Origin of the sequence: Arthrobacter sp. yr096, assembly GCF_900108925.1 — a bacterium.
Classification (GTDB): domain Bacteria; phylum Actinomycetota; class Actinomycetes; order Actinomycetales; family Micrococcaceae; genus Arthrobacter.
Genome location: NZ_FNYI01000004.1, coordinates 374,511 through 488,927 on the forward strand (window position 1 = coordinate 374,511; position 114,417 = coordinate 488,927).

Consider the following 114,417-nt stretch of genomic DNA (forward strand, 5'->3'; position numbering starts at 1 on the left):
ATCAGGGTGATGGTGTCGTCGTCGGTGAGGTGGCGGGTTTTGTCCAACGCGGCACTGATGATGGTCGCGGAGCGGGACGGGAGCAGGGCTGAGGAGTGGGCGTCGGCGAGGATCTCGCGGCGGGCGGGAATGTGCTGGCCGGTCATTCCTGTCTGGGGTAGGACGTCGTTGGCGAGGGCGAGCCGGCGGCGGGCTTCGCTGATGCTGATCCTTAGCCGGGCGCGCAGGAACTCGGCGGCGTTCCGGTACCCGTCGTCCAAGGGACTGGCCGGGCTCCCGGCCTTCGCGGCACCGGCACTACCCGCCACCCAGGCGGCTGCGCCCGGTGTGGCTGCGCTGTGTGTACCCGTGGCTGCGCCCGGTTGGGCTGCGCTGTATGTACCCGTGGCTGCGCCCGGCTGGGCTGCGCCCAACGCCACAGAGTCGACCGGGTTGTCCGCACCCACGGCCGGTTCAGCCCATCCAGTCCGCCACTCCGGCGCTGCAGATGACGACCCTCTCTGCGCGTTCTGCGCCTCGTTCCGGGTCCGTTCGACGGCTTGGGCCGCCACCACCTGCAAGTACTCCAGAACCCGGGCAAACTCCTCGACTTTGCCGGCAAAATCCGCAGCCTCTACGAAACCAAAGAGGGAAGCTTCGGCCGCAGCCACCAAACGCGCTGAGTCCAGAAGAGCCGCGCCGTCGTCAAGAAGCGCCGCCAAGTCACGTCCATCAGTCGTGACAAGCTCCGGACGCTTAGCGTCGAAACCTTGGGCTAGTTGAGCAGCCTCCAAGCATTGGTCGGTCTCATGCTCAGGCCACAGTTCCAGAATCGACCCGGAACTGTGGGCCAAAGTGACTGTCATCTCCGGGTCCGCTGACCGGGGGTCCGTGGACCTGGTGCCCGCTGACATGGGGTCCGTGGACCTGGCGCCCGTGGACTTGGTGTCCGCGGACTCTGCAGGCCGGTCGAACTTTACCGGGCCGTTGGGCAGCCCAACCCCGTGGAAGCGGCTGATGGCGGTGACGGGCGCAGCCGGATCCTTGAACGCAGCCGGATCCTTGTACCCAGTCTTAACCAGGTGCGGCGTACTCAATTTCTGACGTGATAGGACCGCAGCGAGGGCAACGACAGCGGCGGACGGTGCCGCCCATGATGCTCTCAACTGCCCCATATCTTCCATGAAGAAATCATTTCACCGGGCTCCGACATTATGAGCGGACAGTTGGAAGAGGGCTCAAAACTCCCGGGAATTCAGCATCAAGTTGAAGTCAGAGCCGTGAAGGCCATCTGTTCCAGGATGGGGCGGGCAGACTTTACGGCGATCTTCCGGCCGTGGTGGCGTACTGAGTGCGGGGTGGAGTTGATCAGGCCAAACGCCGCGTGTGCCCGGACGCGCAGGGCAGGAATGTCCGCGCCATGGTGGATCCGCGCAAGGACGTCCACCCAGGTTTCAACGTAGCTGCGTTGCAGGGACCTGACTTCGGCTTGGTCGGCGTCGCTGAGGCTTCCGAAATCCCTGTCCTGGACCCGGATCACGTCGGGATTGCTGAGGGCGAAGTCCACCTGGAACTGGATCAGCCCCTTCAGAGCGGACTGGGGATCATCCGATTCCGACACCACCCGTAGTCCGCCCTCCAGCAGATCCCTGCTGACGCTGAGGAGAAGTTCACCCAGGACCGCTTGCTTGCCGGGGAAGTGGCGGTACACGGCCGGCCCACTGACACCCGCGGCGGCGCCGAGGTCTTCGAGGGAAACCCGGCTGAACCCGTTTTCCGCGAAGAGTCCCGCTGCAGCGGTCAGCAATGCCAAACGGCGGAGCTCCTTGGCGTGGCTTCGTTGCGTGGTTCCAACACGGTCGGTTCCAACACGGTCGGTTCCAACGCGGCCGGTTCCAGTGTGGTCGGTTCCTGCGCGGTCGCTACCAACGTGCGCTGTACCAGCGCGGTCGCCGTCTGCGCTTGCTTCCGGGCCTACGGCCACGTTGTCCTCCCTGGTGTTCATACCGTCTCAGCCAGCCTGGCGGGCCTTGCTGTGCTGGACATCACAGTTAATAAAGACTAACCTAAATTTCAGTTACGTGGCACTAACCGAAATGGCCTAGGGCCGGGAATGGAACACGGTCAATGGAGACACTTGCCAGCCTGATGGGATCCAGCAGCGGCACCTTCGAAGCCAACCAGGGAGCACAACTTGCCTTGGTGGAGGAACTGAAAGAGCGTTTGGCGACGACGGCGCTTGGCGGCCCGGCCAAGTCCCGGGAGCGGCATATCGCCCGGGGCAAACTTCTGCCGCGCGAACGCATTGACTTCCTGCTGGATGATGGCAGCCCCTTCCTCGAGATTGCACCGCTGGCCGCCAACGGCATGTACAACGACGATTCCCCGGGTGCCGGGGTGATCGCAGGCATCGGCCTGGTCCACGGCCGCCACGTCCTGGTGATTTCCAATGACGCCACGGTCAAGGGTGGAACGTACTATCCCATGACGGTCAAGAAGCACCTCCGGGCGCAGGAAATCGCCTTGGAGAACAAACTTCCCTGCATCTACCTCGTCGATTCCGGCGGAGCGTTCCTCCCCAGGCAGGACGAGGTCTTCCCGGACAAGGAACATTTTGGTCGTATCTTCTACAACCAGGCCAGGATGTCCGCGGCAAAGATCCCGCAGATCGCTTCGGTGATGGGGTCCTGCACCGCAGGTGGTGCGTACGTGCCCGCGATGAGCGATGAGACAGTTATCGTCCGGAACCAGGGAACCATCTTCCTGGGCGGTCCGCCGCTGGTCAAAGCAGCCATTGGCGAGATCGTCACTGCCGAGGAGCTCGGTGGCGGCGATGTGCACTCGCGGATTTCCGGTGTCACGGACCATTTGGCGGAGAACGACCAGCACGCGTTGGAAATCGTCAGGGACATCGTGGCAACGTTGCCGAAGCCGGCACAGCCGGCGTGGGACGTGCTCGACGTCGTCCTGCCGCCCGTCGTCGACCCTTCAGAGATCTACGGCGTGGTTCCCACGGACGTCAACGCACAGTACGACGTCCGCGAAGTCATCGCCCGGCTCGTGGACGGTTCCGAATTCCATGAGTTCAAGAAAAACTATGGCACCACGCTGGTGACCGGGTTCGCGCACCTCCACGGGCATCCCGTGGGCATCGTGGCCAACAACGGCGTCCTTTTCAGCGAGTCGTCCCTGAAGGGCGCCCATTTCATTGAACTCTGCGACCAGCGCGGCATCCCCTTGATCTTTCTGCAGAATCTTTCCGGCTTCATGGTGGGCAAGGACTATGAGCAAGGCGGCATCGCCAAGAACGGCGCCAAGATGGTCACGGCGGTTGCCACAGCCCGGGTGCCCAAGCTGACCGTCGTCATCGGTGGTTCCTTCGGCGCGGGTAACTATTCCATGTGCGGCCGGGCTTACTCACCACGTTTCCTGTGGATGTGGCCCGCCGCCCGCATCTCCGTCATGGGCGGCAACCAGGCCTCCAGCGTCCTTGCCACGGTCAAGAGGGACCAGTACGAGGCCGCAGGCCAGGAATGGTCCGCGGAAGACGAGGAAGCCTTCAAAGCTCCCATTAAGCAGCAATACGAGGATCAGGGAAGTCCCTACTATTCCACTGCCCGGCTCTGGGACGACGGCATCATCGACCCCGCTGACACCCGGCGAGTCCTGGGAATGGCCCTGGACGTCGTTTCCCGACAACAACTGCCCGAGACCTCCTTCGGCCTCTTCAGGATGTGACCATGACCCTGCCAACACATACCCTGCCCGCCTCCGCGCCGCCGGCCTTCAACGCTGTCCTGGTGGCCAACCGGGGTGAGATTGCGTGCCGTGTCATCCAGACACTGAAGGAGATGGGCATCCGCTCTGTCGCCGTTTACTCAGACGCGGATAAGGATGCCAAACACGTTGCGCTCGCCGATACCGCCGTTGCCATCGGTGGCAGATCGCCCGCGGAGAGTTACCTGATGATCGACGCCATCATCGACGCGTGCCGTCGCAGCGGAGCAGATGCCGTGCACCCGGGATATGGCTTCCTGTCCGAGAATGTGGAGTTTGCCAAGGCGCTTGAGTCGGCTGGAATCACGTTCATCGGGCCAGGTATCGGAGCCATTGAGGTCATGGGAGACAAGATCCGCTCCAAGAACCATGTCATGGCCTACGACGTTCCGTGCGTCCCCGGCATCGCCAAGCCCGGACTCACCGACCAGGAACTGATCGCTGCGGCGCCGGGGGTGGGATTCCCCTTGCTGATCAAGCCGTCAGCCGGTGGTGGCGGCAAGGGCATGCACGTGGTGGAACGGGCCGAGGACATGGCCCCCACGCTGCTGGCAGCACGACGGGTGGCAGCATCTGCATTTGGGGATGACACCCTCTTCCTGGAGCGGCTCATTCGGGCTCCCCGGCATATTGAGGTGCAGGTCCTGGCTGACAACCATGGCAACGTTATCCACTTGGGCGAACGCGAGTGCTCGCTCCAGCGGCGGCACCAGAAGGTCATCGAGGAGGCCCCGTCCGCCCTGTTCGAATCGCTGGCGGACGGAGCCGCGCAGCGGATGAGGATGGGCGAGGCGGCCTGCAACGCAGCGCGCTCGGTCAACTACAGCGGCGCCGGTACCGTCGAGTTCCTGGTCTCCGACGAGCACCCGGACGAGTTCTTCTTCATGGAGATGAACACCCGCCTGCAGGTGGAACATCCTGTCACGGAGATGGTGACGGGCATCGACCTCGTGGAATGGCAGGTGCGGATCGCCGCCGGTGAGGTACTTGCCGTCCAGCAGTCCGACGTCGTGCTTAAGGGGCATGCGGTAGAAGCCCGGATCTACGCCGAGGTCCCCGAGAGAAACTTCATGCCGTCCATGGGGCGGATCGTGGCCGTGGCCGAACAGGGCGCGGCGGATCCTGCAGTCACAGGGCTGGAACCAACCCACGCCAACGTGCGGATCGACTCCGCTATGCGAAGTGGCCTGGACATTACGGGCGACTACGATCCCATGCTGGCTAAAGTCATCGCGTGGGGCGAAGACCGGGCGGCGGCCCTGGATACTCTCGACGCGGCGCTTGGACGTTACACCTTGCTGGGCGTGGACACGAACGTGGAGTACTTAAGGCTGCTCATCAATGATGCCGAAGTCCGGGCCGGGCACCTCGACACCGGCCTGATTGAGCGGAAACTCCCGTCCATGACGTTCAGGCACGCGGGTCATCCGGAACTCATCGCCGCTGCGCTCACGCTGTGGCTGGGGCGCAAGGGCTCGGTGCTCGCCGGCACTGCGTGGAAGACTCCCGACTCCTGGCGCGTTGGCGCCCCCGGAGCATGGACTGCCACTTTCGGTGTTCCGGGCGGCAAGATGGCGACCGTGTCGGTCGCCAACAATGCGTCCGTCACCCAAAATGACCCCTCTGTGACAGTCACGGTGGACGACGCCCCTCCTGTGAAGGTCAGGGTGCTGGAAAGCGGCGGTGACAGCATCGTCCTGGAGCTCGACGGCGGGATGGTCACCTATGCGGTGGCGGCCGGCGGCGCAGGGGAGATGTTCGTTGGCAACGACGGCTGGTCCGCTCGGCTTGAGGTCCTGAACCGGGCTGATCGCCTGAGGCGCGTGCTCGCCGGGATCCAGCGTGACGAGGGAGCCGCGGATCCTGAAGTGCGCTCGCCCATGCCCGGGACCGTGGTTTCGGTGTCCGTGGCCAACGGAGATTCGGTGGAGGAAGGCCAGGTCCTCCTGGCTGTGGAAGCCATGAAGATGGAGCACCAACTGGTGGCCTCGGTATCCGGAACTGTCCACCTCAGCAGCAAGCCCGGGGACCTGGTCAAGGCAGACCAGGTACTCGCCACCATTCACGTAGCCGTAGCCCCTGAAGACACGGCCGGCAAGAGCACAGACAAGGAAGTCCAGCCATGAGCACCTTTGAACTGAATGAGGAATACCAGGACCTCAGCGACTCCGTCCGCGAGTTCGCCGACGAAGTAGTTGCGCCCGTGTCCGCCAAGCACGACGAAGAGCACAGCTTCCCCTACGAAGTAGTCAAACAGATGGGGGAAATGGGTCTGTTCGGCCTGCCGTTCCCTGAGGAATTCGGCGGGATGGGCGGAGACTATTTCGCGCTGGCCCTGGCTCTGGAACAGTTGGGCCGCGTGGACCAGTCCGTGGCCATCACCTTGGAAGCCGGGGTATCGCTGGGTGCCATGCCCGTTCACCGTTTCGGCACCGAGGAGCAGAAGCAGGAGTGGCTGCCGCAACTGGCCTCTGGTCGGTCCTTGGCTGGTTTTGGGTTGACGGAGCGTGAGGCCGGATCTGATGCCGGCGGCACCAAGACCCACGCCCACCTGGAGGACGGCCAGTGGGTCATCAACGGCAACAAAGAGTTCATCACCAACTCCGGTACGGACATCACCACCCTGGTCACCGTCACTGCAGTCACGGGCCTGAAGGAGAACGCCGACGGCAGCACCAAGAAGGAAATCTCCACCATCCTGGTGCCTACGGACACGCCCGGCTTCACGGCAGAAAAGCCATACAACAAGGTGGGGTGGAATGCCTCCGACACCCACCCGCTCACCCTGGATAATGTCCGTGTTCCCGAAGCCAATCTCCTGGGGGAGCGTGGCCGTGGCTACGCTAACTTTCTTTCCATCCTGGACGAAGGACGCATCGCGATCGCTGCGCTGGCCACCGGCGCAGCCCAAGGGTGCGTGGACTTGTCCGTGAAATACGCGAAGGAACGCAGCGCCTTTGGGCAGAACATCGGCAAGTACCAGGCCATCCAGTTCAAGATCGCACGGATGCAAGCCAGGGCACACACGGCCCGCTTGGCGTACTACGACGCCGCCTCCAGGATGCTGGCCGGCAAGCCGTTCAAGACCGAAGCGGCCATCGCTAAGATGGTCGCAGGCGAGGCAGCCATGGACAACGCGCGGGACGCCACCCAAGTGTTCGGCGGCTATGGCTTCATCAACGAATTCACGGTGGCACGGCATTACCGCGACTCAAAGATCCTTGAAATCGGGGAAGGCACCACCGAAGTCCAGTTGATGCTCATCGCCCGCGAGCTGGGTCTGTAACCGTACGGGAAGGATCAAGGATGATTGACAAGGTTGTTGCCAGCGCCGCGGACGCGGTGAAGGACATCCCGGATGGGGCTTCGCTTGCCGTGGGGGGTTTCGGGTTATGCGGAATCCCGGTTTCCTTGATCGACGCCCTCCACAGCCAAGGCACCACGGACCTGGAAACCGTCAGCAACAACTGCGGAGTGGACGACTGGGGCTTGGGCATCCTCCTGAGGGACGGGCGCATCCGGCGAACCATCAGCTCGTATGTGGGCGAGAACAAGGAATTCGCACGCCAGTACCTGGCCGGGGAGCTGGAAGTGGTCCTCACCCCGCAGGGCACCTTGGCCGAGAAGCTCCGCGCCGGTGGCGCCGGCATCCCCGCTTTCTACACCAAGGCCGGTGTAGGAACCCAAGTGTCCGAAGGCGGCCTTCCGCAAAAGTACGACGCCGACGGGAACGTTGCGCTGGCCTCCTCACCCAAGGAGGTACGCACCTTCAACGACGCGGACTATGTGCTGGAAGAGTCCCTGACACCGGACTTCGGTTTGGTCCATGCCTGGAAGGGCGACCGGCACGGCAACCTCGTGTTCCACGCAACAGCGATGAACTTCAACCCGCTTTGTGCCATGGCTGCGAAGACCACCATCGCTGAAGTAGAGGAATTGGTGGAACCCGGGGAGCTGGACCCCGAACACATCCACACACCTGGCATCTTTGTGCAACGGGTAGTGGTGGCAACTTCAAATGAGAAGCGGATAGAAAAGCGAACGGTGGCATTGTCCTCCGCAACCCCGGAGCAGGCAGGAGCCTAGCCATGGAATCGAACAGCCTCCAAGACCTGCCGCCCCGCCCCGAAGCCGTGCGCCACGAGTACCGGCGTGCCGACGTCGAACATCACGAAGCCAAAGGCTGGACCCGCAATGAGCTGGCCGCCCGCGTGGCCAAGGAACTGACCAACGGGCAGTACGTGAACCTGGGCATTGGTATGCCGACACTGATCCCCAACTACATTCCTGACGGGGTGGAGGTCATCCTCCATTCCGAGAACGGCATCCTGGGAGTGGGGCCGTACCCGGCGGAGGACCAAGTGGATCCTGACCTCATCAACGCCGGCAAGGAAACGGTGACCACCAACGCGGGAGCTGCTTTCTTCGATTCGGCATCCTCCTTCGGCATGATCCGTGGCGGGCACGTCGATGTGGCGGTTCTGGGCGCGATGGAGGTGGCGGCCAACGGCGATCTGGCCAACTGGATGATTCCCGGCAAGATGGTCAAGGGCATGGGTGGTGCCATGGACCTGGTGTTCGGTGCCAAGAAGGTCATCGTGATGATGGAACATGTGGACCGCAACGGCCGGCCGAAAATCGTCCAGGACTGCACACTGCCGCTCACGGGGAAGGGTTGCGTGGACCGGATCATCACAGACCTTGCGGTGATTGACGTGGTCAAGGACGAAGGGGATCCGCGTCTGGTACTCCGCGAGCTTGCCCCCAACGTCACGCTGGACGACGTCCTGGCCGCTACAGGGGCCGAACTGTTCGAAGAAGACCAGGAGCTCACCGTATGACGCGTGTTGTGGAGCAGCGCGGGCTGTATTTTGATGAACTGGAAGAAGGAGTGATCTACGCGCACAAGCCCGGCCGTACGGTCACCGAGACGGACAACGTCCTGTTCACCACCATGACCATGAACACGCAGGCGCTGCATCTGGACGCGGCATGGAGTTCTTCACAGCCGTTCGGGCAGCGGCTGATGAATTCCATGTTCACGTTATCCACCATGGTGGGGCAGTCGGTGACCCAGCTGACGCAAGGGACCATCATCGCGCAGCTGGGGCTGACGGATGTCACCTTTCCGCACCCGCTGTATCACGGGGATACCCTGTACACGGAAACGGTGATCAGCCGGAAACGGTTGTCCTCATCCCGCCCCGGACAGGGCGTGGTGACCATGCAGCACACCGGTCGGAACCAGGACGGCGTTGTGGTGGCTTTGGCCACCCGAACCTGCCTCATGTGGACCGAGCAAGCGCACGCCGCGCAGCCTTAGTCGCCCTTCCCGCGTTCATGTCAGCACTTCTCCAGCAAGGAATCCGCATGCCTTCTCCCGTTCCGTCCTCCGCAAGTGCAGTTCAGCCGTTCACCATGGGTCCGGCGCTCCTGTTCTGCCCAGCCGACCGGCCGGAGCGTTTCGGAAAGGCAGCTGATCGATCCGACGCCGTCATCCTGGATCTCGAGGACGCAGTGGCTCCTGCGGACAAGCCGGGGGCCCGCGAAGCGATCCTCGCGCAGCTCGGCGCGGCAAAGCTGGATCCGGCCTCCACCATCGTCCGGGTCAATCCCGTGGGGACGCCGGAGTTTGAGCTTGATCTTCAGACGTTGGCGAAGACGCCATACCGCACCGTCATGCTGGCCAAGGCTGAGAGCGCGGAGCAGCCCAGGTCCTTGGAGGGCTACCAGGTCATTGCCCTGTGCGAAACGGCGGCAGGCATCGTCAACGCTGCCGCGATCGCCGCCGAACCGAACGTGGTGGGACTCATGTGGGGTGCAGAGGACCTCCTGGCTTCTCTGGGTGGACTCTCCAGCCGAAACGACGACGGCGGGTACCGGGCTGTCGCGCTCCACTCACGGTCTGCTGTACTGCTTGCCGCAAAGGCCGCGGGCAAAGAAGCCATCGACTCCGTGTATGTGAATATCCCGGACCTTGAGGGCCTGATGGCCGAGTCCGCAGACGCCGTGGCCAGCGGCTTCGGCGCGAAGGCCTGCATTCACCCCAACCAGGTCGCCGTGGTTCGGGAAGCCTACGCCCCGAGTCCCGAAGCCGTCGCCCAAGCCACCGAACTCCTCGAAGCAGCGGCTGCGGCCGGCACGGGGGTGTTCCAGTTCAAAGGCAGGATGATCGACGGTCCCATCCTCAAGCACGCCCAAGCGACCCTGCGTCGCGCAGGCCTCGCGCGGGATGCCAGCTAAAGCCAATGTTCCCCCCAAAACATCCGCGTTAGCCGGCATCCTGGCCGGTGGTCGCAGCGCTAGGCGCTTACCGTCGTCGCGAGTTCCTGCAGGTCCACGGCGGTGGGCCGGGCGGCCGTGCTCCTGATGGCCACCGCCTGACCGCTCCTGGCGGACTCCAAGACTGATTCCATGACATCCAGGGCATGGAATGCCAGTTGGCCGCCGGCGCGTGGTTCCTGTCGTTCCGGTGTTGCTGCGAGATCGGCGATGCCGAACCCACGGCCGGAATCCACGTAGCCGGCCGAGACAGGCAGCGTTTCCCAGTCTTCAGCGCCCAGTGCGAAGAGCTGCACGTCGCCGTCAAAGTAGTTGGGGTCCGGGACGATCAACGAGCCCGTCTGCCCGTGGATCTCAATATTGGGGCTCTTGGTCTTGACGGCGTCGAAGCTCATGAACAGCGTGGAAAGAGCGCCGGACTGGTGGACCAGGACACCCGTGACGTGGGAATCGATGTCCACCGGGACTTTCTGGCCTTCGCGCGGACCCGAGCCAATGGTGCGTTCGCTGCGGGTGTGGCTCGCCGCGCCCACCACGGACACCACAGGTCCCAGCAGCGTCACCAGCGCCGAGACGTAGTACGGTCCCATGTCGAGCAGCGGTCCGCCACCGGGCTGGTAGTAGAAGTCGGGATTGGGGTGCCAGCGTTCGTGGCCCGGCGTTGCCATGGTTGCTGTGGCCGATACCGGCGCGCCGATGAGTCCATCATCGATCGCTTTGCGGGCCGTTTGGATACCCGTGCCCAGCACGGTATCCGGTGCGCAGCCAACCACTACTCCGGCCGCTGCGGCCGCGTCGAGGACCTCCAGGGCCTCGGCGGTGGTGGCAGCGAGCGGCTTTTCACCGTAGACCGACTTGCCGGCGGCGATCGCCTTCAACGCAATATCGGCGTGCGCCGCGGGGATGGTCAGGTTCAGGACGAGCTCGACGTCGTCCGCGGCCAGGAGCTCGTCCACGGTCAATGCACGGACTCCGTCGTAGGAGTCGGCCACAGCCTGCGCCCGGGCCGGATCGAGGTCCGCTACGGCCACAAGATTGATCGATTCCAGCCTGCGGAAGTTGCTCAGGTACTGCGCGATGATGGCACCGCAGCCGATGATTCCGACGTTCAGCGGCTTGGCAGGGTTCAGCGGCTTGGCAGGGTTCAGCGGGATGCCCACAGCATTCCCCTTTCGATGATGGTGCGGACGTTGCTCTCCTGGAGGATTTCCACGCGGTGGCCAGGGGTGCAGACAAAGATCCTGCCCTTGCCCCACTGGCGGGTCCAGATGGCGGGGGAGGTCACTTCGCGGTTCCAAGGGTCCCATTCCCGCACCTTTAGGGTGGTGGTGGCCAGGACATCAATGTAGTCGTCGCTGAGGACCCAGTATTGCTCCGTGACGAGGTCGAAATCGCCGATTCCCTGTGTGATCGGGTGCTCGGCGGCCGCGGGGAGCATGTTCACGGTGTAGGGGACATAATTGTCCGATTGCTCGCCGATCCGCTCGCCAGGGTGCTTGCCCGGGTGGCAGGCAAACTGGCCACCGATCAGATGCAGATAGTCCGAGTTGTTGCGGTAGGAATCGGCGATGCCACCGTGCCAGCCCGCCAGGCCGGTGCCATTCCCGACGGCGGTGCGGAGTCCCTCGAACTCGTCCTGTTCGATGGTGGTCATCGTCATGCACTGCACGATGAGGTCTACTCCCGCCATGTAATCAGGATCGGCGTAGATTTTGGGGGACTCTTCCACCCTGACGTCATAACCGTTGTCCTTGAGGCAGGGGATGAACAGCTCTGTGGCTTCCACCGGTTGGTGTCCGTCCCAGCCGCCGCGAACCACCAGCGCTGTCTTGTTATTGCTTGTCATGGTTTCCTTCATTTCGGGGCGTAATCATTGGGGTCTGGATCTGTTGGGTCAGCGCGTTGCAAAGGCAGCATCGAACGCGGCGGCCGGGGGACGGATGGCTGCCAGTTTCCGGACCATGTCCAGCGCCTGGGGAGCGCCGAGCAGCCGGTCCATGCCGGCGTCCTCCCACTCGATGCTGGTGGGTCCTTCATAGCCGATGGCGTTCAGGGTCCGGAAGATGGGCTCCCAGTTCACATCGCCGTGGCCGGCGGTGACGAAGTCCCAACCGCGGCGGGGATCTGCCCACGGCAGGTGGGATCCAAGACGGCCGTTCCGCCCGTTGAGCTGCCGCACGGATTCCTTGACATGGACGTGGAAGATCTTGTCCGCAAAGTCCTGCAGGAACATCACCGGGTCAAGGTCCTGCCAGATGAAATGGGAGGGATCGAAGTTCAGGCCGAAGCCGTCCCGGTGGCCCATCGCGTCCAGCGTGCGTTGGGCAGTCCAATAGTCATAGGCAATTTCTGAGGGGTGGACTTCAAGGGCGAACCTGACCCCAACCTCGTCGAACACGTCAATGATGGGATTCCAGCGGTCGGCAAAGTCCTGGTACCCGCGCTCGATCATGGCGTCCGAGGCCGGTGGGAACATCGCCACGTATTTCCAGATGGAAGAGCCAGTGAACCCCGTGACAGTCTTGACTCCAAGCCTCGCTGCTGCCCGGGCTGTAGTCTTCATTGCTTCGGCGGCCCGCTGCCTCACGCCTTCCGGTTCTCCGTCGCCCCATACGGCCGGGGACAGGATGTCCCGGTGGCGCTCATCGATGGGATCATCGCAAACCGCCTGCCCGGTGAGATGGTTCGCAATCGCGTGGACGGTCAGATGGTGCCTTTCCAGGACGTCCAGCTTGGCCTGCAAGTAGGCATCGTCCTCCACAATGCGCTGCGGATCCAGGTGGTCGCCCCAACACGCGATCTCCAGTCCGTCGAAACCCCACTCTCCAGCCAGCCGTGCCACCTCCTCGAACGGCAGGTCTGCCCACTGGCCGGTGAAGAGGGTAATGGGCCGCGTCATGATGCTTCCTTGTGGACGTTCTGCCAGCGGCTTGCGTTATCCGCGCTCGCCTCGACAGCGGCCAGAACCTTCTGCACCTGCAAGGCGTCCGCGAACGACGGCGACGGCTGCTCGCCTGCGCCGATGGCATTCACGAGGTCTACTACCTGATGGGTGAATCCGTGTTCATAGCCCAGGCCGTGGCCGGTGGGCCACCAGTTGGCGGTGTACGGGTGGGACGGTTCGGTGACCATGATCTTCCGGAACCCGGCATCCGGTTCCAACGCGGAATCGTAGAATTGCAGCGAGTTCATGTCTTCGAAGTCGAACGCGATGGAACCCTTGGTGCCGTTCAGCTCCAGGCGCATCGCATTCTTGCGCCCCAAGGCAAACCGGGTGGCTTCGAAGATACCGATGGGACCTGCCCCGGCCCGTGCGCCGGTGCCGCCGGGGCGGGCGTCAGTGCCGTCGTCGTGCCTGGCTTCGAAACGGGCGGTGAACAGCGCGGCGTCGTCCACGGTCACCGGACCGCGCGGGCCGTCAGCGCCACCGTGACCGCCCAAGCCCACAAAGTCGCCGCCAACCGGCCGCTCTTTCACGAACGTCTCCAGCAGCGCCGAGACGCCGGTGATGTTGAGCCCGGTGATCCATTGAGCGGCATCTATGCTGTGTGCCCCGATGTCACCCAGGGAACCTGAGCCGGACTTTGACTTGTCCAACCGCCAGGTCAGCGGGGCATCGGCATCACTGAGCCAGTCCTGCAGGTACTGTGCGCGGACGTGGCGAAGTTCACCCAAACGGCCGTCGTCCACCATCCGCTTGGCAAGGGCCAGTGCAGGTGTGCGGCGGTAACTGAAGCCGCACATGGAGAGCACACCACGCTCGGCTGCCGCTGTTGCCACGGCGGTCATCTTCTGCGCTTCTTCCACGGAGTTGGCCAACGGCTTTTCACACAGGACGTGTTTTCCGGCTTCCAGGGCGGCGATGGCAATCTCGGCGTGGGTGTTTCCCGGGGTGCAGATATCAACGAGGTCGATGTCGTCCCGTTCAATCAACCGACGCCAATCGGTCTCTGTGGAGGCCCAGCCGTACTTGCTTGCTGCTGCCCGTACACCGTCCGCATTCCTGCCCGCCACGGCCGTGAGTTCCGGTATGAGGGGCAAGTCAAAGAAGCGCGGTGCCGTGCGCCACGCGTGGGAGTGGGCGGCACCCATGAACGCATAACCCACCATGCCAACCCGCAGGGGCTTCGGTTCCGTCATGAGTAATTCCTTTCTGCTGGAAACCAGTTACTTGCTGAAACCGGCGGTCAGGCCGCTGAGCAACTGCCGGCGGGCCACCACGTAGACCACCAGCAGGGGGAGCGTGGCCAACACGACGGAGGCCAGCACCGCCGGAATGTTGACGCTGAACTCACCTTGGAAGGTCCAAAGCGACAACGGCAGTACACGGGTCTCCGGGCTTTGCGTGAGGATCAGCGGGAACAGGAATCCGTTCCACACATGCAGTGCGTTGTAGATGCCAACCGTGATGACAGCGGGCTTGGTCATGGGCAGCGCGAGGCGCCACATCATGGCCCAATCAGAGCAGCCATCCAGCCGCATCGACTCAAACAACTCATTGGGAACATCCCGCATGAAGTTGGACAGGATGAGCACGGACACGGGGATCGCGAACGCAATGGACGGCAGGATGAGGGCCAGCAAGGTGTCGTACATGTGGGCTTTGGTGATCATCCAATAGATGGGGATGATCGTGGCATGCAGCGGGATGGCGAGGCCCAGCAGGAACACATTGTTGGTCCAGCTGAGGAACCTGCCTTTGCCTCGAACAATTGCGTAAGCCGCCATGAAGGCGACAAAGAGGGCTGGAACCACACTGCCCACGGTCACGATGAGGCTGTTGGCGAAGTACCTGGCGAAGTCGTTCTCCAGAACCAGCTTGTAATTGTCCAGCGTTGGCTCAGCCGGAGGCAGCATCGGGTTGGAGGTGAAGAACCCTGCTTGGTTCTTCAGGCTTGTGATCACCACGTAGTAGACCGGCACAATGATGATCGCCAACCAGATCCAGCCGCCCAGACCACCCAGAAGGTTGGGCCGCGAGCGGCCAAGATTTTGGGGCCGACGGCGGGTGGTCACCGGCGTTGGCAGCGCGGAGGGTGCTGTTGGGAGTTGAGTGGTGGAAGCCATTAGGCGCCTTCCAATTGGCTGGCGTTGCGGTTCTTGCCGCCGAGTCGTTGAAGGAACAAAGCCAAAGCCAGGCCGATGACCACCAGGATCACGCCCAAGGCGCTCGCAGCTCCCATGTCATTGGCTTTGAAGCCGGTGAGGTACATGTGGAGCGGAAGCAGCCTGGTGGAGTAGCCAGGGCCGCCGGCCGTGAGCACGAAGATCAGGTCGAAGTAAGCCAGGGACCCCACCACCATGAGCGTGGAAGAGGTGATCATGGTGTATTTCAACTGCGGCAACGTGATGTTGAAGAACTGTTGGATCCTGCCGGCACCGTCGATTTGTGCTGCCTCATACAGCGAGGTGGGGATTTGCCGTACGCCGCCTTGGTAGATGAGCGTGTGGAACGGCACGAATTGCCAGGCGATCACAAAGACCACCACGAACAGCACCAGATCCGAGTTACCCAGCCAGTCCTGCGCCAGGAACGGCAGCCCCAAGCCTGGGCCAAGGCCGAAGTTGGGGTCCAGCAGCGCCTTGAAGGCAATGGCCACAGCAGCCGAGGACAACAGCAGCGGTACGAAGTAGAGAACCGCCAGAGCGGCCCGGTACCTCTGACTGGCGGCAGTGAAGACACCGAGCAAGAGGCTGATGGGTGCCTGGACGATGAAGGAGAAGAGCATGATCTTTGCTGTCACCAGGAGGGCGTTGCCCGTGACGGGATCGGCCAGGACCGTGTTCCAGCTGGAGAGTCCGTCGAGTTTGATCTCGCCAAGTCCGTCCCAGCGGGTAAAGCTGAGGAACAGGACTCCCAGGAGCGGGAGGATGGCGAAGAGCATGAAGAACGCGAGGGCCGGGGCCGCCAGCCATCCCGAAGGACCTTTTTCCAAGGTCCGTCGGGATGCCTGACCCCGCCGGGACAACTGCTCCCGGGTGGTTGTTGTGGTTGACACAGGACTACTTCCCGATCGTCGCGTTCATGGTGGAGGCGAACTGCTCAGGGGTGATCTTCTTCAGGAAGATCTGGTCGAGGTTTGCCAGCATCGCGTCGCCTTGGGCGGGGCTGAGGGCCTGGTCCCAGGAGAGGGTGAAGCTGGGGGCGTTCTTAGCCATGCCGTAGACGTAGGTCAGGAAGTCCTTGTCCGGGGAAGCAGCGAGCTTGTCCTCGATACCGTTGACCACCGGCACCGCACCTGAATCAATGAGTCCCTGGATGTTCTCGTCCGTGAACATGCCATCGGCGACGTAGTCCAAGGCTGCCTTCTTTTGGCCTTCAGTGGCTTTCGAGGAGAGGGACCAGAAGTTCGAGGGGTTGCCCACGACGTTGGCGGGATCACCCTTGCCACCCTCCACTGTGGGGAACGTGGTGTAGCCAAGCTTGCCGCTCTTGACGAAATCTGCGGCGTCCTTCTTCAGCCCTTGGTAGATCCAGCCACCTTGCAGGATCATGGCGGCTTTGCCCGTGTACATCAGGGCTTGGTCAGCGTTGCTGTCAGCTGCAACCGACGAGAAGCCGTTGATGAAGCCTCCGGCGTCCACCAGATCCTGGATCTTGGTCAGGGCCTCAATCACGGCCGGATCCGACCAGGCATTGGGCTTGTTCGCCGCGATGTTCGCGAAGACCTCGGGGCCTCCAATGCGTTCCACCAGGTACTCGAGCCACATCAGGTCAGGCCACTTGGACTGCCCACCCAGGGAGAAGGGAGCAACGCCGGCTTCCTTGAACTTGGGGACCAGTGCCATGAGTTCGTCCCAGGTCTTGGGGGCTTCTGCACCGATTTTCTCGAAGACTTCTTTGTTGTAGTAAAGGACTACGGGCTGCACGTTGTTGTTGGGCAGAGCGTACGTCTTGCCCTCGATCTCGCCGTTCTTGAGCACCGAAGGAAGGTAGCGGCTCTGAACATCAGGGTGTTCCTTGAGGAAGCCGGAGAGGTCGTCCACCTGGCCGGAATCAACGTAGGACTTCAGGACGCCGCCGCCCCAGCCGTAGATGAAGGTAGGTCCCTGGCCGGCGCCGACGGCGGTCCGCACCTTGGTCTTGTAAGCATCGTTCGCGAAGAAGTCGAGCTTGATGGACGAATCGGGGTGTGCCTTGTTCCAGGAGTCAACGGATGTCTGGAGGACGGGCTGGTTGCCGCCTGTCAGCCCCCACATGGTTGCGGAGTCCGCGGATGTTCCCGACCCCGCAGGTCCGGAGGATCCGCAGGCTGCCAGGGCAATCGACAATGCGGCTGCGGAAACCGCCATTCCGGCGGTGCGCAACTTCAGATTTTTCATGTGCATTTCCATTCGTCCTTCGGGCTCGACTCTGATCGCCCGGTTGTTTCGTGTAAAAAGCCACACTCCGCGGCGGAACGATCTACATCGATCGTTTCGAATCCGTTGACATTTCGAAATATTTCGACAATCCTTTCGGAAGTGCCCACCAAATTTAGCTGTGAGGGGCATCACCGTCAAGCCCCAAGGCTGGCTTATTTTCAGGAGATTATGACCTTGCATTGACGGGGCAGGCATGCATCAAGCACACTGAATGCGACCGAAATATTTCGAAAGCAGGAGCATTGTGGATCGTGATCTTCGCCCGTCCAAGCTCACTCTGGCCGCCGTCGCCGCGGAAGTGGGGGTTTCAGCGCCCACCGTTTCCAAAGTTGTCAACGGCCGCGAGGACGTAGCGGAGGCAACCCGCGCCCGGGTGCTGGCAGCTCTTCAGCGCACCGGCTACAAGTCGCCCGTGCAACGCAAAAGCATTCCCGAGCATCGCGCCGTGGAGGTGGTCTTCGATTCCTTGAATTCGGCCTATGGGGTGGAGGTGCTCAATGGAGTCATGGAGCACGCGGCGGTGTCCGAAATGGAAGTCATTCTCTCCATTACCGGGCGCCAGGCGGCGTCGCCGTTGGGTCCGGAGGAACGCGCGCAACGCATGATCGACGAAGGCCGGGCAGGCATGATCGTGGTGACCTCGGCGTTTGGAGCCGCTCAATTGGAGGCTTTCAAACGACGCCAAATCCCTATTGTGGTGGTTGACCCGCTGAATCCGCCCCCCGCCGATGTTTTCAGCGTTGGCGCCAGCAACTGGGCTGGCGGGAAGGCTGCGGCCTCGCACCTGTTGGAGTTGGGCCACCGGAAGATCGCCTACATTGGTGGTCCTTCGACGGCGGAGTGCAGCCAGGCCCGCCTGCATGGCTACATGGCTGCCTTGATGGCAGGGGGAGTCACCGTGGACGACGACTACGTTTCTGCGGGCCCGTTCAAACCGGAGAACGGCGTACGGGCCATGAAGGCCTTGTTGGCACTCGACGATCCGCCCACCGCGATCTTCGCCGGCAGCGACAGCATCGCCCTCGGCGTCCTGGCAGAAGCCCGACGTCAGGACGTTCGGATTCCCGAGGAAATGAGCTTGGTGGGATTCGACGGCACGCATCAAGCCGAAGAGTCAGTACCGCCACTGACCTCAGTGTCCCAGCCGCTACAGGAAATGGGACGATCCGCGCTGAGCTTCATCCTCCGCCAGAAGAACGGGGAGGAAATCGACTCGCGCAGGGTGGAACTGGCCACACACCTCGTCGTCCGGGAGTCCACGGCTCCGCCGCGGGCGTAGCCGCCATGGGCGTAGCCGCCATGGGCGTAGCCGCCATGGGGGGTAGGCCGTACAGGGAGGCCGCCGTCTAGGGGAGCTGCCGTCGTCGACTGTTCAGTTCCATGGGCGGGATGGCGTCATACAGCAACACCCGCACCCAACGGTCGCCCGTTTCGCGGAACTCCGCACGGCTGGCGAAGCGGTACAGATAGCTGCGCGCCCGCACCCAACGCGGGCGTTCGCCGTCGAAAGGGTCCCGGCCAAGCAGCCCAAGCGTCGGCTTGTCGGCCTCCAGCAACTTATCCATGAAAGCGTAAAACCAGTCCTCGTGGACGGTGCGCAACGGCAGGAACCACATCAGCCAGTCCAGCCTGAGATGATACGGCGCCCATTGCCGGGAGAGTCGCCGGACATCGCCCGGCTTCCCTTTGAACCCGTACTCCAACCACCGGCCATCCGGCACGTTGGCTTCCGCATCCAACGTGCCCTCCACCACGATCTCGATCCGCTGCTTGGTGACAGTCCCGAACGCGCCGTAGGCGTTGACCAGTCGCCACCGGTTAAAGCTCGCATTCATCAGTTGCTGTCTCGAGAACAGATTGAGGAGCGGGCGGTAGCTCAGTACCAGCAACAGAAGGGTTACAAGGACGACGACGGCGAGCCACCACCCCGGGGTTTCGGCGCCTGCGTGCCACTCAAGCGGGATGAACGGGAAAACTGCATGCGCCACGGGATCGCTTAATGCAGCGAACGCCAGGACGATAGCCACCCAGTTCAACCACGCAAAGTTCCCGGTGCCCACCAGCCACAGCTGGGTGACGATGATGACGCTGGCTGCGATGCTGGCGAGCGGTTGCGGTGCGAATAGGAAAAAGGGGACCACCAGTTGCGCGAAGTGGTTGCCCATCACCTCCACTTTGTGGAGTGCGCGCGGCAATAGGTGCGCCTGCCTGCTGAGCGGGCCGGGCATTGGCTGTGTCTCATGGTGGTAGAACATCGCCGTCATGTCGCGCCATTCGCGGCCACCCCGGATCTTGATCATTCCTGCACCGAACTCAAGCCGGAAAACGAGCCAGGCAATGAGGATCAAGATGGTGGTGGGTGGGGGAGTCTGGTCCGAGCCAAGGAATGCCACCGTAAATCCGGCTTCGAGGAGCAGGATCTCCCAGCCAAAGCCGTAGAACGTTTGGCCCACGTTGACGATTGACATGTAGAGAAACCATAGGGTGAGGAAGGCCAGCATGGGCACCCACGGTGGGCCGGTTTGGGGTAGACCTGCCACCAGCAGCGCAGCGATCGCCATGCCCGCCCAGCACACTGCCCTGAGGAAACGGTCCGAATAGTGCCGCGTGAAGAGGGTGGGCCGGTCCAGGCGACGGGCCAAGCCCAGGAAGTCCGGTACCGGCAAGAGCCCGCGCTCGCCGAGGAGGGCTGGAAATTGGTTCAGGGTGGAAAGGAACGCAACCAGATACAGCGCAGCCGTGCCGCGCTGCAACACTTGCCGGGCGAATTCGTAGTCCCGCGCGTCGAACCAGGACAGCCACTCCACATTCCCACGGTACGCGTGAATCCAACGGTACGCGCGGCAGGAGGCCGGTCAAGCGGCCCGGGTTATCCACGTGATGCCCTGGACCGGTCGCTGCTCCCTGTGCCGGCTGGGATACTTAAGCAATGCAGCCGCGCAAGATCGTCATCCTCGGGTCCACCGGTTCCATCGGCACACAGGCGATTGATGTCGTCGATGCTGCCCCACACCGTTTCGAGGTGGTGGCGCTGAGTGCCGGCGGCGGGAATCTTGAGCTCATCGCACGGCAGGCCGTGCACACCAAGGCGCAGGCAGTGGGTATCGCCGGGGGAGATGCCACGCTCTTGCGGCAGCTGATAGCCGCAGCCGCAGCCGCGTCCGGTCTGGTCAACTTCGCTCCGGAAATCTTTGTTGGTCCGGACGCCTCCACACACATCGCAGCCATCGAATGCGACGTCGTCCTGAATGGCATCACCGGGTCCATCGGCCTGGCGCCCACGCTCGCTGCGCTCAGAACCGGCGCCACATTGGCCCTGGCCAACAAGGAATCACTGATCGTCGGGGGCGCCCTGGTCAAAGCCGCCGCACGCCCCGGTCAGATAGTCCCTGTTGATTCCGAGCATTCCGCCATTGCCCAGTGCCTGCGTTCCGGCACTGAACAGGAAGTGGAGAAGCTGATCCTCACGGCCTCCGGTGGTCCGTTCCGCGGGCGGAGCCGCGAGCAGCTTCACAGCGTCACGCCGCAGGAAGCGCTGGCCCACCCCACGTGGGACATGGGCCTCATGGTCACCACCAACTCAGCCAGCCTGGTGAACAAGGGCCTGGAAGTGATCGAGGCCCACCTGCTCTTCGATGTTCCCCTGGACAGGATCGACGTAGTGGTTCATCCTCAATCGGTGGTCCACTCCATGGTCCAGTTCGTGGACGGATCCATCATCGCCCAGGCCTCGCCCCCGGACATGAGGCTGCCCATCGCCCTGGGGCTGGGCTGGCCGGACCGTGTGCCCCATGCTGCCAAGGCCTGCGACTGGACTCAAGCCACCAGCTGGACGTTTGAGCCACTGGATACCGTGGCGTTCCCGGCCGTGGACCTCGCCAAGGACGCAGCCAAGCAGGGCAGTACCTTCCCTGCCGTCTTCAACGCCGCCAATGAGGAAGCTGTTGTTGCCTTCCACGCCGGCCGCATTCGTTTCACGGACATCGTGTATACGGTTGAGTCTGTCCTCAGTGAACATTCAGGCTCTTCTGAGCTAACGGTGGAGTCCGTGCTGGATGCTGAGAAGTGGGCACGCGGCCGAACCCACGATCGTTTAGCCACCAGCAGCGCCCTGTAGCTCACACAACCTTTACGGAAGCAGTCCCACCGGCATGAGTCCAGTCCTTCTCTTTATCCTCGGAGTCGTCTTCGTCGCGATCGGCGTAGCCGTCTCCATCGCGTTGCACGAGGTAGGCCACCTGGTGCCTGCGAAGCTCTTTAAAGTCCGCGTGACCAAGTACATGATCGGCTTTGGACCCACGCTGTGGTCCAGGAAGAAGGGCGAGACCGAGTACGGCTTCAAGGCCCTACCCCTGGGTGGGTATGTGTCCATGATCGGCATGTACCCGCCGAACAAGGAAGATGGTGCAGTCCGCCCCTCGAGTACGGGCATGTTCCAGACGCTGGCCACCGAGGCACGTTCCATGGCACATGAAGAAGTGGGTGCCGGGGACGAAAACCGTGTGTTCTACAAGCTTCCTGTATGGAAAAAGATCATCATCATGCTGGGCGGCCCGGCCATGAACATGATCATCGGGCTCATCCTGTTGGCGGTCCTGCTGATGGGCTTTGGCACAGCCCAGGCAACCACCACCATCGCCGATGTTTCCAAATGCCAGGTTGCGGCGGGGGAGACTGTGGATCCGGACTCGGCTGACTGCAAGCCCACCCCAGCCGCTGCCGCCGGTCTCCAGCCAAACGACACCATCACGTCCTTCGATGGAAAGCCCGTCACCAGCTGGGACGAGCTGACGGGCTGGATCCGTGCCTCCGCGGGTAAGGAGGTGCCCATCACGGTGCAGCGGAACGGAACTTCCGTGGACGCCACGGTGACGCCCGTGCTTTCGTCCCGCCCCGTCGTCGGTTCCGACGGACGCCAAGCACAGGACGCCAATGGGGTTCTGCAATATCAGGAGGTCGGTTTCCTGGGCATCGGTGCCCAAAGTGCCTTGGTTCCGCAACCGGCGTCGGCCGTTCTTCCCATGGCCGGGGAAAACATCAAGCAGATCTCCGGTGTGATCTTCAACCTGCCCGCCCGGGTGGTTGGCGTTGCGAAAGCAGCCTTCAGCGAAGAGCCGCGCGATCCCAACGGACCCATCAGTGTGGTGGGTGTTGGCCGCGTCGCAGGCGAAGTCGCTGCCATGGAGGAGGTTCCGATGCAGGCACGCATCGGAACCCTGGTGGGCTTGCTGGCCGGGCTCAATTTCGCGTTGGCCATCTTCAACCTCATTCCCTTGCTGCCCCTTGACGGTGGTCACGTGGCCGGAGCGCTGTACGAGGGCGCGCGACGCCAAGTAGCCAAATTGCGCGGCAAGCCGGACCCGGGCGCATTCGACATCGCAAAACTGCTGCCCGTTACCTACGTGGTGGCAGCGCTGCTCATGGCGATGGGCGCCCTGCTGATCTACGCGGACATTGTGAAGCCGGTGAACATCTTCGGTTGACCGTTGAGTATTTTCGGCACACCCATGAACATTTTCGGCAGAGCAGGCGGGATAGGCTAGCTCCATGACTGTTTTCGCTGTTGAGTACGTATACGTTGCAGATTCCGGTCCCCTTCGCGACGAAGCCCGCCCCGCACACCGTGCCTGGCTCGGCGATCTGGCCGAGGAAGGCACTCTGCTGGCCAGTGGCCCGTACGGTGACGGTGCTGGCGCCCTGCTGATCTTCAAGTCCGCAGACGAAGCCGGGCTCAATGACCTCCTCAAGCAGGATCCGTTCGCTGAAGCCGGCGTCATCGCCGGCATCCGTACCACGGAATGGGCCCCCATCATCGGCGTCCTGGCTGCCCACGCGTCCTAAGCGGACGCTCTCTACTACTTCGATCCACCCCAATCCAAGGAGTCCACGTGACCTCGGTCAGCCTGGGAATGCCAGCAGCCCCACCCCCCGTCCTTGCCCCCCGCCGTAAGACGCGGCAGATCAAGGTTGGGTCCGTTGGTGTTGGTTCCGACTCGCCCATCAGCGTTCAGTCCATGACCACTACGCCCACCACGGACATCAACGCCACGCTTCAGCAGATCGCTGAGCTGACTGCTTCCGGCTGTGACATCGTGCGAGTTGCCTGCCCCTCCGCGGACGATGCTGAAGCGTTGCCCATCATTGCCCGCAAGTCGCAGATCCCCGTCATCGCGGACATCCACTTCCAGCCGAAGTACGTCTTCGCCGCGATTGAAGCAGGATGTGCCGCGGTCCGCGTGAACCCGGGCAACATCCGGAAGTTCGATGACCAGGTCAAGGAAATCGCAGCAGCGGCCCGGGACCACGGTACGTCCATTCGTATCGGCGTCAACGCCGGTTCCTTGGAACCGGGCATCATGAAAAAGTACGGCAAGGCGACGCCTGAGGCGCTGGTTGAGTCCGCCGTCTGGGAAGCCTCGCTGTTCGAAGAGCACGGCTTCCACGACTTCAAGATCTCCGTCAAGCACAACGACCCCGTCATCATGGTGGCCGCCTACGAGATGCTTGCCGAGAAGGGCGACTGGCCCCTCCACCTCGGTGTGACCGAGGCCGGTCCGGCATTCCAGGGGACCATCAAGTCGGCAACGGCTTTCGGTGCACTCCTCTCCCGTGGCATTGGCGACACCATCCGCGTTTCCCTTTCGGCCCCGCCGGTAGAGGAAATCAAGGTGGGCAACCAGATCCTGCAGTCCCTGAACCTGCGCCCGCGCAAGCTCGAGATTGTGTCCTGCCCTTCGTGTGGCCGCGCCCAAGTGGACGTGTATACGCTGGCTGAGCAGGTCACCGCCGGCCTCGAAGGCATGGAGATTCCGCTGCGCGTTGCCGTGATGGGCTGCGTGGTCAACGGACCCGGTGAGGCCCGTGAAGCCGACCTGGGCGTGGCCTCCGGAAACGGCAAGGGCCAGATTTTCGTGAAGGGTGAAGTCATCAAGACTGTGCCTGAGAGCGAAATTGTTGAGACACTGATCGAAGAGGCCATGCGTATCGCTGAAGAGATGGGGGAGGCCGATGGCGAAGATGCTGTCAAGGGTAGCCCCGTGGTTAGCGTCTCGTAACGAGAACGGCCTGGGAGTCAGGGTGCTCGGCAGTGCCGACACCCTGGCTCTTCGCGCGCTTGCACGTGAGGACGTCGTGGCCAACGTCTTCATTTTGGCCCATTTGGACAGCACGGGCACAGCCGCGCCCACCAGCGGTGGCGCCAGCGTCTTCGGAGTCTTCGACGGCGGGACACTCCTGGGTGCTTGCTGGGCAGGAGCCAATCTGGTGCCCGTGCAACTCGATCCAGGGCTGGCAGGCTACATAGCCACGGCAGCCCATCAAACAGGACGCCGGTACGCTTCCATTTTTGGGCCAGCCGATACCGTTCTGGCGTTGTACTCCCGCTTCGAGCAGTTAGGTCATGGGGCGCACGAAGTACGTGCGCAGCAGCCGCTTCTGACGATCTCCGGAGCCCCCGCCATTCACGCCAATCCTGCGCTGACCTTTGGCGCCATGAACGACTTCGACCGCATTCTGCCTGCCTGCGCAGCGATGTTTGAGGAAGAGGTTGGGTATTCGCCCTTCCTTGGAGGGCAGGAGTTCTACAGCCGTCGGGTTGCCGGGCTCATTCGGCAGGGCCATTCTTTGGTCCATATCGATGCAGCAGGCACGGTGATCTTCAAGGCAGAACTGGGCGCTGTCACCCAGGACGTTACCCAGGTGCAGGGCGTGTGGATGAATCCGGACCTGCGTGGCCGCGGCCAAAGCGCCGGCTACATGGCCGCCGTCGTGAATCTGTCACGGACTTTTGCGCCGGTGACGAGCCTTTACGTGAACGATTACAACGCCAAGGCCCGCGCTACTTACGAGCGTGTGGGCTTCGAGCAAGTGGGCACGTTCGCCACGGTACTTTTCTAGGCCAGGGGCTTCCTGCTTGTATTCTTATCTTCGCTGACGTCTGTCAACACATCACTCACATTTCCCTGGGGAACAAATGAATAAGAATGCGCTGCGCGGATTTGCCGTGTCAGGACTGTTGGTCATGGGTCTCACCGCCTGTAGCGGTGCCGGTACCTCTACCGATGCGGCCTCGGCTCCGGCGAGCGAAGCAGGAACTCCGACGCCCACCGAGGCTCCCTTCCGAACGTACTCGAAAGCTGAACTGACGTCCATGGTGGGCGACGTCCGCGATGCCAAGGGCACTCGCCTCATGGTGATGCCGGAGGACCGCCTTGCGGATACCTTGAAGCAGGTTAAGGACCTTCTTGCCAACGTCACGGTGGAGCCTGCCGCATGTGCAAACTTCCTTACCGGGGGCGGCATTCAGATGGAGGAAGGGGCCACCATCAGCATCGGTGCCTCAGCAAGTTCGACTGCCGAGACGGCCAACCTTCTGTCGCTCTTCTCCGGAGTGTCCGAGGACAAGGTGAAGGCTGTTTCCGAGAAGAGCGCCAAAGATCTCGCCGCGTGCGGAAATGTCCAGATGACCATCATGGGAGAGGTAGTCCAGGCAAGCAGCAAAGCCCTGCCGACCTCAGCCAAGACTCCTGGGGCCATCGCGTACCGGAGCACGGTTGCCGGAACAGCCGGATCCCAGAACCAATTGTTCGTCTCAGCGGTCAAAAGTGGAGTTGTGCTGGTAGCGCAGTCAACGGGAACCAAGGTGGAGGACTCCGAGCTCCCCAAGCTTGAGGCGATGCTGGACGAAGCCGCGGACCTCATCAAATAGCAGCACGGCCAAATAGCAGCACGGCCAAGCAGCAGCACGGGTTCCCCAAAGGGCCCGTGCTGCTGCTATTTGGGGGAGTCCAGGTTCCCTGTGAGGTAGCGCTGGATGTTCGGTGCCACCCAGCGGACCACGTCATCCTGGGCAGCGGAGGCCAAGGGCTCGAGCCGGAGTACGTACCGGGTCAGCATCAAGCCCATCACCTGTGACGCCACCAGGCTACCCCTGAGGCGCACTTCCTCAGCTGGCCCAGGTACACCGGCCATCACGCGGGACAGGATGGTCCGGTTCACCATTTCCCGCAGCATGGCCGTCTTGGCTTTGGACCCGATGGTTCCCCGAACGAACGCCACCAGCCCATGCTGTGCCGGGCCCTCCCACAAGCGCAGCACAGCCCGGACGATCACCTCGGCCCTGGCGCCGGGGTCGGTACCTTCGACGCCGGCCAGAACCTCGGCCGGATCCGCGGGCAACTCCACGCTGGCGGCAAAGAGTTCGTCCTTGCCCCGGAAGAAGTGGTGCACCATGGCCGGGTCCACCGAGGCCTCCCGGGCCACCTGGCGCAAGCTGGTCCCCTCGAACCCATGCTCGGCAAACAGTTTCCGGGCAGCCGCGAGGATGGCCTCCCGGGAATGCTCGCGGGCGCTGCGTCGGCCTCGCCGTATCTGCGGAAGGCTCATCGTGTCTGCCGCCGAAGCGTCAGGGAGGCCAGGACAAGGACGCCCACCACAATCGCGCCCATCACCAGGGTGTCCTGCCACATCGCTGAGGTGGCCTCGGCGTTAGCGGCGATTTCCTTGAGTGCATCCACGGAAAACGTCAGTGGGAGGGCTCCGGAGATGGCTTCGAGGACCGCATTCATGTCCTCCCGGGCCACGAACAGGCCGCACAACAGGATTTGGGGGACCACCACCACGGGCATGAACTGGACGGCCTGGAATTCGGTGCGGGCGAAGGCCGAGCACAGCAGCCCCAGGGCAACACCCAAAACGGCGTTGATGACGGCGATCATCACCACGAATCCCGGGCTTCCCTTGATGTCCAGATCGAACACCCAATAGGCAACAGCTGTCGCCACCAGGGATTGCAGTGCGGCCATGATGGAGAAGGCCAGTGCATAGCCGAACAGCAGGTCGGCCTTATGGATGGGCGTGGTCAGTAGCCGTTCCAAGGTCCCCGATGTCCGCTCACGCAGCATGGTGATGGAGGTGACCAGGAACATCACCACAAAGGGGAAAATGGCCAGCATCATCAGGCCGACGCGGTCGAAGGTGCGGGGGAAACCAGGTGGCAGTGTCTCGTTTTCGAACAGGAAATAGACCGCTGCCAGCAGAAGGGCAGGGACCACCAGGATCAGTGCCACGCTGCGGTGGTCGTGGCGGAGTTGTCCCAAAACCCGCGTGGTGGTGGCGAGGGTCATGCGGAGGTTCATGATGCCACCTGGCTTTCCTGGCCACGATCGGCGGCCTTGATGATGGTCAGGAATGCGCGCTCCAGGTCATCGCTGCGGCCGCGGGCCGCCAGTTCCGCCGGACTGAGCTGTGCCAGGAGCAGCCCGTCGCGCAGCAGGAGGAGCGAGGAGCAGTGCGTGGCTTCTTCCATCACGTGGCTGGACACCAGCAGCGTTGTGCCGGCGGCAGCCATGGCAGCGAAACGTTCCCACAGTTCTGCGCGAAGCACCGGATCAAGCCCCACGGTTGGCTCGTCCAGGACCAGGAGCTTTGGGTGGGAAACCAAGGCGCATGCCAGGGATACCCGGCTGAACTGTCCGCCGGACAGATCGGCTGCCTTTTGCCGCGCGAGTGATGCGAGCCCGACGGCGGCAATCGCCTCTTTGGCGTCTGCCGGCGTCGCGCCGTGCATGGCACCGAAGTACCTGACATTCGCTTCGACGCTGAGGTCCCCGTAGACGCTTGCACCCTGGGTAACGTAACCGACGTCGTGCCTGAGCGGTGCACTGCCCGCAGGGCGGTCGAGGACAGTAACCGCGCCCCGTGTGATCCGCTGGACGCCAACGATGGCACGCATGAGCGTTGTCTTACCGCTGCCGGAGGGGCCCAGCAGGCCCGTAATCCTGCCGGAAGCCACCGTGAAATCAAGACCGCGGAGAATCTTCGTCCGGGAGCGGATGATATGAAGTCCGGTGGCCTGGATGGCCGTTGAGGACTCCATGGCCGGTGAGGAAAGGGACATTGTGGCCTCCGGAGACTCCAAAATTCACCAACTGATGAATTAAAAATATGACGGCCAAGAGGGCGGGTCAAGGGGAGCGGTGCACATTTGCAAGGTGGCTAATCCTTGAAAACGTGTCCGCTATCACATAGGTTCTTTCCAAGCCGTGTCGTTGGGGTGCGGATGGTTGAGGGGGAATCGTGACAAAGACCTTGAAGGGTGCCATGAGCGCCCGCATCATCCGTGAGTTCGGCAATAAGCAATGCTTCCCTGCTGCAGGCAATCCCGTTCCGCTGGAGGGAACGGGGAACTAGTCCCCGGACAGAGTCTGCGGCCGGCCGGCCGCTGAGCCACGCCATCGCAGGATGACCAGCCCTTAGCGGCCAGGGGCTTCCAAACGCGACGGCGTGGCTCTTCTGCGCGTGGGCCCGCCAGCACCGTCCAACCGCATGTTCAAGCGGCAGGGCAGTCAGCCGGTAGATTAGTAGGCAGTTGTTTTTGCCACATCTGCCATAGAAACGGATACGTACCCGTGGTCCTTCGCCTTTCCCAGCTGTTCCTGCGCACCCTGCGTGAAGATCCCGTCGACGCCGAGGTCGCCAGCCACAAGCTCCTGGTCCGCGCCGGGTACATCCGCCGCGCAGCCCCCGGCATTTACACCTGGCTGCCGCTGGGCCTGAGTGTCCTGCGCAAGGTGGAGGAGATCATCCGCCAGGAGATGTCGGCCATCGGTGCCCAGGAAGTCCACTTCCCGGCGCTGCTGCCGCGCGAACCTTACGAGGCCACCAACCGTTGGACCGAGTACGGCGAGGGCCTTTTCCGCCTCCAGGACCGCAAGGGCGCGGACTACCTCCTTGCTCCCACGCACGAGGAAATGTTCACGCTCCTGGTCAAGGATCTGTACTCCTCGTACAAGGACCTGCCGCTGAGCCTGTACCAGATCCAGAACAAGTACCGCGATGAGGCCCGTCCCCGTGCAGGCCTCCTTCGCGGCCGCGAGTTCATCATGAAGGATTCCTACTCCTTCGACGTCGATGACGCCGGCTTGGACGCCAGCTACGCCGCCCACCGTGCCGCGTACCTGAAGATCTTCGAACGCCTGGGCCTGGAAGTCATCCCGGTTGCCGCCACGGCCGGTGCCATGGGTGGTTCCAAGAGCGAGGAATTCCTGTTCCCCACCGAGATCGGCGAGGACACGTTCGTTCGCTCCGCCGGCGGCTACTACGCCAACGTCGAAGCCGTCACCACCGTTGTCCCGGCAGAAATTGACTTCACCGATGCGCCCGCGGCCCAGGTCCTGGACACCCCGAACACGCCCACCATCGATACTTTGGTGGACGCCGCCAACCAGCTGGCTTCCCGCAGCGAGTCCGACGGCGGCGCCTGGACTGCCGCTGACACCCTCAAGAACGTGGTCCTCGCCGTGACGCTGCCCACCGGTGAGCGCCAGATCGTGGTCATCGGCGTACCGGGAGACCGCGCCGTGGACCTCAAGCGCGTGGAAGCGAACATCGGCTCCCACCTGCCCATCGCCGGTGAAATCGGCCTCGAAGCTGCCAACGACGAGGACCTCAAGAAGCTCCCGTGGCTGGTCAAGGGCTACATCGGCCCCGGCCTGTCCCTGAATCAGCCCGTCCTGGGCCTTGAGGGATCCTCCAAGGTGCTCTTCCTGGTGGACCCCCGGGTGGTTTCCGGCACCAGCTGGGTTACCGGTGCCAACGCCGAGGGCAAGCACGTTTTCGGACTGGTGGCAGGCCGGGACTTCAGCTGGGATGGCGTCATCGAGAGCACCGAAGTGCGTGCCGGCGATCCCGCCCCCGACGGCTCCGGTCCTTTGGAGACCGCCCGTGGAATCGAGATGGGTCACATTTTCCAGCTCGGCCGCAAGTACGCCGAAGCACTGGACCTGAAGGTCCTGGACCAGAACGGCAAGCAGGTTGTTGTCACCATGGGCTCCTACGGCGTGGGTGTTACGCGTGCCGTGGCAGCCCTGGCCGAGGCCAACCACGATGACCGCGGCATTGTCTGGCCCCGCTCGGTGGCTCCCGCCGACGTTCACGTGGTGGCTGTTGGACGTGGCGATGAGATCTTCGAGGCCGCTGAGAAGCTCTCCGCAGAGTTGGAATCCGCTGGCCTGGACGTCATTTTCGATGACCGTCCCAAGGTTTCGCCCGGCGTGAAGTTCGGCGATGCCGAGCTTGTGGGCGTACCCACCATCCTGGCTGTCGGCCGGGGACTGGTGGATGGCGTCGTGGAAATCAAGGACCGCCGCAGCGGTGAAGCCGAGAACATCTCGGTGGACAAGGCCGTGGATTACGTGGTCAACGCCGTACGAAACCGGTGATTTCCGGCTTCGAGTCGATCCAGCTCACCACCATCATCCTGATTGTGGTGGCTGGATTCGCAGCAGGGTGGGTCGATGCTGTTGTTGGTGGCGGGGGGCTGATCCAGCTTCCGGCCCTCCTGCTGGTCCCGGGCATCACGCCCGTCCAAGCGCTGGCGACCAACAAGATGGGGTCCATTTTCGGGACCACCACCAGCGCGGTCACGTACTACGGCCGTGTGGGACCCGACCTCAAAACTGCGGTTCCCATGGCAGTAATAGCCCTGGCCGGGAGTTTCGGCGGTGCAATCCTTGCTGCCTCCCTGCCGGCCAGCGTGTTCAAGCCCATCATCGTGGTGGCCTTGATCGCCGTCGCAATCTTCACGGCGTTGCGGCCCGGCGCCGGTGAGCTGACAGCGCTGCGCCATGACGGTCATAAGCATTACGTCGTGGCGTGCCTCATTGGGGCCGTCATTGGCTTTTACGACGGCCTGATCGGCCCCGGTACCGGCTCTTTCCTGGTGATCGCCCTTGTTTCAGCCATGGGCTATGCGTTCCTCGAAGCCAGCGCCAAGGCGAAGATCGTCAACATGGCCACGAACGCCGGAGCCTTGATTTTCTTCCTCCCTCATGGCTCCCTGCTGTGGGGCGTAGGGCTGGTTCTGGGGTTGGCGAACATGGCCGGCGGCTACCTCGGGGCCCGCACAGCAGTGGCCAAGGGGAGCGGCTTTGTGCGGATCGTTTTCCTGATCGTCGTAGCCGCGCTGATCATCAAGCTCGGCGTGGATGTCTGGAACGAGAACTTCGCCGCGTAGGGCGGCGTCAGATGAACGTTCCGCTGGCGTTGGCCAGCGTCTTCAAACCACGCACGACGGCGTGTGGCACCAAGGCGCTTGAGGCAGGGTTATCGGGGGAAGCCTGGTTGGTGACACGGACTTCGAGGGTGCCAAGGCTCGTTTCGGCCACCACGTGATGGCTCGTCTGCTTGGCAGTGGGGTCGGCGATCAGCGCCGCTTCCACCACGTCCCAATCACCGGCTGCCACAGCGAGCGCGGACACTACGTTGGTGGATTTGGGGAAGGCTTTGATCATGTCGGCCGGTCCGCCCCGCAGCAATTCCACGGGGTGGGTGGTTGCGAGAATTCCCTTTCTCGTTTCGCCATCCATCCAGGGTTGAATCAAGGCTGCCGGCAGTTTCCGCGATTCCACGGTGATGCGGTGGATGCTGCCGCCCGCGGCAGCGGCAGCGATGGCATCCAGTCCACCCAACGCACCGGATGTCAGAAAGGTGCGGCCTGGACCGTCGTCGAGCAACGTTTTCCGCAGCGTGCCGTCACACAGGGCACCAATGGAGGTCACCAACAGATCCCTTCCGGCCGAGATGACCCGCGGGCCGAATTCGGCAACAGCTCCAACACCGGCGCACTCCACCACCACGTCTGCCACATCCAAGGCTTCGTCGAAACTGAATCCTGTTCCGGCATCGCCGTGAGGTACAAAGCCGGCCAACAGGATGCCTGGGGCATTGCCGGCGTCAAGAAGTTCTGCGATCCGTGAGCCGATGGCACCCGAACCAATCAAAGCGACTGTGAGGGCCATGGGTTAGTGAACCGCTTCCCCGGGCTCAGGAAGCTGGTGCGCTTTGGGCAGATTGTCCAGCGTTTTGCCGGCAAGGGTGCTTGCTACCCACAGTGAGCGGGCAAGATCCCCGCTGTGCCCGGGTTTGGCGGCGTACCACAAGGCGTTTTCCACTTCACGGGCGATGCTCCATTGCCGGGCAGCCTCCGGATCAAGTCCAGCGGCGAGGCTGAAGTCCCGGCACCGTTCCAGCAACGCGGCCTCCGGATCGGTGCGTGAAAGGTCATGAACGCGGTTCCACAGGATCGGAGCGACGGCGAACTCGGCCTCGCCAATCTGTGGCTGCGGATCGATGGCCAGGTAGTCGCCTCGGAATGGAGCACTGCCGCCGGCTGTGGCCAGGATGTTCATGAAGTGCAGGTCCGTGTGGACCAGGACATCCGTGCCGGAGCGGCGTCCCACTGCTCCGCGGGTCTGGCACACCTCAAGGGCTGCCTCCAGCAACCACCGTGGAAATGGTTGCTCCAATTGTTCCCAGTCCGCGGGGAGTTCGTCACTCCATCGCTCGGCAGTGGCGGCAATATGCTCGAAGGCCTGCCATTCAAGGCGTTCGTCAGGTGTGATGGAGAGCTGGCGCACAATGGCGCCCCAGGCGTCCCGGGCCTCGTCCAGTGGAGCGCTGTGGAGCCAACGCGAGGCATCCAGGCGTTCAAGGAGCATGGAGCAGCTGGGGGCATCCGCGGCCAGGAGCCGGGCAGCTCCGTGGCCGTCCCAGAGTGTCAGTGCGTGGCGCTCAACCAGGGCTTCGTCGTGGGGGAAAGCAATTTTCAGGGCAGCCGGGATGGTGTCCTGCAGTACCGGCACCACCAGGGCGCCGTGGCCGTTCCAAGGCTCGGCCCCGGGCGCCAAGCCAACCGACAAGTGCCAACGGTCAAGGGCGTCGGAGATAAGTCCCGGGAGGCTGGCCAACCAATCGCGGCCTGCCGAGTCGCGGTTGTACCGGGCGTGGAGGTCGCCCGGAATGGGAATCATCGCGTGAAGGGTCACGCGATCAGCCTAACGCCGCAGCAATGACCGTCCGCTAGAAAACGCCGCTGGCACCCAAGAGGCTTCCAATGGAGAAGGTGGCGGCAAGGGCCAAGGCCCCGCCCAACACCACCCGGGCCGCAGCCCGGAACCGGGAAGCGCCGCCGATCCACGCGCCCACGGCGCCGGTGATCGCCAGGGCGAGGAGCACCGCCACGAAAGTCAGGGGCACGCGCATCTCCGGTGGCGGCAAGAGTATCGCCAGCATCGGAAGCGCCGCTCCCAGGGTGAAAGCCACGGCGGAAGCCAAGGCCGCGTTCCAGGGACTGACGATGTCCTCTTCATGGATGTTCAGTTCCGCCGAAAGGTGTGCGGCCAAGGCATCGTGCTTGGTCAGCTCTTCGGCAACAGTCCTGGCGGTCTTGGCACTGAGCCCTTTGGACTCGTAGATCGCGGCGAGCTCGTTGAGTTCATCTTCCGGTTCCTCGGCCAGTTCCCGGCGTTCCTTCTCAATCAGTGCCTTCTGGGTATCGCTCTGGCTGCTGACGGAGACGTACTCACCCAAGGCCATGGAGATGGCGCCACCCACCAGCCCGGCTGTGCCGGCGGCGAGAATGCTGCCGGTGCTGGTCGTGGCACCGGCCACCCCCACCACGATCGCAGCGACGGACACGATGCCGTCGTTGGCGCCAAGGACTCCGGCCCGCAACCAATTCAGCCGGTGGGCCAAATCATCCCGGTGGGGCTCGTTCTCATGCATCGTGGCAGTGCCGGTGGAAGCCATGCACCTAGCCAAGCACCGGACTTCTGCCTTGGCCAGCATGGCTAGGCTGGCCTATCTACCCGATGACGCTGCGGAATCACTGGGCGTCGGCAAGGAAGGCAAGTTGCCGGCGTCGAGCTCCAGGCCCGGCAGGGCCGGCAAGGAAGAACCCCATGCCAGGCTCCTCCGTGCGGCGGCCAGCAGCCCGTCCACGGCCCACTCGCGGCTCTGGCCGGTGGACAGGGCAACAAGGTCCCCCAGCACCGGCAAGGATGACGCCTCAAGGGCGCCCAGCGAACCGGCCGGGTCCTGTGCGAACTGGCCGGGGAGCCGGTAACCGGCCTCGCTGGTTGGCACGTCTGCGCAGTTTGCACGCGTCAGAGCCTCGGCCTGCTGCAGCAGGAGTTCATGCATTTTCAGGTCTTTGGCAGCCACAGCAGCGGCGGCAGCGTCCAGCCGCTTGAGGGCCACCTGATATGCGTAGACAGCCTTCTGATGGGAGCGGACCGCAGCTGCCAATGCCGCGTCTGTGGTGGCAGACCCGGGGTCGGGGGTGGGGCTGACGGAAGGACAGGGGGCCGCGGAGGGAGTCGCCGCCGGGATGTTGTTGTCAGAGGACGGGCTTTGGTGAGGCGTCGGCAGCTGCCACGCGGCCGCCAGCTTTTCGGCCCGCAGCAGCTGAGCGGAGCCGACGGCGGCGAGCAGGCGGGCGATCCCGCCGTCGGCGTCGCGTGCGTCCTCCAGGCGTTTCTGCCCGCTCTCGGAAAGTCCTGAGATGAAGGCTGCCCGGCTGGAATCCGATGGAGAACTGGACGGAGGGAAGGACAGCGAACCCGCAGGGTCCAGGAGGGCCCGCGCATGGGTTGTCAGCAATGTCACAGTGTCGTTGAGGGACTCATTCCCGGCGTTGGGAGCAGAGGCTTCCATCAACGCGGCGGCTGCATCACCCAGTCGCAAGGTATCTTCCAACGCCGTCATGCGGGCGGTTTCGGAGGAAGACGGGGCCGGGGGAGTCCCGGAATCACGCGGAATAAGCACCATTCCGGTGCCCGCCACCAGCAGGGCCACGATGGCAACGAGCACAAGCCGGCCCCATGCTGGTGTTCGTTGTTTTTCTCTTGTCCGCCCGTTCACAACACACCATGGTGTCACGGGGGCGGGGAAGTCCGTGCACCATGTTCCCGGGAAAATCGTTAGGCTAGTAGTCACAACAACATCTATCGGGAGGCGGCGGGCAACGTGAGTGACTCGGAAGCCACGACTTCAACAGACCGTTCTGATTCGAACTCAACGGCCACCATCCACAACCCGGAAGAGAGCAGGCTTAAGACGCTGCTTGAACCGGCCGTCCTGGCCAGCAGGCTCTACCTCGAGGATGTTTCCATCCACATTGCCGGTTCGCACCGGACGGTCCACGTCGTTGTGGACCTTCCGCAGGAGGAGACCGGCGGCGTCAGCCTTGACGCCATCGCCGAGGTTTCCCGCGGGCTGTCCGATATTCTGGACAACGATCCCCACGATGACGGCCGCCCCTATGACCTTGAGGTTTCCTCCCCGGGAGTCGGCCGTCCCTTGACGGAACCGCGGCACTGGCACCGGGCCCGCGGGCGCATGGTCCGGGTCAACGTCATTCAAGGCGACAACCTCCTGGGCCGGATCGCCTCGGTGGGCGACAACGACGTGACGCTCATCCCCGAACATGAAGTCAAGAAGGGTATGAAGCCCAAGCAGGGCGACCCCATCACTATTCCTTTCGACAGGATCCGCCAAGGAAAAGTCGAGATTGAATTCAGCCACCTCCATGAGGCTGCGCTGGCAGACGAGCACAACGGACCTTCCGAGGAGGCCTAATGGATATTGACATGAGCGCACTGAGACTCCTGGAGCGTGAGCGTGAAATCCCGCTGGATCTCCTGATTCCCACCATCGAGCAAGCCTTGCTGGTGGCGTACCACAAGACTCCCGGCGCCTTCGAGAAGGCCCGCGCAGAGTTGGACCGCAAGAGCGGTCACGTGACCATCTGGGCCACGGAAATCGACGACGACGGCGAGCCCATCGGCGAGTTCGAGGACACACCCGCTGGATTTGGCCGTATTGCGGCCAGCACGGCACGCCAGATCATCCTGCAGCGCCTTCGCGACGTTGAGGATGACAATGTGCTGGGCGAATTCAAGGGCCGCGAGGGCGAACTCGTGGCCGGCATGATCCAGCAGGGCAACAACCCCCACATGATTCAGGTCAACCTGGGTTCCGTTGAGGCCTTGCTGCCGCCGCCCGAGCAGGTTCCAGGCGAGAAGTACCTCCATGGAAGCCGCCTGCGTGCTTTCGTGGTGGACGTACACCGCGGTGCCAAGGGTCCCTCCATTACGCTGTCCCGTTCGCACCCGGGCCTGGTCCGCAAGCTGTTCGAAATGGAGGTCCCGGAAATCGCGGACCACTCCGTGGAGATTGTGGCACTGGCCCGCGAAGCCGGTCACCGCACCAAGATTGCCGTCAAGGCGAACACTCCCGGCGTCAATGCCAAGGGTGCCTGCATCGGTGAAATGGGTTCGCGCGTTCGCGCTGTCATGACCGAACTCAACGACGAAAAGATCGATATCGTCGACTTCAGCGATGACCCCGCGACCTTCATCGCCAATTCATTGTCGCCGTCGCGAGTGAATTCCGTCACTATCACTGACGAGGCAACCCGTTCGGCCCGCGTAGTAGTGCCGGATTACCAGCTTTCGTTGGCAATCGGCAAAGAAGGCCAGAACGCGCGGCTTGCGGCCAAGCTGACCGGCTGGCGGATCGATATCGTCTCCGACGCAGCTCCGGCAAAGGCCGAATAGCGGTTCAACCGGCGGCTCGCGCCGCTGGTTTCCGCCGCGCTGGCCGCGCATCCGGTTTCGGGAGTGCGGGGCCGGGGGGCTAGACTAGATGGAACCGGGCTTACGTCCGGTATCCGCGCGCTTTGGCGTGCCTCAGCTGCGTTTGCAGGACCGGGGCCCGTCGGGCGCCAGTAGCGTAAGGCAGGTTGGACACGTCGTGGCTGAACTGCTTGAGCATGGCATTGGGCCTGTTCGCACGTGCATCGGATGCCGGAAGCAAGGCTCCCGGTCCGAGCTTGTCCGGCTCGTCGCCCAAGGCAGCGGTTCGTCCGCCGTCCTGGTGGATGAACGACGCCGGATGGCCGGCAGGGGTGCGTGGCTGCACCCCAGCGAAAAGTGCTTGGCATTGGCAAGCAAGCGGCGTGCTTTCGGCAGGGCCCTCGCGGGTGCTGCCGACACCAGCGCCGTCGAACGCTACCTGATGCCAGGCACGCCACTTGTGGAGGCTACGGCCGCCACGGGAAAACCGTCCAAACCTGAAAGCGGGTCAGAAAACTGATGGAAACCCGATGAGTTCCCAGCGATGAGTGCGTAACGATGACAACTTTGTTGCGCTCTGCAATGGGCCTTTCAGTCGCGCTAGCGGCAGGGGCCCGCAGTAAGAAGTAGACGGTTCGTGCCTGGCTCGGTGCGGACCGAGACAGGAGAAATGTGGCCAAGGTCCGCGTACATGAGCTCGCCAAAGAGCTCGGTATTACTTCCAAAGATGCAGTAACAAAACTGCAGGAATTGGGCGAATTCGTTCGCTCTGCCTCTTCAACCATTGAGGCCCCCGTCGTGAAGAAGCTTCGCGACGCCTACCCGGGTGCCGGCGCTCCGAAGGCACCCGCACCCGCAGCAGCCCCCAAGGCTCCCGCAGCATCCCGTCCCGCCGCCCCGGCTCCGGGACCAGCAGCACCGAAGGCTCCGGCGCCGGCGCCTGCAACTCCGGCGGCTCCCGCCCCGGCAGCACCTGCTCCGGCAGCCCCCGTGGCTCCCGCGGCATCCACCCCGGTTTCGGCCAAGCCTGGCGCCCGTCCTGCCCCCAAGGCAGAAACTCCGGCTCCGGCGCGTCAAGGCGGCCAGGCTCCTCGCCCCGGCGGTCCCCGTCCGGGCAACAACCCGTTTGCTACGTCACAGGGCATGCCCCGTGGCCGTGGTGGCGACGGAGACCGTCCGCCGCGTCCGGGTAACAATCCGTTCGCGCCGTCACAGGGCATGCCCCGTGGCGAACGCCGTAACGACGGCGAACGTCCCGGTGGCCCCCGTCCCGCAGCTGGTGCAGGCGGTCCCCGTCCCGCAGCCGGTACCGGCGGTCCGCGTCCGGGCGCTCCGCGTCCCGGTGCACCTCGTCCGGGCGCACCGCGTCCCGCTGGCGGTCCCGGTGCAGGAAACCGTCCTACTCCGGGCATGATGCCCAACCGCACTGAGCGTCCGGCTCCCGGTGGCGCAGGCCGTCCGGGTGGCGCAGGCCGTCCCGGTGGCGGACCCGGTCGTCCCGGTGGCGCACCTGGTGCAGGTACCGGTGGCGGTGCTCCCGCCGGCGGTGGCTTCGGCAAGGGTGGCCGCGGTCGCGGTGGCACCCAGGGTGCCTTCGGCAAGGGCGGCGCCGGTCGTGGCAAGCAGCGTAAGTCGAAGCGTGCAAAGCGCCAGGAATTGGAGCAGATGAGTGCTCCGTCGCTGGGCGGCGTATCGGTACCCCGCGGTGACGGCGAGACCATCATCCGCCTGCGTCGTGGCTCGTCCATCACGGACTTTGCCGAGAAGATCGATGCAAACCCCGCGTCGCTGGTGACCGTGCTGTTCCACCTCGGTGAAATGGCGACGGCAACGCAGTCCCTCGACGAAGACACCTTTGGCCTGCTTGGTGCCGAACTTGGCTACAAGCTCCAGGTTGTTTCCCCTGAGGATGAAGAGCGCGAGCTGCTGGATCAGTTCGACATCAACATCCAGGACGAACTCGACGCCGAAGGTGACGACGTTCTCGAGGCACGCGCACCGGTTGTTACCGTCATGGGTCACGTTGACCACGGTAAGACCCGCCTGTTGGACGCCATCCGCAACTCGAACGTTGTGGCCGGCGAGCACGGTGGCATCACCCAGCACATCGGTGCCTACCAGATCAGCCACGTCCACGAGGGCACGGCCCGCGACATCACCTTCATTGACACCCCCGGTCACGAGGCCTTCACGGCCATGCGTGCACGTGGTGCCAAGGTCACTGACATCGCGATCCTGGTTGTTGCAGCCGACGACGGCGTTATGCCGCAGACGGTGGAAGCACTCAACCACGCCCAGGCAGCCAACGTGCCGATCGTCGTCGCAGTGAACAAGATCGACAAGGAAGGCGCCAACCCTGACAAGGTCAAGGGCCAGCTGACCGAGTACGGCCTGGTTCCGGAAGAATACGGTGGCGACACCATGTTCGTTGAGGTCTCTGCCCGCCAGAACCTCAATATCGACGAACTGATCGACGCCGTCCTGCTGACGGCCGACGCCGCCCTGGACCTGCGCGCCAACCCGGACAAGGACGCTCGAGGCATTGCCATCGAAGCGAACCTGGACAAGGGCCGCGGTGCAGTTGCCACCGTCCTGGTTCAGTCCGGAACGTTGGCAGTGGGCGACACGATCGTGGCCGGTACGGCTCACGGCCGCGTCCGCGCCATGTTCGACGAGAACGGCGAGGCACTCGATGTCGCACTGCCGTCCCGCCCGGTCCAGGTCCTCGGCCTGTCCAACGTGCCGCGTGCAGGTGACACCTTCCTGGTGACACCTGACGAGCGTACGGCCCGCCAGATCGCTGAGAAGCGTGAAGCTGCCGACCGCAACGCCGCACTGGCCAAGCGCCGCAAGCGCATCAGCCTGGAAGACTTTGACCAGGCCGTTGCCGAAGGCAAGATCGACACCCTCAACCTCATCCTCAAGGGTGACGTATCCGGTGCTGTTGAAGCCCTCGAAGACGCCTTGCTCAAGATCGACGTCGGAGACGACGACGTTCAGCTCCGTGTCATCCACCGCGGTGTGGGTGCCATCACGCAGAACGACGTCAACCTGGCCACGGTGGACAACGCCATCATCATTGGCTTCAACGTCAAGCCGGCCGAGCGCGTTGCTGAACTGGCTGACCGTGAAGGCGTCGACATGCGCTTCTACTCGGTCATCTACGCAGCAATCGATGACATTGAGATGGCTCTCAAGGGCATGCTCAAGCCGGAGTACGAAGAAGTCCAGCTCGGCACTGCCGAGGTCCGCGAAGTCTTCCGTTCCTCCAAGTTCGGCAACATCGCAGGCTCGATCGTCCGCACGGGCATCATCCGCCGTAACACCAAGGCACGTGTCAGCCGCGACGGTAAGGTCATCGGTGACAACCTCACCGTTGAGACGCTCAAGCGCTTCAAGGATGACGCCACCGAAGTCCGTACCGACTTCGAGTGTGGTATCGGTCTTGGCTCCTTCAACGACATCACTGAAGGCGACATCATCGAGACCTTCGAAATGCGCGAGAAGCCGCGCGTCTAGGTTCCGTTTAGAACGGGTCCGTCGGGTAGCCCCGGCGGACCCGTTCCGTCCCCGTTTCTACTTTCCAGGAGGAAGTCATGGCTGATCCCGCACGCGCTGCCAAGCTGGCACAGCGGATTAAGGTCGTAGTCGCTGAGGCCCTCGGTCGTCGGGTCAAGGATCCGCGCGTCGAGTCCATCACGGTCACCGACGCCCGCGTCACCAACGACCTTCAGCACGCCACCATTTATTACACCGTCTTCGGTGACGAGGTAGCCCACGCTGATGCTGCACGGGCGTTGGAAAAGGCCAAGGGTGTGCTGCGGCAGGAAGTCGGCCGCAACATCACCGTCCGGCTCACCCCGACGCTGGAGTTCGTCGCCGACCAGATTCCGGTCAACGCCTCAAACCTTGAGGAGTTGCTCCGCGAAGCCAAGCGTCGTGACGCCGAGGTGGCTGCTCTGGCAGCCAGCGCCAAGCACGCAGGCGAGTCAGACCCGTACAAGGGCGACTCCGCCGAGGATATCGACGAAGACGACTTCGACGAAGAGGACATTGACCTCTCCGGCGAGGACGACGTCGACGAAGACGCCAACCGCTAAACCTCTCTGTGGGTTTTTGTACAGCTAATGCCCCTAAGGAAACTTCTTAGGGGCATTAGCTGTACTCAAACTCGCTATGATCGGGAGCATGTCGGCGCACAGTGCTCAGCAACGTGATGAATACCTGAACCTGGCCATTCAGCTGGCCGTGCAGAACGTTTCCGACGGCGGCGGCCCTTTCGGCGCCGTCGTGGTCACCGCGGACGGAGCGGTCCATGAGGGCGTGAATCGGGTGACCCGGGACCACGACCCCACAGCGCATGCGGAAGTGGTGGCGATCCGTCGGGCTGCGTCGGCAACACAGAAGTTCGACCTCAGCGGTGCCGTGCTCTATGCAAGCTGCGAGCCGTGCCCGCTATGCCTTTCGGCAACCCTGTGGGCCAGAATCGGGCACGTCTACTTCGCTGCAGATCGGCACGGCGCGGCCAGGGCAGGCTTCGATGACGCAGTGTTCTACGAATACTTCGCAGGGACCCGGCCTGAACTTCTCCCCGTGGAGCATGCTGAGTTGGCCGCTTCCGAGGACCCGTTCGAGGCGTGGAAGAACCATGTCCGCCGGACGGCTTACTAGAGCTACCGGGAACCTAAGCCTTGGCTGGGAGGCGGCTGACGCCGTCGAGCAGGTCTTGTTGGCTGCCACAGAGGGCGATCCTGATCCAGCCCTCACCAATCGAACCGAAGGCCGTGCCAGGGGCAAACGACACGCCCGACTCTGCCAGGAACTTACGCACCCAAGTCCGCACGTCCCCGCCACTCACGTGCGAAACGTCGGCCCATAGATAGAACGCTCCTTGCGCGCCGAGGAACGGAATCCCCTTGGCTTCGAGCACGGATGACGCCACGTCCCGGTTGCCGCGATAGTGCTCCCGCGCACTGGAAACGTAGTCCTGGGGACCGGTCAGCGCCGCCAACGCTGCGTACTGTGACGGTGAGGCCACGCAGGAAACGATCGCCTCCATGACGTTGTTCATCTTCTGCTCCATGCCGGGAGGACAGATCAGTGCCCCGATCCGAAGGCCCGTGAGTCCGTAGGTCTTGGACAGCGTGAGGGAAGTGAACACACGGGCCTCACCGGGGACCTCGCTGTCGAAGCGGGCCGGACTGACGTGCGGGACATCGAACGTGAAAGCCTCGTAGCACTCGTCTGAAATGATCCAGAGGTCGTGGCGGACGGCCAGTTCCACCAGTTGGCGCGTGGATTCCCCGCTCAGGACTGCACCCAAGGGATTGGAGGGCGAGTTCAGCATCAGGACCTTGGTTCGCGGCGTGATGAGTGCTTCGATGTCTTCGATGTGCGGCTGGAAATCGTTCCCTGGGTAGAGGGGATACTGCACCGGGACAGCATGCAGGAGCCTGCTGGTCATGGCAAATGTGGGGTATCCGGGGTTGGGGATGAGGATCTCGTCACCGGGGGAGAGGAGGAGGCTCATGGCAAAGTGCAGGCCTTGTTGGGCGCCGTCCACCACGTACACCCGCTCAGCGCCGATCTGCACTTGTTGCTGTTCCCGGAAGCGGGCGGCGAACGCTTCCCGAAGGGCGGGAATCCCGGCGTTCGGTGTGTAGTTGGTCTCATCCCTGTCCAGGCAGGCTATACCGGCGTCGAGGATATGGCGCGGCAGGGCGAACCCTGGCTCGCCGATGCTGAGGACGATCGCGCCGGGGGTCGCCCATGCGGCCTCGGTGATTTCACGGATCTGGTTCACAGGGACGTCGCGGACGTGCGCGGCAAGCTCAGGCATGGGAGCCATCCTAGCCACCCATATACTGGTAAGCGTGCTTTCTGGACTGGTAATCGTTGACAAACCGCAGGGATGGACCAGCCACGATGTGGTTGGCCGGATGCGGCGGCTGGCTGGTACCCGGAAAGTGGGGCACGCAGGGACGCTGGATCCTATGGCTACCGGCGTTCTGGTGCTCGGCATCAACAAGGCAACACGCCTGCTGACCTACATTGTTGGCACGTCAAAGACCTATACCGCCACCATCAGGCTCGGCGAAACCACCATCACCGATGACGCCGAAGGCGACGTCACGGAGGCCCGCAGCGCCGCGGATGTCACCGACGACGCCATCGCCGCCGGTGTTGCCGCGCTGACCGGCCCCATCCAGCAGGTGCCCAGCAGTGTCAGCGCCATCAAGGTCAACGGCGAACGCTCCTATGCCCGTGTCCGCTCGGGAGAAGAGGTCAAGCTCGCTGCCCGCCCGGTGACCATCCACCGCTTCGATATCCACGGCATCAAAAGGATCGACGCCGGACGGGTGGTTGACGTTGATGTCACCGTGGAATGTTCTTCCGGAACGTACATCAGGGCTCTGGCACGCGACCTCGGCAAGGATTTGGGCGTCGGAGGTCATCTGACGGCACTCCGCAGGACCAAGGTGGGCCCCTACTCCTTGGACCAGGCCCGCACCCTGGAGGAGTTGGCGGAGGAGCTTGAAGTCCTGGAAATGTCCCTCGCCGCCCGTGCTCTCATGCCCAACCGGGAACTGAGCGAGGAAGAAACCACGGAAATCTCCTTCGGCCGCAGAATCGCTGCCGGCCCGGGCACAGGGACCCCGGAGGCCGCGACGGCCGAGAATCCCGCGGCGGCCTTCGCGCCGTCGGGAGAGTTGGTAGCTCTGCTGGCTGACTCCGGGAGCTTTGCGAAGCCGGTGCTGGTCTTTGCGCCTGGAACCGGGACAGGTCAGGCGAAGTAGGCATGGACGGATACTTCTACGCCATCCTGATTGTTGGATTGGTGTCCACCATCATGTGCGTTGTGGCTGGAATCATGAAGAAGGCCCCCAACGATCCCACCATCTTCTCCGTGCTCGCCATTGAGCTGGTGCTGGTGGTGTACTTGGTGGGTTCGATTGTGCGCGTAGCCTTGGGCGAACAGATTGCCGGTGAAGCGTGGGAATTCTGGGGCTATTTGATCACGGCGCTGATGATCCCGTTGGGGGCAGTCTATTGGGCCATTCTTGAACGAACCCGCTGGAGTAATTTCGTCCTCGCGGCCGTGGGTGTCACGGTGCTTGTGATGGGTGCCCGCATGAACCAGATCTGGTACTGACATGAAGGAAGAACACAACGTGACTGGAACCGAGACAAACTCTGCGAGCCAGCGGCAGCAGCAGAAGGACACCCGGAACACGGGTCCGGGACGCCTTCTCATCGCCGTGTACGCCGTCTTCGCGTTGTCGGCGACCGCTCGCGCCGGCTACCAGATCGCCACCAAGTTCGCCGAAGCCCCGCTGGCGCACATCCTGTCCGCGTTCGCCGCCGTCGTCTACATCGTGGCCACCATTTCCCTGGCAAAGCCGGGCCGCACCTGGTTCAAGGTCTCCGTAGCCGCAGTGCTCACGGAGCTTATAGGTGTGCTGGTGGTGGGAGCGATCAGCCTCTTTGATCCTGTGGCGTTCCCGCACGACACCGTGTGGTCCTTGTTCGGGCGGGGTTATGGCTTCGTGCCGCTGGTCCTCCCGATTCTGGGACTCCTGTGGCTCAACAAGCGCCGGCCGTCCTGAGCCCACTGCCCTTGCGGGTAACCTTAGAATGTTCCGGCGCCGGAAGGCTGCCGGGCGGAACGAATATCTGCAGTAAAAGGCGAGGTTGATGGTCCACATCTGGAACGATCCCACTGAAGTCCCCCAGGACTTCGGACCAGCTGTCGTTACCCTAGGGAACTTTGACGGCGTTCATCGCGGCCACCAGCATGTCCTCGAGCAACTGACCGATACCGCCAAGCGGCACAACATTCCGTCAGTCGCCGTGACCTTTGATCCGCATCCTGCCCAGGTGCACCGGCCGGAGTCCGCTCCAGAGCTGATCATGGGGCTGGAGGACAAACTCGATGCCCTGGCGGAGACCGGCGTCGATGCCGTGCTGGTCATGAAGTACACCCTTGACCTCGCGGCCATGACACCTGGTGAGTTTGTCCGCGGCGTTCTCCTTGAGGGACTCCACGCGGCACACGTGGTTGTAGGCCACGATCTCCGTTTTGGTGCCGGGAATGTTGGGGATGTAGTCACCATGCAGGAGTTGGGTGAAGAACTCGGCTTCGGTGTGCAGGTAGTCAACGAGTATGGGGCGGGAGGCTTCCCGGTTCACGACGACGGCGATACCGACCGCCGCTGTTCTTCCACCTGGGTGCGGGAAGCCTTGTCCGAAGGTGACGTGGTGACTGCGGCTGCCGTGCTTGGCCGACCCCACCGCATGCGGGGCGAAGTGGTCCATGGCGCTGCCCGCGGACGCGATCTTGGCTTCCCAACAGCAAATCTTTCCCATGACTCCACGGGGTATGTTCCCGCGGATGGCATCTACGCGGGATGGTTGATCGATCAGTCCGGTACCCGCTGGCCCGCAGCCATCTCTGTTGGTTCCAACCCCACTTTCGATGGCGTGAGCCGACAGGTGGAGGCGCATGTGATCGACCGCCCCGAGGAGAACGTAGAGGACTTCGATCTCTACGGCCAGACCGTCGCTGTCGAATTCACGCAACGGCTCCGTGGCATGGTGGCTTACCGGGGACCGGAGGCATTGGTCGAACAAATGTGCTTGGACGTAGCCCAAGCACACGAGCTCCTGGCCGGGCGCTAAGGGCGTTTTCGACAACACCGCTGACCTGCCGGTAAACTGATGAGTGGATCCGGCTGCAGTCCGTGGCGGCTGGACCTGTTTTTGTGTGCGGCAACGTACCAAGGGCAACCCGTCAGCGAGGCGCTGCACCGGGAGGCACGGCACAACTCTAGGAGTTCACGTGGCACTTGACGCCGCTGTAAAGCAGTCCATCATCAAGGAATACGCAACCTCTGAAGGCGACACCGGTTCGCCCGAGGTCCAGGTTGCAGTCCTGACCCAGCGGATCAAGGATCTGACTGAGCACATGAAGGAGCACAAGCACGACTTCCACACCCAGCGCGGTTTGCTGGCCATGGTTGGTCGTCGCAAGCGCATGCTTTCCTACCTGAAGAACACTGACATTGCCCGCTACCGTGCGCTCATCGAGCGTCTCGGCCTGCGCCGCTAGTCTGCCTTTAGGGGCGGCCCGCTCCTCTCCGGAACGGGCCGCCTTCTTCACCAACAACTAAAAACAGGAATCAACCGCATCGCGCATTCGCGGTCCTCGGTAGTGATTCCCGGGAAGGTCATCTGTGGTGATGACGCCCGTGGATCTCGATCGATGACCGGGTGTCGTACAGGCCAGGAAAAAAGAAGAGGCCTGGGTTGATGCGGTGGACTTCCGCTAACAGAAACGGAGGTGACTCTCTATGGAGGGTCCCGAAATCCAGTTCTCCGAAGCCATCATCGACAACGGCCGTTTTGGCAAGCGCGTCATTCGCTTCGAAACCGGTCGCCTCGCCAAGCAGGCAGCCGGCGCCTCGATGGTCTACATCGACGAAGACACCGCGCTGCTCTCAGCAACCACCGCAGGCAAGCAGCCGCGCGAAGGTTTCGACTTCTTCCCGCTGACGGTTGATGTCGAAGAGCGTATGTACGCTGCCGGCCGTATCCCGGGCTCGTTCTTCCGCCGCGAAGGCCGCCCGTCCACGGAAGCCATCCTGGCTTGCCGCCTCATGGACCGTCCGCTGCGTCCTGCATTCGTCAAGGGCCTGCGCAACGAAGTCCAGATCGTCGTCACCGTTCTGGCGATCAACCCGGATGAGCTCTACGACGTCGTCGCCATCAACGCGTCCTCGATGTCCACCCAGCTCTCCGGCCTCCCGTTCTCCGGCCCGATCGGTGGCGTTCGCGTCGCCCTCATCGCCGATGAGCAGGGTTCGCAGTGGGTTGCCTTCCCCAAGCACTCCCAGCTGGAGAACGCCGTGTTCAACATGGTTGTTGCCGGCCGCATTGCTGGTGACGATGTCGCCATCATGATGGTTGAAGCCGAAGCCACGGACAACTCCTGGAACCTCATCAAGGAACAGGGCGCAACCGCTCCTACCGAAGAGGTTGTTTCCGAGGGCCTCGAGGCTGCCAAGCCGTTCATCAAGGCTCTGTGCGAAGCTCAGGCAGACCTGGCAGCACGCGCGGCCAAGCCGACTGTCGAATTCCCGGTCTTCCTCGATTACCAGGATGACGTCTACGCCGCTGTTGAAGCCGCTGCCGCTGACAAGCTGGCCGCTGTCTTCCAGATCGCTGACAAGCAGGACCGCGACAACGCCTCAGACGAGCTCAAGGACGAGGTTCTTGGTGCACTTGCCGGCCAGTTCGAAGGCCGCGAAAAGGAACTGTCCGCAGCTTTCCGCTCGGTCACCAAGCACGTTGTCCGCCAGCGCATCCTCAAGGACCAGGTCCGCATCGACGGCCGTGGCCTGACCGATATCCGCCAGCTGACCGCCGAGGTAGAGGTTCTGCCCCGCGTTCACGGTTCCGCAATCTTCGAGCGCGGCGAAACCCAGATCATGGGCGTCACCACGCTGAACATGCTCAAGATGGAACAGCAGATCGACTCGTTGTCGCCGGTAACGCGCAAGCGCTACATGCACAACTACAACTTCCCGCCGTACTCCACCGGTGAGACGGGCCGCGTCGGTTCCCCGAAGCGCCGCGAAATCGGCCACGGTGCTCTCGCAGAGCGCGCACTGGTTCCGGTTCTGCCCACCCGCGAAGAGTTCCCGTACGCCATCCGCCAGGTATCCGAAGCCCTCGGATCCAACGGTTCGACGTCCATGGGTTCGGTCTGTGCTTCGACGCTCTCCATGCTCAACGCTGGTGTGCCGCTGAAGGCCGCCGTTGCCGGTATCGCCATGGGCCTGGTTTCCGACCAGGTTGACGGTCAGACCCGCTACGCCGCCCTCACCGACATCCTCGGCGCCGAAGACGCTTTCGGCGACATGGACTTCAAGGTAGCCGGTACTTCCGAGTTCGTTACGGCCATCCAGCTGGACACCAAGCTCGACGGCATTCCCGCTTCGGTACTGGCAGCAGCCCTGAAGCAGGCCCGCGAAGCCCGCCTCCACATCCTCGAGGTCATCAACGCAGCGATCGACACCCCGGACGAGCTCTCCGAGTTCGCACCCCGCGTCATCGCCGTCAAGATCCCCGTTGACAAGATCGGCGAGGTCATCGGCCCCAAGGGCAAGATGATCAACCAGATCCAGGAAGACACTGGCGCGGACATCTCCATCGAAGATGACGGCACGGTCTACATCGGCGCCACCAACGGCCCGTCTGCTGATGCAGCACGTTCCGCGATCAACGCCATCGCCAACCCGCAGGTTCCGGAAATCGGTGAGCGCTACCTGGGTACGGTCGTCAAGACCACCACCTTCGGCGCCTTCGTTTCCTTGACCCCGGGCAAGGACGGCCTGCTGCACATCTCCGAGCTCCGCAAGCTGGCCAACGGCAAGCGTGTGGATAACGTTGATGACGTCGTCTCCGTGGGCCAGAAGGTCCAGGTCGAGATCACCAAGATCGATGACCGCGGAAAGCTCTCCCTCTCCCCGGTTGTTGCCGAGGAAGAAGGCGCAGCCTCCGAGGATGCTCCGGCCGAGGCTGCAGAAGCGTCCGCAGAGTAGTCTGTAAGCAGTACACCCGGCGGGGCCGGTGGGCTTGAAAAAGCTCCACCGGCCCTTCCGGCCTTAACCTGAAAGGCCTTAATGACTGTCGTACCCTTGCCGCTGGAGCAGACCCTTCCGGGTGGCGAATTGATCCATGGTGCCGAAGGCGGTTCCGTGGTGCGCCGCTCCGTCCTTCCGGGCGGCGTGCGCGTCCTGACCGAGGCTATGCCTGGCCAGCGCTCGGCCACCATTGGTTTCTGGGTGGCAGTGGGTTCGCGCGATGAGGCGGACGGCCAGCATGGTTCCACACACTTCCTTGAGCATTTGCTGTTCAAGGGCACCAAGAAGCGCACGGCCCTGGAGATCGCGTCCGCCTTCGACGAAGTAGGCGGCGAATCCAATGCCGCGACGGCCAAGGAAAGCACGTGCTACTTCGCAAGGGTCCTGGACACGGACCTTCCCATGGCCATCGATGTCATTGCCGACATGATCACGGGTGCGGTCCTTGACCCCGCCGAGCTGGAGCAGGAACGCGACGTCATCCTTGAGGAAATCGCCATGGACAGCGATGACCCCACGGACGTAGCGCATGAGAAATTCGTCGAAGCCGTGCTGGGCAAGCACCCATTGGCCCGCCCCATTGGCGGAACCCCCGGTGCCATCAAGGCTGTAGCCAGGGACTCGGTATGGGAGCACTACCAGCGGTACTACCGTCCGGAAGAACTTGTCATCACCGCGGCGGGTGGCTTGGACCATGACGTCGTCTGCGAGCTGGTTCTTGATGCTCTAAAGTCTGCCGGCTGGCAGTTGGATGCTGATGCGGCACCCGTCAAGCGCCGTGGGACCGAACGGGCGGTCATCACCGGGACTGCGGGCCTCCACGTTGTCAAACGCCCGGTTGAGCAGGCGAACATCATTATGGGTTGCCCCACGATTGTGGCCACCGACGACCGCCGCTTTGTGATGAGCGTTCTCAACGCCGTTCTCGGTGGAGGTATGTCCTCCAGGCTGTTTCAGGAGATCCGTGAGAAGCGGGGCCTGGTGTACTCCACGTACTCTTTCACCGCCGCCTACGCTGACGCCGGATACTTCGGCATGTATGCCGGATGCACCCCTTCCAAGGTCCGGCAGGTGCTTGACCTCCTTGGCGCGGAGCTGGAGAAGCTGGCCAAGGACGGCATCACGGAAGAAGAGCTCAGGAAGGCCGTGGGCCAACTCAGCGGGGGAATCGTCCTTGCCCTTGAGGACACGGGCTCGCGGATGTCACGGCTGGGCCGGGCAGAACTCGTATCCGGGGAATTCCAGGACATTGACCAGACTCTTGCCCGGATTCAGGCTGTCACGGTGGAGGAAGTGCAGGATTTGGCCCGCGAGCTCGCAGAGGCGCCCCGCACCATCACCGTCGTCGGACCGTTCGAGGAAACCGAGACTTTCGGCCTCTAGGTTCCCCTCCACAATCTCTGGACTCACGCACTGTGAACAGGGCAGCATGATCACACGGTGATGATGCTGCCCTGATGACTTTGGAGACGTGATGGATTTGCCCTCAAACGGCCAAGCTGCGGAGATGCTGCAAGACTTCATTGGCCATTGGCGGGGCATCACGGAAATTGCCGCGTCCCCGTGGGGAAACGTCAGGACAGCTGAAGCTGAGGTGGTCTTTTCCAAGGCGGCCGGCGGCTACGCCGTTGTTCAGAGCTATCGGCACCGGGAACCTGACGGCGCACATTTTGAGGGGCACGGTATGTTCACTGTGGATCGCGATCATGGTGACACGCTCTGGTATTACGTGGACAGCATGGGACGGCCGCCAGCCAGCCCCGTCCGCGGGTCATGGAGTGCGGGCACGTTGACCCTGGACCGGCGAACAGGCGACGGGGTAGCCAGGCATACGTTCCGCGTCGAAGATGGAGTACTGGTGCACACGGCCGACTTGCGGCTAGAAGGCACGTCTGACTTCAGTCCCTTGCTGAAAAGCGTCTTCCGGAAAGTCTGAACACGGACTGGTCCTAACCTCCGGCGAACGGGGGCAGGACATCGATGACGTCCTGCGGGTCAAGCGGGGCTTTGTGGTCGCGAACGGCCACCTCATTACGGAGAAAACTGCTGCGGGCCACAATGCGGGCCAGAGACGGCGTGCCTTCGGGAGGCTGTGGACGTTCGACGGCGAGGGCAGCTTCCAGCAGCGCCTCCAGGCTGGTCCCTTCCGGCAAATGATGGACTTCTTCTTCGACTCCTGCCGCCGAGCGTGCGGCGGCGAAGTAACGGACAAGCAAGGGTTCAGCCTCCGATTGCGCTCATGCTGCGGTCCGGCTGGACGAAGTCCGCTGCGCCGAGACCGGTGTGGTCCATGCCGTGTGCCTTGGGCTTGATCCACATGGCATCCTGCCACCGCTGGGCAAGTTGGTCGTCCGTGGCCCCTTCACGCAGCAGGCCCAAAAGATCGAATTCTTCGCGGGAAAACAGACAGCTCATGATCTTGCCCTCTGCGGTAATACGCGTTCTACGGCAGTCGGAGCAGAAGGGCTCGGTCACCGAGGCGATGATGCCGACTGTACCGAGGACCGGACCGGTGGCAGCATCGGTTGCCGGGTCCCGGCGTCGTACTTCAAAGCGCTCCGCGGGGGCGCCGTCGCGATCACGGGAATCCGCGCCGAGGACGTAGTCGCGGGACAGAAGGCCGCGGATTTCTGCTGCCGTGATCATGTTGCGCCGGGTCCACCCATGATCGGCGTCCAAGGGCATCTGTTCGATGAAGCGCAGTTCGTAGCCGCGGCCCAACGCCCACGCCAGAAGGTCCGGTGATTCGGCATCGTTGATGCCACGCATCAGCACGGCGTTCAGTTTCACCGGTCCCAGTCCGGCTGCCCAAGCGGCATCAACTCCCGCCAGCACGCGATCCAGGAACGGGCGGCGTGTGAGCTTGGTGAACGTCTCCTCGTGCAGCGAGTCCAGTGAGACGTTGATCCGGGTCAAGCCTGCGGCCTTCAGTGCGGCCGCCTTCTTGTCCAACCCCACGCCGTTGGTGGTCATGGAGATGGGGAGCTCCGGGTGGTTGCTTCGAATGCCGGAAATGATATCCACGAGGTCAGCGCGGACCAATGGCTCGCCACCGGTGAGGCGAAGTTCCCGCACACCCAGGGATGTCACGCCAAGGCGCACAATGCGGATGATTTCATCCTTGGTCATCACGGCCTGCTTGGATAACCATTCCAGTCCCTCGGCCGGCATGCAGTAGGTGCAGCGCAGGTTGCATTTGTCCGTCAAGGAGAGCCGCATGTCCGTGGCCCGCCGGCCGTAACGGTCCCACAGTCCTGCGGGCGTGTCCGCAGGACGCGGGGGCGGTACCCCGACGCCACCTACAGTGCTGCCCGAAGGGGGCACCGGCATGCCAAGCTGAACACTCATAAAATCAGGCTACGCCACAGTGTCCGGATCAGTGACACCAGTTACAGTCATACACTTCTTACGGATTCCATACACTTGAGCCCCCGGCGCCAGGATCGGGTGCTCAACGCCGTCCACAAACCTATGCTGAAAGCGTGACCACACATACGGCATCATCATTCGCGGAGCCCGGGAACCGCCGCATACTCCTGGTGGAGGACGAGCAGACCATTGCCGATGTGGTCCGTGACTACCTGCTGAAGGCAGGATTCCAAGTGGATATGGCGGGGGATGGCTTCTCTGCCCTCAGCGTCGCAGCGTCACGTCGGCCCGACTTGGTGATCCTGGACCGTATGTTGCCGGGACTGGACGGCGTTGAAGTGTGCAGGCGCTTGAGGCTGACCATGAGCGTGCCCATCATCATGGTCACGGCGCTGGGTACCGAGGACGACCGGATCCTGGGGTTGGAAATGGGAGCGGATGACTACGTCACCAAGCCCTTCTCGCCCCGGGAGCTGGTGCTCCGGGTCAAATCTGTACTGCGCAGGAGCGTCAAGGAGTTCGCCCCTGAGCCACCCGTTGAAGCCGCTGGCCTTGAACTTGACCCCGGGTCCCGGACGGTCACCCACGGCGGATCCCACCTGGCTCTCACGGTCCGCGAGTTCGATCTCCTCGCGTTTCTGATGCGCAGGCCCAACCAGGTCTTCAGCCGGGAGGAACTCATCAAGGCAGTGTGGGGTTGGGACTTCGGCGATCTCTCCACTGTCACGGTCCACGTCCGTCGTTTGAGGGAGAAGATCGAAAGCAACCCCACCAAGCCCCAACTGATCAAAACTGTCTGGGGCGTTGGGTACCGCTTCGATGACACAGGAGGTGGGCATGGAAAGCAGTGAACTCTGGACCATCCTCGCCTGGGTCCTGTTCTGGGCTGTCCTCATCGGCGCCACCACCTTGCTGCTCCTCCGGCTGCTTCGCCGCGCCTCGGTGCTTGCCCAAATCTGCCTGGTTGTGGTGGCCACGGTTGCTGTCTTGGTGGCGGGCATGGTCAGTGCCTTCAATGCCATGTTCATCTCCGCCAGGGACCTGGAGGTCATGTGGTACATCCTGGCCATGGCCTCCGTGGTGGCCGTCGCCTTGTCCCTCATGCTCGGTGCCGGTGTCTCCCGGAACGCGGCCCGATTGGTGGACGCGGCCCGGCGGCTTGGCCGGGGTGAAACCTTGGACAGTGGGGTTGGTGAGGGCCGGGGGAGCGCTCCCGCCATGACCTCCGAACTGGCTGAACTTGCCCAGGAGCTTGAGGCAAGCAGCCGGAGCCTTGCCGAGTCCAGGGAACGGGAAGCCGCCATCGAGACGGCGCGGCGCGAACTCGTGTCCTGGATTTCGCACGACCTCCGCACACCCCTTGCCAGCATGCGCGCCATGACCGAAGCACTTGAGGATGGCATGGCATCGGATGTTCCCGGCTACTACCGGAAGATCATCGGCCAGACAGAACAGATGACGGCCATGGTCAACGACCTCTTGGAACTGTCCAAGATCCAGGCAGGCAGTCTCCGCCTTCGCGCTGAACCTTTGGATCTGTACGACCTCGTCAGCGATGCTTTGGCGGACCTTGCCCCTTTGGCCTCGAAGCGCGGAATAAGGCTCGACGGCGGCGGGGACCGCGAATGCATGGCCGTCGCCGATGGGCCAAGCCTGGCACGTGCAGTCCGGAACATCCTGCTGAACGCCATTATTTACAGCCGTCCTGACACTGAGGTCCACGTCAGCGTCGGCCGCGACAACGGGAACGCCGTCGTTGCCGTCCAGGACCACTGCGGCGGTATCCCTGACGAGGACCTTCCACACTTGTTCCAGACGGGGTGGCAGAAGGATCCCGCGCGCGGCACCGCGGAAGGGCTGCAGGGCAGTTACAGCGGCGCCGGAATCGGACTCAGCATGGTGGCGGGCATCGTCAAGGCCCACGGCGGGTGGGTCACCGTGAACAACGTCGACGCCGGATGCCGCTTTGCGCTGTCACTGCCGGCTGGATTGCTCCCGCCGTCTTCCCTGCCGGGAGAAAGCCTCCCGCCTGCTTTAGCCGATGACCGCCACGGAGGCACATCATGAGCACGCCTGTACGCAATGTGGCCACAACGCGGCGAACCATGGGCAGGCCCGCTCTCTGGGCAGCCGGCTCCGGCCTGGCCGCCGGGGCGGCCGGAATCGCGGCGGGAGAGCTCATCGCTGGTCTCCTGAGCCCGCTGGTGTCGCCGGTGACAGCCTTGGGAGGAGCCGTGATCGATGCGGTGCCGCCGGGGGTCAAGGACCTGGCAGTGCAGTTGTTTGGTACGGCCGACAAGATCGTGTTGATTGCTTCCATCGGAGTCGTCGCGGGGTTCCTCGCGGCCATAGCCGGCGTTCTGGAGCGTCGCCGGACCGGGTGGGGGCTGGTACTCGCCGGCTTGGCAGGCGCCGCAGGGCTGACCGCCGTCGTGACCCGTGCGCAGGCCGGTCCGCAAGCGGCGCTCGCACCGATCGCGGCGGCAGTGGTCACCATGTTGCTGTTGCGGGCACTGATCCGCCGGCTGACCACCTGGGCGCCGTCCCATGGCAGGCCCCCGCAGCAGGATGGCGAACCTGCGCCCCTGGCCAGACGGAGCTTCCTTAATGCCATCGCGGGAACCTCCATCGCGGCTGTGGTTGCAGGAACAGTCACCGCTGTCCTCACCCGGGCAACTGCTGTGGCGTCTGGGTTCCGGGGTTCCATGACACTCCCGGCACCGTCCGCAGCGCCGCAGGCCATCCCCGCGGGTGCCTCCCTTGCCCTGGACGGCATCAGCCCCTTGGTAACTCCAAATGCCGATTTCTACAGGATTGATACCGCCCTGACGGTTCCTGCAATAGACCCGCCTGCCTGGAAGCTCAAAGTCACCGGAATGGTGGAGCAGGAGATCGAACTTGACTTCGCCACCCTCCTCGCCAAGCCCATGACGGAGCGGCACATCACCATCGCCTGCGTGTCCAACAACGTCGGTGGCGACCTCATCGGCAATGCACGGTGGCTCGGTTGGCCTGTGCGGGAACTCCTGGCCTTGGCACGGCCGCAGGCAGGCGCTGACATGGTGTTGTCCACCAGTAATGACGGCTGGACGGCCAGTACGCCGCTGGAAGCCCTGACGGACGACAGGGACGCACTCCTGGCGATAGGCATGAACGGTGAACCGCTGCCACTGGAACACGGCTTCCCCGTCCGGATGATCGTGCCGGGACTCTACGGTTTCGTCTCGGCCACCAAATGGCTCACGGAACTGAAAGTGACGCGCTTCGCGGACGACGTCGCTTACTGGACTCCCCGAGGCTGGAGCGACCATGGGCCCATCAAAACGCAGTCCCGGATCGACGTGCCCCGCAATGGGCGGACCGTCCAGGCCGGCACAGTGCAATTCGGTGGCGTGGCGTGGGCCCAGCACAGGGGCATCACCCGAGTGGAACTTCGGGTCAACCGCGGACCATGGGAGCAGGCCACGCTCGCAAGCCCCATCTCCACAGACACCTGGTACCAGTGGCAGCTCGGCCTGGACCTCAGCTCCGGTGACTACGAAATCCAGGTCCGGGCCACCGACTCCACCGGCCAACCACAGACCGAGGACAAGGCCCCGGTAGCCCCTGATGGCGCAACGGGGTACCACACCATCAGCGTCAAGGTGGGCTGAGGACCTACTCTGGGTACGTCCGGATATTTCCCGGAACCAAACGTATCCACAGGAGGATGTCCGTGCCCCGATCTGTTGCAGCCCATCGCCAGGCCGTGGTGGAACTGCTCACCACTACGATGGCCGCCAAGGGCACTGTCCACCTGCCTTTGCTCGAAGCGCTGGGGCGTGTACTCGCCGTCGACCTTGACGCGCCCGTCTCCCTGCCGCCGTTCGCCAATTCCCAGATGGACGGCTTTGCCGTGCGCTCAGCGGACATTCCCGACGCCGGTGCGGAGCTCCGGGTGGCGGCGCCAGTTGCCGCAGGTAGCCTGCCGGCAGAGCTGAAAGCCGGCTTCGCCGCCCCTATTATGACTGGAGCCATGATTCCGGAGGGGGCCGATGCCGTGGTTCCCATCGAGAAGGCGACCCCCGACTCTTTCCCGGCCGCCACAGCCAGGGACGCGGTGGTAGATCTTCCCGCCGTCGCTCCCGGTACCTACGTACGGAACCGGGGCAGCGACATCGAAGAGGGCGTACGGGCACTGGCCGCCGGGACTCTCCTTGGACCGGCACAGCTCGGCCTGTTGGCTGCCCTCGGTCTGACTGACGTCGCAGTCCGGGAATCCATCCGTGTCCTCTTGGTCACAACCGGGGACGAGGTAGTGGAGCCCGGGCACGAACTGACGCCCGGCAAAATCTACGATTCCAACGGAACGCTCCTTGAAGCCTCCATGCGCCAGGCTGGCCTCGACGTGCTCCGGACGGGCATTTCCGATGACGATCCCGCCAGCCTCCTTGAAGTACTGCACCGTTACACCCGGGACGCGGAGAGCCCCGTTGACGTCATTGTGACCACCGGGGGAGTGAGCAAAGGCGCCTACGAAGTGGTCCGCCAGGCCATGTCCGGCCATCCGGTCGATTTCCTGCCAGTGGCAATGCAACCCGGCGGCCCGCAGGGTTTGGGCACCTTCAACGACGTGCCGTTCCTTGGTTTTCCCGGAAATCCCGTGAGCTGCCTCGTTTCCTTCGAGATGTTCCTGAGGCCTGCCCTTTCGCAGGTGTACGGGGCTCCCGCGCCCCGGCCCATTCACACCGCCCGTCTTGCCGAACCCCTGACGTCGCCCGATGGGAAGCACCAAGTACGCCGGGGCAGCCTCGGTGTCGACGGCATCCTGCGCATGGAAGGTGGAGCCGGCTCGCACCTGGTCCACGCTTTGGCCCGCGCCAACGCCCTGGTCCAGATCCCCAGCGGCGTCACGGAACTCGCCGGGGGAGCTGAAGTGGAAGTATGGATGCTGTGAACCAAACTCCAGAAACTTCCAGTGGCCTGACCCACCTCAGGCAGGATGGCACCGCGCAGATGGTGGATGTCTCTGACAAAGCCGTCACCAGCCGCGAAGCCACTGCCACCGCAACCGTCCGCAGCACGCCCACCGTGCTGGCCCTGCTGGGCGCGGGTGAGCTGCCCAAGGGCGATGCGCTCGCCGTTGCGCGGGTCGCGGGGATCATGGCGGCAAAGAAGACTCCGGAGCTGATTCCGCTCTGCCACCCATTGCCGATCTCCAAGGTCACCGTTGATTTCGAACTGGGCGTCGACTCGGTAACAGTCCTGGCCACCGTGAAAACCCGGGGCGTCACAGGCGTCGAAATGGAAGCACTGACGGCAGCGTCGGTAGCAGCCCTCAGCGTCTACGACATGATCAAGGCCGTGGACAAGCATGCCGTGTTGACCGACATCCGGCTGCTGGCCAAAAGCGGCGGGAAAAGCGGGGACTGGGCACTGACCGGCGAAACCATGCCAGAGGTGGCCGGCGCATGAGCGCGTGCGAGCCGAACGCGCATGGGCCCCGGCAGGCCGGCGTCGTTATTGCGTCCACCCGGGCCGCGGCAGGCGTCTACGCCGATGAGACTGGCCCGATCATCCTCGATTGGCTCAACGAGCACGGCTTCGATACTTTCCCCACCATGGTGGTGCCGGATGGCGAACCGGTGGGAGCTGCCCTGAGGGCACTGCTGACGCAGCAACCCGCCGTGGTCATCACCAGCGGGGGAACGGGCCTCAGCCCGGATGACCGAACGCCGGAGATGACGCTGCCGCTCCTCGATCGCGAAATACCGGGCATCATGGAGGGCATCCGGCGTGCCGGCACCGCCAAGACCCCCATGGCCATGTTGAGCCGTGGCCACGCCGGAGCTGCTGGAAAGACGTTCATCATCAACCTCCCGGGGTCCCCCAAAGGCGTCATGGACGGGCTGGCTGTCCTGGACCCTGTGATCGGACATCTCTGTGAACAATTGGAAGGAAGTCATGGGCACTGAAACAGACTTCGAAGTTGTCAGCGCTGTCCTCAGTGCCGAGCCAATTTCTGTGGACCAAGCCATCCAGGCTGTTGAATCAGACACTGCCGGGGCTGTTGTGAGCTTCAGCGGCGTCGTGCGGAACCACGATGGCGGCAAGGCCGTGGACCGGTTGAGTTACAGCGCGCATCCCACAGCGCATCAGGTCATGTCGGATGTGGTGGCCGCGTTGGTCGCTGAGCACTCCGGCGAAGCCAGCCAGCCGGTCCGGATCTGGGCCGCCCACCGCATCGGAATGCTGGAGATCGGTGATCCTGCGCTGGTGTGTGCTGTGGCAGCTGCCCATCGCGGCCAGGCGTTCGCCGTTTGCTCGGAACTCGTGGACAGGGTCAAGGCGCAGGTCCCTATTTGGAAGGAACAGTTCTTCAGCGACGGCACTGTGGAATGGGTCGGCGCAGGGGAGTAGGCCGGAGTCACGGTTCATGCCGGGGCGTGGCCCGGCGGTAGGGTTAATGGCATGACCGAACAACTTGCTGTTGCAGTGCTGGGCGCCAACGGGCGCATGGGAATTGAAGCCGTTAAGGCTGTTGAAGCAGCCGAGGACATGAAGCTCGTAGCCGCCTTGGGCCGCGGCGATTCCCTGGAAAAACTGCTCGACGCCGGTGCGCAGTATGTTGTTGATCTCACCGTTCCTGACATCACCGAGACCAACGTCCGGTTCGCTGTTGAGCACGGCATCCACGCGGTCGTAGGCACCACCGGGTGGAACTCGGACAGGCTGGATTCCCTGCGTGCGCTGTTGGAAGGGAAACCGGAAACAGGGGTGCTCATTGCCCCGAACTTTGCCCTGGGGTCGGTGCTGGCCTCCGCGTTCGCGGCTAAAGCCTCGCAGTACTTCGAGTCGGTGGAAATCATCGAGCTGCACCACCCCAACAAGGTGGATGCACCTTCTGGAACTGCTGTGCGCACGGCGCAGCTGATCGCTGAAGCCCGGCAGGAGGCCGGTGTCCCCGCCAGCCCGGACGCCACGGAAACGTCGTTGGACGGCGCCCGAGGCTGCGATGTGGACGGCGTCCGTGTACACAGCGTCCGCCTGCGCGGACTGGTGGCCCACCAGGAAGTACTCTTTGGCGGGCCTGGCGAACAGCTGACATTGCGCCACGATTCCTTCGACCGCGCCTCCTTCATGCCCGGTGTCCTCCTTGGACTGCGGAAGGTTGCAGCCAATCCTGGCCTGACTGTGGGCTTGGACGGCTACCTGGACTTGGGGCTCTAGGAACGTGGGACATTTCTGGACTTCGCTCAAGAAGAACCGCACCAAGATCTGGGTTGGTGCCATCACCTTGCTGTTGGTGCTGTACCTGGTGGTGTCGGTGCAGCGCTCGTTCCTCTTGCTCGGTGACCCCAACCTGGTAGCCAAGGGCATTGGAGCGGCTTACCTGGTCCTGCCGATCGTTGGCGCATGGGCCCTGATCCGCGAGCTGCTTTTTGGTGCCCGGACCGAACAGATGGCCAAGGTCCTTGAGGCCGAGGGCGGGCTGCCGGAGGACACCCTCCCGCGTACCCCCGGCGGCCGCATTGTCCGGGCGGCCGCGGACGCCGAGTTTGAGAAATACCGCACCGAAGCTGAGGCAGCGCCGGAGGATTGGCGCTCCTGGTTCCGGCTGAGCTGTGCCTACGACGCGTCCGGAGACCGCAAGCGTGCCCGCGCGGCGATGCGCGACGCCGTCAAGCTTTTCCGCGATCAGCCCTCCACTGCCGGCCGGTAGCTGCCCACCCTTGACGCAGTGTGGGCTACCCATTCAAGGGGCCCACGCCGCCGGAGCAGGGCAAAGAGGACGCCGATGACAATGGCTGCGAGCGCCTGCGCCCAGTACATTCCTTCGTCAGTCCAGCCGGCGGGCAGTGGCTTGTCGGTGAACCCGGAGACAACCCAAACATGGGCTGAATAGAGACTCAAGGTCATGGCACCCGGCCCGCTGAGTACTATCAAGAAATTTACCTTGATGCGTTCAGCCAGGGTGCCCAGCAAGAGGAACAAACCTACCGCTCCCGCAGCTGTGCCGCCGGTGTGCAGCAGATCCAGGGTGGTCCCCGCATGTGGGGCTGCAGTAGCCAGCCACCACCACGAGCCTGTTTGTTCCAGCCCCGTGAGGTTAACTTGGAGCATGCTCTCCAGAGGGTAGCCACGGGTGGTGGGGAGCGACTCCAGGGCAGCCCGCCCGCCCCACGCTTCCATGGCAAGGACTCCGGCGAGCTTTGCCACCACGGCTACAACGGTCCCGCCTGCCAACAGCAGGACCTGAACCTTGATGGTTTTCAGTGCCAGACGCCCCATGACCAGTCCGAATAACAGGTAGGAGATCCACTGGAATACGGGGTAGTAGCCGGTGAAGAAGAGGTCGGCCAGGAGACGGACGGGTGTTCCCAGATCCTCGCTGTTCGGGTTGTGCCCCAGCTGGAGCGGAGGGTTTGCCTCCAGCAACGGTCGGATCAGGTACGCCAACACCGGCGAGACCAGGACCCAGCCGAGTGCCCAGAAACAGAGCGCCTTCAGGCGCAGGCCAAGGAATGGCAGGACGCAGAGGAACAGTACGGCGTAGTGCACCAGGATCACGGCTACGTTGACGTCCAGGCCTCCCAAGGTGAGGCCGACGACGGCGATCACCAAAGCGCGCATGGCGACGCCGCCTCTGGCCGCCCAAAGGTCTGCACCGCTGCGGGGCTCCTGCTTTCCTGTGCTGAGGGCCAGTCCAATTCCGGCGAGAACCGCGAACAGCGCCGAGGACCGGCCGGAAAAAACCAATCCCACGAACGTTGGCTCCCATTGCGGAGAAGGCCCGAAAGTGGGCATCAGATGCGTTGACATCATGCCCAGCAAGGCCGCACCCCTGGCGGCATCGATCCCCCTGAGCCGGGAGGAGACCGAACCGCCGCCTGGTGCTTTCCGCGGAGGCGCCGTCTCTTGCGAAGTCATGCAGCGATCGTCTCATAGGGCGCTGTGAAGCACCGGTAGAGTCCTATGGCATGGATTCCGTTGACGCCGGGTGGGCCGGAGCATTTGAGATCGTTCACGACGCCGATGGCTGGCAGCAGTTCAGACGCCTGGACGGTGCCTTGCTCATTCCCCCGGCCACGGACGGTTTGGCGGAGCGCGCCAAGATGTGCGCCGGAATCCACGCAAGCTGGAAGGTGACGGCCGGCCGGCTGGTGATCGAAGCCGAAGGCCAGGACGATGGGTCACCGTTCGACGTCCTGGTCAATGGTGTCCTGCGGCATCGCGTGTCCGGAGCGGGGCGTGTCAGCCATGATCTTGACCTTGGCGACATGCCACCGCATTCCACCGTCCAGTTGTGGCTGCCCCAATATGGTGCCCTGCGAGTACTGGAGGTATCGCTGAAAGGTGAGGACGTGGCGGTGGCCACGGAGACCGGCAAGCGGTGGATCGCCTACGGCAGTTCCATTACGCAGTGCAGGCAAGCAGATGGTCCATCCGAAGCATGGCCGGCGCTTGTGGCCAGGCAGTACGGGTGGCAGCTGCAGTCGCTGGGTTTCGGCGGCGAGTGCCAGTTGGATCCTGCGGTGGAGAGCACCATCTCCCAACTTCCGGCTGACTTCATTTCCCTGTGCCTGGGCATCAACACCTACAACGTGGCTGCGTTCTCCGGCAGGACCTTCGCAAGCCAGGTCCTCGGTTTCGTCAGCAACATACGGCGGGCCCACCCCGGGGTACCAATCGCTGTCATATCTCCTGTGCTGTCCCTTCCCCGTGAGGAAGCACCCAACTCAGCGGGATGGACGCTTTCGGATTACCGGAATGGCGTTGCGGAGGTGGTCCGGGCAGTCCGTGAGCGCGGGGACCACCGCATCCAGCTGGTGGATGGTGGCGGAGTGTTCACCCCACCGGAGTCAGCAGCGTTGATGCCGGACACGCTGCATCCGAACAATGACGGTTACCGGCTCATGGCTGCCAGGCTTGGGCCGCAGTTGGCTGCAATTGCCAACGCACAGCACTGACCGCGGCCCGGACGCGGTGGGCACAAACCTTGTCTTCGAATATATGTTCGAATACCATTGCGGCATGAACGATGTTCCAAAGCTGCCGGAAGGCCTTCAAGGACCCATGAAGGCGATGAGCCCCGGTGTGGTCGACTTCCTGTTCAGGCAACTCGTGGCGGGAGAGCCTCCCGAAGATACCCAATGGCGCAGAGAAGGCACCGTACTTGCGGAGCAAGCGCCCGGAGCTGAACTCGCCCGTCGGCTGTCCGAGACCGATGTGGAGTCACTTACGCCGCTCGAATTGTTTGAGTATGTCCGGGCTTCCCAGCGCCTGGTGGCCTGGGCGGAGCAGCTGAAGGACCGGGCCGTGGCACAGTACTGCTCAGGCCAGCCCGCACGAGCGCCAGGAACCGCCTGAGCAGGGCTCGTCCTTCGCCGGAACAGGATGACGGGGTGACCCATGTGCAGCCGCAGGCAGATTCCCTCCACGCCGTCCCGGGACCGTCCGAAGAGGACCGCCCCTCGGCAACGTTGCTGGCCGCCGTCGTTCAGTACCAGGCACTGGGGGCTGGTACCAGCAGCGCGGACGTTGCCCGGAACGTAACGGCCCACGAGGAGCTTGTTCAGCGGGCCCATGTCCAAGGCGCCCGGCTGGTACTGTTTCCTGAACTTTCGCTGACGGGGTATTGCCTGGGCGCCTTCGCCGGCACTCCGTACGCCGATCAATCCTCTCCCTGGGTAACGGAGGGCGATCCCCGGCTTGAGCCGCTTCAAGACGCCTGTGCCCGCAACAAAATGACGGTCGTTGTCGGCGCTGCCTGGCTGGAGACGGCCCAAACGCCGCGGCTGGCATCGCTCATCATTGGGCCTGACGGTTCCCTGCATCCGGTCTTCAAAACACATCTGCATGGCGCCGAGCGCCAGCTGTTCGTCCCGGGAGACGGGCCTGGAATGGTCATTGTGGACGGGTGGCGGATAGCGCTGGCAATCTGCGCTGACGCGGCCAACCCCTCGCACGCCGCGGCTGCTGCTCGCGCAGACGCGGATGTCTACGCTGTATCCGCCTTATACACAAACGGTGAAGAACTGCGGCTTGGCCTCCATCTGGGCGCCCGTTCCATGGACCACCGGATGTTTGGACTTCTGGCGAATCTCGGCGGGGAAACGCCGTTGGGTACTTCCTGCGGGCTGAGCGGAGGATGGGGGCCTGATGGTGCCGCCATTGTTGGGGCGGCTGGTACAGGGACGGAATCCATCCTTGTGGCCCTGGAACGCTCCCGCTTGGATGCGTACAGGTCAGGCGGCGAATGAGGACCATCACGCGGAACCCATTCTTGTAACAAGCCTTTGACAGGGTAACGTTTTTCTTATGTCTGACTTGCGCGCCCCCATCCCCGCCCTTGGTACCCTGCTGACCGCCATGGTCACCCCGTTCACCGAGGACGGCAAGGTGGACTACGATCAAGCCGCGGCACTGGCAGAGAAGCTCGTCCAGGACGGTTGCGATGGACTCGTGGTCACCGGCACCACCGGAGAAACCTCAACCCTGACCGATGACGAAAACCTTGGCATGTTCCGGGCAGTCAAAGAAGCTGTTGGTGGCAAGGCGGCCATCATTGCCGGGACCGGTACCAATGACACCGCCCACTCCGTGCACCTCTCCCAGCGCGCAGCGGAGGTAGGAGTCGATGGTCTTCTGATCGTCACGCCGTACTACAACAAGCCCAGCCAGGCAGGTGTCCGCGCCCACTTCGAGACAATCGCCTCTTCGACGGACCTCCCCGTCATGCTCTACGACATTCCTGGCCGTTCCTCCATCGCCATCGCTCCCGAAACCATGATCGGCCTGGCGAAGCACCAGAACATCGTGGCCGTCAAGGATGCCAAAGCGGATTTCGCCGCAGCGACGCGTGTCATGGCGGAAACAGACCTGGTCTTCTACTCCGGCGATGACGGACTCACCCTTCAGTGGATGGCCCTCGGTGCTGTCGGCCTGGTGGGTGTCACCACGCACGTGGCCACGCGCCGCTTCCGCGAGTTGATCGACGCCGTCAACGCCAACGACCTCGCTACGGCGAGGGCCATCAACTTTGAACTGGAACCCGTGGTTCGTGGAACCATGACGCGTGTCCAAGGCGCAGTAGCCGCCAAGCAGATTCTCAAGTGGCAGGGAGTCCTGCCCAACTCGGTTGTCCGTTTGCCCCTCGTGGAGCCGGACGCGGCCGAGATCGAAATCATCCGCGGGGATTTGGCAGAAGCCGGAATGGACTTCAACGTCTAGGACGCTTCCGCCGGAAAGTAGCAAAACATGACCCAAACCGCCCTTCCCGGACTGGTTACGCCGCCAAAACTGCCGAAAGGCACGCTGCGGATTGTTCCGCTTGGTGGACTGGGAGAGATTGGCCGCAACATGGCGGTTTTCGAAATCGACGGCAAGCTGCTGGTCGTTGACTGTGGCGTGCTCTTCCCCGAGGAGACCCAGCCAGGCGTCGATTTGATCCTGCCCGATTTCTCCTACATCGAGGACCGGCTTCAGGACGTCGTGGGTGTCGTTCTGACGCACGGCCATGAAGACCACATTGGTGCGGTTCCCTACCTGCTGCGCCTCAAGGCCGATATTCCGCTGGTCGGATCCCAGCTCACGCTTGCCCTCGTGGAAGCAAAGCTCCAGGAACACCGGATCAAGCCTTACACCTTGACTGTCACCGAGGGCCAGGTGGAGCAGTTCGGTCCGTTCGAGTGTGAGTTCGTTGCCGTTAACCACTCCATCCCGGATGCTCTGGCAGTCTTTATCCGTACCGAGGGCGGCAATGTCCTGCACACGGGCGACTTCAAGATGGACCAGTTGCCCCTGGACGGACGCATTACAGACCTCCGGCACTTTGCCCGCCTGGGCGAAGAGGGCGTGGACCTTTTCATGGCGGACTCCACCAACGCGGACGTTCCGGGCTTCACCACAGCCGAGAAGGAGATCGGTCCCACCCTGGACCGTCTCTTTGGTCAGGCGAAAAAGCGCATCATTGTCGCGTCCTTCTCATCCCACGTCCACCGCGTCCAGCAGGTGCTCGACGCTGCGGCCAAGCACGGACGCAAAGTGGCCTTCGTTGGCCGTTCCATGGTGCGCAACATGGCCATCGCGGCAAAGTTGGGCTACCTGGAGGTGCCGGACGGCATTCTGGTGGACATCAAGAACATCGACAACATGCCGGATGACCGTGTGGTCCTCATGTCCACTGGCTCCCAAGGTGAACCGATGGCTGCCCTTTCCCGCATGGCCAACGGCGACCACCGGGTGGTCGTCGGCCAAGGCGATACCGTGATCCTGGCATCGAGCCTCATCCCGGGTAACGAGAACGCAGTTTTCCGTATCATCAACGGCTTGCTCAAGCTGGGTGCGGACGTGATCCACAAGGGCACTGCGAAGGTCCACGTGTCCGGCCACGCAGCTGCCGGTGAGTTGCTCTACTGCTACAACATCCTTGAGCCTCTCAACGCGATGCCCGTGCACGGCGAAACCCGCCACTTGATCGCCAACGGCAATATTGCCCTGGAATCGGGAGTGCCCTCGGAAGGCATCATCCTGAGCGATAACGGCACCGTCATCGACCTCAAAGATCACAAGGCAAACATCGTTGGCCAGGTGGAGGTTGGTTTCGTCTACGTGGACGGTTCCAGTGTTGGTGAAATTACCGACGCCGACCTCAAGGACCGCCGGGTCCTGGGCGATGAAGGGTTCATCTCCGTCATCACGGTCATCAGCCGCACCACGGGCAAGATTGTGTCCGGTCCGGAGATCCACGCCCGTGGCGTAGCAGAGGATGATTCCGTCTTCGACGAGATCATCCCGAAAATCAACGCCGCGCTCGAAGAGGCTGTGCTTAACCACACAGACCACACCAATCACCAGCTCCAGCAGGTGGTCCGCAGGATCATCGGCACGTGGGTCAACCGCAAGCTTCGCCGCCGCCCCATGATCATCCCGGTAGTCCTGGAGGCGTAGCCCGCCAGCAACATGCAAGCCCAAGGGGGCCTGAGATCCGCGGATTTCAGGCCCCCTTGGGGTACCGTGGCACTTATGGCGACCCGTACTACCTCCACGCCACGAGGCAGCTCCAGCAGTAAATCCGGCGGCACAGGCCGGAGCTCTGCTGCATCCAAAAGCAGCGCAACCCCGGCCAGGAACGGTCGGGGCAGCACCGCACGCACCAAGCAGGCGGCCGCCGTCGAAACCCAGGCTCCGCTGCCCCTGCGCATGCTCTCCGGCGCGTGGCAGGGGATAGGCCACGTAGTGGGTGCAGGCATCCGCCGCATTGGGTATGACGTCAGTGATCTCGACCCCGCTGACCGCCGGGACGGCGCGGCCCTCTTCAATCTGGTGCTGGGCATCGCGATTGCCACCTTCGCTTGGTGGGGCCTCACCGGTTGGTTGCCGGACGTCGTCTACAGCGTGGTCAATGGTACTCTCGGCTGGATGGCGCTGATCCTGCCATTCATGCTTTTTGTCTGCGCTTTCCGGCTTTTCCGTAAACCGCAGGATGGGCGCGGGAACAACCGCGTTGGCATCGGCTTCATGATCATGACCCTCGCTGGCTCGGGTTTGGCCCACGTGATTGGTGGCCTGCCTACGGTCGCTGATGGTTTCGATGGCCTCCGCAAGGCCGGTGGGATGCTGGGCTTCCTCGCTGCGGCACCCCTGGCGGCAATCCACGTTGCCGTTCCGGTGGTTCTCTACAGTCTGCTGGCGTTCGTTTCACTGCTGATCGTTACAGCAACACCTTTTGGCTCCATTCCCGCCCGGATCCGCGGCGCCTATGAGCACCTTATGGGCGTTGACCTCATGGATGAGTCCGGCAAGGACGCCCACGACCGCAGTTACCTTTACGGGAATGACACCGCGGCGGCGCCCAAAAAGAAGAAGCGCATGCGTCTCTTTGGCAAGGATGAGGAAGCCGACGCCGGTTTGGAGGGCTACGTTGGCGACGAAGCCTTCGAGCACGCGATCGTGGACGACGACGAAACTCCCGCGGCGTCAGCACCGCGCGTACCGCCGGGCGTGCGCCGCCCCACCCAGGCGGAGATTGCGGTGGGGAAGATCAAAGCGGCCCAGGGCTTGGCTGGCGCCACCCCTGGCATCGACAACCCGACTGAGGCCATTCCAGTCCTCACGCCCGAGATGACTGCCCCGACGGTGGCCCAGGTGCCCGCACGTCCTGCGACACCCCCGCCGCCACCCACGCCCATTCCGCAACGTACGGAACAGTTGTCGCTGGCCGGCGACGTCACCTACACCCTGCCGGCCTCGGACTACCTGACGCCGGGCTCCATTCCGAAGGAGCGCACGGAAGCGAACGACGCCGTCGTCGCCGCCCTGACGGACACCCTGACGCAGTTCAACGTCGACGCCGCCGTGACCGGCTTCAGCCGTGGTCCCACCGTGACCCGTTATGAAATCGAACTGTCTCCCGGCACCAAGGTGGAGCGCGTCACGGCTCTTTCCAAGAACATCTCCTACGCCGTGGCGTCCAGCGATGTGCGGATCCTGAGCCCCATTCCCGGGAAGTCCGCCATCGGTATCGAGATTCCCAACACGGACCGCGAAACCGTCTCCCTGGGCGATGTGCTGCGGAGCCAGAATGCCCGCCGCACAGACCATCCCATGGTTATGGGCGTCGGCAAGGACGTTGAGGGCGGCTACGTGGTGGCCAACCTCGCCAAGATGCCTCACCTCCTGGTGGCCGGTGCAACGGGCGCTGGTAAGTCGAGCTTTGTGAACTCCATGATCACGTCCATCCTGATGCGTGCCACTCCGGACGAGGTCCGCATGGTCATGGTGGACCCCAAACGTGTGGAACTGACGGCCTATGAGGGCGTCCCGCACCTGATCACGCCCATCATCACCAACCCCAAGAAGGCTGCCGAGGCCTTGCAGTGGGTGGTTCGCGAAATGGACGCCCGCTACGACGACCTCGCCAACTACGGCTACAAGCACATCGATGACTTCAACAAGGCGGTCAGGGCAGGCAAAGTGGTGCCTCCCGTCGATTCCAAACGCGTCATCAAGCCATATCCGTACCTGTTGGTGATCGTGGACGAGCTCGCTGACCTCATGATGGTGGCCCCGCGCGACGTCGAAGACTCGATTGTCCGCATTACTCAGCTGGCCCGTGCCGCCGGTATTCACCTGGTGCTGGCAACCCAGCGTCCATCCGTGGACGTCGTGACCGGCCTGATCAAGGCCAACGTTCCATCGCGTATGGCCTTCGCCACCTCGTCCGTCACGGACTCCCGTGTTGTGCTGGACCAGCCGGGTGCTGAGAAGCTCATTGGCCAAGGTGACGCATTGTTCCTGCCGATGGGTGCCTCCAAGGCCATGCGTGTCCAAGGTGCATGGGTCACGGAATCCGAAATTCACAAGGTGGTGGAGCACGTCAAGGGCCAGCTCCAGGCCGTCTACCGTGATGATGTCGCCGCCGAGGCGCCCAAGAAGCAGATCGACGACGACATTGGAGATGACCTTGAGGTGCTGCTCCAGGCCACGGAGCTTGTGGTCACCACGCAGTTTGGCTCCACGTCGATGCTGCAGCGCAAGCTCCGCGTGGGCTTCGCGAAGGCCGGACGCCTCATGGACCTCCTTGAGTCCCGTGGCGTCGTAGGTCCTTCCGAGGGTTCCAAGGCCCGCGACGTCCTGGTCAAGCCGGATGACCTCGCCGCCGTCCTGGCTGCCATGAAGGGCCAGGAGTCACCCGCTGCTCCGGACGCGCGCACCGCGGCCCTGAGTGACAACGCGAACTCGAACATCGCCGTCGGCGGTTATGCGGAAGACCTGGTGCAGGCGGACCTGGACAACCGCACGCAAGCCATTGAGTATTACGACGGCGCCGACGGCCCGGGCGACGATGACGAGGGTGGCGAGGACGCCTGGTCGCTCACGGGACGGTAGAGCCAAAGAGGGCAGCGCCAAAGACGGTAGCCTAGAGGAGTGACTACAGCCGAGGGTGATAACGCGACTTCCAGCAGTTCCGACATCTGGAACCTGCCCAACATCCTCACGATGCTCCGCATTGTCCTGGTTCCGTTCTTCGTGTGGTTCCTCCTGGCCGATGACGGTGACTACGGAATCTGGCGCTGGGCCGCGGTGGTTGCTTTCGCCGTCGCAATCTACACGGACAAGCTCGACGGCGATATCGCCAGGGCGCGCGGTCTCATCACCAACTTCGGCAAAATAGCCGATCCCATTGCCGACAAGCTCCTCATTGGTTCCGCGTTGGTGCTGCTGTCCATCCTGGGCGAGTTGCCGTGGTGGGTCACCATCCTGATCCTGGTGCGCGAGTGGGGGATCACCGCCCTGCGCTTCGTCGTCATCCGGTATGGCGTCATGCCGGCCTCCCGCGGCGGAAAACTCAAGACCGTGATCCAAACGGTTGCCATTTTCCTGTACATCCTGCCGCTGCAGGCAATCGCCCCCTGGGTGGGTGTCGTCGCCTTCTGGGTCATGATGGTGGCCTTGGCCATCACCCTGTGGACCGGCGTCGAATATGTCATCCAAGCCCTGAGGCTTCGCGCAGCCGGACGTCGCGCGTGACGCCCCATGAAGGCGCCTCCGCCGCGGCGCAGGCCTCGACGGCGGCGGTTGCGGTTGCCATCGGCAAGAACTTGACGGTGGCCACTGCAGAGTCGCTGACCGCCGGAATGGTGGCTGCCACGTTGGCCAACACGCCAGGCGCTTCAGGAATGTTGCAAGGCGGTGTCGTTGCCTACCAAAACTCCGTCAAGGCGGACATCCTGGGTGTTTCCCGGGAGCTGCTCGCTGCTGCCGGTTCCGTGGACGGCGGGGTGGCGGAAGCCATGGCCGAGGGCGCGCGGCGGTCCTGCGCCGCCGACATCGGGGTTTCCACCACCGGGGTGGCAGGCCCGGAGTCGCACGACGGCAAAGCCGTGGGCACGGTGTTCGTCGGGGTGGCCACCCAGGCTGGAACCCGAGCGTTTGAATACAGCTTTTCGGGAGACCGGCAGGCCATTCGCGAGCACGCGTGCGAGGCCGCCTTGGAGCGTCTCCTTGCCGCCTTGAATGAGGTTGGTTACCGTTCGTAAAGTAGCCGGGAACAAAAACTGATTGCCAATAGTTGTGTCATTGTGTCGCTTCGGAAGAGCCGGGGCGCCTAGGATGTAGAAACCAACCCGGTCCGCCAGCCAGCGAACCGGATGAACGAGGGAGCAAGGCGATACAGATGGTAAAGCAGCCCGTATCCGTAAACGGCGTTGTCCGCTGGAAGGATGTGGGCTTGGCTGATCAGACACAGAGCGAACAGAAGGAGCGCAAAATGGTTGTACTACGCCACGAGATCGGTGATGTACTGCGCGATGTCCGCCAGCGTCAGGGCCGCACCCTCCGCGAGGTTTCGCACAGCGCCCGCGTCTCACTTGGTTACTTGAGTGAAGTTGAACGCGGCCAGAAGGAGGCTTCTTCCGAGCTCCTTTCCTCTATCTGCACAGCACTGGATGTTCCGTTGTCCCACATGCTCCGCGAAGTCAGCGACCGCGTGGCCGTTGCCGAGGGCGTAGCCGTACCGGACACCGTTCCGCAGGAATTCTCCCAGCGCTACGGTCGCGATCTGGACCTCACGGACGACTTCCCGCAGGGAATGCTCTCCGGAGCCCGCTAACCGCTCCACCAGAGACCAAGAAGAAGGTCCCCGGCTTCAAGCTGGGGACCTTCTTTTTACGTGTGGGTTCGGACGCGTGGGCCTAAACGGCCGCTGGCTTGTCCTGAACGTCGAGCTCAGGTTCCTTCACGTTGAGAACGCCGTCGCCGTAGATGGCATTCAGCCGGCCCATGTAGTCAGCCAGCGTCTGAACGTCCTCCAACGGCCATTCGCCGAGTCGTTCACGGAACACCTGCCTGCGTGCGTCCTGGACCTGGTGCATCTTTTCCTCGCCCTTTTCCGTCAGCCGGATGGACTGGGCCCTGCCGTCCTGGGGGTCGGCTTCCTTGTACACAAGGCCGACGCTTTCCAGAAAAGCGATCTGGCGGCTCACAGACGGCTTGCCTACGCCTATGCAAGTAGCAAGATCCGTGAGCCGGATGGGCCCTTCCCTGCGAATGACGGTGAGCAGCCCATAGGCTGCTGGTTCCATGTCGGGGTGGACCTGGCGGGAGAGCTGATGGGAGATGGACCTGGCGCGGCGCCAGAGCAGGCTCAGCTGGTGTTCCACCTGCTGGAGGGCGTCGTCCACGGCGTCGCCTGGCACAGGCTCGCCGGCCGTGCTCTGGAGAGGATTGCTCATGGCAACCATTCTAGAGTCCGGCTCCGTGAGAGACTCTATCCGTGAGGGCAAGTGACTTTTGGCGATTGATGGACGACGAGTTCGGGGCAGGCTATTCCCGGGTCCTGGCCAACTCCTTGGTACTTGCAGGAGTTGGTGGGCGGACCGCCGTGGAGGCTTTGGCCGCCGGCTACCACCCCCGTGACGTCTGGTTGGCCGTCTGCGAAGTCCAGGACGTTCCTCCGGAACGCAGGCTGGGCCGGGACATCAAGCCAGCTGCAAACTGAACCCGCAACTGCCGCCCCCGGAGTGACACGCCGGACCATTGTTCGAATATCTGTTCGGATGGGGATATGCTCCTGTGAGAGGAAAATTGATCTCGAAGGACGCAATTCCGAGCATCCCGACCCCCGGTTGTCCACATAGCCGGAGTCGGCTTACAAAAATGTCAGGGCGGCGTAATAGCGTCTGACATGACAGGAAAGCGGCCCTTCGGGCCACTCCACAGCGAGAAAGCATCAGAGGTGTGAACCATGGCGGCAACCCCGGATCGTGAGAAGGCGCTCGAAGCAGCGCTTGCCCAGATCGACAAGCAGTTCGGCAAAGGCTCCATCATGCGCCTGGGTGATGACACCCGCGCCCCGATCGAGGTCATTCCCACCGGCTCCATTGCTTTGGACGTCGCCCTCGGCATTGGTGGCCTGCCCCGTGGCCGCGTCGTGGAAATCTACGGTCCGGAATCATCCGGTAAGACCACCGTTGCGCTGCATGCTGTAGCCAATGCGCAGCGTGCCGGAGGCATTGCAGCCTTCATTGACGCCGAACATGCCCTGGACCCGGACTATGCTGCAAAGCTTGGTGTGGATACGGACGCGCTTTTGGTCTCCCAGCCGGATACCGGTGAACAGGCGCTGGAAATCATGGACATGCTGGTGGGTTCGGGCTCACTGGACATCGTTGTCATTGACTCCGTGGCAGCCCTCGTTCCGCGCGCTGAAATCGAAGGCGAAATGGGCGACTCCCACGTTGGCCTCCAGGCCCGCCTCATGAGCCAGGCGCTGCGTAAGATCACTGGCCGTTTGAGCCAGACCAAGACAACTGCCATCTTCATCAACCAGTTGCGTGAAAAGATCGGCGTCTTCTTCGGATCTCCGGAAACCACTACCGGTGGTAAGGCCCTGAAGTTCTACGCCTCCGTGCGCATCGATGTTCGTCGCATCCAGACCCTGAAGGAAGGTGCGGATTCCGTCGGTAACCGTACCAAGGCGAAGATCGTCAAGAACAAGATGGCTCCGCCGTTCAAGATCGCCGAGTTCGACATCATCTATGGCCAGGGCATCTCCCGTGAGGGCGGCATCATCGACATGGGTGTCGAGCACGGCATCATCAAGAAGTCCGGCTCGTGGTTCACCTACGACGGCGATCAGCTGGGCCAGGGTATGGAGAACTCCCGCCGGTTCCTGCGGGACAACCCGGAGCTCGCCCAGGAGTTGGAGCGACTCATTAAGGAGAAGCTCGGTGTGGGCGTCAAGCCTGAAGAAGATTCCCCAAAGCTGAAGGCCGTTGACGGCTAGGCGAGGGCCGGATCCGGACTCATCCGTAGCGGCTGATCCTGAGCCTGATCCCGAATCCGTGGCGCGTGCCATCGTCCTGAGGCAGCTGACGATGGCGCCACGGAGCCGGCTCCAGTTGTCCCGTAAACTCACGGAGCGAAATGTTCCCGAGGACGTAGCGGAAGCGGTTCTGGACCGGTTCGAAGAGGTCCAGTTGATAGACGATGCCGAGTTTGCCCGGATGTGGGTCCGCAGCCGCTCCCAGAGCAAGAAGTTGGCCAAAGGGGCCCTTCGTCGCGAACTTGCGGACAAAGGCATCGAACTCGAATTCGCTGAGGAAGCGCTGTCCCAATTAAGCGACCAGGATGAAGAACTGGCAGCGCGTGAGCTGGTTCGCCGAAAGCTTCGTCCTGGTGTCGATTTGGCTGATCGCACGGAACGGGACAAGTACACGCGCCGGCTCGCATCCATGTTGGCTCGCAAGGGCTATCCTCCCTCCATGGCTTTCAGGATCGTCGGCGAGGTGCTGGCGGAAGCCGGTACCCTTGAGTAGTGAGTTTGACCATTCCTTCCCCAGCAGCTGCCACCACGCCGTCACCTGAGCCCAGGACCTATCAGGTTCGGACTTTTGGCTGCCAGATGAACGTCCATGATTCAGAACGGATGGCGGGACTCCTCGAGGACGCCGGCTATGTCCCTGCTGACGGCGGGATCGCGGATGTGGTTGTTTTCAACACCTGCGCTGTGCGGGAGAACGCCGACAACAAGCTCTACGGGAACCTTGGCCAGTTGAGGCAGGTCAAAGAGGCCAACCCCGGCATGCAGATCGCTGTTGGCGGGTGCCTGGCCCAGAAGGACCGCGAAACCATCGTGAAGAAGGCGCCGTGGGTTGACGCCGTCTTCGGCACGCACAACGTTGGAGCATTGCCGGCCCTGTTGAGCCGGGCCCGGCACAACAATGAGGCGCAGCTCGAGATCCTCGAGTCCCTTGATGTCTTTCCCTCGACGCTTCCCACCAAGCGGGATTCGGTCTATTCGGGTTGGGTCTCCATCTCTGTGGGCTGCAACAACACTTGCACGTTCTGCATTGTGCCCTCGCTTCGCGGTAAGGAAAAGGACCGCCGTCCCGGCGAAATCCTTGCGGAAATCCAGGCACTCGTGGATGACGGAGCGGTTGAGGTGACGCTGCTCGGGCAGAACGTGAACTCCTACGGTGTGGAATTCGGCGATCGTCAGGCTTTCTCAAAACTGTTGCGGGCCTGCGGGGAGATCCAAGGCCTGGAACGCGTCCGCTTCACCAGCCCTCACCCCGCGGCGTTCACCGATGACGTGATCGACGCCATGGCTGAGACGCCCAACGTGATGCCTCAGCTGCACATGCCGCTTCAATCCGGTTCGGACAAAGTCCTCAAGGACATGCGTCGCTCCTACCGTTCCAGCAAGTTCCTTGGCATTTTGGACAAGGTCCGCGAACGGATTCCGAATGCAGCCATCACCACGGACATCATCGTCGGGTTCCCTGGAGAGACCGAGGAAGACTTCCAGGCAACATTGGATGTTGTGGAGCAGTCCCGGTTTGCCTCCGCATTTACCTTCCAATACTCCAAACGCCCGGGTACCCCGGCCGCGGAGCTGCCGGAGCAGCTCCCCAAGGCAGTGGTCCAGGAGCGTTTCGAGAGGCTGACGGCACTTCAGGACCGCATTGCGGCGGAGGAGAACGCAAACCAGCTCGGCCGCGAAGTTGAAATCCTGGTCACAGCCCAGTCCGGTCGCAAGGCCGGCGAAACCCACCGGTTGTCCGGTCGGTCGACGGATCAGAGGCTTGTCCACTTCTCCGTGCCCGCCGGTGGCGAGACGCCCCGTCCCGGTGATTTCGTCACTGTGACCATCACTGAAGCTGCTGCCTTCCACCTTGTTGCCGACCCCGCCGGCGTGCAGGATTACCACTTGCGCCGTTCCCGCGCCGGAGATGCTTGGGACCGATCGCAGGCTGACTCGTGCGGTGTCCCCTCGCCGGGATCAGCGGCCGGAAAGGCGGGGGTGTCCTTGGGCATGCCGTCATTGCCGGTTCGTCGCGACTAGCTGCAGGCGCCTGGACCATATGTCGAATCTCCTTCTGGAAACCCCGCGGCCGGTCATAGCGGTCATAGGTCCCACCGGCTCCGGGAAGTCGGATCTGGGTGTCAACCTGGCGTTGGCGCTGGACGGTGAGGTTATCAACGCGGATGCCTTGCAGTTCTATCGGGGCATGGATATTGGCACAGCCAAGATCACCATGGAAGAGCGCAAAGGCGTTCCGCACCATCTCCTGGACACCATGGACGTGACGCAGGAAGCCAGCGTTGCCGACTTCCAACAGGAATGCCGCGCCGCTATCGAAGACATCCACGCGCGGGGAAAGCGCGCCATCCTGGTGGGAGGCTCCGGGCTGTATGTCCGTGCAGCACTGGATGTCCTTGAGTTCCCCGGGACCGATCCGATTATTCGAAAGGCCCTCGAAGAAGAGTTCGACGACCGGGGATTGGCTCCGCTGCGCGCCCGTCTTGAAGAAGTCGACCCTGCTTCGGCTGCCCGTCTCGGCGATGCCCGCCGCGTGATCCGCGCCCTTGAGGTTTTCCAGCTCACGGGCCGTCCCTTCAGCTCTTTCATGCCCCAACGTGAGTATTTCCAGCCGGCCGTGCAGATCGGTCTCTCGGTGGATCGGGAGGTGCTGAGGGAACGACTTGCTCTGCGGGTGCACAGGATGGTTGAAGCCGGCCTCCTGGCAGAGGTTGAGCGGCTCGATGCTGAGGGTTTGCGGTCGGGTAAGACAGCTTCCCGCGCTTTGGGCTACGCCCAGTTCCTGAAAGTGCTCGACGACGAGGCCGACGTCGCTGCTGCCGCAGATGAAACTATTGTGGCCACAAGGCAGTTTGCGAGGCGCCAGCTGACGTGGTTCAGGGCAGATCCACGCATCACCTGGCTGGATTGGCAGGATCCTGAACTGGTGGCCACAGCAGTTGCTGCCGCGACCGTGAGTCAACCGGCGTAATTTCTGGCCAATGAGGCGTGGAAGGTAGCCTAGAACCATGGATGAAACCGCCGCCCTTCCCGCCCTGCAGCCAGTAGCTGCCGGTGCTTCCGTAACCGCTTCCAGCCTTGCCGGGCTTGCGTTTTCCAAGGGCCACGGAACGGGAAACGACTTCGTCCTGATTGCAGACCCGGGCGATGCCCATGAAATCTCCCCGGACCAGGTCGCCCAGCTGTGTGACCGGCATGTGGGAATTGGGGGCGACGGACTTATCCGGGCCGTCCCGTCACGATTCCTCCCCGAGGGCCGGGCCTTGCTTGAGCTGGATGCTGCTGCCGAATGGTTTATGGACTACCGCAACGGTGACGGCTCACTGTCGGAGATGTGCGGCAACGGAGTTCGCGTCTTCGTGCATTTCCTCATTGCCGAGAATTTGGTGGCACTGGGGCCGGGGGAGACCCTGACCATTGGCACTCGAGGCGGCATCAAGAAGATTGTCCGCACTGCCAACGGCTATGCCGTGGATATGGGTCCGTGGGAGTTCATCTTCCCCAAAGAGGCCACCAGCAAGGCCATGGATGCCCTGGTCAGCGCGGATGGCCTGGAAGTGGCACGGCCAGGGCTTTCCGTCAGCATGGGAAACCCCCACACGGTAGTTGCCCTGGCTGAACTCGGTGAGCTTGCCGCTACCCAGCTGTTCAAAGCTCCCGTCGTCGATCCCAAGCCTGCCAATGGAACCAACGTCGAATTCGTCGTTCCTGCCGAACCTTTGGTTGAGGACGGCGTGGGAACCATCACCATGCGCGTCCACGAGCGTGGCGTGGGGGAAACCCAGTCATGTGGCACAGGGGCCTGCGCCGCTGCCGTGGCCATTCGTCACTGGGCCGGCAACACCGCCCCGAACGACTGGCACGTCAACGTGCCCGGCGGCGTCGTGGGCGTTAAGTTCTTCCCCGGTGCTGGCGGCCGCGAACACGTGGAGCTCAGCGGCCCCGCCGTGATCGTTGCTACCGGGACGCTTTCCTGACCCGAATGATCCGGAAGGACTTGGATGTGCTTTCGCGGGACACTGTGAAGGTTTCGTCCAGTTCGGTGGACAGCCACCGCTGGAGCGAGTCCGAGCCAAGGTTCTTCTGAACAACCAGCCAGGCGCTCCCGCCCGGCGCCAAGCGGGGCAGCCACTTCAGCAACAGCGAGTGAAGTTCGTCCTTGCCGATCCGGATGGGCGGATTGGACCAGATGGTGTCGAACTCGACGGCGGGATCCACCTCGTCGGGGAGGCTGGCGGTCACGTTGGCCAAGCCCAACGCGGACGCGTTCTCGTTGGTCAGGGTCACGCAGCGCTCATTGACATCCACAGCGTGCACGTGGGCGTGGGGCGCCATGAGACCCAAAGTAAGGGCTATCGGCCCCCAACCGCAGCCGATGTCCAGCAGGTTTCCCTTGGGGGAAGGCGGCGGAACTTCGGCGAAGAGAATCGCCGTCCCTTTGTCTACAGCGTCGGGGCTGAAGATGCCGGAAGAAGTCTGCAGGTGGCGTGTCTCCCCGGCGAGTTCCACCGTGAGGGGCTTGCGGGTGAACGGTCCAGCGGGCTGGGCAGTGAAATAGTGTGCAGACTCCATAATTTGCCAGATTAGTTGGCTATTGGCGCCTTGGGAAACTGCCGGGGTGCGAAACCAGGTTGACAGGGACTGCTATTGTTGAACGCATGTTCTTGATCTTCGAGTAATCAGCCGATTCCCGGCACCGCCCGCGACGCAGGCTCGCTTGGCTCTTCAGCCCAGCCCGCAGCCTTTCCGCCCGGCAGGTCCACATCCGGCTCAGTCCGCCGACTCCCAAACGCTGGAGGCGGACTCTCTGAAGATCACCACCCAAGAAGTACTGCGGACCCCTTCGATCGGTCCGTGGCTTTGGTGGACGGTGCTCCCCAGAGGAGCCAGGACCTCCCTGCGGAACCAATCCCGCTCGATCGCATCGGCCTAACGCCTTCTCAGGTGTGGCCGTCCAGCACTCAGGAGGCCCCTTTTGGCCCAAGCCCGTCAGCCCAGCGCGAAGAGCGCCCCATCGAACAGCAAACAGCACTATTCTGGAATTGCCGAACAGTCTAAGGAGACCATGACCACCCAGAAGCACTCCGGATCCGATTCCGACGCCCAGGACATGAGTCCTGAACAAATCCAGGCCGTCATCGACCGGATTCTTTCCAAGGATGTACCTGCGCAAACATCCGATGACGACGATGCCGGTGGTGTGTTCGGCAAAGCGCAGGCGATTTCCACGCTCGACCAGGAACACAGCATTTACGATGGCGACCAGGAAGATCTGGCCGAACGTCGTGCGCTGCGCCGTACAGCCGGACTGTCCACTGAACTCGAGGATGTCACCGAGGTCGAGTACCGGCAGCTGCGCCTTGAACGCGTCGTTCTGGCCGGCCTGTGGACCGAGGGCACACTGGCCGATGCTGAGAATTCGCTCCGCGAGCTCGCAGCGCTGGCGGAGACCGCAGGTTCAGAGGTTCTCGATGGCCTGGTTCAACGGCGCATGAAGCCGGACCCCGGCACATTCCTTGGGTCGGGCAAAGCCCAGGAGCTCAAGGACATCGTGGCCGCCACCGGCGCAGATACCGTTGTGGTGGACACCGAACTTGCACCGTCGCAGCGACGCGGGCTTGAAGACATCGTGAAGGTCAAGGTTGTTGACCGAACCACGCTGATTCTTGACATCTTCGCCCAGCACGCCAAGAGCCGCGAAGGCAAGGCTCAAGTTGAGCTTGCCCAGCTTGAGTACCTGCTCCCGCGCCTCCGTGGTTGGGGCGACTCCATGTCCCGTCAAGCCGGTGGCCAGGTGGGCGGTGCCGGTGCCGGTATGGGCTCGCGTGGTCCCGGTGAAACCAAGATTGAACTCGATCGCCGGCGAATCCGCACGCGCATGGCCAAGTTGCGTCGAGAAATCGCCGCCATGAAGCCGGCCCGCGAAACCAAGCGGGCCAACCGCCGTCGTAATGCTGTTCCTTCAGTAGCTATCGCCGGGTACACCAACGCCGGCAAGTCGTCATTGCTCAACCGTCTGACTGACGCAGGTGTCCTGGTGGAGAACGCCCTGTTCGCTACCTTGGATCCTACGGTCCGTAAGGCGCAGACCCCGGACGGGATCGGCTACACGCTGGCCGACACTGTGGGGTTCGTCAGGTCACTGCCCACGCAGCTGATCGAGGCATTCCGCTCCACGCTGGAAGAAGTGGCGGATGCGGACTTGATCCTCCACGTTGTGGACGCTTCGCACCCGGACCCGGAAGGCCAGATCGCTGCCGTGCGCTCCGTTTTCACGGAAGTGGATGCGCGGAAGGTTCCGGAAATCATTGTCTTGAACAAGGTTGATGTTGCGGATCCGTTTGTGGTGGAGCGCCTCAAGCAGAAGGAACCCCGGCACGCGGTGGTTTCCACCCGCACCGGACAGGGCATCGCCGAATTGCTGGAAGACATCAGCCAGTCCATTCCCCGGCCGGGGGTGCGTTTGGAGCTGCTCATTCCTTACGATCGCGGTGAAATGATCAGCAAGCTGCACAGCTCTGACTCGGAGATCCTCAGCCTGGAACATGAGGAAAGCGGAACCCGTGTTGTCGTGATGGTCCGCGAGGGCCTGGCAGCCGAACTGGAGTCATTCGTCAGTAATGGTTGAGAAGGTGGCGGCGGACGCCGTCGAATCGGTGGGGGAGAAGGCCACCCTCGAGCTGTTGGACCGGGCTGTTGCCGGCATGGGCGGTCAAAGCCGGGCCGGTCAGCACGAAATGGCCAAGCATGTTACGCGCGCCATCGAGACCGGGGAGCACCTGCTGGTCCAAGCGGGAACGGGAACAGGTAAGTCGTTGGCTTACCTGATTCCGTTGATCGCCCATTCCATGGACAGCGATAAGCCCACCCTCGTGTCCACCGCCACCTTGGCACTCCAGACCCAGATTGTTGGCCGCGATCTTCCCCGGCTGCTGGAGACCATCAATCCTGCCCTTGAACGCCCGGTCAACGTGGCGCTGGTCAAGGGCAGGGCCAATTACGTGTGCCTGCAGAAACTCGAAGGCGGCTTCCCCAGCGAAGAACCCTCCGAAGGGCAGCTGTTCTCGTTGGGCGAGGACACCAGTGTGCCGCACTTCGCTGCCTCCATGGGCGGGCCGCAATCCCAGCTGGGCAAGGAAGTGGTCCGGCTGCGCGAGTGGGCCGGGAAAACGTCCACGGGGGACCGTGACGAACTCATGCCGGGCGTCACCGACAGGGCCTGGCGGCAAGTATCCGTCACATCCATGGAATGCCTCGGTGCGCAGAAGTGTCCGCTTGCCGAAGAATGCTTCAGTGAACTGGCGCGGTCCCGCGCAGCTGAGGCCGACGTCGTGGTCACCAACCATGCCATGCTCGCGGTCAGCGCCTTTGAGGGCCTGGCCGTCCTGCCTGAATACGACGTCGTGGTGGTGGACGAGGCCCACGAATTGCAGGACCGCGTCACAGGTGCCGTCTCCGGTCAGCTGTCCGTGGCAATGGTCCATGCCGCGGCCTCGAGCGCCCGCAAGCACACCGCCATCACAGTTGATGCCCTCAACGCTGCGGCGGAGCGCCTGGATATGGCCATAGCGGGGGTATCCAACGGGTTGCTGCCCAGTGGGCTCAATGATGAGCAGCTCGATTGCCTGGACCAACTGCGCGACGCCACGCGTGCGGCCTTGTCCGATTCGAAGACCGACTCCTCAAACGCGGTGGACGGCGGCAGGCAGCTCGCACGCTCACGGCTCATGCTCATTCTTGAACTGTGCGAACGCATGCTCGCTGCCAAGGAAAACCGGGAAGTGGTGTGGTTCTCAAGGAACAGCACCTTTGACCCCCAACAGGGTTATGCGCAACCGGACGAGACTGCACCGGCACTGATTAACATCGCCCCGCTCAGTGTTGCAGGACGCTTGCGTGAAGGCTTGTTCGCGGGCCACACCGTGGTGCTGACCTCCGCCACGCTGGCTATTGGATCTGCCTTCGAGCCGGCCGCCGGTGGGTTGGGGCTGATTGGCGACGGCGCACCAAGCTGGACTGGGATCGATGTTGGCTCGCCCTTCGATTACCCAAAGCAAGGTGTGTTGTATGTTGCGAAGCATCTGCCCAAACCTGGCCGCGGTACATCGCCTGAGGCACTCGACGAGTTGGAAGACCTCATCCGTGCCTCCGGCGGGGGAGCACTGTGTCTCTTCTCGTCACGGCGGGCTGCGGAAGAAGCCGCCGACGCCATGCGGCTCCGCCTGGACGTGGACATCCTCTGTCAGGGCGAATCCACCATGGCAGCCCTCGTAAAACAATTCGCAGATGAGCCGGACACTTGCCTCTTCGGAACCATGTCTCTGTGGCAAGGCGTTGACGTACCGGGTGGTTCGTGCCGCCTTGTGGTGATCGACCGCATTCCCTTCCCGCGTCCGGACGATCCCCTGATGACTGCCCGTTCGCGGGCTGTCGCACAGTCGGGTGGCAATGGGTTCATGGCCGTGTCAGCAACGCATGCCGCCATCCGGTTGGCCCAGGGTGCCGGACGCCTCATCCGTTCAACCGGCGATAAAGGAGTCGTGGCTGTGCTCGATTCCAGGTTGTCGACGGAACGTTATGGCGGGTTCCTGAGGGCTGCCCTACCGCCGTTCTGGGCGACCACCGACCGAACAGTGGTGCGGGGCGTCCTGGAGCGCCTGGGCTCTCCCAAAGCCTCTTAGGAGGCCCTGGGCGCTTTCTGGGTGCAGGTGAGTTCCGATGCAGAGGGGCCCGGATACAGAGGACCTCTGCGTTAGAGGGACCTCAGGACCGAGACAACCTTGCCCATGATGGTGGCCTGATCGCCAAGGATGGGCTCGTACTGGGTGTTCTGTGGTAGCAGCCAGGTGTGCCCATCGCGCTGGCGGAACGTCTTCACCGTGGCTTCGTCGTCCAGCAAGGCGGCCACGATGTCGCCGTTGATGGCGTCATTCTGGCGGCGCACCACTACCCAGTCACCGTCGCAGATGGCGGCATCGATCATGGAGTCTCCGGCCACCTTCAGCATGAACAGTTCGCCGTGCCCTACGAGTTGCCGGGGGAGGGGCAGTACGTCTTCCACTGTCTGGTCAGCCAGGATGGGACCGCCGGCCGCGATACGGCCTACCAGGGGAACCATGGCGGTATCACTTGCACTGGCCAGCTCCGTAACGGCGAGACCACCGGCGCTGCGAAGTGTCGTGGGCGCTTCGACTCCAGGAATCGGTCCGCCATCCAAGGTCAAGGGCATCAGGACTTCCATGGCGCGAGGACGCTTGGGGTCCCTGCGCAGGTAACCAAGCTTCTCCAGCTGGGAAAGCTGGTGCGTGACGCTGGACAAGCTTGCCAGGCCTACGGTGTCGCCGATCTCGCGCATGCTGGGCGGATACCCGTTGTCATTGACGGAGCGCTGGATGGTCTCCAGGATCTTTTTCTGCCGGACAGTCAGGCTCTTGGGACTCTTTTGAGGCTGCTGGCTCCGCAGGGGTGCCCCGCCGCCTGTGGCTTTCGCTGCCATGTTCGCCAATGCCTTTCCATTCGCCCCGGAAGGTGCCCGGGGATGTTAGGTCTGCAAAAAATGTCAGACCCTCCTGTTCCACTGAAACAGTGCTGTTTCTTCACTCAAACGTAGGGCAGGCACAGGCGTTTATCAAACATTTGTTCTAGCGAGTCTCGACACCGTTCGTTGATAAGTGCTAAAAATGTCATAGCAAGGTTCGAATATGTGTTCTATAAACCTGACGCTGAAGCTGGATGTTCGAAGAAAGTGTTCGAACATCCAGGTCTTGGGTCCGGGAGTGCACAAAGAATTGGCAGCCAGGCGCCGGGCAATCCGTCGCAAGGCAATAGCTCAGAAGGGCTCAGCTCATGTCCGCAATCACTACGTTCGCTGATTTCCGCACCACCCAGGCACCCGCCCGCCTGCGTCTCACCCGGCGGGGACGGATCGTCTTCTTCGGCATCCCTGCAATGCTGCTGGTGGCTGCGCTCCTGAGCCTGGCCGGATTCATCACCTCGCCGGCCAAGGCGTCGGACTCGCAATCGCAGTTGCAGCCGCCTGTTGCCCTGAGCGTCACTGTCCAGCCCGGTCAGTCGCTGTGGGGGATTGCCGGGGCGGCAGCTCCGGAGCGTGACCCCCGCGACGTCATCGCGGAAATCATCCAGCTGAACGATCTCCGCGGCGGCCGTATCCAGCCCGGCCAGCAACTGTTCGTCCCCGCCAACTGAGTCCTTCAAGCAGTCTTCAGGGAGGGTCGAAAGCGGTGGTGTGGCGTCACAGTTAGTAGGCAGTAGCGGCAGCCCCTTAAACTGTGGTGGTGAGTGACCAGCTTGAGCGACTTGACCGACTACCCCTCCGGACCAACCTGCGTGGACTGAGCCCCTATGGCGCACCGCAGCTTGATGTCCCCATTCTGCTCAATGTCAACGAAAACACTCACGGTGTGCCGGCGGATGTTCAAGCCGCCATCACCGAGGCCGTCGCCGCAGCTGCTACCGGGCTGAACCGCTACCCGGATCGCGAGTTTACTGAACTCCGCGAGGCACTTGCTGAGTACCTTGGCCACGGACTCTCGCCGGCCAACATCTGGGCAGCCAATGGGTCCAACGAAGTCCTCCAGCAGATCCTCCAGGCATTTGGCGGACCCGGACGGAAAGCCCTGGGCTTCCCTCCTACGTATTCCATGTATCCGCTGCTCGCAAGCGGAACTGACACGGAGTATGTCCGCGGCGTCCGTGCTGATGACTATGGCTTGGACGCGGCTTCGGCTGCTGCGCAGGTTCGTGAAACCGGAGCCAATATTGTGTTCCTGTGTTCGCCGAACAACCCCACGGGTACCGGCTTGGGCCTGGACGTGGTCGAAGCCGTATATGAGGCCGGAGAAGCCAGCCAGGCAATCGTCATCGTGGATGAGGCGTACCACGAGTTCGCCCACGACAATACGCCCAGCGCCTTGACCTTGCTTCCCGGACGTGAGCGACTGATCGTGTCCCGCACCATGAGTAAGGCGTTCGCCCTTGCGGGTGCGCGGCTGGGTTACATGGCGGCGGCCCCCGAGGTCACGGACGCCATCAGGCTGGTGCGCCTTCCGTACCACTTGTCTGCAGTTACGCAGGCAACCGCCCTCGCAGCCCTGAGCCACCGCGAAGCGCTGATGGCCGATGTCGAAGACATTAAGGTCCAGCGCGATCGCATCGTGACCGAACTCCTGCGCATGGGCCTCAAGCCGTCTGCCTCGGACTCGAACTATGTGTTCTTCGGCGGCTTGGAAAACCCCCATGGTATTTGGCAGGGCCTGTTGGATGCGGGCGTGCTGATTCGCGACGTCGGTATCCCCGGCCACTTGCGTGTCACTGCCGGAACAGAGCGGGAAACCACCGCCTTCCTGAAAGCCCTGGAGGCTCTCTTGGACGGCAAGGCTTCACAGCCCGCCTAAACTTATCAATAGACCCAACCCATCCTCCGTGTATAAGGACGTCCCAATGAGCGAAACCGGCGCTACGCCGTCCGCTGCCCGCACTGCGCGCATGGAGCGCACCACCAGCGAATCCTCCGTTCTGGTGGAGATCAACCTGGACGGCTCCGGTGTCTCGGACATCAGCACATCGGTTCCGTTTTACGACCACATGCTGACTGCCTTGAGCAAGCATTCTTTGATTGACATGACCGTGAAGGCAACCGGCGACACCCACATCGATGCCCATCACACGGTGGAGGATGTGGCCATCACTTTCGGTGAGGTCTTACGCACTGCCTTGGGCAACAAAGCTGGAATTCGTCGCTTCGGCGAAGCTACGGTTCCCTTGGACGAGGCCCTTGCCCATGCGGTGGTGGACGTTTCCGGACGCCCGTACCTGGTGCACGGCGGCGAGCCCGCAGGCCAGGAGTACCACCTCATCGGTGGTCACTTCACCGGCTCTTTGACCCGCCACGTGTTCGAGGCCATCACCCTCCATGCCGGAATCTGCCTGCACATGAATGTTCTGGCCGGCAGGGATCCGCACCACATCGTGGAGGCGCAGTTCAAGGCGTTCGCGCGGGCACTCCGTGCTGCTGTTGAGTCGGATCCGCGCGTTGAGGGAATCCCCTCCACCAAGGGAGCACTATGAGTGGCCAGGTGCTGAAAGACGGTGCTGTGGCTGACGCCATCGCATCGGTGAAGCCTGAGTCCCCTGAGGGCAAGCCCACCGTTACAGTCCTGGACTACGGTTCCGGCAACGTCCGCTCCGCCGTTCGTGCACTGGAACGAGCCGGTGCCCACGTGGTGCTGAGCGCCAAGCCGGAAGATGTGCTTAACGCTGATGGCTTGGTAGTTCCCGGCGTTGGTGCCTTTGAGACGGTCATGAAGGAACTCAAAGCAGTTGATGCGATCCGAATGATCGGGCGACGGGTTGCCGGCGGGCGCCCAGTCCTGGCTATATGCGTTGGCCTTCAGGTCCTCTTCGAAGCCGGTGTCGAGCACGGCACCGAGTCCGAAGGCATGGCGGAATGGCCGGGAAAGGTGGAGCTTCTTCCTGCCCCCGTTGTCCCGCACATGGGGTGGAACACGGTGGACGTGCCGGAGGGCTCCAAGCTCTTTGCCGGCGTCGAGCAGGAACGCTTTTACTTTGTGCACTCCTATGGTGTGCAGGAGTGGAACTTCGACGTCGTGCAGCCCCGCATGGCTCCGCCGATGGTCACATGGTCCGAGCATGGCGCGCGCTTCATTGCGGCCGTGGAGAACGGGCCTCTATGCGCTACCCAATTCCACCCAGAGAAATCGGGTGACGCCGGAGCCCGGCTCTTGCGGAACTGGGTTGATGGCTTGCGAAAGCCGGTAACTGAAACCACCGGAAGCGGTGCCGCCTAAATGTGGTCTGTTGTCCTCATGGGCCTCGCCGGCGTGCTGGTGGGTGGCGGGATCTCCTTCCATCAGCAAAAGAAGCCCCGCTGGGTCTCCATTTCTTTCTACGTGCTGGCCGGGATGTCCCTGCTGGCTGCCTACCTCCTGACGCTACCCGGTAGCTGAATCCGCTACCTGACCCCGTCACCCTCGAAACTTCAAGGACACACATGACCACCTCTACCCAGTCCGTTCTGGAACTCCTGCCCGCCGTCGACATCGTTGATGGCCAGGCAGTCCGGCTCCTGCAGGGCGAAGCCGGCTCGGAAACAAGCTACGGAACGCCCCTCGAAGCAGCCCTGAACTGGCAGAATGCCGGCGCCGAGTGGGTGCACATGGTTGACCTCGACGCCGCTTTTGGACGTGGCAACAACGCCGCCCTCATCAGCGAGGTGGTGTCCCAGCTCAACGTCAAGGTGGAACTGTCCGGTGGCCTGAGGGATGACGAATCTCTGGAGCGTGCCTTGGAGCTGGGCGTTGCCCGCGTGAACCTTGGCACGGCTGCGCTGGAGAACCCTGAATGGACCCGTCGGGCGATCGACCGTTTCGGTGACAAGATCGCCGTCGGACTCGATGTCCGCGGAACAACGCTTGCCGGACGCGGCTGGACCAAGGAGGGTGGTGACCTCTGGGAGGTTTTGGCCCGTCTTGAGGACGCTGGCTGTGCGCGGTACGTCGTCACCGACGTCACCAAGGACGGTACGTTGCAGGGTCCGAACGTGGACCTGCTGCGCCAGATGGTGGAGAAAACCGGCAAGCCTGTTGTGGCTTCTGGTGGTATCTCCAGCCTTGAAGACCTGCGGGTGCTGCGCGAGCTCGTACCGCTGGGCGTTGAAGGTGCGATCGTCGGCAAGGCGTTGTATGCCGGGGCCTTTACGCTGCCCGAAGCCCTGGACGTAGCCGGCCGCCGCTGATGCCCCACGACGCAGGACACCAGCACGGCGAACATGGCCACGGCCGACGCGAACTCCCGGGTCACATCGCGGCGGCTTTGGCGGGTGCCGGCGGAGCGACTGATTCTGCAGGCCAGCCGTGGGCGGGCAGGAGCTTTGAAGGCGACGACGCCAAAATCCATAACTTCGAGGACGACGACGGTTCTGCCGGCGAAGGCTACCTCGCAGCAATTGCCTCGTTGCTGGCTGGAACGGGAAGTGAATCAGACGTCGTGGCATCCCTCGCGACGACGAGGGTGTTCGTGCCGGTTGTTGCCCAGCTTGCCGAGGAAGCCGAAGGCGTCGACGGCCTGCATGCAGACAAGCAGGCCGATATGGCATTGGTCACACTTAAGGCTCCGGATGGTCGGAAGGCCATGCCCGTGTTCACGTCTGCAGCAGCACTTGAGGCGTGGCACCCGGACGCACGGCCTGTGGCCGTTTATGCGGCCCGGGCGGCACTTTCCGCCGTGTCCGAGGGTGCCCAGTTGCTGGTCCTGGATCCTGGTTCCGACTTCACGTTTGTTGTCCGACGCCCGGCCATGTGGGCACTGGCCCAACAGCGGGACTGGACGCCGTCATACCTGGATGATCAACTGGAGGCTGCTCTCGCTTCAACAGTCTCGTCCTTCCGGACGGTCCGACGGCTCGAGACGCAACCCGGGGCCGGAGTTGCGTCCCTCACGGCCGACGGCCGAACGGTGGCCGGCGGCGGTGCGGGACCTGAGCTGCGGGTTGTCCTCTTCCTGGAAGATGGCCTTGATGCCGTGGCTGTGCAGACGCTCGTTGCCCAATTGAACGATGCGTGGGCAGGGATGGATTCCTTCGCCGAAGGCGTTGACTCCATGGAAGTTAAATTGCAGCGCGCGGCACAGGAGCCTGGGCGGCACTAACGGCAGCACCCGTTCCCCGGGGCTGCCCCGGGGGAACAAGAGGATTTTGCAGTGAACTTCGCTCTCTACAAAGAGATGCTGTCCATCCGTCCTGTCCGGCGGTTGTTGGTTGTGGGCATGATTGCCCGTATCCCGCACTCCGCTGCGGGCGTGCTTCTTACCCTGCACATTGTGTTGACTCTGGGGCAGGGATACGCGGCTGCTGGTGCCGCGGCCGCCGTGATGACCATTGGCATTGCCCTGGGCGCGCCATGGCGTGGCCGGCGGGTGGACCTGGTGGGCCTCAGGAAGGCGCTCATCCCTTCCGTTGTCTCAGAGACGGTCATCTGGTCGATTGTTCCGCACGTATCGTACGAGTGGCTGCTGCCCCTGGTGTTTGTGGGTGGTCTGTTTACGCTGCCCATCTTCAGTGTGGTCCGTCAGTCACTGGGCGTGATGGTGGACGGGGAGCAGCGGCGCTCGGCCTTCGCCCTGGATTCCATCGCCACCGAACTCGTGTTCATGATAGGCCCGGCCGTTGGTGCCATTGTTGCCACCAGTGGTTTCTCCGCGATTGGTCTCACCGCCGTGGGCATTTCCGTGTCAGCGGCCGGGCTGTTCCTGATGTGGTTCAACCCGCCAACGCGCAGTGAAGCAGTGTGCACTCCCCAGGAGTCTGCGGACCGGGCGGCGGCGGACCTTGCTGCGGCAGAAGCGGCCATGGTGGCCTCTGCGCCAGCGCATGTCCAGGAAGCAGCCTCGGAGATGGCCTCGGCGACAACGCGCGGTGCGGGCATCCGTAGCCGGGTGGCCAGTAACTTCACGTGGTTCACGGTTTCAGTTGCGGCACTCTTTGCGGTGGCCGCGGGATCCGGCATGGTGCTCAGCGGTTCCGACGTCAGCATCGTGGGCTTGCTGGAGCGTGGCGGGCACCAGAACGAGATTGGCATTGTGTTCTTCTTCTGGTGCGCAGCATCCGTGGTGGGCGGACTCATCTACGGTTCCATGAAGCGTTCGATTTCGCCCATGCTCCTGCTCCTGGGTATGGCTGCCCTGACCATCCCCATGGGCTTTGCCCAGGACACCTGGACGCTGGCTTTCCTCTCGCTGCTGCCCGGTTTGCTGTGCGCTCCTGTCCTGTCCGCATCGTCGGAGAAGGTGGCGGACCTGGTGGATGAGGAACGCCGCGGCGAGGCAATGGGTTGGTACGGCTCGGCGCTGACAGCCGGTGTTGCGCTCGGAGCGCCCTTGGCCGGGGTCTTCATCGACAATGTTGGGCCATCTGCCGGCTTCGCTGCCATCGGCTTTGCAGGCGTCGTGCTTTGTGTTGCAGGGCTGGCGCTCACCTCGATGCGCCGGCGGTCCGCCCGCGTCTAGCCCATGGCAACTGCAGAAAGTACGACGGCGGGTGGACCACATGTGGTCCACCCGCCGTCGTTGGTACTTGCGTTAGTTGCCGCTTAGTTCACGGGTCCCGTGAACTTTTCGCCCGGCCCCTTGCCCGGGGCGTCCGGGATGAGCGATGCCTCGCGGAAGGCCAACTGCAAAGAGCGCAGGCCGTCGCGCAATGGACCGGCATGCTGGGAGCCGATTTCAGGTGCGGCTGCGGAGACAAGGCCGGCAAGCGCTGTGATCAGCTTGCGGGCTTCGTCGAGATCCTTCAGGTCCTCAGCGTTGGGGTCGTCCGCCAGGCCAACCTTCACTGCGGCTGCGCTCATGAGGTGAACGGCGCCGGTGGTGATGACCTCCACGGCCGGAACTTCAGCGATGTCACGGATCTGCTGGGAGACCCCGGAATCGGCGGCTCGTGCCGCGTCTTCGCTGTAGGAGTTGCGGGGATTGCTGTCTTCAGTGCTCATACTGGTAAGCTTGTCACAGACCGACTGGAAGTCGTTATTCACGGAATACATCAGCAGTAATGCTCCCGCCGCGTGCAATGTGCGCTTGGCGGGTTGTTTCTGTAGAATTGACTTTCAGTTTGCAAGCGGAGTTCTCTCCCACCCGCGTCAGCCGTTTCCCTTCGGGGACCAGAGGTTGCCGGGTACATGGTCGGACACTTCCGGTGGCACAGCCTCCGGAAGTGCGTACTTCCCGTAAAGGGGAGTGCAGCCGATCTTCGAGGCCTTCGATTGCACCAGCAATTGGGGGCCTTCTCTATTTGCCGGTGACATCACCACAACCACAGGAGCTTTAACATTAGCGAGCCAAGAATCAATGAGCGTATCCGCGTCCCCGAGGTGCGGCTGGTCGGCCCTGCCGGCGAACAGGTAGGAATTGTCCGCATCGAGGACGCCCTGCGTCTTGCTGCCGAATCCGATCTCGATCTCGTTGAAGTTGCCCCGCAGGCTAAGCCTCCTGTTTGCAAGTTGATGGACTTCGGCAAGTACAAGTACGAAGCCGCAGTCAAGGCCCGCGAGGCCCGCAAGAACCAGACCAACACGGTTCTGAAGGAAATTCGCTTCCGCCTCAAGATCGACAAGCACGACTACGAAACCAAGCGCGGACACGCACTTCGTTTCCTCGGTGCCGGTGACAAGGTCAAGGCCATGATCCAGTTCCGCGGCCGCGAGCAGCAGCGTCCTGAGATGGGCATCCGCCTGCTTCAGAAGTTTGCTGAAGACGTTGCCGAAGTTGGCATCGTCGAGTCGAGCCCCCGCATCGATGGCCGCAACATGGTCATGGTGATTGGTCCGCTGAAGAACAAGGCCGAAGCGAAGGCTGAAGCCCGCCGCGCGGCCCAGCGTGCCGAAGCCAAGGCCCAGAATGAAGCCAAGGCATCCGGACGGGTGGACACCACCAGTGATCAGGCTCCCTTGACCCAGACTTTGGGTGATCTCCTTCCCGCTGGCCTCCTGGCTGGCGAGGAAGAGGCCAAGCAGGAAGCCGTGGAGGCTCCCGAGGTTGAAACTTCCGTGGCTGAAGAAGCCCCGGTTGTTGAAGAAGCCCCGGCAGCTGAAGAAGCTGCGGTTGTCGAAGAGGCTCCGGTTGTCGCCGAAGCTCCGGCTCCGGTTGTCGAAGAAGCGCCCGTGGTTGAAGAAGCCCCGGTCGCCAAGGCTGCTCCGGCCAAGGCTGCCCCGGCCGCCAAGGCTCCGGTTGCCAAGGCCGCTCCGGCAGAGGCGGCCCCGAAGCCTGTGGTTCCGGCTCCGAAGCCCGCAGTACCTGCGGCTCCGAAGCCCGTTGCCAAGCCGGCAGCTCCCAAGCCGGCAGCTCGGCCCGCGGCCCCCAAGGCCATGCCGAAGCCTGCATCACGCAAGACCAACTAGTTCAACGCCGCGGAGGCCTGGCCTCCACCGGCAAGCAACCAGCACGCCGGCCCTCGTAGGCCGGCTGCGCGAAAGAATCGCGGACTTGTCCGTGGATACGTAAGGAGATCGGTTCCCATGCCGAAGATGAAGACCCACAGCGGTGCTAAGAAGCGCTTCAAGCTGACCGGTACCGGCAAGCTGAAGCGTCAGCAGGCCAACCGTCGTCACTACCTGGAGCACAAGTCCTCCAGGCTGACCCGTCGCCTGGCCGGCGACAAGCTCGTCTTCAAGGGCGATGCCAAGGTCATCAAGAAGATGCTCGGCGTCTAAGTTCCAAGTTCTTTGGTACCTGCCATCCGGCAGGAACCGACTACACCAAAAGCCTTCTCAGGCCGGCCGGGTTTCCGGCAGTAGCAGCTTGGGATAAAGATTTCTGAAGGAGTACGCACGTGGCACGTGTGAAGCGGGCGGTAAACGCCCACAAGAAGCGCCGGGTTGTCCTTGAACGCGCAAAGGGTTACCGCGGACAGCGTTCGCGCCTGTACCGCAAGGCAAAAGAGCAGCTGCTGCACTCGTTTGTGTACAGCTACGGTGACCGCCGCAAGAAGAAGGGTGACTTCCGTCGCCTCTGGATCCAGCGCATCAACGCTGCATCCCGCGCCAACGGCCTGACCTACAACCGTCTCATCCAGGGCCTCAAGGCCGCTGAGGTTGAGGTTGACCGCCGCATGCTGGCCGAGCTGGCCGTCTCCGACGCCAACGCTTTCGCTGCTCTGGTGAACATTGCCAAGGCTGCACTCCCGGCTGACACGTCCGCTCCGGCCGCCAAGGCTGAGGCTGCTCCCAAGGCAAAGGTTGCTCCGGCAGCTGCCACGGCAACGGCTGTCAAGGCTGTCGTTTCCGAGAAGCCGGCCATCGAAGGCGCTGTTGCAGCCGACGGTGACGAGGCTCCGGAAGGCTACGCCATCAAGGGCAACGCCGAGTCCAAGAAGTACCACGTACCGGGTTCCACCTGGTACAACACCACCGCTGCTGAATACTGGTTCTCCACGGTTGAGGCTGCAAAGGCAGCTGGTTTCGAGCCGGCCGGCGGCGAAGCCCGCCAGCAGATCAAGAACTAGTAGCAACTGCCACTAAAGTTCTATATATGAACGAAACCGGGCGCCCGCAAGACTTTCCGATGACCAACCCCCGAGCTGATCGGGTGAGGGACGTCGCCAAGCTTGCCGGGCGCCCGGCGCGTTTAAAGCGCGGACGGTTCCTGGCTGAGGGCCCGCAAGCTGTTCGGGAGGCGTTGAGTCTCCACCGTGAGCGCACCGCGGCAGGAGGCTCCGCCGTCGTGCATGAAGTTTTTGCGAGCGAAGCGTGCCTTGACCGCCTTCCGGAACTGGCCGACCTGGCACACGGCACGCTGCTCCGGATCGCCAGCGACGAGGTCCTGGCGGCCATGGCAGACACCGTGAATCCGCAGGGGATCGTAGCTGTCTGCAGTTTTGTGGACGTCAGCTTGGATTCAGTGCTTGACGCCGGGCCCCGCCTGATCGCCGTCATGTGCCAGGTGCGCGACCCCGGCAACGCCGGAACGGTCCTGCGCGCCGCTGATGCGGCCGGGGCTGATGCGGTTGTTCTTACCGGCTCCAGTGTGGACATCTACAACCCGAAGGCTGTCCGCTCCACGGCGGGTTCCTTGTTCCACCTACCTGTTGTCCTGGGGGCGGACGTCGATGAGTTGGTGGAGCGTTGCCGGGAGCGAGGGATCGGCATCCTCGCCGCTGACGGCTATGGAACCGTCAACCTGGACCAACTCCAGGACCAGAATGCTGCGCGAAGGCTGGGCAACGAATCCGTGGTGTCGGAATACGCTCTTGAAGCACCCACGGCCTGGCTCTTCGGCAACGAGGCACAGGGTCTGTCGGACGACGAACTGGCCCTTGCCGATCACCGGGTAGCAGTGCCTGTTTACGGTGCCGCCGAGAGCTTGAATCTGGGTACGGCAGCCACTGTTTGCCTGTACGCCAGTGCACGTTCCCAGCAGGGCGCCCGAGTGGGGAATGTGTAAACAGCGCCACCCCGGGTACGGTATTGCTTGCAAGATCAGACGATGACGACTCTTCTTGGTCCATTCCAAACTTTCCCAAACCCGAAGAGGTGAAGCTTTCGTGGCTGCAGGTGGCGGTACCAAAGCGATCGTAGCGGCTCTCGCCGCCAATTTGACCATCGCTGTATTGAAGTTCGTTGCATTCTTCCTGACGGCGTCATCGTCCATGCTCGCTGAGGCCATCCACTCCGTGGCGGATTCAGGAAACCAGATTCTGTTGCTGGTGGGCGGTAAACGTGCCAAGCGGGCAGCCAGCCCGGAACACCCCTTCGGCTATGGCCGTGAGCGGTACATCTACGCGTTCATCGTGTCGATTGTGCTGTTCAGCGTGGGTGGCCTGTTCGCGCTCTATGAGGCGTGGGAGAAGTTCCAGCACCCGCATGGCATCGAGGGCGCCTTCTGGTGGGTTCCTTTGGCGGTCCTGGTGGGTGCCATCATCGCCGAATCGTTCTCGTTCCGCACCGCGATCATCGAGTCGAATCATGTTCGCGGTCAGCAGTCGTGGGTGAAGTTTGTCCGCAACGCCAAACAGCCTGAGCTGCCCGTTATCCTTCTGGAAGACTTTGGCGCTTTGCTGGGCCTCGTGTTCGCGCTGTTTGGCGTCAGCATGACGCTGGTAACCGGAGACGGCGTATGGGACGCCCTCGGCACGGCGATGATCGGCCTCCTGCTGGTGGCCATTGCTGTGGTTCTGGCATTGGAAACCAAGTCCTTGTTGCTGGGCGAGTCCGCCACCAAGGAAGACGTGCTTCGTATCACCGAAGCCCTTGAAGCTGACGGAACGCACATTATCCACCTCAAGACGCTCCACCTTGGACCGGAAGAGCTGCTGGTAGCTGCCAAGATCTCCATGGGGGCTTCAGAAACAGGCGAGGAGATCGCCAAGGGAATCGACGACGCTGAGCAGCGGATCCGTGCAGCGGTGCCGATCGCCAGGGTCATCTACCTTGAACCGGATATCGAGCGGGTTCAGGCGCAAGCGTAAGTTTCCTTAAACGATGAATGGCTCCGCAGGTGCGGAGCCATTCATCGTTTAAACCATAATGCGGACAAATGCTGATCAGGCCAGCGGGTTCCTGCGTTCCAGGAAGCCGCTGACAAGGGCTACACCGAGGCCGAGGATGGCCAGGACGGCACCTACGAGTGCGGGAGCTACGTAACCCCACCCCCAGGCGATGACTGTGCCGCCAAGGAAGGCGCCCAAGGCATTGGCGATGTTGAGGGCCGAATGGTTCAGTGACGAGGCCAGGGACGCCGCCCCCGGGGCAGCATCCAGGAGACGCGTCTGCAGTGCCGGTGTCAGCATTGAGCCCACGCCGCCCACCACAAAAGCCATGATGAAGGCGGCCCAAGCCCAATGCGCGGCGATGGCGTAAACCACCAGGGCGGCGGCGATTCCAGGCATCACCCAGTAGATGGTGCCCATGACAGACTTGTCGGCTATGCGCCCGCCGATGATGTTGCCTACAACCATGCCAAGACCGTAGAGGGCTACAACGGCCGGGATAAGGCTCTCGGGGATGCCTGCCACGGACGTCATGGTGTGGGCGATGTAGGTGTAGACGGCGAAGAACCCGCCGAAGCCGATGATGCCGATCAGCAAGGCAAGCCACACCTGCAGACGCTTGAGGGCGCCAAGTTCCCGCCGGATGCTGGCATCAGGGTGGGCCGCTTCGAAGGGCACAAACTTCCACACCATGGCCACCGTCAGCAACCCGATAGCGCCAACAATGATGAAGAGAAGCCGCCAGCCGAACGTCTGCCCCACCCACGTGGCCAAGGGCACTCCGATGACGTTGGAGACCGTGAGGCCGGCCATGACCATGGAAATCGCCCAGCCACGCTTGGTCGGAGCCACGAGGCCCGCCGCGATGACAGCGGCTACACCAAAAAAGGCTCCGTGGGGAAGTCCCGAAGCGAAGCGGGAAAGGAGCATGAAACCATAGTCGGGCGCTATGAAGGAGGTGAGGTTTGCCAGGGAAAGAAACAGCATGAGGCCCAGTGCGAGGTGCTTCTTGGGGAGTTTGGCTCCAAAAGCGGCGAAGATCGGGGCGCCGATCACTACGCCCAAGGCATAGGCAGAAATGAGGTTGCCGGCTTGGGGCGTGCTGATGCCCAGACCCTCCTCGATTTCCTTCAGCAGGCCCATCATCGCGAATTCAGTAGTGCCAATGGCAAAACCACCCATGGCCAAGGCCAGGATGGCCAGGCCAAGGTGGCGCTTCACTGCTTTGGCGGTGGCGGGTGCGGACACGGTGGTAGTCATAAGCCTGCTTCTTAAGGGCGCCTGATGGGGCTGGGGAATGCGGAGAAAATCCGATAACAAGTTTAGTCCCCGTGCACTCCACTTAGTGTTGCAATGTGACGATGCCCATCATCGGAGCCACCAATAGACTGGTCCAGTGACTGCATTGATAAACGTCGTGGGCGCCGCTGTCGTTGACTCCCTGGCCACGCCCACCCGCCTTCTGGCCGCACGCCGCACAGCCCCACCGCAATTCGCGGGCATGTGGGAATTTCCGGGCGGCAAGGTGGAAGCAGGGGAGGCCCCTGAGGCCGCCCTGCACCGTGAACTCGCTGAGGAACTGGGAATTGAGGTTCAGCTCGGGGCGGAGCTTACATCCGGCAGTGACAACGGGTGGAAGCTCAATGAGCGTGCCTCCATGCGTGTGTGGTTCGCTGAAGTGACTGCGGGGGAGCCCCAGCCGTTGGAGGATCACGACGAATTACACTGGATCCCTCTGGGTAATTGCGACGAAGCTCTCAACCTCCCGTGGATTCCGGCGGACTTGCCGATTGTCCGGGCGTTGCTTGATCGAGTGGGCGCACCCGCCGGGGAGCATGACGTTTCAATGAGTTAGAGAGCGGGCTTCCGGTCACGTGAAGCCGTATCGTTCGAATGTGAGAGCCTCATACCGCCCTTGCGAAAAACTCCTGCAGTGCGCGGCCTGAATTCTGTGCGCCGCCGCCGGGTGGCCATGCCCGCGATGACGCCTGAGCTCGGACAAGCAGATTCTGGTTGAGGGCAACCACAGCCTGTTCTACAACGTGCTGGCCGTCCGTGAGGACCAGAAAGGACGATCTTTTGCTGCGTATGGAGCCCTGGCCGCTTTGCTTAGAAGAGAGACTGCTGCCCCGGGAGGGGAGTGGAGGCGCCAGGTTCAGGAGTACTTGAGGCTTCCGCGGGGCGGGCGTTCCGGTGGCTGAATCCCGACGTCCCCAGGAAACCGTACTTGGCCTTGAAGTGGCTGATCCTTCCGGTCAGCCACGCACGGTATTCCTTGGACGCATAACTGCCTTGGCCATAAAGGCGACGGTACTTTCCCACAAGTTCCGGATGTTGGGCGGCCAGCCATTTCATGTACCACTCCCGTGTCCCCGGTTTGAGGTACAAGGCTCCAGCGGTGACGCCGGTGGCCCCTGCGTTGGTCAATTCGGTGAACAGTGAATCAAGGGCCTCGTCCGAATCAGTGAGCCACGGCAGGATGGGCATCGCCATGACGCCGCAGCCAAGGCCAGCGTCCCGGAGGCGGGCGATGAGCTTCAGGCGTGCCCTGGGGGAGGGTGTGCCGGGTTCGATCAGTTCAGCCAGGTCCTCATTGGTCATGGCCAGGGAGATACCAAGGTCCACGGGTACCTGGGTGGCGGCGTGCTTGAGCAGGGGAATATCCCTCGCAAGCAAGGTGCCCTTGGTCAGGATGGAAAACGGCGTGCCTGAGTCTGCCAAGGCCCTGATGATTCCCGGCATCAGGGCGTACCGTCCTTCTGCCCTTTGGTAGGGGTCCGTGTTGGTGCCAAGTGCCACCTGTGGTCGTTTCCAGGAAGGCTTGGCCAGTTCCTTGCGGAGGACTTCTGCGGCGTTGACCTTGACCACCACTTGGGAGTCGAAGTCCCGCCCGGCGTCAAATTCCAAATAGGTATGGCTGTTGCGGGCGAAGCAATAGACGCAGGCGTGGCTGCAGCCGCGGTAGGGATTCACGGTCCACTCGAAGGGCATGTTTGAACCGGAAGGCACCTTGTTGAGCACTGACTTTGCGGTGACCTCATGGAAGGTGACTCCGGAGAATTCGGGTGTCGAGACGGAACGCACAAGCCCGGAGAGCGGCAGCAACGCATCCAAGGCCGGGGCAGGGCCTGGAGCCGCAGCGTCGCTCTCGTCTGACGCCGGTCCAGGCATCGGTGTAAGTGCTTGTGCGTCCCATCTCATGAACTCCATTCGAATGTATGTTCGAATGAATGTCAAGGCTTCGAATCTGGCTGGCCAGGATCCCGGCCAGCCAGGATCCCGGCCAGCCGGGAAGCCGACCTCCAAGGGAGCCACTGTGGTGTTGCTAGGGTTGGGCCATGATTCTGCTCACGGGCTTCGAACCGTTCGGTGGGGACGAGGCCAACTCCTCGTGGCTGGCTGCGCTCCGGGCCCAGGACATCCTTCGGGCGGAGGGCCTCGCTGTGGAATCCGTCGAGTTGCCTTGCGTCTTTGGTGAGTCGGCGGTGGTTCTCGAAGCGGCCATGGCACGCCTGCGTCCGGACGTGGTTGTCTGCATAGGCCTGGCGGGAGGGCGTGAACGTGTGTCCCTTGAGAGAGTGGCTATCAACTGTGACGACGCGCGAATTCCGGACAACAAGGGCCAGAGTCCCATCGACCAAGAGGTCATCGATGGAGGGCCGGCAGCTTACTTCTCAAGCCTGCCCATCAAAGCCGCGCTCAGAAACCTCCAGATTGCAGGGATCAAAGGTGAAGTCTCCCAATCGGCAGGCACGTATGTGTGTAACCACGTCTTTTATGCCTTGATGCATTCCCTCGCCTCCAGGCCGGGAGTCCTTGGCGGCTTTGTCCATGTTCCCTATCTGCCGGAACACCTCCCGGCAGGCAGCACGGCCCCCTCCCTGTCCTTGGAATCAATGGCCGAGGGCATTGCCGTCATAGTCCGGACAGCCCTGCAGCCGCAGGGAGATATCAAAATATCTGCCGGCACCATCCACTAGAGGAGTTCCCACTCAACCGTGACGCTGGCGGAAACGGAAGACTCGCCTGCCTCCACCGGCAATGCCTCTGCGGCGTAGGACGCCCGGACCATTCCGCCCAAGGGGACCGGACCGCTATGCACTGGCTGCTGTGAGACGGAGATTACGGCTCCAAGCCGTGAGGAAGCCAAAGAAGCGTACTGTTCGGCACGGGATCGCGCATCCTGCCATGCTGCCTCCTGCGCTTGGGCAGTGACGGCTGAGGCGTCCGCGAAGCCTTGCTCGATCCCGTTGATCCTGATGTCGTCCCCGCCCGCGGCAACTGCTGCGGCTATGGCCGCCGGCGCATCCGCGTGCGAACGGATTCCCACCTGCAGATTCGTGGAGGCTACATAGGCTGTTACCTTTTGGCCCTGCCCCTCCACCCACACCAGGTCGGCGCGGAGATTCAGGCCACTTGTTCGAAGATCCACGTCCTGCACTCCCGCTGCGCGCAAGCTGGCGGCGACGGCGGCAGCCGCCTTCCCGGCGTCGTCATAGGCTCGGGCTGCGGTGTCCCGCCGCGTCTCCACCCCGAGCGTCAAAGTCACCAGGTCCGGAACGGCCTTTGCGCTCGCAGTCCCGGTGACGGTAATGGTTCGGTTCATGCTCAAGCCTCGATTCCCTTGCCGGCAGGACCGTCCTGCCGTCGGTTGTGATGGTCAATGTAGCCGCCGGCGGCGAGGCCGGCCTGGCGTTCAAAGAAATTCCCGGAGCCCGGGTTACCGCTGCGGAGCATGGACCACCCGGCGGCGATGCCGTAGAGCGCCAGGAAAGGCAGGCCCAGGCAATACGCATACTGGGTGCTGTGCCGCTCCTCATGTCCCAGCAGCACCTCGTTCCTGCCGGCCGTCCCCTGCGGCGCCCGGTGCAGGATGACGTTCCCGAGCGTAAACGCGCCGGCGTGCGGGAGTTTCCAGTGGTAACCCGCCGCGATGATGAGTCCCCGCGGACCGCGTGTCACCACGGAGCGGGAGCAAGCGGCCACTGCAAGTCCCAAAGGCGTGGACAGGTTCAGGACATTTGCGATCTGCCGGAGGCGTTGCACAGGAGTCATGAAGCCATGCTAGCCCCGTCGCATCTGGCAGGGTGCGGGCCGCAGGGATACGCTGTTCGAGCACTGACCGGTGCGGGGGGATTCGAATGGGGGAAGAGGGAAGATGAACGCAAAACGCGCCATGGGCGTGGTGGGTGTCCTGATCGCAGTGATGGTGGCACTGACCGGATGCGTCAAGCTCAACATGTCCGTGAAGGTCAACAACGAAAAGAGCGTGGACTACGAGGTTGTCTACGCAATCCAGAAGTCAGTATTGGGCGACAAATCCTTTGACGAATTCATGGAGTCCAACGGCAGCGGCAGGCAGCAGATGGACATTCCTGACGGCGCCACTGTAGTGGACTACGAGGACGAGAAGTACAAGGGCAAACGAATCACCGCAGCCAACCTTGACCCAGCCAAGCTCGCTGAGTCCTCCAGTTCCGAGAATCCCTTTGAGCTCAAACGGGAGGGCGATTTCTACGTCCTCTCCATGGGCGGCGTCACGGGTGCCGACAGCAGCGATCCGCAGGCGTCCAGCATGGCAAAATCCATGTTTGACGAAGCTTCCGTGACGTTCACGTTCCCCGGCAAAGTGGTCGAAGCCAAGGGCGCCACAGTGGACGGCAACACGGCAAAGTTTGACATGCTCTCCATCAAGGAATCATCCGTCCAGGCCAAGGCCGAGGCCAACGCCGGCATCCCGATGTGGATCATTTGGGTCTTGGTGGCGGTGCTGGTCATTGCTGCAGGATTGATCCTCCTGTTCGTGTTGTTGCGCAGGAAAGCGGCGCAACCCGCGCTCGCGGTCGCCGCGCCGAACGGACAGCCGGGGTATGCACCCCAGCCTGGGCAGGAGGGCTACCAGCCCCCGGTCCAACAGGATGCCTACCCCCAGCAGCCTGCGCAGCAGCCCCAGCAGGACTGGGCAGGGCAGGGCTACACGCCGGGCGCGCCGCCGGCACAGGCTCCACAACCGCCGGCGCAGTCAGCGCAGCCGCCAACGCAGCAGCCCGGACGGACGCACGACGACGGCCAGGTGCCTCCGCCGCCCACGGCACCTCCGGCGTCGGGCGCCTAAGCGAAAGGGCGACACACCGCTGTCGTTATTCCAGATAGCGGAACCGTGCCCTGGGGGTTAAATCCCGACTGTGAGGTTCAACTAGACTGAAGGGTAGTGCCTGCCGTCCGCGGCGAGCACTGCCCTTTCGTTTTGCAGGCCTGCCTTGCCGGGCCGTTCCCTACTCGTAGCTAAGAACAGTAGATGACTGACACTTTGCCAGGCGCTGCCATCCCGAATCCGCTGGATGAAGCCGCCATCACCGCCGCCGTCGAGGACGCCATTGCTGCTATTGCGGCTGCTTCCTCCCTTGATGAACTCAAGGCTGTCCGCCTCGCCCACACCGGTGAGAAGTCGCCCCTGAGCCTCGCCAACCGTGAAATCGGTGGCCTCGCCAAGGAACACAAGGCTGCCGCCGGCAAGCTCATGGGTTCATCCCGTGGCCGGGTCAACCAGGCGCTCGCAGCCCGGACCCAGGTTCTCGAAGCCGAGAACGACGCCCGCATCCTGGTTGAAGAGACCGTGGACGTCACGGCCGCACCGCGCCGGCGGCGTGCCGGTGCACGCCACCCGCTGTCCACGCTGCAGGACCGCGTCTCGGACATCTTTGTTGGCATGGGTTGGGAAATCGCCGAAGGCCCCGAGGTGGAGTCCGAGTGGTTCAACTTTGATGCCCTGAACTTCAAGCCGGACCACCCGGCGCGCGAAATGCAGGACACGTTCTTCGTGGAGCCGCCCGAAGCCCACTTGCTGATGCGCACGCACACCTCGCCGGTGCAGGTTCGTTCCATGCTGGAACGCGAAGTACCCATCTACGTGCTGTGCCCGGGCAAGGTGTTCCGCACCGATGAACTCGATGCCACGCACACTCCTGTCTTCCACCAGTTCGAAGGGCTGGCGATCGACAAGAACCTCAGCATGGCTGACCTCCGTGGCACGCTGGAGCACTTCGCCCGCCAGATGTTCGGCGACGAAGCCTCCATCCGCCTGCGCCCCAACTACTTCCCGTTCACCGAGCCGTCCGCAGAGCTCGACATTTGGCACCCGGGTGCCAAGGGTGGTCCGCGGTGGATCGAGTGGGGCGGCTGCGGCATGGTCAACCCCAACGTCCTCCGGGCAGCCGGCATCGATCCGGACATCTATTCAGGTTTTGCCTTCGGTATGGGCATTGAGCGCACGCTCATGTTCCGCAACGAGGTCGGCGATATGCGCGACATGATCGAAGGCGACGTACGTTTCAGCGAGCACTTCGGGATGGAGATCTAACAGTGCGTATCCCACTTTCCTGGCTGCGTGAATTCGCGCAGGTTCCGGCCGATGCAACGGCCGAAGACGTCATGGCTGACCTGGTCAAGGTTGGCTTTGAAGAAGAAGAAGTCCACCGTCCCACGGATGAGCTGACGGGTCCTGTTGTGGTTGGCCAGGTCCTGAGCCTGGTCGAGGAACCGCAGTCCAACGGCAAGACCATCAACTGGTGCCAGGTCCGCGTGGTTCCTGAAGGCCAGGAGCAGACCCTCACCGGCGAGGGCATTGACCCCTCCGGCGTGCAGGGCATCATTTGCGGTGCCCACAACTTTGTTGAGGGTGACAAAGTGGTTGTCACCCTGCCGGGCGCTGTTCTGCCCGGAAACTTCCAGATCTCGGCGCGCAAGACCTACGGTCACCTGTCCGCGGGCATGATCGCTTCCGTCCGTGAGCTGGGTATCGGCGATGACCACGACGGCATCCTGGTGCTCTCGCGCATCGGACTGGATCCGGAAATCGGCTCAGACGCGATGGAACTGCTCGGTCTGTACGACCAAGCAGCCGAAATCAACGTCACCCCGGACCGCGGTTATGCCTTCTCCATCCGCGGTGTGGCCCGCGAGTACGCCCACGCCACCGGAACGTCGTTCACGGACCCCGCGTCCAAGGTCAACGCACCCGCTTCCCTGCAGGGCGGCTACGGCGTCAAGCTCAACGACGATGCGCCGATCTACGGCATGCCCGGTTGCGACCGCTTCGTGGCCCGCACGGTACGTGGCGTGGACGCCTCGCGTCACACCCCGCCGTGGATGTCCTCCCGTCTTCGCCTGGCCGGCGTCCGCTCCATCTCTCTTCCGGTTGATATCTCCAACTACGTGATGCTGGAGCTTGGACAGCCGAACCACTGCTACGACCTCGATAAGCTTGCGGGCGACATCGTGGTACGCCGTGCAGTGGCGGGGGAGAAGATCACCACCCTCGATGACAAAGAGCGCACGCTCGACGTCGAGGACCTGCTGATCACCGACGATTCCGGCGCCATTGGCATTGCAGGTGTGATGGGCGGCGCCCACACCGAGGTGTCCGACTCCACCACGAACATCCTGGTGGAAGCCGCGCACTTTGATGAAGTCTCCATTGCCCGTTCCCGTCGCCGCCACAAGCTGCCGTCCGAAGCGTCCAAGCGCTTCGAGCGCGGGGTTGATTGGCACGTTGCCAACATCGCTGCGCAGCGCGTCGTTGACCTCTTGGTGGAACTTGCCGGGGGTACGGCAGACGAGGCCGGGACCGACGTCGGAACCGCCCCTGAGGCTGTCACCATTGAACTGCCCGCCGAGTTCGCCGCCGCCCGGATCGGCATCGATTTCACCGAAGAGCAGATCACCACGTCCCTGGTGGACCTGGGTGCAACTGTGGAGAAGACGTCGTCGGGTTACGTTGTGACCGCTCCGAGCTGGCGCAATGACCTCGAAACCAAGGAAGACCTCTCCGAGGAAATCGCGCGGCTGGTGGGCTACGACAACATCCCCTCCACACTTCCGGTGGCGCCTCCCGGCCGGGGCCTCAGCCGCAGCCAGCAGCAGAAGCGCCGTGTGGTCCAGGCTTTGGCTGATGCAGGTCTTACCGAGGTGCTGTCCTACCCGTTCGTCTCCAAGGCAGCCAACGACACCTTCGGCGTGGCTGCTGAAGGCGAAGCACGTCCTGCGTTGAAGCTGGCGAATCCGATCAGCGAGGAACAGGGATTCCTCCGGACTTCCATCCTGCCGGGTCTGATCGAGGTTGCCCGCCGCAATCACTCACGCGGTTTCCGCGATTTGGCTGTGTACGAGGCCGGTTCGGTCTTCCTCCCGGGCGAAACGCTGGGCACGGATTCCATCCCGCCGCTGGGCGTCAAGCCTGCCGATGAGGTACTGGATGCACTGTACGACGGCGTCCCTCACCAGCCGCTGCACATCGCCGCAGTCCTAACCGGACATGATTCACCGGCCGCTGCGACGCACACGCCTCGGGCGTGGGATTGGGCAGACGCTGTTGACGTGGCACGCCTGATCGCCGATGTTCTGGGCGTGGAACTGGTTGTCAGCCAGGGAAGCCACCAGGCGTTCCACCCTGGCCGTGCAGCTCAGCTCGCGCTGCGCAACGGCGACGTAGTGGGCTACGCCGGCGAGCTCCACCCGAAGTTGCTGGCTGCGCACGACATGCCGGCCCGCTCCGTGGCGCTTGAGGTCAATGTGGAAGCGTTGTTCGAAGCTGCTGCTGACGTGATCGTGGCCAAGCACATCTCCGGATTCCCGGTTGCGACGCAGGACGTTGCCTTGGTTGTCCCGCAGGACGTGCCGGCGGACCAGGTTCTGGCAGCGCTGCGTGAAGGTGCGGGCGAGCTCCTCGAAGACGTCGCGCTGTTCGATGTCTACTCGGGTCCCGGAATCGACGAAGGTAAGAAGTCACTGGCTTTCGGCCTCCGCTTCCGTGCTGACGACCGCACGCTGACCGCGGATGAGGCTTCTGAAGCCCGTGCCGCAGCTGTTGCTGTTGCAGCCGAGCGCTTCGGAGCTGTCCAGCGCTGACACTGCTCGCGATTGATCATCCCCGGAACCATCTGGTTCCGGGGATTTTCTTTTATTGAGATTGAGCTCCCAGCATCTTGACAGGCTATTCACATGTGTATGACAGTTTTGTCATGCGCATGTGAAACATGTGTATCACATCCCTCGCACGGTTCCATAAGAGCCGTCCTTTGAAAGGTACCCATGAAGAAGCAGAATGTTGCTTTGCTTGTCGGGGCAGCAGTAATGGCCCTGACGTCCTCATTTGGTGGAGCTGCAGTGGCGTCAGAGTCGACGCCCCAAGTAGTCGCTGCCGAGGTTCAGCCCGTAGGGCACACGGTGGACAAGACGCAGACGTCGGGCTCGGCCGCATCCCCTCTGGCCGACAAGTACACCATTGCCGCACCCACCAAGAGTGGCGGCGCTTCCACGGACTCGGTCATCGGCGCCGATGGCAGGGTAAGAATCACCAACACCACGGCAGCCCCCAATCGCTCCATCGTGCAGATTGAGTTCAATGGCGGCTACATCTGCTCCGGCGCGCTGATTTCCGATGACACGGTACTGACGGCTGGACACTGCGTCCATGAGGGCGGCACCGGCTCCGACGCCGACTATTCCTGGGGCGTCAAAGTAGCCCCGGGCCGTAATGGTTCAACCGACCCCTACGGCACGTGCGGTGCAACGGAGATCTTCACGGACCAGCGCTGGATCGACTCGGCGAACACCAACGCCGACTGGGGCGTCATCAAGCTCGACTGCACCATCGGCAACACCACCGGCTGGCTCAACTACACCGGTACCACCGCCAGCCTGAATGGAACCAGCACCACAGTGCGCGGCTACCCGGGAGACAAGTCATTCGGCACCATGTGGTCCATGACCGGACCCATCGAGAGCACGCAGGCGGAAAAGGTGTTCTACAAGATGGACACCTATGGTGGCCAGAGTGGCGCCCCCGTCTACAACAGCTCCAACACCATCGTTGCCATCCACACCAACGGTGGCAGCTCCAACTCCGGCACCCGCATCACTCCCACCCTGGCAAACTACCTGACGTCGGTGAAGTAGCCCAGCTGAGTTAACCCTCCGAAAGAGTGTTCCCCTCAGTGAGATCCTGGCTGAGGGGAACACTGCTGAGTGAGGCGAGTGGCGCCGGCTATAGACAGCGACGCGGCGTGGAACGTCGTAGGGGAGGGCTACAGTAGTGATGGGCAGCGTGAAAGGAGTTCTGATGAAGTACTCGAAGGTCAAAGCCGGACTCATCGCCGGCGTTGCATTCCTCGCAGCACAGTTCATTTATCAGGTTGTTCTCGCTGCACCCTATAATCTCGGAATCAGCCTCGTTATGGCGGCCATCGTCGTGGTGGGATCCGTCGTGGGCCGGCACGTGATGAACCGTCGAAGGAGCGGGCTGACAGGCGACGTTTAGCTGGGTGGCCAGGGGCCCGATCAGCTGTTCATTGAGAATGGTGGCTGCGACTCACCAGCAAAGTGCAAGGAAGGCTGAGATGGACAGCCCGGTGCTTGAGCTGCGGAAGCTCAGTGACGTGCCCGGCACAAGCGGTCAGATTCAACAACTCGGCCCGCCCGCCCTCGAGCGTGCCAACAGCTTGGCCAAACCCGAGGATAGGGATGAGTTCGTTGCCGGTCGGATCGCGCTGTGGCACTTCGCCGCTTCGCTACTCGATGTCGATCCCACTCGCCTCGTGCCGGACTATCGCTGCCCGCAATGCGGCCCCGGCCAGGACCACGGCCGCCCAGGGTTCATGCTCGACGCCGGCCCCGCACCTTTGGCGCTCAGCGCGTCCCGGGCGTCGGGCTGGGTGCTGCTGGCCGGCGTCGTACATCCAGCGGATGGTTTCCGGCTGGGAGTGGACCTCGAAGCAATAAGCGGGGTTGGCTTTGATGGCTTTGACGGCGTCGCCTTGACCGCAGCCGAGAAGGAATTCCTGGTGTCCATCCGGGAGCAGGATCATGCCAGGCAGCGCGCCCGGCTCTGGGCGCGCAAAGAAGCCTGGCTGAAAATGACCGGTGAAGGCCTCAGGCAAAGCCCAGCCGAGGTGGACGTACTGGACCGTCCGGGATTGCAGGACGTGAACGCTGTCAACAATCGTGATCTACCGGAAGGCTTCGTCGCGGCGCTGGCCCTTGGTTAACGCGCTGAAGGCAGCGGCGGCAGCGAAGCTTCGTACAGCCACGGGCGGAGGATCCCGGCGCAATCAAAGTCCGGAATGAACGCGTCCGCAGCCCCAATAAACGTGTCGGTAGACACCGAACCGTGCCGGTTGGTGGCCGTCCAATGCTGCAGGAAACCGAAGAACGCCTCATCCCCGGCAGCCATCCGCACAGCGTGAACGGCCAGCGCGCCGCGTTTGTAGACGCGGTCGTCAAACATCAGCTCAGGGCCGGGATCGCCCACCAGCAGGTCCTGCGGCCCGGCGTCGAGCCTTTTCCACGCAGCCGTTGCCCGTGCGGCAACAGTCATGGTCCTGGATTCTTCGGACCACAACCACTCGGCATAACAGGCAAAGCCTTCGTGCAGCCAGATGTCCTTCCAGGTGCTGACCGTTAGCGAGTTCCCGAACCACTGGTGGGAAAGCTCGTGGGCGATCAGGCGCTGCGAATCCCAAGCATCGCGCATGTGGTTTCGGCCGAAAATGGAGACTGTCTGGGCTTCCAACGGAATCTCCAGCTCGTCCTCTGTGACCACCGAGGTGTACTCGGCGAAAGGGTACGGGCCGAAACAATCCTGGAAGGTGCGCATCATGTCGGGCTGGCGCCGCAGGCCTTGAAGAGCATCCACGGCCATCTCGGGAGTGACTGCGACGAACTGGGGGACCCGATGATGAGTATCGTCCACGTGCAGCGGAACCCTGGCATACCGGCCGATCTGCACCGTGGCGAGGTACGTCGCCATGGGCTCAACATGTTCATAGACCCACGTTTCCCGGCTGGACTTGCGGGAGTGGGCCACCAACTTGCCGTTGCACACAGGCCGGTAATTATCGTCCGTGGTCACGGAGATGAGGAAGCTGGATTTGTAGCGGGGATGATCGTTACAGGGGAACCAGGACGCCGCGCCGTTTGGTTGTCCTGCCACCAGGACGCCGTCGTTCAGTTCCTCCCAGCCCACATCGCCCCATAGGCCGCGGCGCGGCTGGGGGTTGCCGTCATAGCGGATCTCCAGCGAGAACTGCTGGCCGGGCTTGAGTGCCGAAGTCGGGGTCAGCACGAGGTGCTCTGCCCTATGACTGAACTTCTGGACCTTCTTGCCGTCCAGCTGAACTTTCGAGGCCCGCAGCCCTACAAGGTCAAGGACAATCTGGGCCGAGGATTCCAAAGCTGTGCAGTGCAGGACCGCCTTGCCGATCAGCTTGTTGCTGCCCAGCCTGACGTCGAGGTCCAACTCGTACCTGTCCACGCGGTAGGCGCTGCTGCCGTGGTTCAAGGCGTAGGGGTCGGCTTCGGTGAGGGGAGTATTGATTGGAGCGGCCATATCCGTCCAATCTACTTGAGGCGCGGCGCTTGTGAGGACGGACCCACCCATGGGCTCACAGGGTTGCCCATCCAGTACGTCCCGGCCGGGACGGTTTCGCCACGCATCACCAACGACGCCGGCCCAACAGTTCCGCCGTCGCCGATGCTCGCCGCGGGGAGGATGACCCCGTGCGGGCCCATGGTGGCGCCGTTGCCAAGTGTCACGGTGTCAAGGCTCATGACACGGTCGTGGAAGAGGTGTGTCTGGACTACGCAGCCACGGTTGACTGTGGAGTTTTCGCCCAGGGTCACGAGGTCGGCTTCGGGGAGCCAATAGCTTTCGCACCACGTTCCGCGTCCGATCTTCGCTCCGAGTCCGCGCAGCCACCACACCAAGGCGGGAGTTCCTGCAGCCGAGCGCGCAAACCACGGCGCGCTCACCATCTCTATGAAGGTGTCCACAACCTCGTTGCGCCAAATGAACGAGCTCCACAACGGGTGTTCACCGGAGCGGATGGTCCCCACAAGCACCCATTTGGCCACGATGGAACTCAGGGCGGCCACAGCCCCAGCTGCCAGCATGACCACGCCTCCCAGGATGGCGGCTATCCAGTAACCCCATCCGCGGGCGATCCAGTCCAGCACCAGCATCACGCCCACGGCGACGGTTACTGTGAGGATGACCGGTATCAGGCGGCACAGTTCCCACAACGCCCGTGCCACCTTCAGTTTGAGGGCCGGGCGGAAAGTTCGGGTTTGGTCAGCATCGACGGCGGTGCGGCGCAACCTGACGGGAGGACTGCCCAGCCACGAAGTGCCCGATTTCGCCTTGAGGGGCGTCGCCGAGAGCACCGCGACAAGGGAATTCTTGGGCACGTTCCGTCCTGCAGCCGTCATCCCCGAGTTGCCAAGGAAGGAGCGCTTTCCGATCTTGGCCGGAGCGATCTTCATCCATCCGCCGCCCAACTCGTAGGAGGCCACCATGGTGTCGTCGGCCAGGAAAGCGCCATCGCCGATGGTGGTCATCTTGGGAACCAGCAGCACCGTTGAGGCTTCCACGTTCTTCCCCACCTTGGCTCCGAGGAGCCGAAGCCAGAGGGGCGTGAACAAGCTCGCGTAGACGGGGAAGAGGAGATCCCGAGCCATATCCAAGAGGCGTTCCGTGGCCCAAACCTGCCAACCGATGCGGCTGCGCACCCGGTAGTAGCCTTCTTTGAGGCCCAAACCGAGAAGCCTCGCAACAATCAGAATCAACACGAGGTTGCCGAAGAACCACACCAAAGCGGCAAGTGGCAGTGCCACGGCGATCTGCGGAACCGCCGTTTGCAACGACTCGTGCCCCTGGATGAAAGCCAGGACCACCAGCGCGCCGGCGAATGCCGAGACGTACGGTATCAGTGCCAGCAAAGCCGAAGCGCTGGCGAAGGCGGAAAACCAGAGCCGATCAACCACGGGCCGCCGGCTGACTGTTTCCGGCCACTCGTGCTTGGCCTTGCCACGGCGTTCGGCGGGGGATCCTGCAACGAGGTGTCCGGCCTTCACCTTGCCCAGCACGGCCGATCCAGCATCGACGTGGGCGCCGGCCCCAATGGTCGCTCCGGGCATCAGGGTGCTTCGTGCTCCCACAACGGCACCCGCTCCCACATGGATTTGTCCGATGTGGACGGAATCTCCGTCCACCCACCAGCCGGAAAGGTCCACTTCGGGTTCGATGTTGGCTCCGCTGCCCAGAGACAGCAGGCCGGTGACCGGCGGCAAAGAGTGCAGGTGGACGTCCTTGCCGATCTTGGCACCAAGAGCGCGTGCGTAGTAGGGGACGAAGGGTGCACTGGCCAGGCCTATGGCACCGGAAAGATCTTGAATTTGCTCGGCCAGCCACAAACGGAGGTGGGTCTTACCGGAACGCGGGTAGGTGCCGGGTTGGATCCTGCCAAGCAGCACTTTGGCCGCAACCACTGAGATCGCCATCCGGCCCAAGGGGCTGACAAAGATCAGCCATGATGCCGCAATCCACCACCACGACACAACGGGTGCGGCGGCAAAGCCAGCCACATCAGACAGCAGCCTGTTCGCAGCCATGAGGTAGGTCAGCCAGCGCATGCCCACGAGTATGTGGAGCGGGGCGCCCATGAGGACCTGGAAAATTTGCGACTTCAAGGCCGTAGGGCGGACGGTTCGCTCAGCAGCGGGACCCGGCAAGCCGCCGTCGGGGAGTGATTGCCGGGCGGCGTCGATCAGGGCGCCGACGCGCGGCGTGGCATAGATATCAGCCACTGTGATAGTGGGATAGCGGACACGAAGGGCGGAAACGAGTTGGGCCGCAGCCAAAGATCCGCCGCCGTAGGCGAAGAAGTCGGCGTCAAGCGAACTGACGGGGCTGCCCAGTACCGCCTCCCACTGCTCCACCACCCAGCGGGCGTCATCGGGCAGATTCAGGGGTGCGTTGCCGGCCTCAGTGGCGCCGGCTCCCGCCAGCGGCCACGGGAGCGCATGACGGTCCACCTTGCCGCTGGTCTTGGTGGGGAGGGAATCCACCACGGTGAGCAAGGGGATCAAAGCAGCCGGGAGGCTCTCGCCCAGCAGGCGGCGTGCTTCGTCCATGGGTAATTCATAGCCGTCAACGGGGGCCAGGTACCCAACAAGGATCTGGTTGCCGGCCGCCGTCGTCTGCACTGCTGCAGCCGCGCCAGCTATGCCGGGCAAGGACTGAAGCGCCGCATCGACTTCGCCCAGTTCGATCCGGCGTCCACCGAGTTTGACCTGTTCATCGGCCCTGCCCATGAAGATCAGGCCCTCTGCTTCGTATCGCACCAAGTCGCCCGAACGGTACGCACGTTCCCATCCCAGCGTGGCCATAGGGGCATACTTCTCGGCGTCCTTGGCAGGATCGAGGTAGCGGGCCAGCCCAACCCCGCCGATGATCAGTTCGCCGATTTCGCCTTCTGCCACCGGGAGGCCCTGAGGATCGACGACGGCCAGGTCCCAACCGTCCAGCGGCAGGCCGATCCTTACGGGGCCGGGTCCGCCCAGGGGAGCGGCACAGGCAACGACGGTAGCCTCCGTGGGCCCGTAGGTGTTCCATACTTCACGGCCGTCCACCGCCAAGCGTTCAGCGAGTTCGGGCGGGCATGCTTCGCCGCCAAAGATCAGGAGACGGACGTTTTCCAACGCTTCGGCAGGCCACAGCGCAGCAAGGGTGGGCACCGTGGAGACAACCGTGATCCCGTGATTGATGAGCCAAGGGCCGAGGTCCATGCCGGTTCGAACAAGGGCTCGTGGCGCGGGCACCAGGCACGCTCCGTGACGCCAAGCCAGCCACATCTCCTCGCAGGAAGCGTCGAAGGCCACTGAAAGGCCAGCCAGGACCCGGTCATGGGGTCCGATGGGCTCAGCTTGGAGGAAGATCCTCGCTTCGGCGTCAACGAACGCGGCCGAGGACCGGTGTTGGACGGCAACGCCCTTGGGAGTTCCGGTGGATCCCGAGGTGAAAATGACCCAGGAATCGTCGTCCAAGGCGGGGGTGGAGGGTGTGGACACGGGTTCCCGTGGATCACCGGAAAGCTGGATGTCCAGGCCCGCAGCAATGATGGCACCAACCCTGGCTTCGCCGAACACCAGGCGCGCCCTCTCATCGGGGTCGTCCGCATCCACGGGAACGTAGGCGGCGCCGGCCATCAGGATTCCCAGGATGGCGATATATAGCTCGTTGGTGCCGGACGGGATGCGGACGCCGATTTTGTCTCCCCGGCCAAGTCCTGCAGCGTTCAACGCGCCTGCGAACTGTCGGACGGCTTTGAGTAGTTCGGTGTAGCTCAAGGACTTGTGGCCGTCATCCAACGCCGAAGCCTCAGGGGATTGTGCGGCGGTCTCTTCCAGGATGTCCACGAGGGTCCGCTCGGCGGGTGCTGCGGCGCCGCCCGGCATCTGGGGGCGGTAGGTGGTCAAGGCAGGTGTCTGCCCGGCCCCCGCGGGATGTTCTGTGCTCACGGGCTCAGCTTTGCGCAGAAAGGTGAACAAAAGGTGTCGGACGTTTCCTGTCCGTAACATTTTGTTGCGCTTCTGTTCGCCTGTGAGTCGCCGGAAGTTGGGGAGCCGGGCATGGTGCTTACGGCACCAGCAGGACTTTGCCTGTGGTGAGGCGCCCTTCCAAGTCCCGGTGGGCCTGGGCAGCCTCTGCCAAGGGGTAGGTCGCTCCGACCCGAACAGCGAGAGTGCCGTTGGCGGCGGCGTCGAATATTTCTGCTGAGCGCCAGCGGCGTTCGTGCGTGTTCTGTACGAAGTGGGCCATGGTGGGCCTGGTCAGCGTCAGGGATCCTGCCGCATTCAAACGCTGCGGGTCGAAAGGCGGTACAGGCCCGGACGCAGCGCCGAAGAGCACCATGGCTCCGCGGATGCGCAGGCTCTTCAGGGAATCGTCGAACGTGTCCTTGCCGACGCCGTCGTACACCACGTTGACGCCTTCGCCGTCGGTGAGTTCACGGACCTTGTCGGCGAAGCCTTCGTAGCGAAGAACTTCATCGGCGCCGGCCAGAGTGGACAAATCGGCTTTTTCGTCCGAGGACACGGTAGTGATCACGCGGGCTCCGCGGGCCTTCAGCAGTTGCGTCAACAGCAGACCAACGCCACCGGCACCTGCGTGCAGCAGAACGGTGTGGCCCGGCTCTACCCGGAACGACGAGTTCATCAGGTAGTGGGCGGTGATGCCCTGCAGCGGCAAGGCCGCGGCCGTGTGATCGTCGACGCCGGCAGGAACCGGGAGTGCCTTGCTTGCGTCCACGACGGCGTACTCGGCGTAGGTCCGGGATGCCTCGGCAGTCGCAATGCGATCGCCGACGGCAATGTCCTCCACGCCTTCGCCCACTGCCTCGACAGTGCCGGCGGCCTCCGCGCCGGGGGTGAACGGGTAGTCCACCTTGTAAGTCCCGCTGCGTTGATAGGTCTCAATGAAGTTGACCCCGGCAGCTGCGACCTTGATCAGCAGCTGGCCGGGGCCAGGTGTCGGTGGTTCCACGGATGCATACTCAAGGACGTCAGGTCCTCCGGGCTGCCGTGCAACGATAGCGTGCGTCATGGTGGCTCCTCACTCCGGGGCGGTGGTTCCGGTGCCCGGTTTCAGAATCCATCCTAGGGAGGTTGGGGCCTCCCGTGCTGAACGCTTAGCGGCGCCCGTGCGTCGAAGCTACAGGGCAGTCGAAGCCGCGGCCTGCTGCCAGGCCCACTTCGTTGAGGTACCTGACCACAATCCCGTAGGACTGCATCAGGGTTGTTTCCGTGTAGGTAATGGAGTGCTTGGTGCAGAACTCGCGCACGATTTTGGTGGCCTTGTACAAGTGGGGCCGAGCCATGTCCGGGAACAGGTGGTGCTCAACCTGCCGGTTCAATCCGCCAAGAAGGAAGTCCATGAAGATGCCGCCGGAGATATTGCGTGAGGTGAGGATCTGGCGGTTGAGGAAGTCCACGCGGCTGTCCTTGGGAAGGACCGGCATGCCCTTGTGATTGGGCGCGAACGAGGCACCCATGTAGAAGCCGTACACCATGATCTGCACGCCGAGGAAGGCAAACGCCATGCCGATGGGGAGGAAGGTGAAGGCGAGTACCGGAAGGGCCGCGAGCCTTGTCACCAGGATGGGTGTCTCTACCCAGCGGTGGCGTACTTTCTGCTTGCCGAAGACGAATCGAAGGGAATCGAACTGCAGGCTGAGGCCAAGCAGGGTCAGCAGCGGGAAGAAGAACCAGCCCTGTTTCTTGGTGAGGAACGCCAAACGGCCCTTCCGCTCTGCTGCGGCGTCTTCGTAGAACACCAAGGCGTTGTTGCGGATGTCCGGGTCCTTGGAGATGACGTTGGGGTGGTTGTGGTGGGCTCCGTGTTTCTGTTCCCACCAGGAATAGCTGATGCCGGCGACGCCTGTGGCCAGGAGACGGGCTGACCAATCGTTGGCGCGGCGTGAGGCGAAAATCTGTTTGTGCCCGGCCTCGTGGGCCAGGAAGCTCAGTTGTGTGCAGAGGATGCCTACGGCTGCGGCGATGAGCAGCTGGTACCAGGATTCGCCAATGAGGGCGAAGCCGAGCCAGGTGCCGGCCATCAGGAGCAGCAGGGCCACGAAGACCCAGATGTAGAAGCCGCTGCGGCGTTCAAGGAGTCCGGCAGCTTTTACGCTCTTGAGGAGCTCTGAATAGCTTTGGACCACAGGATTGGGTTGAATTGCGCGAGCCTTGGGGCGCTCAGCGGTGGACGTGGGTGACATGAATGTGCCCCGTATCGCTAACGGGCAACGCTGCAGCCGACGTTCGGACTGCACGGTCTGGATCACCCTCCACTAAGCATACGTGCAATGTCCTAAATAATGAGACACATCACAAACGCATGTATAAATATCGGCACCTATGAATAGTTTTGCTGTACACTCGAGTCATGACTATTTCTGTTGCCGTCTCCGGCGCCAGCGGCTATGCCGGGGGAGAAGTGCTTCGCCTGCTTGCGGGCCATCCGAACGTCACCATCGGTGCGATCACTGCGCACAGCAACGCCGGTTCAAGACTAGGGGAGTTGCAGCCGCATCTCCATGGTTTGGCCAGCCGGATCCTTGAAGACACCACGGTGGAAAACCTGTCCGGTCACGACGTCGTGTTCCTGGCCCTGCCGCACGGCGCTTCCGCGGAGGTTGCTGCACAGTTGCCGGAAGGCACGGTAGTTATCGACGCCGGCGCGGATCACCGACTGCAGGACGCCGCGGCGTGGGAAAAGTTCTACGGCTCAGCCCATGCGGGAACGTGGCCCTATGGACTGCCTGAGCTGCCGGGCCAGCGCGAGGCGCTCAAAGGCGCCACCCGCATCGCCGTTCCCGGCTGCTACCCGACGTCGGCGCTGCTCGCCCTGACGCCCGGGTTCGCCAACAATCTCCTCCTGACGGACGACGTCGTTATTGTCTCTGCCTCGGGTACTTCCGGTGCCGGCAAGGCGGCCAAGGTCAACCTCATCGGTGCCGAAGTCATGGGTTCCATGAGCCCTTATGGTGTGGGTGGTGGACACCGGCACACTCCTGAGATTGAACAGGGACTGTCCAACGCCGCCGGCGAAGCCGTGACTGTTTCCTTTACTCCGACGTTGGTCCCGATGAGCCGCGGCATCCTCACCACCGCGACAGCCAAGGTTGGCCACGGGGTCACCGAAGCCGAACTTCGCCAAGCGTGGGCAGACGCCTACGATGACGAGCCGTTCGTGCACCTGCTTCCCGAAGGCCAGTGGCCCGCCACCAAATCGGTGCAGGGATCCAACCACGCCGTGATGCAACTTGCTTTCGACCAGCACACGGGCCGAGTGATCGTGACATGCGCCATCGACAACCTCACCAAGGGGACCGCCGGCGGCGCCGTGCAGTCCATGAACATTGCCCTCGG

At 63.0% G+C, this 114,417-nt stretch carries 110 protein-coding genes and 1 pseudogene (1 of these 111 cut by a window edge); 78 read left to right on the forward strand and 33 right to left on the reverse strand.

What is annotated here, in order from left to right; translation table 11 throughout:
• Positions 1–1,076: pseudogene (locus BMY91_RS23130) on the reverse strand (hypothetical protein); the annotation flags it as partial.
• Positions 1,077–1,240: 164 nt separating this feature from the next.
• Positions 1,241–1,984 carry an SACE_7040 family transcriptional regulator gene (locus tag BMY91_RS12680; protein ID WP_256212725.1) on the reverse strand — a complete coding sequence of 248 codons (744 nt, stop codon included), beginning with the start codon at positions 1,982–1,984 and terminating at the stop codon, positions 1,241–1,243.
• 122 nt (positions 1,985–2,106) lie between these two features.
• On the opposite strand from BMY91_RS12680, the gene BMY91_RS12685 reads away from it, so the two are divergent.
• From BMY91_RS12685 to BMY91_RS12715, 7 genes are read left to right on the forward strand one after another with little or no spacing between them, the layout of a single operon-like run.
• On the forward strand, positions 2,107–3,717 hold the full coding sequence (locus BMY91_RS12685; RefSeq protein ID WP_090822376.1) for a carboxyl transferase domain-containing protein: 1,611 nt from the start codon (positions 2,107–2,109) through the stop codon (positions 3,715–3,717).
• A gap of 2 nt (positions 3,718–3,719) precedes the next feature.
• Positions 3,720–5,882, forward strand: coding sequence for an ATP-binding protein (locus BMY91_RS12690; RefSeq protein ID WP_090822378.1), 2,163 nt, complete (start codon positions 3,720–3,722; stop codon positions 5,880–5,882).
• Complete coding sequence (locus BMY91_RS12695) at positions 5,879–7,042, forward strand: acyl-CoA dehydrogenase family protein (RefSeq protein ID WP_090822380.1); 1,164 nt, start codon at positions 5,879–5,881, stop codon at positions 7,040–7,042. The genes BMY91_RS12690 and BMY91_RS12695 overlap by 4 nt, the downstream gene beginning before the upstream one ends.
• Before the next feature lie 20 nt (positions 7,043–7,062).
• Positions 7,063–7,842: a CoA transferase subunit A gene (locus tag BMY91_RS12700; RefSeq protein WP_090822382.1), complete on the forward strand. Its 780-nt coding sequence runs from the start codon at positions 7,063–7,065 to the stop codon at positions 7,840–7,842.
• A 2-nt stretch (positions 7,843–7,844) separates the two neighbouring features.
• A complete protein-coding gene (locus tag BMY91_RS12705; protein WP_090822384.1) occupies positions 7,845–8,597 on the forward strand; it encodes a CoA transferase subunit B in 753 nt (250 codons plus the stop codon).
• A complete protein-coding gene (locus tag BMY91_RS12710) occupies positions 8,594–9,079 on the forward strand; it encodes a MaoC family dehydratase (protein WP_090822386.1) in 486 nt (161 codons plus the stop codon). Before BMY91_RS12705 ends, BMY91_RS12710 begins: the two co-directional genes overlap by 4 nt.
• Before the next feature lie 47 nt (positions 9,080–9,126).
• The gene (locus BMY91_RS12715; RefSeq protein WP_090822387.1) at positions 9,127–9,999 is read left to right on the forward strand and encodes an HpcH/HpaI aldolase/citrate lyase family protein; all 873 of its coding nucleotides are present in this window, start codon (positions 9,127–9,129) and stop codon (positions 9,997–9,999) included.
• A gap of 59 nt (positions 10,000–10,058) precedes the next feature.
• Here the strand turns inward: BMY91_RS12715 and BMY91_RS12720 are convergent, their stop codons facing one another.
• From BMY91_RS12720 to BMY91_RS12750, 7 genes are read right to left on the reverse strand one after another with little or no spacing between them, the layout of a single operon-like run.
• On the reverse strand, positions 10,059–11,198 hold the full coding sequence (locus BMY91_RS12720) for a Gfo/Idh/MocA family protein (RefSeq protein WP_177179910.1): 1,140 nt from the start codon (positions 11,196–11,198) through the stop codon (positions 10,059–10,061).
• On the reverse strand, positions 11,183–11,884 hold the full coding sequence (locus BMY91_RS12725; protein ID WP_090822648.1) for a ThuA domain-containing protein: 702 nt from the start codon (positions 11,882–11,884) through the stop codon (positions 11,183–11,185). The genes BMY91_RS12720 and BMY91_RS12725 overlap by 16 nt, the downstream gene beginning before the upstream one ends.
• Before the next feature lie 48 nt (positions 11,885–11,932).
• Positions 11,933–12,937 carry a sugar phosphate isomerase/epimerase family protein gene (locus tag BMY91_RS12730; protein ID WP_090822389.1) on the reverse strand — a complete coding sequence of 335 codons (1,005 nt, stop codon included), beginning with the start codon at positions 12,935–12,937 and terminating at the stop codon, positions 11,933–11,935.
• A complete protein-coding gene (locus BMY91_RS12735; RefSeq protein ID WP_090822391.1) occupies positions 12,934–14,178 on the reverse strand; it encodes a Gfo/Idh/MocA family protein in 1,245 nt (414 codons plus the stop codon). The genes BMY91_RS12730 and BMY91_RS12735 overlap by 4 nt, the downstream gene beginning before the upstream one ends.
• A 27-nt stretch (positions 14,179–14,205) precedes the next feature.
• Positions 14,206–15,105, reverse strand: a complete 900-nt coding sequence (locus tag BMY91_RS12740) for a carbohydrate ABC transporter permease (RefSeq protein WP_090822393.1) — start codon at positions 15,103–15,105, stop codon at positions 14,206–14,208.
• On the reverse strand, positions 15,105–16,037 hold the full coding sequence (locus BMY91_RS12745; protein ID WP_090822395.1) for a carbohydrate ABC transporter permease: 933 nt from the start codon (positions 16,035–16,037) through the stop codon (positions 15,105–15,107). Before BMY91_RS12745 ends, BMY91_RS12740 begins: the two co-directional genes overlap by 1 nt.
• A gap of 4 nt (positions 16,038–16,041) precedes the next feature.
• On the reverse strand, positions 16,042–17,361 hold the full coding sequence (locus BMY91_RS12750; RefSeq protein WP_090822398.1) for an extracellular solute-binding protein: 1,320 nt from the start codon (positions 17,359–17,361) through the stop codon (positions 16,042–16,044).
• A gap of 286 nt (positions 17,362–17,647) precedes the next feature.
• Between BMY91_RS12750 and BMY91_RS12755 the strand changes: the two genes are divergently transcribed.
• A complete protein-coding gene (locus BMY91_RS12755) occupies positions 17,648–18,682 on the forward strand; it encodes a LacI family DNA-binding transcriptional regulator (protein ID WP_090822400.1) in 1,035 nt (344 codons plus the stop codon).
• 67 nt (positions 18,683–18,749) lie between these two features.
• Here the strand turns inward: BMY91_RS12755 and BMY91_RS12760 are convergent, their stop codons facing one another.
• Positions 18,750–20,210 carry a lipase maturation factor family protein gene (locus BMY91_RS12760; protein ID WP_090822402.1) on the reverse strand — a complete coding sequence of 487 codons (1,461 nt, stop codon included), beginning with the start codon at positions 20,208–20,210 and terminating at the stop codon, positions 18,750–18,752.
• 122 nt (positions 20,211–20,332) lie between these two features.
• Between BMY91_RS12760 and dxr the strand changes: the two genes are divergently transcribed.
• The 6 genes from dxr (at position 20,333) to BMY91_RS12790 (ending at position 26,110) form a co-directional block, all read left to right on the forward strand.
• The gene (gene dxr, locus BMY91_RS12765) at positions 20,333–21,520 is read left to right on the forward strand and encodes a 1-deoxy-D-xylulose-5-phosphate reductoisomerase (protein WP_090822404.1); all 1,188 of its coding nucleotides are present in this window, start codon (positions 20,333–20,335) and stop codon (positions 21,518–21,520) included.
• A 34-nt stretch (positions 21,521–21,554) separates the two neighbouring features.
• Positions 21,555–22,886, forward strand: a complete 1,332-nt coding sequence (locus BMY91_RS12770; RefSeq protein ID WP_090822406.1) for a M50 family metallopeptidase — start codon at positions 21,555–21,557, stop codon at positions 22,884–22,886.
• A 64-nt stretch (positions 22,887–22,950) separates the two neighbouring features.
• Complete coding sequence (locus tag BMY91_RS12775; protein ID WP_090822408.1) at positions 22,951–23,244, forward strand: YciI family protein; 294 nt, start codon at positions 22,951–22,953, stop codon at positions 23,242–23,244.
• A gap of 47 nt (positions 23,245–23,291) precedes the next feature.
• On the forward strand, positions 23,292–24,458 hold the full coding sequence (ispG, locus tag BMY91_RS12780) for a flavodoxin-dependent (E)-4-hydroxy-3-methylbut-2-enyl-diphosphate synthase (protein ID WP_011774258.1): 1,167 nt from the start codon (positions 23,292–23,294) through the stop codon (positions 24,456–24,458).
• Positions 24,421–25,299: a GNAT family N-acetyltransferase gene (locus BMY91_RS12785; RefSeq protein ID WP_090822652.1), complete on the forward strand. Its 879-nt coding sequence runs from the start codon at positions 24,421–24,423 to the stop codon at positions 25,297–25,299. Before ispG ends, BMY91_RS12785 begins: the two co-directional genes overlap by 38 nt.
• A gap of 76 nt (positions 25,300–25,375) precedes the next feature.
• Positions 25,376–26,110, forward strand: a complete 735-nt coding sequence (locus tag BMY91_RS12790) for a hypothetical protein (protein ID WP_090822411.1) — start codon at positions 25,376–25,378, stop codon at positions 26,108–26,110.
• A 65-nt stretch (positions 26,111–26,175) separates the two neighbouring features.
• On the opposite strand, the gene BMY91_RS12795 is transcribed toward BMY91_RS12790, so the two are convergent.
• The 3 genes from BMY91_RS12795 to BMY91_RS12805 are packed head-to-tail and all read right to left on the reverse strand — an operon-like array spanning position 26,176 to position 28,300.
• Entirely contained in the window at positions 26,176–26,787 is a 612-nt protein-coding gene (locus BMY91_RS12795) for a TetR/AcrR family transcriptional regulator (RefSeq protein WP_090822413.1), read from the reverse strand.
• Entirely contained in the window at positions 26,784–27,527 is a 744-nt protein-coding gene (locus BMY91_RS12800; protein WP_090822653.1) for an ABC transporter permease, read from the reverse strand. Before BMY91_RS12800 ends, BMY91_RS12795 begins: the two co-directional genes overlap by 4 nt.
• 8 nt (positions 27,528–27,535) lie before the next feature.
• Positions 27,536–28,300, reverse strand: a complete 765-nt coding sequence (locus tag BMY91_RS12805) for an ABC transporter ATP-binding protein (protein WP_218143846.1) — start codon at positions 28,298–28,300, stop codon at positions 27,536–27,538.
• 511 nt (positions 28,301–28,811) lie between these two features.
• Between BMY91_RS12805 and BMY91_RS12810 the strand changes: the two genes are divergently transcribed.
• Both BMY91_RS12810 and BMY91_RS12815 read left to right on the forward strand, forming a co-directional pair.
• Positions 28,812–30,623 (forward strand): proline--tRNA ligase, encoded by a 1,812-nt coding sequence (locus BMY91_RS12810; RefSeq protein WP_090822414.1) that lies wholly within the window; start codon positions 28,812–28,814, stop codon positions 30,621–30,623.
• Entirely contained in the window at positions 30,620–31,417 is a 798-nt protein-coding gene (locus tag BMY91_RS12815) for a sulfite exporter TauE/SafE family protein (protein ID WP_090822417.1), read from the forward strand. The genes BMY91_RS12810 and BMY91_RS12815 overlap by 4 nt, the downstream gene beginning before the upstream one ends.
• Positions 31,418–31,424: 7 nt before the next feature.
• On the opposite strand, the gene BMY91_RS12820 is transcribed toward BMY91_RS12815, so the two are convergent.
• From BMY91_RS12820 to BMY91_RS12835, 4 genes are read right to left on the reverse strand one after another with little or no spacing between them, the layout of a single operon-like run.
• Positions 31,425–32,201, reverse strand: coding sequence for an aspartate dehydrogenase domain-containing protein (locus BMY91_RS12820; RefSeq protein ID WP_090822419.1), 777 nt, complete (start codon positions 32,199–32,201; stop codon positions 31,425–31,427).
• 3 nt (positions 32,202–32,204) lie between these two features.
• Positions 32,205–33,227, reverse strand: a complete 1,023-nt coding sequence (locus BMY91_RS12825) for an aminoglycoside phosphotransferase family protein (RefSeq protein ID WP_256212726.1) — start codon at positions 33,225–33,227, stop codon at positions 32,205–32,207.
• 34 nt (positions 33,228–33,261) lie between these two features.
• On the reverse strand, positions 33,262–33,990 hold the full coding sequence (locus BMY91_RS12830; protein WP_090822423.1) for a VIT1/CCC1 transporter family protein: 729 nt from the start codon (positions 33,988–33,990) through the stop codon (positions 33,262–33,264).
• A 51-nt stretch (positions 33,991–34,041) separates the two neighbouring features.
• Positions 34,042–35,052 (reverse strand): ferritin-like domain-containing protein, encoded by a 1,011-nt coding sequence (locus BMY91_RS12835; RefSeq protein ID WP_256212727.1) that lies wholly within the window; start codon positions 35,050–35,052, stop codon positions 34,042–34,044.
• A 156-nt stretch (positions 35,053–35,208) separates the two neighbouring features.
• Between BMY91_RS12835 and rimP the strand changes: the two genes are divergently transcribed.
• The 6 genes from rimP to BMY91_RS12865 all read left to right on the forward strand — a co-directional run bounded on the left by rimP (position 35,209) and on the right by BMY91_RS12865 (position 41,489).
• Positions 35,209–35,820 (forward strand): ribosome maturation factor RimP, encoded by a 612-nt coding sequence (gene rimP, locus BMY91_RS12840; protein WP_090822427.1) that lies wholly within the window; start codon positions 35,209–35,211, stop codon positions 35,818–35,820.
• Positions 35,820–36,800: a transcription termination factor NusA gene (gene nusA / locus BMY91_RS12845; RefSeq protein ID WP_090822429.1), complete on the forward strand. Its 981-nt coding sequence runs from the start codon at positions 35,820–35,822 to the stop codon at positions 36,798–36,800. Before rimP ends, nusA begins: the two co-directional genes overlap by 1 nt.
• Before the next feature lie 196 nt (positions 36,801–36,996).
• The gene (locus tag BMY91_RS12850; RefSeq protein ID WP_256212728.1) at positions 36,997–37,338 is read left to right on the forward strand and encodes a YlxR family protein; all 342 of its coding nucleotides are present in this window, start codon (positions 36,997–36,999) and stop codon (positions 37,336–37,338) included.
• A gap of 152 nt (positions 37,339–37,490) precedes the next feature.
• Positions 37,491–40,337, forward strand: coding sequence for a translation initiation factor IF-2 (gene infB, locus BMY91_RS12855; RefSeq protein WP_090822433.1), 2,847 nt, complete (start codon positions 37,491–37,493; stop codon positions 40,335–40,337).
• Positions 40,338–40,414: 77 nt separating this feature from the next.
• Positions 40,415–40,918 (forward strand): 30S ribosome-binding factor RbfA, encoded by a 504-nt coding sequence (gene rbfA / locus BMY91_RS12860; RefSeq protein WP_090822434.1) that lies wholly within the window; start codon positions 40,415–40,417, stop codon positions 40,916–40,918.
• A gap of 88 nt (positions 40,919–41,006) precedes the next feature.
• Complete coding sequence (locus BMY91_RS12865; RefSeq protein ID WP_254779992.1) at positions 41,007–41,489, forward strand: nucleoside deaminase; 483 nt, start codon at positions 41,007–41,009, stop codon at positions 41,487–41,489.
• A 13-nt stretch (positions 41,490–41,502) separates the two neighbouring features.
• Here BMY91_RS12865 and BMY91_RS12870 read toward each other — a convergent pair whose 3' ends face one another.
• Positions 41,503–42,657: a pyridoxal phosphate-dependent aminotransferase gene (locus tag BMY91_RS12870; RefSeq protein ID WP_175538786.1), complete on the reverse strand. Its 1,155-nt coding sequence runs from the start codon at positions 42,655–42,657 to the stop codon at positions 41,503–41,505.
• A gap of 34 nt (positions 42,658–42,691) precedes the next feature.
• Between BMY91_RS12870 and truB the strand changes: the two genes are divergently transcribed.
• The 8 genes from truB to BMY91_RS12910 all read left to right on the forward strand — a co-directional run bounded on the left by truB (position 42,692) and on the right by BMY91_RS12910 (position 50,399).
• Entirely contained in the window at positions 42,692–43,615 is a 924-nt protein-coding gene (gene truB / locus BMY91_RS12875) for a tRNA pseudouridine(55) synthase TruB (protein ID WP_217639258.1), read from the forward strand.
• A 2-nt stretch (positions 43,616–43,617) separates the two neighbouring features.
• Complete coding sequence (locus BMY91_RS12880; RefSeq protein ID WP_090822441.1) at positions 43,618–43,971, forward strand: hypothetical protein; 354 nt, start codon at positions 43,618–43,620, stop codon at positions 43,969–43,971.
• Between the two features lies 1 nt (position 43,972).
• Positions 43,973–44,425 (forward strand): hypothetical protein, encoded by a 453-nt coding sequence (locus BMY91_RS12885; RefSeq protein WP_090822442.1) that lies wholly within the window; start codon positions 43,973–43,975, stop codon positions 44,423–44,425.
• Positions 44,426–44,513: 88 nt separating this feature from the next.
• The gene (locus tag BMY91_RS12890; RefSeq protein WP_090822444.1) at positions 44,514–45,497 is read left to right on the forward strand and encodes a bifunctional riboflavin kinase/FAD synthetase; all 984 of its coding nucleotides are present in this window, start codon (positions 44,514–44,516) and stop codon (positions 45,495–45,497) included.
• A 160-nt stretch (positions 45,498–45,657) separates the two neighbouring features.
• Positions 45,658–45,927: a 30S ribosomal protein S15 gene (rpsO, locus tag BMY91_RS12895; protein WP_017198030.1), complete on the forward strand. Its 270-nt coding sequence runs from the start codon at positions 45,658–45,660 to the stop codon at positions 45,925–45,927.
• A 241-nt stretch (positions 45,928–46,168) separates the two neighbouring features.
• Positions 46,169–48,421, forward strand: a complete 2,253-nt coding sequence (locus BMY91_RS12900) for a polyribonucleotide nucleotidyltransferase (protein ID WP_090822446.1) — start codon at positions 46,169–46,171, stop codon at positions 48,419–48,421.
• A gap of 81 nt (positions 48,422–48,502) precedes the next feature.
• Positions 48,503–49,846 (forward strand): M16 family metallopeptidase, encoded by a 1,344-nt coding sequence (locus tag BMY91_RS12905; RefSeq protein WP_090822448.1) that lies wholly within the window; start codon positions 48,503–48,505, stop codon positions 49,844–49,846.
• A gap of 91 nt (positions 49,847–49,937) precedes the next feature.
• Positions 49,938–50,399 (forward strand): DUF1579 family protein, encoded by a 462-nt coding sequence (locus BMY91_RS12910; RefSeq protein ID WP_090822449.1) that lies wholly within the window; start codon positions 49,938–49,940, stop codon positions 50,397–50,399.
• Positions 50,400–50,412: 13 nt separating this feature from the next.
• On the opposite strand, the gene BMY91_RS12915 is transcribed toward BMY91_RS12910, so the two are convergent.
• The gene (locus BMY91_RS12915; protein WP_090822450.1) at positions 50,413–50,679 is read right to left on the reverse strand and encodes a MoaD/ThiS family protein; all 267 of its coding nucleotides are present in this window, start codon (positions 50,677–50,679) and stop codon (positions 50,413–50,415) included.
• Positions 50,680–50,683: 4 nt separating this feature from the next.
• Positions 50,684–51,811, reverse strand: a complete 1,128-nt coding sequence (gene moaA / locus BMY91_RS12920; RefSeq protein WP_177179911.1) for a GTP 3',8-cyclase MoaA — start codon at positions 51,809–51,811, stop codon at positions 50,684–50,686.
• A gap of 134 nt (positions 51,812–51,945) precedes the next feature.
• On the opposite strand from moaA, the gene BMY91_RS12925 reads away from it, so the two are divergent.
• From BMY91_RS12925 to BMY91_RS12965, 9 genes are all read left to right on the forward strand, one after another.
• Positions 51,946–52,683, forward strand: a complete 738-nt coding sequence (locus BMY91_RS12925) for a response regulator transcription factor (RefSeq protein WP_090822453.1) — start codon at positions 51,946–51,948, stop codon at positions 52,681–52,683.
• 367 nt (positions 52,684–53,050) lie between these two features.
• Positions 53,051–53,899, forward strand: a complete 849-nt coding sequence (locus BMY91_RS12930) for a sensor histidine kinase (RefSeq protein ID WP_371261046.1) — start codon at positions 53,051–53,053, stop codon at positions 53,897–53,899.
• Positions 53,896–55,485: a molybdopterin-dependent oxidoreductase gene (locus tag BMY91_RS12935; protein ID WP_090822456.1), complete on the forward strand. Its 1,590-nt coding sequence runs from the start codon at positions 53,896–53,898 to the stop codon at positions 55,483–55,485. Before BMY91_RS12930 ends, BMY91_RS12935 begins: the two co-directional genes overlap by 4 nt.
• 56 nt (positions 55,486–55,541) lie before the next feature.
• Positions 55,542–56,768 carry a molybdopterin molybdotransferase MoeA gene (glp, locus tag BMY91_RS12940; RefSeq protein ID WP_090822458.1) on the forward strand — a complete coding sequence of 409 codons (1,227 nt, stop codon included), beginning with the start codon at positions 55,542–55,544 and terminating at the stop codon, positions 56,766–56,768.
• Positions 56,756–57,286, forward strand: coding sequence for a cyclic pyranopterin monophosphate synthase MoaC (gene moaC, locus BMY91_RS12945; RefSeq protein WP_090822461.1), 531 nt, complete (start codon positions 56,756–56,758; stop codon positions 57,284–57,286). Before glp ends, moaC begins: the two co-directional genes overlap by 13 nt.
• On the forward strand, positions 57,283–57,786 hold the full coding sequence (locus tag BMY91_RS12950; RefSeq protein WP_090822463.1) for a MogA/MoaB family molybdenum cofactor biosynthesis protein: 504 nt from the start codon (positions 57,283–57,285) through the stop codon (positions 57,784–57,786). The genes moaC and BMY91_RS12950 overlap by 4 nt, the downstream gene beginning before the upstream one ends.
• The gene (locus BMY91_RS12955; RefSeq protein ID WP_090822465.1) at positions 57,776–58,231 is read left to right on the forward strand and encodes a molybdenum cofactor biosynthesis protein MoaE; all 456 of its coding nucleotides are present in this window, start codon (positions 57,776–57,778) and stop codon (positions 58,229–58,231) included. The genes BMY91_RS12950 and BMY91_RS12955 overlap by 11 nt, the downstream gene beginning before the upstream one ends.
• A gap of 51 nt (positions 58,232–58,282) precedes the next feature.
• Entirely contained in the window at positions 58,283–59,041 is a 759-nt protein-coding gene (gene dapB / locus BMY91_RS12960) for a 4-hydroxy-tetrahydrodipicolinate reductase (protein WP_090822466.1), read from the forward strand.
• Positions 59,042–59,045: 4 nt separating this feature from the next.
• Positions 59,046–59,534, forward strand: a complete 489-nt coding sequence (locus tag BMY91_RS12965; protein WP_090822468.1) for a hypothetical protein — start codon at positions 59,046–59,048, stop codon at positions 59,532–59,534.
• On the opposite strand, the gene BMY91_RS12970 is transcribed toward BMY91_RS12965, so the two are convergent.
• The gene (locus BMY91_RS12970; RefSeq protein WP_090822470.1) at positions 59,510–60,742 is read right to left on the reverse strand and encodes a heparan-alpha-glucosaminide N-acetyltransferase domain-containing protein; all 1,233 of its coding nucleotides are present in this window, start codon (positions 60,740–60,742) and stop codon (positions 59,510–59,512) included. The genes BMY91_RS12965 and BMY91_RS12970 overlap by 25 nt on opposite strands.
• Before the next feature lie 50 nt (positions 60,743–60,792).
• Here BMY91_RS12970 and BMY91_RS12975 point away from each other — a divergent pair, with 50 nt between their 5' ends.
• The 9 genes from BMY91_RS12975 to BMY91_RS13015 all read left to right on the forward strand — a co-directional run bounded on the left by BMY91_RS12975 (position 60,793) and on the right by BMY91_RS13015 (position 70,427).
• Positions 60,793–61,782 carry a GDSL-type esterase/lipase family protein gene (locus tag BMY91_RS12975; RefSeq protein ID WP_090822472.1) on the forward strand — a complete coding sequence of 330 codons (990 nt, stop codon included), beginning with the start codon at positions 60,793–60,795 and terminating at the stop codon, positions 61,780–61,782.
• 64 nt (positions 61,783–61,846) lie between these two features.
• Positions 61,847–62,182: a hypothetical protein gene (locus BMY91_RS12980; protein ID WP_090822657.1), complete on the forward strand. Its 336-nt coding sequence runs from the start codon at positions 61,847–61,849 to the stop codon at positions 62,180–62,182.
• A gap of 35 nt (positions 62,183–62,217) precedes the next feature.
• Positions 62,218–63,075 (forward strand): carbon-nitrogen hydrolase family protein, encoded by an 858-nt coding sequence (locus tag BMY91_RS12985; protein ID WP_256212730.1) that lies wholly within the window; start codon positions 62,218–62,220, stop codon positions 63,073–63,075.
• 58 nt (positions 63,076–63,133) lie between these two features.
• Positions 63,134–64,045, forward strand: coding sequence for a 4-hydroxy-tetrahydrodipicolinate synthase (gene dapA, locus BMY91_RS12990; protein WP_090822474.1), 912 nt, complete (start codon positions 63,134–63,136; stop codon positions 64,043–64,045).
• Positions 64,046–64,072: 27 nt separating this feature from the next.
• Complete coding sequence (locus BMY91_RS12995; protein WP_090822476.1) at positions 64,073–65,764, forward strand: ribonuclease J; 1,692 nt, start codon at positions 64,073–64,075, stop codon at positions 65,762–65,764.
• A 75-nt stretch (positions 65,765–65,839) separates the two neighbouring features.
• A complete protein-coding gene (locus BMY91_RS13000) occupies positions 65,840–68,704 on the forward strand; it encodes an FtsK/SpoIIIE family DNA translocase (RefSeq protein ID WP_090822478.1) in 2,865 nt (954 codons plus the stop codon).
• 39 nt (positions 68,705–68,743) lie between these two features.
• The gene (gene pgsA / locus BMY91_RS13005; protein WP_090822480.1) at positions 68,744–69,346 is read left to right on the forward strand and encodes a CDP-diacylglycerol--glycerol-3-phosphate 3-phosphatidyltransferase; all 603 of its coding nucleotides are present in this window, start codon (positions 68,744–68,746) and stop codon (positions 69,344–69,346) included.
• On the forward strand, positions 69,343–69,855 hold the full coding sequence (locus BMY91_RS13010; RefSeq protein ID WP_090822481.1) for a nicotinamide-nucleotide amidohydrolase family protein: 513 nt from the start codon (positions 69,343–69,345) through the stop codon (positions 69,853–69,855). The genes pgsA and BMY91_RS13010 overlap by 4 nt, the downstream gene beginning before the upstream one ends.
• Before the next feature lie 137 nt (positions 69,856–69,992).
• Entirely contained in the window at positions 69,993–70,427 is a 435-nt protein-coding gene (locus tag BMY91_RS13015; protein WP_024820363.1) for a helix-turn-helix domain-containing protein, read from the forward strand.
• Between the two features lie 82 nt (positions 70,428–70,509).
• Here the strand turns inward: BMY91_RS13015 and BMY91_RS13020 are convergent, their stop codons facing one another.
• On the reverse strand, positions 70,510–71,049 hold the full coding sequence (locus BMY91_RS13020) for a MarR family winged helix-turn-helix transcriptional regulator (protein WP_175538784.1): 540 nt from the start codon (positions 71,047–71,049) through the stop codon (positions 70,510–70,512).
• A gap of 68 nt (positions 71,050–71,117) precedes the next feature.
• On the opposite strand from BMY91_RS13020, the gene BMY91_RS13025 reads away from it, so the two are divergent.
• The 6 genes from BMY91_RS13025 (at position 71,118) to dapF (ending at position 76,618) form a co-directional block, all read left to right on the forward strand.
• Entirely contained in the window at positions 71,118–71,315 is a 198-nt protein-coding gene (locus BMY91_RS13025) for a DUF3046 domain-containing protein (RefSeq protein WP_254779998.1), read from the forward strand.
• A gap of 246 nt (positions 71,316–71,561) precedes the next feature.
• A complete protein-coding gene (gene recA / locus BMY91_RS13030; protein WP_090822488.1) occupies positions 71,562–72,602 on the forward strand; it encodes a recombinase RecA in 1,041 nt (346 codons plus the stop codon).
• The gene (locus BMY91_RS13035) at positions 72,592–73,134 is read left to right on the forward strand and encodes a regulatory protein RecX (protein ID WP_090822490.1); all 543 of its coding nucleotides are present in this window, start codon (positions 72,592–72,594) and stop codon (positions 73,132–73,134) included. Before recA ends, BMY91_RS13035 begins: the two co-directional genes overlap by 11 nt.
• Positions 73,134–74,663 (forward strand): tRNA (N6-isopentenyl adenosine(37)-C2)-methylthiotransferase MiaB, encoded by a 1,530-nt coding sequence (gene miaB, locus BMY91_RS13040; protein WP_090822492.1) that lies wholly within the window; start codon positions 73,134–73,136, stop codon positions 74,661–74,663. Before BMY91_RS13035 ends, miaB begins: the two co-directional genes overlap by 1 nt.
• Positions 74,664–74,682: 19 nt before the next feature.
• Positions 74,683–75,612, forward strand: coding sequence for a tRNA (adenosine(37)-N6)-dimethylallyltransferase MiaA (gene miaA, locus BMY91_RS13045; protein WP_090822493.1), 930 nt, complete (start codon positions 74,683–74,685; stop codon positions 75,610–75,612).
• A 37-nt stretch (positions 75,613–75,649) separates the two neighbouring features.
• Complete coding sequence (gene dapF / locus BMY91_RS13050) at positions 75,650–76,618, forward strand: diaminopimelate epimerase (RefSeq protein WP_090822495.1); 969 nt, start codon at positions 75,650–75,652, stop codon at positions 76,616–76,618.
• Here the strand turns inward: dapF and BMY91_RS13055 are convergent.
• On the reverse strand, positions 76,599–77,213 hold the full coding sequence (locus tag BMY91_RS13055) for a class I SAM-dependent methyltransferase (protein WP_090822496.1): 615 nt from the start codon (positions 77,211–77,213) through the stop codon (positions 76,599–76,601). The two genes, dapF and BMY91_RS13055, sit on opposite strands and share 20 nt — an antisense overlap.
• 493 nt (positions 77,214–77,706) lie before the next feature.
• On the opposite strand from BMY91_RS13055, the gene hflX reads away from it, so the two are divergent.
• Both hflX and BMY91_RS13065 read left to right on the forward strand, forming a co-directional pair.
• Positions 77,707–79,269, forward strand: a complete 1,563-nt coding sequence (gene hflX / locus BMY91_RS13060; RefSeq protein WP_090822498.1) for a GTPase HflX — start codon at positions 77,707–77,709, stop codon at positions 79,267–79,269.
• A complete protein-coding gene (locus BMY91_RS13065; protein WP_090822499.1) occupies positions 79,262–81,322 on the forward strand; it encodes an ATP-dependent DNA helicase in 2,061 nt (686 codons plus the stop codon). Before hflX ends, BMY91_RS13065 begins: the two co-directional genes overlap by 8 nt.
• Positions 81,323–81,393: 71 nt before the next feature.
• Here BMY91_RS13065 and lexA read toward each other — a convergent pair whose 3' ends face one another.
• On the reverse strand, positions 81,394–82,137 hold the full coding sequence (gene lexA, locus BMY91_RS13070; RefSeq protein WP_090822501.1) for a transcriptional repressor LexA: 744 nt from the start codon (positions 82,135–82,137) through the stop codon (positions 81,394–81,396).
• Between the two features lie 350 nt (positions 82,138–82,487).
• Between lexA and BMY91_RS13075 the strand changes: the two genes are divergently transcribed.
• The 8 genes from BMY91_RS13075 (at position 82,488) to BMY91_RS13105 (ending at position 88,682) form a co-directional block, all read left to right on the forward strand.
• A complete protein-coding gene (locus BMY91_RS13075; RefSeq protein ID WP_090822503.1) occupies positions 82,488–82,847 on the forward strand; it encodes a LysM peptidoglycan-binding domain-containing protein in 360 nt (119 codons plus the stop codon).
• An 89-nt stretch (positions 82,848–82,936) separates the two neighbouring features.
• Positions 82,937–84,055 (forward strand): histidinol-phosphate transaminase, encoded by a 1,119-nt coding sequence (locus BMY91_RS13080; RefSeq protein WP_090822661.1) that lies wholly within the window; start codon positions 82,937–82,939, stop codon positions 84,053–84,055.
• A 46-nt stretch (positions 84,056–84,101) separates the two neighbouring features.
• Positions 84,102–84,728 (forward strand): imidazoleglycerol-phosphate dehydratase HisB, encoded by a 627-nt coding sequence (hisB, locus tag BMY91_RS13085; RefSeq protein WP_090822505.1) that lies wholly within the window; start codon positions 84,102–84,104, stop codon positions 84,726–84,728.
• Positions 84,725–85,468 carry an imidazole glycerol phosphate synthase subunit HisH gene (hisH, locus tag BMY91_RS13090; protein ID WP_090822507.1) on the forward strand — a complete coding sequence of 248 codons (744 nt, stop codon included), beginning with the start codon at positions 84,725–84,727 and terminating at the stop codon, positions 85,466–85,468. Before hisB ends, hisH begins: the two co-directional genes overlap by 4 nt.
• Positions 85,469–85,627, forward strand: coding sequence for a hypothetical protein (locus tag BMY91_RS23135; RefSeq protein ID WP_175538783.1), 159 nt, complete (start codon positions 85,469–85,471; stop codon positions 85,625–85,627). It abuts the gene before it with no gap.
• Positions 85,628–85,671: 44 nt separating this feature from the next.
• A complete protein-coding gene (gene priA / locus BMY91_RS13095) occupies positions 85,672–86,415 on the forward strand; it encodes a bifunctional 1-(5-phosphoribosyl)-5-((5-phosphoribosylamino)methylideneamino)imidazole-4-carboxamide isomerase/phosphoribosylanthranilate isomerase PriA (protein ID WP_090822508.1) in 744 nt (247 codons plus the stop codon).
• The gene (locus BMY91_RS13100; protein ID WP_090822510.1) at positions 86,415–87,326 is read left to right on the forward strand and encodes an SseB family protein; all 912 of its coding nucleotides are present in this window, start codon (positions 86,415–86,417) and stop codon (positions 87,324–87,326) included. Before priA ends, BMY91_RS13100 begins: the two co-directional genes overlap by 1 nt.
• Positions 87,327–87,377: 51 nt before the next feature.
• The gene (locus BMY91_RS13105; RefSeq protein WP_090822512.1) at positions 87,378–88,682 is read left to right on the forward strand and encodes an MFS transporter; all 1,305 of its coding nucleotides are present in this window, start codon (positions 87,378–87,380) and stop codon (positions 88,680–88,682) included.
• An 83-nt stretch (positions 88,683–88,765) separates the two neighbouring features.
• Here the strand turns inward: BMY91_RS13105 and BMY91_RS13110 are convergent, their stop codons facing one another.
• The gene (locus tag BMY91_RS13110) at positions 88,766–89,164 is read right to left on the reverse strand and encodes a DUF1844 domain-containing protein (RefSeq protein WP_090822663.1); all 399 of its coding nucleotides are present in this window, start codon (positions 89,162–89,164) and stop codon (positions 88,766–88,768) included.
• A 378-nt stretch (positions 89,165–89,542) separates the two neighbouring features.
• Here BMY91_RS13110 and infC point away from each other — a divergent pair, with 378 nt between their 5' ends.
• The 5 genes from infC to BMY91_RS13135 all read left to right on the forward strand — a co-directional run bounded on the left by infC (position 89,543) and on the right by BMY91_RS13135 (position 93,633).
• Complete coding sequence (infC, locus tag BMY91_RS13115) at positions 89,543–90,568, forward strand: translation initiation factor IF-3 (RefSeq protein ID WP_254779990.1); 1,026 nt, start codon at positions 89,543–89,545, stop codon at positions 90,566–90,568.
• Positions 90,569–90,685: 117 nt separating this feature from the next.
• Entirely contained in the window at positions 90,686–90,880 is a 195-nt protein-coding gene (rpmI, locus tag BMY91_RS13120; RefSeq protein WP_011774324.1) for a 50S ribosomal protein L35, read from the forward strand.
• Between the two features lie 119 nt (positions 90,881–90,999).
• Positions 91,000–91,671 (forward strand): 50S ribosomal protein L20, sunset domain variant, encoded by a 672-nt coding sequence (gene rplT / locus BMY91_RS13125; protein WP_090822516.1) that lies wholly within the window; start codon positions 91,000–91,002, stop codon positions 91,669–91,671.
• A gap of 26 nt (positions 91,672–91,697) precedes the next feature.
• Positions 91,698–92,609, forward strand: a complete 912-nt coding sequence (locus BMY91_RS13130) for a TrmH family RNA methyltransferase (protein ID WP_090822519.1) — start codon at positions 91,698–91,700, stop codon at positions 92,607–92,609.
• Positions 92,610–92,709: 100 nt separating this feature from the next.
• Positions 92,710–93,633 (forward strand): cation diffusion facilitator family transporter, encoded by a 924-nt coding sequence (locus tag BMY91_RS13135; RefSeq protein WP_090822521.1) that lies wholly within the window; start codon positions 92,710–92,712, stop codon positions 93,631–93,633.
• Positions 93,634–93,708: 75 nt separating this feature from the next.
• On the opposite strand, the gene BMY91_RS13140 is transcribed toward BMY91_RS13135, so the two are convergent.
• Positions 93,709–94,914, reverse strand: coding sequence for an MFS transporter (locus BMY91_RS13140; protein WP_090822523.1), 1,206 nt, complete (start codon positions 94,912–94,914; stop codon positions 93,709–93,711).
• A gap of 136 nt (positions 94,915–95,050) precedes the next feature.
• On the opposite strand from BMY91_RS13140, the gene BMY91_RS13145 reads away from it, so the two are divergent.
• Positions 95,051–95,509, forward strand: coding sequence for a (deoxy)nucleoside triphosphate pyrophosphohydrolase (locus tag BMY91_RS13145; protein ID WP_090822525.1), 459 nt, complete (start codon positions 95,051–95,053; stop codon positions 95,507–95,509).
• 254 nt (positions 95,510–95,763) lie between these two features.
• Here the strand turns inward: BMY91_RS13145 and BMY91_RS13150 are convergent, their stop codons facing one another.
• Positions 95,764–96,855 (reverse strand): Rv2578c family radical SAM protein, encoded by a 1,092-nt coding sequence (locus BMY91_RS13150; protein WP_090822527.1) that lies wholly within the window; start codon positions 96,853–96,855, stop codon positions 95,764–95,766.
• Positions 96,856–96,992: 137 nt separating this feature from the next.
• On the opposite strand from BMY91_RS13150, the gene pcp reads away from it, so the two are divergent.
• On the forward strand, positions 96,993–97,634 hold the full coding sequence (pcp, locus tag BMY91_RS13155) for a pyroglutamyl-peptidase I (RefSeq protein ID WP_090822528.1): 642 nt from the start codon (positions 96,993–96,995) through the stop codon (positions 97,632–97,634).
• Here pcp and BMY91_RS13160 read toward each other — a convergent pair.
• Positions 97,631–98,260 (reverse strand): SIMPL domain-containing protein, encoded by a 630-nt coding sequence (locus tag BMY91_RS13160; RefSeq protein ID WP_090822531.1) that lies wholly within the window; start codon positions 98,258–98,260, stop codon positions 97,631–97,633. The genes pcp and BMY91_RS13160 overlap by 4 nt on opposite strands.
• Before the next feature lie 2 nt (positions 98,261–98,262).
• The gene (locus BMY91_RS13165) at positions 98,263–98,709 is read right to left on the reverse strand and encodes a hypothetical protein (RefSeq protein ID WP_090822533.1); all 447 of its coding nucleotides are present in this window, start codon (positions 98,707–98,709) and stop codon (positions 98,263–98,265) included.
• 103 nt (positions 98,710–98,812) lie between these two features.
• Here BMY91_RS13165 and BMY91_RS13170 point away from each other — a divergent pair, with 103 nt between their 5' ends.
• The 6 genes from BMY91_RS13170 (at position 98,813) to BMY91_RS13195 (ending at position 105,698) form a co-directional block, all read left to right on the forward strand.
• Complete coding sequence (locus tag BMY91_RS13170) at positions 98,813–99,769, forward strand: LppM family (lipo)protein (RefSeq protein ID WP_090822535.1); 957 nt, start codon at positions 98,813–98,815, stop codon at positions 99,767–99,769.
• 183 nt (positions 99,770–99,952) lie between these two features.
• Positions 99,953–101,014: a phenylalanine--tRNA ligase subunit alpha gene (gene pheS / locus BMY91_RS13175; protein ID WP_011774334.1), complete on the forward strand. Its 1,062-nt coding sequence runs from the start codon at positions 99,953–99,955 to the stop codon at positions 101,012–101,014.
• 2 nt (positions 101,015–101,016) lie between these two features.
• Positions 101,017–103,560: a phenylalanine--tRNA ligase subunit beta gene (pheT, locus tag BMY91_RS13180; protein ID WP_090822537.1), complete on the forward strand. Its 2,544-nt coding sequence runs from the start codon at positions 101,017–101,019 to the stop codon at positions 103,558–103,560.
• A gap of 183 nt (positions 103,561–103,743) precedes the next feature.
• A complete protein-coding gene (locus BMY91_RS13185; RefSeq protein ID WP_090822539.1) occupies positions 103,744–104,610 on the forward strand; it encodes a trypsin-like serine peptidase in 867 nt (288 codons plus the stop codon).
• A 163-nt stretch (positions 104,611–104,773) separates the two neighbouring features.
• Positions 104,774–104,971: a hypothetical protein gene (locus tag BMY91_RS13190; RefSeq protein ID WP_090822541.1), complete on the forward strand. Its 198-nt coding sequence runs from the start codon at positions 104,774–104,776 to the stop codon at positions 104,969–104,971.
• A 79-nt stretch (positions 104,972–105,050) separates the two neighbouring features.
• Positions 105,051–105,698, forward strand: a complete 648-nt coding sequence (locus tag BMY91_RS13195) for a 4'-phosphopantetheinyl transferase family protein (protein ID WP_090822544.1) — start codon at positions 105,051–105,053, stop codon at positions 105,696–105,698.
• Here BMY91_RS13195 and BMY91_RS13200 read toward each other — a convergent pair.
• From BMY91_RS13200 to BMY91_RS13215, 4 genes are all read right to left on the reverse strand, one after another.
• Complete coding sequence (locus tag BMY91_RS13200; RefSeq protein WP_090822545.1) at positions 105,695–107,038, reverse strand: M1 family metallopeptidase; 1,344 nt, start codon at positions 107,036–107,038, stop codon at positions 105,695–105,697. The genes BMY91_RS13195 and BMY91_RS13200 overlap by 4 nt on opposite strands.
• Before the next feature lie 11 nt (positions 107,039–107,049).
• Positions 107,050–110,943: a Pls/PosA family non-ribosomal peptide synthetase gene (locus tag BMY91_RS13205; protein ID WP_090822665.1), complete on the reverse strand. Its 3,894-nt coding sequence runs from the start codon at positions 110,941–110,943 to the stop codon at positions 107,050–107,052.
• A gap of 181 nt (positions 110,944–111,124) precedes the next feature.
• Positions 111,125–112,090 carry a quinone oxidoreductase family protein gene (locus BMY91_RS13210; RefSeq protein ID WP_090822547.1) on the reverse strand — a complete coding sequence of 322 codons (966 nt, stop codon included), beginning with the start codon at positions 112,088–112,090 and terminating at the stop codon, positions 111,125–111,127.
• Positions 112,091–112,175: 85 nt separating this feature from the next.
• Positions 112,176–113,264, reverse strand: a complete 1,089-nt coding sequence (locus BMY91_RS13215) for a fatty acid desaturase family protein (RefSeq protein WP_090822549.1) — start codon at positions 113,262–113,264, stop codon at positions 112,176–112,178.
• 167 nt (positions 113,265–113,431) lie between these two features.
• On the opposite strand from BMY91_RS13215, the gene argC reads away from it, so the two are divergent.
• Positions 113,432–114,417: the 5' portion of an N-acetyl-gamma-glutamyl-phosphate reductase gene (gene argC / locus BMY91_RS13220; RefSeq protein WP_090822551.1), read on the forward strand. Its footprint extends 46 nt past the window's final position; the window shows 986 of its 1,032 coding nt (coding positions 1–986); it begins with the start codon at positions 113,432–113,434; its stop codon lies off the right edge, out of view.

Coding starts and splice junctions, on each gene's coding strand:
- BMY91_RS12685 (WP_090822376.1), top strand. CDS start 2,107: ATGGAGACACTTGCCAGCCTGATGGGATCCAGCAGCGGCACCTTCGAA.
- BMY91_RS13190 (WP_090822541.1), top strand. CDS start 104,774: ATGAAGTACTCGAAGGTCAAAGCCGGACTCATCGCCGGCGTTGCATTC.
- priA (WP_090822508.1), top strand. CDS start 85,672: ATGACCACCTCTACCCAGTCCGTTCTGGAACTCCTGCCCGCCGTCGAC.
- BMY91_RS12955 (WP_090822465.1), top strand. CDS start 57,776: ATGGGCACTGAAACAGACTTCGAAGTTGTCAGCGCTGTCCTCAGTGCC.
- hflX (WP_090822498.1), top strand. CDS start 77,707: ATGACCACCCAGAAGCACTCCGGATCCGATTCCGACGCCCAGGACATG.
- BMY91_RS12805 (WP_218143846.1), bottom strand. CDS start 28,300: ATGTCCCTTTCCTCACCGGCCATGGAGTCCTCAACGGCCATCCAGGCC.
- BMY91_RS12785 (WP_090822652.1), top strand. CDS start 24,421: ATGCTGTCAAGGGTAGCCCCGTGGTTAGCGTCTCGTAACGAGAACGGC.
- BMY91_RS12980 (WP_090822657.1), top strand. CDS start 61,847: ATGAACGATGTTCCAAAGCTGCCGGAAGGCCTTCAAGGACCCATGAAG.
- glp (WP_090822458.1), top strand. CDS start 55,542: ATGTCCGTGCCCCGATCTGTTGCAGCCCATCGCCAGGCCGTGGTGGAA.
- BMY91_RS23135 (WP_175538783.1), top strand. CDS start 85,469: ATGTGGTCTGTTGTCCTCATGGGCCTCGCCGGCGTGCTGGTGGGTGGC.
- BMY91_RS12900 (WP_090822446.1), top strand. CDS start 46,169: ATGGAGGGTCCCGAAATCCAGTTCTCCGAAGCCATCATCGACAACGGC.
- BMY91_RS12700 (WP_090822382.1), top strand. CDS start 7,063: ATGATTGACAAGGTTGTTGCCAGCGCCGCGGACGCGGTGAAGGACATC.
- BMY91_RS12735 (WP_090822391.1), bottom strand. CDS start 14,178: ATGACGGAACCGAAGCCCCTGCGGGTTGGCATGGTGGGTTATGCGTTC.
- rbfA (WP_090822434.1), top strand. CDS start 40,415: ATGGCTGATCCCGCACGCGCTGCCAAGCTGGCACAGCGGATTAAGGTC.
- pheS (WP_011774334.1), top strand. CDS start 99,953: ATGACTGACACTTTGCCAGGCGCTGCCATCCCGAATCCGCTGGATGAA.
- BMY91_RS12725 (WP_090822648.1), bottom strand. CDS start 11,884: ATGACAAGCAATAACAAGACAGCGCTGGTGGTTCGCGGCGGCTGGGAC.
- BMY91_RS12910 (WP_090822449.1), top strand. CDS start 49,938: ATGGATTTGCCCTCAAACGGCCAAGCTGCGGAGATGCTGCAAGACTTC.
- BMY91_RS12950 (WP_090822463.1), top strand. CDS start 57,283: ATGAGCGCGTGCGAGCCGAACGCGCATGGGCCCCGGCAGGCCGGCGTC.
- BMY91_RS13000 (WP_090822478.1), top strand. CDS start 65,840: ATGGCGACCCGTACTACCTCCACGCCACGAGGCAGCTCCAGCAGTAAA.
- pcp (WP_090822528.1), top strand. CDS start 96,993: ATGATTCTGCTCACGGGCTTCGAACCGTTCGGTGGGGACGAGGCCAAC.
- BMY91_RS13210 (WP_090822547.1), bottom strand. CDS start 112,090: ATGACGCACGCTATCGTTGCACGGCAGCCCGGAGGACCTGACGTCCTT.
- BMY91_RS13055 (WP_090822496.1), bottom strand. CDS start 77,213: ATGGAGTCTGCACACTATTTCACTGCCCAGCCCGCTGGACCGTTCACC.
- dapA (WP_090822474.1), top strand. CDS start 63,134: ATGTCTGACTTGCGCGCCCCCATCCCCGCCCTTGGTACCCTGCTGACC.
- BMY91_RS12930 (WP_371261046.1), top strand. CDS start 53,051: ATGACCTCCGAACTGGCTGAACTTGCCCAGGAGCTTGAGGCAAGCAGC.
- miaA (WP_090822493.1), top strand. CDS start 74,683: ATGTCGAATCTCCTTCTGGAAACCCCGCGGCCGGTCATAGCGGTCATA.
- BMY91_RS13130 (WP_090822519.1), top strand. CDS start 91,698: ATGAACGAAACCGGGCGCCCGCAAGACTTTCCGATGACCAACCCCCGA.
- BMY91_RS12715 (WP_090822387.1), top strand. CDS start 9,127: ATGCCTTCTCCCGTTCCGTCCTCCGCAAGTGCAGTTCAGCCGTTCACC.
- BMY91_RS12770 (WP_090822406.1), top strand. CDS start 21,555: ATGAGTCCAGTCCTTCTCTTTATCCTCGGAGTCGTCTTCGTCGCGATC.
- BMY91_RS12820 (WP_090822419.1), bottom strand. CDS start 32,201: ATGGCCCTCACAGTCGCTTTGATTGGTTCGGGTGCCATCGGCTCACGG.
- BMY91_RS13110 (WP_090822663.1), bottom strand. CDS start 89,164: ATGAGCACTGAAGACAGCAATCCCCGCAACTCCTACAGCGAAGACGCG.
- BMY91_RS12890 (WP_090822444.1), top strand. CDS start 44,514: ATGGTCCACATCTGGAACGATCCCACTGAAGTCCCCCAGGACTTCGGA.
- BMY91_RS12750 (WP_090822398.1), bottom strand. CDS start 17,361: ATGAAAAATCTGAAGTTGCGCACCGCCGGAATGGCGGTTTCCGCAGCC.
- BMY91_RS12905 (WP_090822448.1), top strand. CDS start 48,503: ATGACTGTCGTACCCTTGCCGCTGGAGCAGACCCTTCCGGGTGGCGAA.
- dapB (WP_090822466.1), top strand. CDS start 58,283: ATGACCGAACAACTTGCTGTTGCAGTGCTGGGCGCCAACGGGCGCATG.
- BMY91_RS13025 (WP_254779998.1), top strand. CDS start 71,118: ATGGACGACGAGTTCGGGGCAGGCTATTCCCGGGTCCTGGCCAACTCC.
- BMY91_RS12690 (WP_090822378.1), top strand. CDS start 3,720: ATGACCCTGCCAACACATACCCTGCCCGCCTCCGCGCCGCCGGCCTTC.
- BMY91_RS12800 (WP_090822653.1), bottom strand. CDS start 27,527: ATGACCCTCGCCACCACCACGCGGGTTTTGGGACAACTCCGCCACGAC.
- BMY91_RS12710 (WP_090822386.1), top strand. CDS start 8,594: ATGACGCGTGTTGTGGAGCAGCGCGGGCTGTATTTTGATGAACTGGAA.
- BMY91_RS12795 (WP_090822413.1), bottom strand. CDS start 26,787: ATGAGCCTTCCGCAGATACGGCGAGGCCGACGCAGCGCCCGCGAGCAT.
- BMY91_RS13170 (WP_090822535.1), top strand. CDS start 98,813: ATGAACGCAAAACGCGCCATGGGCGTGGTGGGTGTCCTGATCGCAGTG.
- moaC (WP_090822461.1), top strand. CDS start 56,756: ATGGATGCTGTGAACCAAACTCCAGAAACTTCCAGTGGCCTGACCCAC.
- BMY91_RS12790 (WP_090822411.1), top strand. CDS start 25,376: ATGAATAAGAATGCGCTGCGCGGATTTGCCGTGTCAGGACTGTTGGTC.
- BMY91_RS12705 (WP_090822384.1), top strand. CDS start 7,845: ATGGAATCGAACAGCCTCCAAGACCTGCCGCCCCGCCCCGAAGCCGTG.
- BMY91_RS13100 (WP_090822510.1), top strand. CDS start 86,415: ATGCCCCACGACGCAGGACACCAGCACGGCGAACATGGCCACGGCCGA.
- nusA (WP_090822429.1), top strand. CDS start 35,820: ATGGATATTGACATGAGCGCACTGAGACTCCTGGAGCGTGAGCGTGAA.
- BMY91_RS12880 (WP_090822441.1), top strand. CDS start 43,618: ATGGACGGATACTTCTACGCCATCCTGATTGTTGGATTGGTGTCCACC.
- rpmI (WP_011774324.1), top strand. CDS start 90,686: ATGCCGAAGATGAAGACCCACAGCGGTGCTAAGAAGCGCTTCAAGCTG.
- BMY91_RS13140 (WP_090822523.1), bottom strand. CDS start 94,914: ATGACTACCACCGTGTCCGCACCCGCCACCGCCAAAGCAGTGAAGCGC.
- BMY91_RS12775 (WP_090822408.1), top strand. CDS start 22,951: ATGACTGTTTTCGCTGTTGAGTACGTATACGTTGCAGATTCCGGTCCC.
- dxr (WP_090822404.1), top strand. CDS start 20,333: ATGCAGCCGCGCAAGATCGTCATCCTCGGGTCCACCGGTTCCATCGGC.
- BMY91_RS12885 (WP_090822442.1), top strand. CDS start 43,973: ATGAAGGAAGAACACAACGTGACTGGAACCGAGACAAACTCTGCGAGC.
- BMY91_RS13205 (WP_090822665.1), bottom strand. CDS start 110,943: ATGCCGGGCGGCGCCGCAGCACCCGCCGAGCGGACCCTCGTGGACATC.
- BMY91_RS13015 (WP_024820363.1), top strand. CDS start 69,993: ATGGTAAAGCAGCCCGTATCCGTAAACGGCGTTGTCCGCTGGAAGGAT.
- hisH (WP_090822507.1), top strand. CDS start 84,725: ATGAGTGGCCAGGTGCTGAAAGACGGTGCTGTGGCTGACGCCATCGCA.
- BMY91_RS12935 (WP_090822456.1), top strand. CDS start 53,896: ATGAGCACGCCTGTACGCAATGTGGCCACAACGCGGCGAACCATGGGC.
- BMY91_RS12975 (WP_090822472.1), top strand. CDS start 60,793: ATGGATTCCGTTGACGCCGGGTGGGCCGGAGCATTTGAGATCGTTCAC.
- BMY91_RS12865 (WP_254779992.1), top strand. CDS start 41,007: ATGTCGGCGCACAGTGCTCAGCAACGTGATGAATACCTGAACCTGGCC.
- BMY91_RS12695 (WP_090822380.1), top strand. CDS start 5,879: ATGAGCACCTTTGAACTGAATGAGGAATACCAGGACCTCAGCGACTCC.
- BMY91_RS13165 (WP_090822533.1), bottom strand. CDS start 98,709: ATGACTCCTGTGCAACGCCTCCGGCAGATCGCAAATGTCCTGAACCTG.
- hisB (WP_090822505.1), top strand. CDS start 84,102: ATGAGCGAAACCGGCGCTACGCCGTCCGCTGCCCGCACTGCGCGCATG.
- BMY91_RS13195 (WP_090822544.1), top strand. CDS start 105,051: ATGGACAGCCCGGTGCTTGAGCTGCGGAAGCTCAGTGACGTGCCCGGC.
- BMY91_RS13215 (WP_090822549.1), bottom strand. CDS start 113,264: ATGTCACCCACGTCCACCGCTGAGCGCCCCAAGGCTCGCGCAATTCAA.
- lexA (WP_090822501.1), bottom strand. CDS start 82,137: ATGGCAGCGAAAGCCACAGGCGGCGGGGCACCCCTGCGGAGCCAGCAG.
- BMY91_RS12970 (WP_090822470.1), bottom strand. CDS start 60,742: ATGACTTCGCAAGAGACGGCGCCTCCGCGGAAAGCACCAGGCGGCGGT.
- BMY91_RS12730 (WP_090822389.1), bottom strand. CDS start 12,937: ATGACGCGGCCCATTACCCTCTTCACCGGCCAGTGGGCAGACCTGCCG.
- BMY91_RS12830 (WP_090822423.1), bottom strand. CDS start 33,990: ATGGCTTCCACCGGCACTGCCACGATGCATGAGAACGAGCCCCACCGG.
- recA (WP_090822488.1), top strand. CDS start 71,562: ATGGCGGCAACCCCGGATCGTGAGAAGGCGCTCGAAGCAGCGCTTGCC.
- BMY91_RS13065 (WP_090822499.1), top strand. CDS start 79,262: ATGGTTGAGAAGGTGGCGGCGGACGCCGTCGAATCGGTGGGGGAGAAG.
- moaA (WP_177179911.1), bottom strand. CDS start 51,811: ATGAGTGTTCAGCTTGGCATGCCGGTGCCCCCTTCGGGCAGCACTGTA.
- BMY91_RS12680 (WP_256212725.1), bottom strand. CDS start 1,984: ATGAACACCAGGGAGGACAACGTGGCCGTAGGCCCGGAAGCAAGCGCA.
- BMY91_RS12995 (WP_090822476.1), top strand. CDS start 64,073: ATGACCCAAACCGCCCTTCCCGGACTGGTTACGCCGCCAAAACTGCCG.
- BMY91_RS13020 (WP_175538784.1), bottom strand. CDS start 71,049: ATGAGCAATCCTCTCCAGAGCACGGCCGGCGAGCCTGTGCCAGGCGAC.
- BMY91_RS13185 (WP_090822539.1), top strand. CDS start 103,744: ATGAAGAAGCAGAATGTTGCTTTGCTTGTCGGGGCAGCAGTAATGGCC.
- BMY91_RS12870 (WP_175538786.1), bottom strand. CDS start 42,657: ATGCCTGAGCTTGCCGCGCACGTCCGCGACGTCCCTGTGAACCAGATC.
- dapF (WP_090822495.1), top strand. CDS start 75,650: ATGGATGAAACCGCCGCCCTTCCCGCCCTGCAGCCAGTAGCTGCCGGT.
- BMY91_RS13150 (WP_090822527.1), bottom strand. CDS start 96,855: ATGAGATGGGACGCACAAGCACTTACACCGATGCCTGGACCGGCGTCA.
- BMY91_RS13075 (WP_090822503.1), top strand. CDS start 82,488: ATGTCCGCAATCACTACGTTCGCTGATTTCCGCACCACCCAGGCACCC.
- BMY91_RS13200 (WP_090822545.1), bottom strand. CDS start 107,038: ATGGCCGCTCCAATCAATACTCCCCTCACCGAAGCCGACCCCTACGCC.
- BMY91_RS12740 (WP_090822393.1), bottom strand. CDS start 15,105: ATGGCTTCCACCACTCAACTCCCAACAGCACCCTCCGCGCTGCCAACG.
- BMY91_RS13160 (WP_090822531.1), bottom strand. CDS start 98,260: ATGAACCGAACCATTACCGTCACCGGGACTGCGAGCGCAAAGGCCGTT.